The organism is Flexivirga sp. B27 (genome assembly GCF_052905685.1).
In genome coordinates this window covers 290,070-401,374 of sequence record NZ_JBPYUM010000001.1, presented here as the reverse complement: position 1 = coordinate 401,374, position 111,305 = coordinate 290,070, and the positions used below count along the sequence as shown (strand labels likewise).

Genomic DNA, 111,305 nt, shown 5'->3' with positions numbered 1-111,305 from the left:
CGCGGTATGCCCGGGCGTGAACGCCTGCGCCTGGCGACCGAGGAGTTGCGCGGCCGGCTTGCGTCACACGTGGACGATGCGGTGCGTGAGACCGGTCTCACGCTGCCGGCAGCCCCGCCCGAATAACGCTTCACGTCGCTCGTCAGGGATGATGGGGCAATGTCTGAATCCATTCCCGGTGAGAGCCCTGACGCGAGCGCCGACGAGTCGGTCGAGCATGCACTTCGTGTCGGACTGAACGACTTCGAGCTCAGCGACGCCGACCGTGCGCTGCTCGAGTCCGACGGTGCACTCGCGGACGCCGCGCCGGAGGGCGGGGCGCGGCCGGTCGTCGCGATCATCGGCCGTCCCAACGTCGGCAAGTCGACACTCGTCAACCGGGTGCTCGGCCGCCGCGAGGCAGTGGTCGAGGACGTCCCGGGAGTGACCCGCGATCGTGTGGCGTATGACGCCGAGTGGTCCGGTCGCGACTTCACCCTCGTCGACACCGGCGGGTGGGAGGTCGACGCGAGCGGCATACACCTGCGGGTGGCCGAGCAGGCCGAGGTCGCGATCGAGCTGGCCGACGCTGTGCTCTTCGTCGTGGATGCGAAGGTCGGCGCCACGGACACCGACGAGGCGGTCGTGAAGTTGCTGCGTCGGTCCAAGAAGCCGGTGGTGCTCATCGCGAACAAGGTCGACGACCAGAAGACCGAGCTCGACGCCGCAACGCTGTGGTCGCTCGGTCTGGGGCAACCGTGGCCGATCTCCGCGCTGCACGGTCGCGGCACCGGTGACGCGCTGGACGCCCTGCTGGACGTGTTGCCCGAGAAGTCCGCCGTTGCGGCATACGAGCGCGGAGGTCCCCGCCGTGTCGCACTCATCGGCCGGCCCAACGTCGGCAAGTCCTCGCTGCTGAACAAGCTGGCCGGTGAGGACCGTGTCGTCGTCGACAACGTCGCCGGCACCACCCGTGATCCGGTCGACGAACTCATCGAACTCGGCGGCAAGACATGGCGATTCGTCGACACGGCCGGCATCCGGCGTCGCGTGCATCTCACACGTGGTGCTGACTTCTACGCGTCGTTGCGGACCCAGGCTGCCATCGAGAAGGCCGAGGTTGCGGTGGTGCTGATCGACGCCGAGGACAACATCGCCGAGCAGGACGTGCGTGTCGTGCAGCAGGTCGTCGACGCCGGTCGTGCGCTGGTCCTGGCTTTCAACAAGTGGGACCTGCTGGACGAGGAGCGGCGGCGTTACCTGGAGCGTGAGATCGAGCGGGACCTCGGTCAGGTGGCCTGGGCACCGCGGGCGAACATCTCGGCGCTGACCGGCCGGCACGTGGATCGGCTGGTCCCGGGACTGGAAGTCGCGCTCGACTCGTGGGACCAGCGGGTTCCCACCGGGCGGCTCAACTCGTTCCTCGGTGAGGTCGTCGCCGGACACCCGCACCCGGTGCGCGGTGGCAAGCAGCCGCGCATCCTCTTCGCCACCCAGGCGTCGACCCGGCCGCCGCGTTTCGTCGTTTTCGCCTCGGGCTTCATCGAGGCCGGCTATCGCCGTTTCCTGGAGCGCCGGATCCGCGAGGAGTTCGGCTTCGAGGGCAGCCCGATCGAGCTGTCGGTGCGTGTTCGCGAGAAGCGTCGCCGGTAGCGAGCACCGATTGGGTCGCCGGGCACCCCGTGCGATATCGTTTCGGTCGCCCCGCAAGGGGCATCGGGCTGTGGCGCAGTTTGGTAGCGCACTTGACTGGGGGTCAAGGGGTCGCAGGTTCAAATCCTGTCAGCCCGACAATACGAAACCGCCGACTTGTCGGCGGTTTTCGTATTTCGGGAGACACAGGTTTGGCACATCTCCCCGACGCCTACATCGTTGACCCGCTGGGTGGGTCAACGATGTAGGCGCCACGGGAGCCGTTCCGCTGTCGTGCTCGCCATTGCCGGTGCGGAGACGTCAGGTCGTGCCGGAGCACCGACTGCTGACGGCTATGCGCTGACCCTCGCGCTACCAGGCGAGGTCTTCGTGCGTCGGCTCGAAGGGCTCCCAGAGCAGCGTCATACCGGCTTCCTCCGGAGTCCTGTCGGCCTTGCGCTGGTTGCACGGCGCACACGCGGCGACCGCGTTGTCCCAGGTCGTGCTGCCGCCGCGGGACTTCGGCCGCACGTGATCCATCGTCGTGGCGGTCGGTTGCCCGCAGTAGGCGCACTGCCCGTGGTCGCGCTTCAGCACCCCTGCCTGGCTGTATGTCGGAACACCCCGGGAGAACTGCTCCCAGGTGATCTTCACGCTCGCCTCGGTCAGCTTCAGACCACCGCGCTTGGCATAGGCCCAGGTCATTTTCACGTAACGCACCAGCCGCAGCACGGTCGGCATCGGGAAGGGTCCGAAGGTCTCTTCCGGGTGTGATTCCTCGACCGTGGCGACGCCGCGCCACAGCATGTTCATGGCGTGCTTGACCGACACGGTGTGCAGCGGCTCATAGCCCGCGTTGAGCACCAGGACCGACACAGCTGACCTCCTTCCTACCCAGGAATGGTCACGGTCGCCACGCGCGATTGCACCTTATTATCGGTGAACTTCAGCAATATTTCGCGCAGGAGTGGGGAAGTGCGTGCCGTTGCGGCACACCCGGCGGCAGGATCGGGGCGGCTGCGGCGCATGATGGGAAGCAGCAGTGGTGCCGTGTTTTCGCGGCGGAACGGAGGTCATATGTGTCGCCTGCTCGGTTGGTCGTCCGCAGAGCCCGTGACGGTCGCAGAGCTGTTGGGGGAGCCCGCACTGGAGCGCTTGCGCGAGCTCGCTGCGGTGCACGCACACGGCTACGGGATGGCCTGGTATGCCGAGGGCGATGACCAACTGCACTCCCATCGTTCGACACTCGCGGCGGGCGACGACGGTGACTTCGACAGGTTCGTCCACGGTGCGCGCACCCGCCGGGGGCTGCTGCACCTGCGCCTGGCGACACCGGGCCTAGGCCTCGGACTCGTAGACACCCACCCCTTCGTGGCGGACGGTATGGCGTTCGCGCACAACGGCGCGATCTTCCCGCACGACCGGACTGACCTGTTGCTGCCGACAGGTGCCGACGCGCCGGCCGGCAGCACCGACAGCGAGCGCTACTTCGCGCGGCTGCGCAACAACATCGGTCACAAGCAGGGCGGTGCCGCCGTCGCTCGCGCGGCAGGGCGGGTGCTCTCCCGGGTCCGCTGGCACGGCATGTCGACCACCAGTCTCAACGCTCTGCTGCTCACCCCGCGTGAGCTACACCTGATCAGCCTGCACGACCCAGCCGCCGAGCCCACCGAGGTTCAGGTCTGGCCGGCCGACTACCAGACGCATCCGCCCTACCTCGACCTCAGCCTGTTGCAGCGCGACGGGCAGAGCCTTGTCGCCTCCAGCGGCATCCTGCGGGAGGAGCCGGGTGTCACCGAAGTCGATCCGGCATCGGTCGTCAGCCTGGACGACCACGGGGGAGTGGCCAGGGTCAGCCAGATCTCCGGACGCATCACCGCACCGCTGCGTCGCAGCGCCTGAGAAGGCGAACTCATGGGACGGATCACCAGCAGGCACAAGGTCGTTCGCATCGACCTGGATCATGGCGTCACCACCCGGGTGGAAACGAGCGCAGTGGAGGAGCCACTGGAGATCCGGGTCGACGACGAGGTGCTGACCGTGACGATGCGCACCCCGGGCAACGACTTCGAGCTTGCGCACGGTCTGCTGCGGGGTGAAGGCATCATCAGCCGGCGCGAGGACGTCCTCGCTGCGCGCTACTGCGTCGACACGGAGTTGATGAACGCCCTGCAGGTGCAGTTGCGCGACTCCGGAGGTCTGCCCGTCTCGGCGCAGCGCAGCCTCGTCTCGCACGGCGGCTGCGGGCTGTGCGGCAAGACCAGCATCGACGCGATCACGCAGTCCCCGGCGTATGACGCAACAATCGCGGAGGCCACGCTGCGCGTCCCGGCCGAGCGCATCGCCGAACTGCCGGATCTGCTGCGCACCGGCCAGGTCGTCTTCGACAAGACCGGTGGTGTGCACGCCGCGGGCCTGTTCGGTGTGAGCGGTGAGGCGCTCGTCATACGCGAGGACATCGGTCGGCACAACGCGGTCGACAAGATCACCGGGTGGGCGTTGATGCAGGAGCAGCCCACCGGCGAAACCATCGCGATGGTGTCCTCGCGGGCGTCCTTCGAGATCGTGCAGAAGGTCGCGATGGCCGGCATACCCGTGCTCGCCTGCGTGTCCGCCCCGTCGAGTCTCGCGATCGAGGCCGCGGAGCGACTCGGCATCACCCTGGTGGCCTTCACCAGAGGGCGTCGGATGACGGTGTGCAGCCACTCCGAACGCATCCTCGTGCCCTGAGAGCAGGACCCGTCCCGAATCACCCCGGGTGGTGCTCCGCCACGGCAGGCCGGAACGCTTAGCCTTGGTCCCGTGACAGACCCCACCACACCACCGGTGCCGCTGCACCGACAGATCTGGACGGTGCCCAACCTGTTGTCTATCGGACGACTCGTCGGCGTGCCGGTCTTCCTGTGGTTGATGTTCACCGATCACCGGCTGTGGGCGTTCTGGCTGCTGGTCGTCTCGGGAGTGACCGACTACCTGGACGGCAAGATCGCCCGCAAATACAACCTGGTGACTCGGCTCGGTCAGCTGCTCGACCCTGCCGCGGACCGGCTCTACATCCTGTCCACGATCTTCGCGCTGGCTTGGGAGGACATCATCCCCTGGTGGCTGGTGGTGGCCCTGGTGCTGCGCGAGGTGATGGTCTTCGCGCTCGGCCCGACGCTGCGCAAGCACCGGCTGCCGATTCCGCCGGTCCACTTCATCGGCAAGTCCGCCACGTTCTGCCTCATCTACGGCTTCCCGCTGGTCCTGCTCGGCAGCCTCGACAACACCTGGGGCGAGGTCGCCCGTCCGATCGGATGGTCGTTCGTCTGGTGGGGCACGGTCCTCTACTGGATGGCCGGCGTCATGTATGTCGCTCAGGTGCGCGAAATGGTCCGGCGCACCCGGGTCGCGGTCGGCACATGACCAGCGACCCGACACCGGATCGGACCGAGGACCGCGCAGCCGAACCTGCACAGCCGGACCCTGCAAAGTCGGACTCTGAAAAGTCAGGCTCTGCACAACCGGACCCCGCGCAGTCGATGTCCCTGATCAACAACCTGATGCGCGCACCGCTCGACCCGGGCTACGAAGCTGCGGCGCGCAAGCGCCGGGCGCAGGGGCAGCCGGCGTCGGTCGGTCGGCGGTCCCCGTTGCTGATCGTGACGCTGGTCGTGATCGGACTCAGCCTGGCGGTCGCCGCCCACGCGCTGCGCCTGCCACAGGCGGCGTCGGAGAAGCGTCGGACCGAACTGATCAACAGCATCAACGACCGGCAGGCCACGATCGACGAGGACAGTCGCACGATCAACACCACGCAGGAGCGGATCAACTCCTTGCAGGCCGCGGCGTTGAAGCATCAGGACGACAAGAGTCTGGCGAGTCGACTCGAGGCGCTGGAGCTGACGACCGGCACGTCGGCAGCGCACGGGCCCGGTCTGGTGCTGACGCTCGACGACGCGCCCGACGCGGGCACCAACGCACAGGGTGACCCGCGCGCGGACACCTCGGACACCGAGCGGCTCACCTCGACGGATCTGCAGATCATCGTCAACGGGTTGTGGGCTGCGGGCGCCGAGGCAATCGCGATCAACGGCCAGCGGCTCACCACCCAGAGCGCGATCCGCTTCGCCGGACAGGCGATCCTGGTCAACTTCCGGCCGCTGCGACCGCCGTATGCCGTGACGGTGATCGGCGGTCCCGACCTCGCGGAGAATTTCCGGAGCAACTCCGGTGGCGCTTACCTGCGTGAACTGGTGAGCACCTACGGGATCCGTGAGGACCTGTCCACCAAGAAGTCGGTGACCGTCCCGGCGGCCGCGACGGCGGCCCTCAGTCACGCACGCACCTCATCAGCTGCGACGTCCTCGTCGCCCAGCCCAGAAGGAGGGTCATGATCCCGGCCATCGGACTGATCGTCGGCCTCGTCGTCGGCATCGTCCTGCACCCGGACGTGCCGCTGTCCCTGCAGCCCTACCTGCCGATCGCGGTCATCGCCGCGCTCGATGCGGTCTTCGGTGCGGTGCGCGCAGTGCTGGACGGCATCTTCGACGACAAGGTGTTCGTGGTGTCGTTCCTGTCCAACGTCGTGGTCGCCGCGCTGATCGTCTACCTCGGCGATCAACTGGGCGTCGGCTCGCAGCTGTCCACCGGCGTGGTGGTCGTGCTCGGGGTCCGCATCTTCAGCAACGTCGCAGCCATCCGTCGTCACCTGTTCCATGCCTGAGAGCGGGCGAAGCAGCTGTGAGTGCACATGAGTAGAGACGCAGAGAACGAAACCGTCCGCACCGGCTGGCGACGGCTGTGGCGGGCAGCCCGTCCCAGGCCGACGCGCGCCAATGCCTACATCACGGTCCTCGCCGCGCTGCTCGGCTTCGCCATGGTCGCCCAGGTGCACGAGACACGGACGTCCGGACTGGAGAACCTGCGGCAGGCCGACCTCGTCGCGTTGCTCGACGGCGTCAACCAGCAGTCGCTCAAGCTCAGCAAGGAGGCCGACCGCCTGACCCAGACGAAGAACCAACTGGAGAGCTCCGGCGGTGACGCGGCCGCACTGAAGGCTGCGACCGACCGACTGCGCACACTGGGCATCCTCGCCGGGACCCTCGCGGCGACCGGCCCCGGCATACGCATCACGATCAAGGATCCGAAGCACGTCGTGGAGCCCAGTGACGTGCTGAATGCGGTGGAGGAGCTACGGGATGCGGGCGCCGAGGCGATCCAGCTGAACTCCGTGCGCATCGTGGCCGACAGCTATTTCGGGACGGCGAGCGACGGCCGGCTGGTGGCCGACGGGCAGCCGGTCGGACAGCCCTACGTCATCACCGCGATCGGCGACCCGCACACCATGTCCACCGCGATGTCCATTCCCGGCGGCGTCGTCGAGTCGCTGAAACAGTCCGGCGCGAAACCGTCGGTCACATCCGCGCAACGGGTTGACGTGACTGCGTTGCGGGCCGCGAGCACGCCTCGTTACGCTCGACCCAGCAGTTCGTGACCTGGACGACATTCCCGAGCGATCGATCCACCTCGGTTCGTGTCCGCCTCAATTGTCCGTGTCCAGTTCAGTTGTCCAGTTCAATTTCGTGTCCACTACGTCTTCAAGGAGACCCATGAGCGACCTCGAGTACCCCGCCGACCTCCGTTACACCGCCGACCACGAGTGGGTGAAGGAGCAGGGCGATGGTGTGGTGCGCATCGGCATCTCGGCGTTCGCGCAGGACGCATTGGGTGACGTCGTCTACGTCAGCCTCCCGACGGTGGGCGACACGGTCGCGGCGGGCGACGCCTGCGGTGAGGTCGAGTCGACCAAGTCGGTCAGCGACCTCTACTCGCCGCTGGCCGGCGAAGTGACTGCCATCAACGAGCAGCTCGACGCCACACCGGAGCTGGTCAACAACGACCCCTACGGTGACGGCTGGATGTACGAACTCAAACTGTCCGACGCAGCGGCGTTGGACGGGCTGCAGGATGTGGAAGCGTACAAAGCGTCGCTCGGCTGAGCGTACGATCAGAGCCTCCGACAATCCGTTGCCCCCGAACCTGAGGTTGATTCAATGACCAACGACGACAGCGACTTCGCGCAGGGCGACAGCCAGCGTCGCGAAGCCGCGTCCGAGCCACCTCGCGAGAGCGGGGGCGACGCGACTGCTCGCTTCACCGCGGTGCCGGCCGAGGGTGCCGTGACCGACCGGGCGAGCAGCACCGAGGTGCGGCTGTCCAGCTCGGACCAGGCGACGATCGACGCGCTTCGGCCGGGCACCGCCCTCCTGTTGTCCCTGCGCGGGCCCAACTCCGGAGCGCGATTCCTGCTCGACGACGCGGAGGTCGGCGTGGGCCGGCACCCGAGCAGCGACATCTTCCTGGACGACGTGACAGTGTCGCGTCGGCACGCTGTGTTCCGCCGCACCGACGCCGGCTACGCCGTGACCGACGTCGGCTCGCTCAACGGCACCTACGTCAACGGTCAACTCGTGGACTCGCACGACCTGACCACCGGCGATGAGGTCATGGTCGGCAAGTTCCGTCTCGTCTTCTACGGCGCCGCGACGTCGTGAGCGACAGGTCGCCCGGCCTGTCCATCGGCGCGGTGCTGACCCTGTTGCAGGAGGAGTTCCCCGACCTGTCGATGTCGAAGGTGCGCTTCCTCGACGCCCAGGGCCTGGTCTCACCCGAGCGTTCCGCATCGGGTTACCGGCGGTATGCCGAGCGCGACGTCGACAGGTTGCGTTTCGTCCTGCGGTGCCAGCGCGACAAGTACTGGCCGCTGAAGGTCATCGCCGAGGCGCTCGACGCTTACGACCGCGGCCTGCGTCCGGCCGAGCACAGTGACGGCCCCCAACCGCCGGTGGTGGAGCGCGACCCGGCGCTGAGTGCTGTGCAGGACACCGGCGTGCAGCAGGGCGAGTCCGTGCGGCTCACCCGTGCGGAGTTGCAGCGCGCCACCGGGTTGGCGGCTCGTGCGCTGGCAGATCTGGAGTCGTTCGGACTGGTCCACAGTGACTCCGACGGTCTCTACACCGCCTTGGACCTGCAGGTCGCCCATGCCGCCGCGTCCTTGTTGTCCTACGGCATCGAAGCCCGCCATCTGCGACCGTTCCGACTGGCAGCCGAGCGGGAAGTCGCTCTGGTGCAAGGGCTGACCGGCACGTCCCACGAGGTGGATGTCGAGGAACTCGTGCGGCAGTGCCTCGAGCTGCACCTCGCACTGGTGCGTGCCGACCTGTCACGGGGGTAGCGTGGTGCCTGTGAAACAGGTCGAGGTGATGGGTGTGCGGGTCGAGATGCCGACCAACAAGCCGATCCTGCTGTTGCGGGAGGTCGACGGGGAGCGATACGTCCCGATCTGGATCGGAGCTCCGGAGGCAACGGCGATCGCCTACGCCCAGCAGGGTGTCACCCCGCCGCGGCCCCTGACCCACGACCTACTGCTCGATGTGCTGACCGGGCTGGGCCACGAGTTGTCCAGCGTGATGATCACCCGCATGGAGGAAGGCGTCTTCTACGCCGAGCTGGTCATCGACGGCGACAAGCGGATCAGCTCCCGGTCCTCGGACGCCGTGGCGGTCGCGCTGCGTGCCCAGGTCCCAGTTTTCGTCGACGAGGACGTGCTCGCCGAGGTCGGTGTTGATGTGCCGGTCGAGGAAGAGGACGAGGTCGAGCGTTTCCGCGAGTTTCTGGACAACGTGTCGGCGGAGGACTTCGAAGTTGGAGACGAGGGTTCGGAAGAGCCATGAGGCAAAGTTGCAACCTCAACTTGAGGGTTAGCGACAGAATGACGACCGCGACACGCGCGGCGGTCGTTGATTCCGCAGGTGTGTGGCCATACGTTTGCGGAGCATCACGCGCGAGTTCGGGCTTGGTGCTCCAGAGCAGCAAGCCGCGGGGTGCTTGTTGAAAATCGTTGGAGGATGTCGTGGTCAGCAAGGGTGAAGCACGCAACGTGCAGTCGAAGGCGCCCGCGCCCATGCAGGAAGCGCTGTTCACGCACGACCTGCCGGAGGAGATGACCGAGCACGTCGGCTACCGCGGTCCCGCGGTCTGCCGGGCGGCTGGAGTGACCTACCGACAGCTCGACTACTGGGCACGCACGGGTCTGCTCGAGCCCTCGGTGCGCAACCCCACCGGGTCCGGGCACCAGCGCCTCTACAGCTTCCGCGACATCCTGGTCGTCAAGGTCATCAAGCGACTGCTCGACACCGGCGTCTCCCTGCAGCAGATCCGCGTCGCGGTGACGGTGCTGCGCGAGCACGGCGTCGAAGAACTCGCCGGCATTACCCTGATGTCCGACGGCGCGAGCGTCTACGAATGCACCTCCGACGACCAGGTCATCGACCTGCTGCGCGGCGGGCAGGGCGTCTTCGGCATCGCACTCGGCTCCGTCTGGCGTGAGGTCGAGGGTTCGCTCTCGGAGCTGCCGGGCGAGCGCGCCGAGGACGAGGTCCCGGCTGACCACCCGGGCGACGAGCTGCGTGAGCGCCGCGCCCGTCGCAACGCCGCCGGCTGACCGCTGCCGCCCACTGCGCCCCCGGTCGTTCAGTACGACCTCGCCCACCCAGCACCCGCGAGCCGACGGCTTCGCGGGTGATAGTTTGGGGGTGCTTACGACGCCGGGCGGGAGAGTTCCGCCATACCGGGTCGGACGCCGAAGGGGCAACCACCTCAGAACCTCTCAGGCGCCAGGACCGCCCGGTCGAGGCAGCTCTGGAGACACCGAGCGGTGACGACAGTTGGGGACTACACCGTCATAGTCCTGCACGACCCGAGCGAAGGTGCCGCCCCATGAGTGCTGTCGAGCTGCCCGACTTCCCCTCCCGCCACATCGGCCCGACCGACGACGACATGTCATCGATGCTCGGGGCGCTCGGCTACTCGACGATGGCGGACCTGCTCGCCAAGGCGGTGCCCGGCGGGATCCGCGCCGAGGAAGCACTGGACGTCGAGGCCGCACCCTCGGAGCCGGCCGTGCTGGAGGAGTTGCGCGGCAAGGCCGACCGCAACCAGGTGCTCACCTCGATGATCGGCCTCGGCTACTACGGCACGCACACACCCGCCGTCGTCCGCCGCAACATCCTGGAGAATCCGGCCTGGTACACCGCCTACACGCCATACCAGCCGGAGATCTCCCAGGGCCGGCTCGAGGCCCTGCTGAACTTCCAGACCGTCATCTCCGATCTGACCGGTCTGCCCACCGCCGGGTCGTCGCTGCTGGACGAAGCGACCGCGGTCGCCGAGGCGATGACCTTGATGCGCCGAGGGTCGAAGGCCGCCAAGGACGCCGTGCTGGTGCTGGACGCCCAGCTGATGCCGCAGTCGATCGCCGTCGTCCAGACCCGCGCGACCCCGCTCGACATCGAGGTCGTCGTGGCCGACCTCCGGTCGGTGACCGACGCGGCCGGGCTGCGCGCCGCGGCGGGGGACCGGGACGTCTTCGGCGTCGTGGTCCAGTACCCCGGCGCCGACGGAGTCATCCACGACTGGCGTGCGCTCATCGAGGCGGCGCACGAAGGCAAGGCACTGGTCGCGGTCGCCGCCGACCTGCTCGCCCTCACGCTGCTGACCGCGCCGGCCGAGCTGGGAGCCGATGTCGCCGTCGGCACCAGCCAGCGCTTCGGGGTGCCGATGGGCTTCGGCGGACCGCACGCCGGCTACATGAGCGTCCGCAAGGGCCTGGAGCGCACGATGCCCGGCCGGTTGGTCGGGGTGAGTCTGGATGCGGCAGGCGCACCGGCATACCGCTTGGCGCTGCAGACCCGCGAGCAGCACATCCGCCGCGAGAAGGCCACCTCCAACATCTGCACCGCGCAGGTGCTGCTGGCCGTGATGGCGTCGATGTATGCCGTCTACCACGGTCCGGAGGGACTGCGCCGGATCGCGCTGGAGGTCCACGGCAAGGCAGTCGGGCTTGCCGAGGCGTTGCGCGGCGGCGGTGTCGAGCTGGTCAGCGACACCTACTTCGACACCCTCACGGCCGTGCTGCCCGGCCGGGCGGACGCCGTAGTCGAGGCTGCCCGAGCGCGTGACATCAACGTATGGCGCGTCGACAGCGACCACGTCTCGGTCAGCGTCGACGAAACGACCACGGACGAGCAATTGGCCGCAGTCGCAGCGGCATTCGGCGTCAACGCGCCGGTGCCGTCAGCCGATGCACCGACATGGGACGACTCGCTGGTCCGGACCGACGAGGTGCTGACGCACCCGGTCTTCCACGAGCACCACAGCGAGACCGAGATGCTGCGCTACCTGCGCACGCTGGCCGACCGCGACTACGCGCTCGACCGCGGCATGATCCCGCTGGGCTCGTGCACCATGAAGCTCAACGCGACCACCGAGATGGAGTCCATCACCTGGCCGGAGTTCGCAAACCTGCACCCGTTCGCACCCGCCGCGCAGACCGAGGGCATCCGGGAGCTGATCACCGACCTCGAGCAGTGGCTGTGCGAGATCACCGGTTACGACTCGGTGTCGTTGCAGCCCAACGCGGGCTCACAGGGCGAGCTGGCCGGGTTGCTGGCGATCCGCGGCTACCACGAGTCGCGTGGTGAGGGTGCACGCAACGTCTGCCTCATCCCGGCGTCCGCGCACGGCACGAACGCCGCCTCTGCGGTGATGGCCGGCATGAAGGTCGTCGTGGTCAAGACCGCCCCGACCGGCGAGATCGACATGGACGACCTGAAGGACAAGCTCAAGGAGCACGGCGAGAGCTTGGCCGCGATCATGGTCACCTACCCCTCGACCCACGGCGTCTTCGAGGACACCATCTCCGAGCTGTGCTCGCTGGTGCACGAGTCCGGTGGTCAGGTCTATGTCGACGGCGCCAACCTCAACGCGCTCATCGGACTCGCCCGGCCGGGGAAGTTCGGCGGCGACGTGTCGCACCTCAACCTGCACAAGACCTTCTGCATCCCGCACGGCGGTGGCGGCCCGGGCGTCGGGCCGATCGGCGTGCGCGAGCACCTGGCGCCATACCTGCCGTCGCACCCGTTCGCGCAGGAGCTGACGGGGGAGACCGGGCCGGTGTCGGCGGCGCCATACGGCTCGGCATCGATCCTGCCGATCTCCTGGGCCTACGTGCGGCTGATGGGCGGCGCCGGTCTGGCCAAGGCCACTCAGGCGGCGATCCTGTCGGCCAATTACGTTGCCAAGCGGCTGAATTCGCACTTCCCGGTGCTGTATGCCGGTGAGGGCGGCCTGGTCGCGCACGAGTGCATCCTGGACCTGCGTGGGCTGACCAAGGAGTCGGGCGTGACCGTCGACGACGTAGCCAAGCGGCTCATCGACTACGGCTTCCACGCGCCGACGATGTCGTTCCCGGTCGCCGGCACGCTGATGGTCGAGCCGACCGAGAGCGAGTCGCTGGGGGAGCTGGACCGCTTCTGTGACGCGATGATCGCCATTCGCGAGGAGATCCAGCACGTGATCGACGGCAAGGTCGACGCCGCCGACTCCGTGCTGCGGCACGCGCCGCACACCGCGGAGTCGCTGACGGCCGACAAGTGGGAGCACCCCTACTCACGGCGGGAGGCCGTCTACCCGGCCGGGCTCGACCCGTTGCACAAGTACTGGGCGCCGGTCCGTCGTGTCGACGGCGCCTACGGCGACCGCAACCTGGTCTGCTCGTGCCCGCCGCCGGAGGCCTTCGAAGCCTGATCGGCGCCGCGGCACCCACTGCACCGAGAGGCCCAGCAAGTGACCGAGAGGGGCACGAAATCCACCCGATTTCGTGCTCCTCTCGGTCGTTGTGTGGTCCCCTCGGTCGGGCGGTCGTGAGGGTGCCAGAATCGTCGGGTGCTGAGCGCGTTGCGACGAGAACTCGAGGCGAGTGACGACGACGTGTTCTCCGGCTTCTGGCTGGACCTCTTCGACGAACGTCTCCAGCCGGTCCTCGCGACCTTGCTGCTGGTGCCCAGCTTCCTGACACTGCGTCCCATCGGCGATCACGTCGTGCTGACCTATGCACTGATCGCGGTGTGCGGGGCACTGGCCTTCCTGCGGTTGCTTCCCGAGCGGTTGCTGACGGTGTGGCCACGGTTCGCGGTCAGCGTCGCCTTCGGGGTGACGGCCGGGTTGGCGTTCGGCGCTGCCGGGTGGTGCGTGTCGCTGGCGTTCATCGCGTGCAGCCATTTCGGCTCGCGCTGGCCGACCCGGGTGGCGCTCTCACTGACCGCCATGACCGTCGCAATCGCCTTGGTGGTCAACGAAACTGCCCGTGTCGGGTGGGCTTGGTATGGCGTGCTCGCAATCGGGCTCACCGTGCTGCCCGGACTGGCATCACGCAGCCGGAAGCGGACCCTCCGGTTGAACGAGCAGCTGGTCGAGCAGACGATGCTGACCGCGGCGTCGGATGCGCGGGCGAGTGCCCTGGCCGAACGCACGCGCATCGCGCGCGACATACATGATGTGCTCGCGCATTCGCTGTCCGGCGTGAGCCTGCAACTAGATCTGGCCGACGCTCAGTTGGAGGCCGGTCGCGAGCAGGAGGGCCGGGCCACGGTCCGCACGGCGCGTGGTCTGGTGGTCGACGGGCTGGACGAGGCGCGGCGTGCGGTCCGAGCGCTGCGGGACGGGGCGCTGGACCTGCCGGCGACGCTGCAGCGGATGGTCCAGCCGGGGGAGCAGCTCGAGTTGTCCGGTGATCTGGACGAGATCGGCGCGGCGACCTCTCAGGAAGTGGTGCGGATCGTCCAGGAGGCCCTGACGAACGCACGGCGGCACGCGGCGGGCGCAGCGGTGCGGATCGACCTACGCCGTGACGGTGACGTGGTCGCGCTCGAAGTGGTCAACGGTCCGGGTGCGGAGGTCGCGGCGGGTGCGGGCAGCGGGATGGGCCTGGTCGGCATCCGCGAGCGGGTCGATCTGCTCGGCGGCACCTGCGCGATCGGGCCGGTGCACGAGGGTGAGTTCTCCGGCGGCTGGCAGGTTGCCGCACGACTGCCGGTCCAACACGAGAGCGCGGGAGTGTGAATGTCTGCTGAGCAGAAGCGGATTCGGGTGGTCGTCGCGGACGACCAGACGGTGGTGCGGGAGTCCGTCGCGGCGATGCTGGATCTGTCCGAGGACATCTCTGTCGTCGGCACGGCCGCCAACGGCGAGGAAGCCGTCGCGACGGCGGTGGCCGAACGTGCAGAGGTCGTGCTGATGGATCTGAACATGCCGGTCATGGACGGTGCCGACGCCACGAGTGTGCTCAGCGAACGGGCGCCCGACATCAGTGTGCTGATCCTGACGACGTATGGCGACGACGCCTCGATCATGCGTGCGCTGGACGCGGGAGCGCGTGGCTATCTCACCAAAGACGCTGGGCGGGCCGACATCGCTGCCGCCATACGAACCGTAGCGGGTGGTCAGGCGGTGCTCGATCCGAAGGTGCAGCAGCAACTGGTGCGGGCAGCCATGCAGCAGTCGCAAGCGCCCGCAACGGGATCGGTCCCGGCAGCACCGCCGGCCGGACTCACACCGCGCGAGCAGGAGGTGCTGACGCTCATTGCGTCCGGGCTGAGCAATCGCGACATCGCCGGCCACCTCTTCGTGAGCGAAGGGACCGTCAAGACCCACATCAACAACCTCTTCGCCAAGGCCGGTGTGCGCGACCGGGCCGCGGCGGTGACCTTCGCGTTCCAGCACGGTCTCGGCCCGGACGATCCCTCCTGAGATCATCCGGGCCGAGGCGGCGACTTTGTCGTGACTGTCGCGAGTTATTCGTGGTGTGAGGGGCTTTCGGGCGAGTATGTCGCGACCGTCACGAGTTACTCGCGGTGTGCCACTGCCTGGCTCAGACTGCGACGGGCTGCGGCACCTCGGTCAGCCGCAACGGCGTCTGGGGGAGCCGGTGGGCGCGCACCGCGTTGGCGAGGATCCGGGACACCACCATGGCCAGCGCCCACAGGACGAAGAACGGCGCGATCGAGGTCTCGTGCAGTTGGTGGTTCATCATGAACTCGCCGAGGTGGTCACGGAAACCCAGGTTGTGCTCGGCCTCCCACACGAAGAGAAGTCGTGCGCCGGCGACAGCCAGCCACGTCGCGGCGAAACCGACGCCGCAGACGGTCATCACCGTGCCCGTCGTGGTGTCTCGCTCGACTCGGGTGAAGACGGTTGCGATCGCTCCGCAGACCACGCCGAGCCCGAGGCCGACGGCATACAGCCAGAGTTCGGAGCTGTCGGTCGGCAGACCACGCAGGTAGAAGAAGCCGACACCGACGACGGTCAGCAGCGGTCGCACCATCGAGTGCGTCGTGAGTGCCCGACGCCCGTACTGGGTGATGAGCATCAGCGCGGTGATCCCGCCGCTGATGAGAAGTGCCTGCTGGAAGTCCGACATCGGGTGTGCCTTTCGGGTGTTTGAAGTCCTGCTCGGTGATGACTTCAAGCATCCAGATTTCCGGGCACCAGCGGATCGACCCAGGGGTGGATCCAGGGGTGGAGACCGGGTGGAGATGCGTCTCCACCCAGAGCGCCGTTATGCCGGGTCGGACCAGCCGGTGAGCCGCCAACCGTCGGAGCGCAGCTCGGTCTCGGCAAAGGCACAATTGGCGAATTGCCTTGGGGTGACGCCGGGTTCGAAGGTCAGCAGATTGCGTATGGCGAGCGTGAGTATGCCGCCGTGTGCGACGACCAGCACCGTCTCGCCGGGATGCATGTCGGCGATGTCATCCAGCACCGACTGCGCACGAGCCACCACGTCGGCACCCGTCTCGCCACCGGGAACGCGCGCCGACAGGTCGCCGTCGAGCCAGCTGGTGAAGGTCTCGACGAAGGGGTCGGTGTCACGCACGACATCGGTGAAATCGCCGACACTGAACTCCTGCAGGTCAAGGCGAGTGGTCACGTCGGCGTCCAGGCGAGCGGCGACGATCTCCGCCGTCTGCACCGCACGGGCCATCGTGCTGGTGTAGATCTGGGTGATCTGGCGACCGTGCAGTCGACCGGCGAGAGCCGCGGCCTGTGCCCGGCCCTCCCGGGTGAGCGAGCCGCCTTCACCGGACCAGGTGTCCGCTTCGTATGCCGCCGCACCGTGCCTGGCAAGCAGCACGGTCGCCGGGCAGTGCAGCATCGTCACAGCGGGGTCCCGGCAGCGACGCCGGCGCGAACTGCACTGAGGTAGTTGGCGATCCGACCGATGGCTTCGGTGAGCAGATCGACGTCCGGCAGGGTGACGAGCCGGAAGTGATCGGACTCGAACCAGTTGAACCCGGTGCCGTGGGTGACGAGGATCTTCTCCGCGCGCAACAGGTCGATGACGAACTGTTGGTCGTCCTCGATCGGGTAGACCTCGGGATCCAGCCGCGGGAAGCAATAGAGCGCGCCGCGTGGCTTGACGCAGCTGACGCCGGGGATCTCGTTGAGCAACCGCCACGCCGTCATCGACTGCTCGTAGAACCGCCCGCCGGGGCCGATGAGTTCGTTGATCGACTGGTAGCCACCGAGTGCGGTCTGGATGGCGTGCTGTCCCGGGACGTTGGCGCACATGCGCATGTTTGCCAGCAGCGTCAGACCTTCGAGGAAATCGGCTGCGATGTGCTTCGGGCCGGAGACCATCAGCCAGCCGGCGCGGTAGCCGCACGAACGGTAGGCCTTGGACAGACCGCTGAAGGTCAGGCACAGCACGTCGTCCCCGGCGAAGGTTGCCGCGTGATGGTGCACGGCGTCGTCGAAGAGGATCTTCTCGTAGATCTCGTCGACCATCAGGACCAGATCGTGCCGTCGTGCGAGATCGACCAGGCCGCGCACGGTCTCCTCGGAGTAGACCGCGCCTGTCGGGTTGTTGGGGTTGATCACGACCAAGGCGTGCGTGTTGTCGGTGATCTTGGCCTCGATGTCGGCCAGATCGGGGTTCCAGTCGTTCGCCTCGTCGCACCGGTAGTGCACCGGCGTGCCACCTGCGAGCGAGACCGCCCCGGTCCACAGCGGGTAGTCCGGGGCCGGGATGAGGATCTCGTTGCCGTCGTCGACGAACGCCTGCAGCACCATGCTGATCAGCTCGGACACACCGTTGCCGATGAAGACGTCCTCGACGGTGGTGTCGGTCAGGCCGTGCGACTGGTAGTAGTGCGCGACCGCGGTGCGGGCCGAGTAGATGCCGCGGCTGTCGCTGTAGCCCTGTGACTGCGGCAGGTTGTGGATCATGTCCCGCAGCACGGCGTCGGGCGCCTCGAAGCCGAACGGTGCGGTGTTGCCGATGTTCAGCTTCAGGATGCGGTGGCCCTGCGCCTCCAGCTTCTCCGCCTCGGTGAGGATCGGCCCGCGGACGTCATACCGGACGTGCTGGAGCTTCTTGGACTGTTTGATGGGCCGCACGCCGTCCAGTTTCCCACGGCGATGCCGGGACCGCCGGGGCGGTGAGTCCCGACACGCCACGTGCGGCATACATCGTCCGCACGGTGAGATGGATCGGTCAGTGCGCGCCGGGTGCCTTGCGATTGCCGTCGCTGTCGAAGGCGTATGCCGGGAGCTGCTGCAGCACCAACTGGTTGCCGTCCGGGTCGGTCACGTAGAGGAAGCGTCCCCAGGGCTGTTCGTCGACCGGTTCGACCTCGACGCCATGTGCGGTGAGCTCCTCGAGCGCGGCATCCGCGTCGTCGATCACGAACATCACGCCTTGTTGGGTGCCCGGCTGCATGTGCACCACGCCCTCACCCATCACGATCGAGCACGCCGACCCAGGGGGAGTCAGTTGGACGAAGCGGATCTCCGGGGTCGGTCGCTGGTCGAAGTCGGCGTGGAAACCGAGCTGGTCGGTGTAGAAGGCCTTGGCGCGATCCACGTCGGTGACGGGCATCGGCACGACTTCGAGCTTGAAATCCATGATGGTCCTCCAGATCGGGTGAGCGCTCCGGTCGAAGCTGGTCACACGCTAGAAGTCGCAGCGGACAGAACCTGTCCGCTGCGGTCATGCGACCTGGCCAGGGGACTGGATCTCGAGCGTCGAGCCACGGGCGGTCTTGCACACCCGGATCTGTGCCGGGATGCGGGTGCGCAACTCGGGAACGTGGCTGACGATGCCGACGTTGCGGCCACCTGCGCGCAGTCCGTCGAGCACGTCGAGCACCTGCTCCAGGCTGTCCTCGTCCAGCGATCCGAATCCCTCGTCGACGAGCAGCGTCTCCAGTCGCCGGCCGCCTGCTGCCTCCAGCACGGCGTCACCGAGTCCGAGGGCCAGTGCGAGGGAAGCGATGAACGACTCGCCACCGGACAGGGTCGATGTGTCGCGGGTGGTGCCGGTCCAGGCGTCGCGGACCCGCAGCCCGAGGCCGCTCTTGCTGCCACGCGCGGCGCGCTCGTCGGTGTGCTCGAGCTGATAGCGCCCGTCGGTCATCGACTGCAACCGTTCGTTGGCCAGTGTCGTGACCGACTCCAGCCGCGCCGCGAGCACGTATGCCGTCAGGCGCATCCGCATCGTGTTGTCGCCGGCTCCGGCCACTGCCGCGGCCAGGGAGGTGGCGGTGGCCAGCTGCTGTTGCAGCGGCGCAGTGCGGTCGTCATGCGCAGCCAGCTCCGTGGCGATCTGTTGCAGCCTCTCGTGTGCCCGGCGCAGATCGCCGACGGCGTCGCGTGCGGTGCGTGCGGTGCGCTCGGCGACAGCGACCTGGCCGGTGAGCTCGTCGACCGTGGCCGGGGCTGCTGCCTCCGCGGCTGCGACGTCGGACTGCTCCAGCACGCCGGTGGCCTTGGCCTCCTCGGTGCGGACGCTCGCACTGAAGCTGCGCAGCTTTTGCTGCTCGGCCTCCGACAGAGTTGCCTGCGAGACCGCTGCGGCATCGTCGAAGCCGCACTCGGCAAGTAGCTCGGCCAGCTCGTGGCCGGCTGAATCGACCTCTGCAGCGGCCGTGTGCTCGGCTGTTGCGGCCGCCCGCAGACGGTCCAAGTGCTCGACGCACGCGGCGTGGATGCTCGCGGTCTCGGCCAGGGCGCCCAGGGCGGTGGCGTCGGGGGCGGCCGCGTCAGGATCCGCCACGTCTGGATCAGCCAGGTCAAGCGCGGGCGAGCAGCCGCACGAGGTCTGATGGGCGCGGGCGATCTCCGCCAGTCGGGACATGGCCGCCTCGATCTGCGCCTCCAGCGACGCCAACCGGGCCTCGCCGAGCCGCACCGCCTCCGCTGCGTCCGCTCCGGCCTGTTGAGCACGATCACGCTCGGCGCGGAACGCAAGGCACTGATCGTCGAGGAGTTGCAGCTGCTGGACCGCCTCCGCCCCGCGCGCGACGTGATCACCCACCACCTCGCGGGCGGCTGCGACCCGCTCGGCCAGCGAGACGAGCGCACCGGCAAGCGCCTGGTCGAACCCCGCGGAGGGCACGCCGCCCTCATCGGACGGACCTGACGTCTCGGGAACGTCACCGAGTGCGGCCGTCATCAGGTGGCGATCGGGCTCGACGTCGTTCGCCAACTCCGCTCGGACGGCTGCCACCGCGTCCGTGTCCTGATCGTCCGTGCCCCGTTCTTCGGTGCTGTCGGGGCTGACGCGTGCCAGAGCGTCGACAGCGGCGCGGCAGGTCACCTGCGCCCGGCCGACGTGCGCGGACCAGGCTGCGCCGACGGCAGCAGCCTGCTCCGCAGCAGTCCGCGCGTTGTCCTCAGCAGCGTCGACCTGGTCGGCGTCGACCTGATTGTCGGCTGAGGCAGCAGGAGCCGGGTGATCGGTGGATCCACAGACGGGACAAGGAATTTCGTCCTCGAGGTCACTCGCGAGCTCGGCCGCAATGCCGGTCAGTCGAGCGTTGCGCAGACGCAGGACCTCAGCCTCCGCGGCTGCCCACGCTCGTTGCTTGCGGCGGTGCTCCCGCTCGGAGCGTTGCGCCGCGTCGACGTTGCGTGCGGCGTCGTGCAGCGACTCCGCAGCCTGATCGATGTCGACGAGCAGCCGCTGCCACTCGGCGTGCGATGTGGCGTCCGGTTGCAGTGCCGAGCGACGCTCCTCGAGCTGGGTGAGCTGGGTGTCCGCGGCGTCGAGCGCGCTGCGCCGGTGATCGGCGTCCGTGCGCGCCGCCGCGAGATCTGCGGTCGCGGACTGCACCTCGGCGTCCAGGACACGAACCTGGCGCAAGAGCTCGGGTTGGCCGGCGAGTGCCTCGGTGCCGGCAGCCGCCCGCTCCACCAGGGGAGCGAGCGCGGTCTCGGACAGTCCGTGCGCGGCGTGCGGCTCGGGCACCGACCAGTTGCTGACACGGGCTAGGCCGGCACGGTGATCGGCGACGACTCGCCGCGCCTGCTCGTGGGTATGGCGCCGCCGCTCATCAGCCGCAACAGCCGGAGCGCAACGCTGTGCGCGAGCCGCTGCGGCCAGGGACTCCTCGGCATCGGCCAACTCCGGAGCCTGTGCCGCGACCTGCTCCAGGGTGCGTCGTGCGCCGCGCGCCAGACCTTGCAGCTTGGCCAGCGACCGCTGCGCCGCAAGTTGGGAGCGCAACCGCTCGAGAGCGCCGGCGGTGTCGTCGGCGACGGTGAGTGCTTCGGTCAACTGGTCGGACAGCCGCTCGGTGAGTCCGTGCAGCACCGGCAGCGACTCCGCGTCGTCGTCCAGCTCCCAGCTCGCCTCCGCGGCCGGGTCTTGCGTGACCACCTCACCGAGCGTCTCCCGGGCACGGGAGATCAGCATCGCACGGTCGGCTCGCGCCTGAATGTCCTTTGCTTCCAATGATTTCCGGTGATCGAGCAGCCATTGCTCGACGGCGGCGAAATCGCTGATGTCGAAGAGGCGCTCCAGCAGCTTCCCGCGGTCGTCCGGCTTGGCGCGCAGGAAGGCGGTGAACTCGCCCTGCGGGAGCAGCATCACCTGCGCGAACTGGGTGAGCCCCATCCCGAGCAGGTCGCCGATCGCCTGCGCGACCTCGTCATTGCGGGTGCTCACGGTCTCCCAGCCGGCGCTGCCCCGCTCCTCGAGCACGACGCTGCCGCGTTGGGTGCGGGTGCCGCTGCCGCGCTTCTTGGCGACCTGGTGCTCCGGTGAGCGACGCAAACGCAGCCGACGTCCGCCCACGCCGAACTCGAGCTCAACCTCGGGACGGTCGGTCGCGGCGGCATGGTCGCTGTGCAACGTGTCGCGACCTTGCATGCGGCCGCCGGGCACGCCAGCGAAGAGCGCGAAGCAGATGGCGTCGAGGATGCTGGTCTTGCCCGCGCCGGTCGGCCCGTGGATCAGGTGGAGGCCGCCCGCCGTCAGGGAGTCGAAGTCGATCGACTCGGTGCCGGCGAACGGACCGAAAGCCTGCAGTCGCAGCCGGTGCAGCCTCATGCGTCACCCCGGCTGCTCATGCCACACCCGTCCGGTCGACGGTGTGGACCCGCTCCGGCCCGTCGTGTCCGGCTCGTGCCACGCGGGTCTGCTCCACGGCCTGCTGCAGCAACTGGCGCTCCGCCTCGGTCGCTGCGGCACCGCCGCGTGTGTGCTCCAGGAAGTCACAACACAGGTCGAAGGTGTCCTTGCCGGCCACCCGCCGGGTGTAGCCGCCGGGACGCAATGTCGTGGCCGGCTGGTCGAAGAGCAGTTGCAGGGTGTGCGGGAAGCGGCGTCGCAGGCGGTCCATCGCGCCGAGCGGCCGCGTGGCATCGGTCAGGGTGACCTGGCACCAGGCGTCCTCGGCGTGGCCGAGGTCGGGGTCTGCGAGGAGGTCCTCGAGCGTGCCACGCAAGGTCACCAGCTCGCGGCCGACGGGTGCGTCGATCAGTGTGCTGCGCACCGCGGGTTGGTCGTGCCCGCTCGTCGTATGTCCATCCACTTCGAGCAGCACCGAACTCTTGCGGTGACCGGCCTCGGAGAAGGACATCGCGACCGGCGAGCCGCTGTAGCGCCCGACCTCGCCGACCTGCTGCGCACGGTGCAGGTGACCGAGTGCGGCATACGTGATGCCGTTGAAGGTGGAGGCGGGGACCGCGCTGACGCCGCCGACGGTGATGTCTCGCTCGGACTCACAGGTCGCCGAGCCGACGACGAAGGCGTGCGCCATCACGATGCCCGGCAGGCCGCGATCGGCCAGGTCGGTGTGCACCCGCCGCATGGCGGCCCGCAGCACACCGGCGTGGGTGGCTTCCGACGCGTCGAGCGTCCCTGCCACGAGGGTGGGTTCGAGGTAGGGCAGGGGGTAGATGGCCACGTCGTCCAGCAGCACCGGGGTGCCGACCGACTCGGCCTGCGTGCGGATGTGGACGCCGCCCTGCTCCAGCACCCGCGAGCCGAAACCGAGGCGCACAGCTGAGTCGTGGTTGCCGGCCGAGAGCACCACCTGGGCTCCCGCGTCGCGCAGCCGGACGAGCGCCTCGTCGAGCAACTCCACACTGGCCGGGCCGGGGAGCGCGCGGTCGTAGATGTCACCGGAGACCAGGACGGCGTCGACGCGCTCGGACCGCACGACCTCCACGAGGTGGTCGAGGTATGTCGCCTGCGCATCCAACAGCGAGACACCGTGGAAGGAGCGTCCCAGGTGCCAGTCGGAGGTGTGGATCAAGCGCATGCTTGCACAGTAAGAGCCACCACCGACACCACCGCGCACCACACCCGGCGTGTGGCACATCGCGCGCTCGAGGGACGCACGAGGATGCGGTTGGAGGAACCCACCGGAAGCCGTGCCTGCGATTTACCGCCGGATGACCCGAGAATGTGCGACTGTGTCGTCACGCTGGTTCCCCGAGGAGGCTTGGTCTCATGGGCAAGGATGTCGCCGCCACGTCATACACGCGCGAGCAACGGCAGCGTTATCGCGAGAAGGTGCGCCAGGACCTGGATGTCTTCGAGCGGATGCTGCACACGCACAGCTTCGATTTCGAGCGCCAGCTGACCGGCATGGAGGTCGAGCTCAATCTGGTCGGTGACGACCTGCAGCCGGCCATGACCAACACCGCCGTGCTGGCGAGCATCGCTGACGAGGACTATCAGACCGAGCTCGGGCAATACAACATCGAGCTCAACGTCAGTCCGCGGCCGCTGCCCGGTGACTCCGCGCTGCAACTGGAGAAGGACCTGCGCGAGAGCCTGAATCGTGCTGAGGCACAGGCAAACGCGGCAGGTGCCCAGATCGCGATGATCGGGATCCTGCCGACGCTGATGCCCGAGCACTTCAGCACCGAGTGGATGAGCGCGAACGCCCGCTACGCGGCTCTCAACGAGGCGATCTTCTCGGCCCGCGGCGAGGACATCTTCATCGACATCGAAGGCGGCACGGGTGAGCGGCTGGCGATGTATGCCGACTCCATCGCTCCCGAATCCGCTTGCACCTCAGTGCAATTGCACCTGCAGGTGCAGCCGCACCGGTTCGCCGACCACTGGAATGCCGCGCAGGCGTTGTCGGCCATCCAGCTGGCGATCGGTGCGAACTCGCCATACTTCTTCGGCAAGGAGCTGTGGCACGAGAGCCGCATCCCGTTGTTCGAGCAGGCGACCGACACGCGTGCCATCGAGTTGAAGAATCAGGGCGTGCGTCCGCGGGTGTGGTTCGGGGAGCGCTGGATCACCTCGATCTTCGACCTGTTCGAGGAGAACGTCCGCTACTTCCCGTCGCTGCTGCCGGAGTCCACCGACGAGGACCCCGTCGCCGTCTTCGAGGCCGGCGACGCGCCACAGCTGGCCGAGCTGCGGCTGCACAACGGCACGGTCTACCGATGGAACCGACCGATCTACGACATTGTCGACGGCAAGCCGCATCTGCGCGTCGAGAACCGTGTGTTGCCAGCGGGACCCACGATCATCGACGGTATGGCGAACAGCGCCTTCTACTACGGCGTCGCGCGAACGCTCGCCGACTCGGATCGTCCGGTCTGGACCCGGATGAGCTTCTCGGCCGCGGAGGAGAACTTCGCCAACTGCGCCCGGCGCGGCATCGAGGCGAAGGTCTACTGGCCGGGTTTCGGCGAGGTGCAGGCCGACGAGTTGGCGCACCGGCACCTGCTGCCGATGGCCGACGAAGGGCTGCGGTCATGGGGTGTGGCCACCGAGGTGCGTGACCGCTACCTCGGCGTCATCGCCGAGCGCTGCCGCACCGGCCAGAACGGCGCGTCATGGCAGATCGACTGCGTGCGAAGGCTGGAGGAGAAGGGCAAGGATCGCGCACATGCGTTGCAGGAGATGCTGCGCCGATACCTCGAGCTGATGCACGCGGGTGAGCCGGTGCACACCTGGGAGTTGCCGTAACGCAAGCTTATCGAGTAGCCGGCGAGGAACGAGCCGGCGTATCGAGATCACCCCGCGAGGTCGCCTCCGGTGTTCCAGCGCTGGATGCACGGGGTGCCGTGATAGAAGCCGAGTGACGACAGGGAGCCGGCGTTGAGGATGAGCTGCGCGCCCATGCGCGGCTCCTGACGCAGGAAGATGGCGGCGAAGATCCGCAGGGAGTGACCGTGCGCGACAAGCGCCACATTGCCCACTTCCATGATGGGCACGACGCGGCGCACCACGTGACTGACGCGCGCGGCGACATCCTCGACGGTCTCGCCGGGGGTGTCGCCCGGTTCGACCCCGTCGGCGAAGATCTCCCAGGACGGGTCGCCGAGCTGCTCGCGGATCTGCGGCGTCGAAAGTCCTTCGTAGGCACCGTAATCCCACTCGCGCAGGTCCTCGTCGATGCGCGGATCGGACAGCCCGGCCAGCTCGGCGGTGCGCCGAGCACGCTGCATCGGACTGCAGAACGACGCGACGACATCCAGCTCGCGGACCTGGTCGCGCAGACTGCGCGCGTCCGCCTCGCCCTCGGGCAGCAGCGGGATGTCCGTCGTGCCGGTGTGCCGGCCGTTGCGCGACCACTCGGTCGCACCGTGCCGGATCAGGAAGATGCTGTGGTCGGAGTGCGCGCTCACGTCTCTCACGGTACTGGCAAGGTGGGTGTATGACGACTCAGCCATCCGACGCTCATCGCGCCGTCACAGTCACTCGCACCTCGTCGGGGAAGTTCCGTGCCACGAACCAACGCGGCGGCACCATGGATTTCGGCAGCGGTGGCGACGACCAGTTCACCCCGGTCGAGCTGCTGCTGGCCGCGATCGCCGGCTGCACCGGCATTGATGTCGACATCCTGACTTCGCGCAGGGGTGAGCCGACACGGTTCGAGGTCACGGCCGAGGGCGACAAGGTGCGCGATGACCAGGGCAACCACATGGGCCCGATCGACATCACGTTCCACGTCGACTTCGCCGAAGGCACCGAAGGGGACGCCGCACGCGGTGTGCTGCCGGACGCGATCCGCAAGTCGCACGAGCGGTTGTGCACCGTCAGCCGGACGGTGATGCTGCCGACCGAAGTCACCTCGCACGAGGGCTAGCAGCATGCCGCGGCACATCGTGTTCCTTCGGGCGGTCAACGTCGGAGGTCGTTGGATCAAGATGCAACGGCTCCGAGAAGTCTTGGCGGACAACGGTTTCGACGAAGTCGAAACACACATTCAGAGCGGCAACGTGCGCGTCACCTCGACAATGCGCAGCGCCGCGAAGGTCGCGGCATCGCTGGAGAAGTTGCTCGAGGGGGAGTTCGGTTTCGCCATACCGTGCATCGTGCGCAGCCCGCAGCAACTGCGCGCGGTGGCCGACCACGCCGATGCCCTGGCCGATCCGCTGGACGGCGCGACGCTGCGGCGCTATGTCACCTTCTTCCGTGATCCCCCGCCGGCGGAGCGCGCAGCAGAGCTGGCGGAGTGGGATGTCGCGGGGGAGCGTCTGCACCCCAACGGCAGCGAATTGCACTGGTGGCTGGGCAAATCGAGCCACGAGGCGAAGGTCTCCAATGCGGTGCTGGAACGGGGCGGCCTGGTCGCGACGACGCGTGACCTGAAGGTTGTCCGGACTCTCGTGGACAAGTGGTCGTAATCCAGCGGCGGACGTGGTCGCGGGAGCCTCGACGTCGTACGGTGGCGGCATGGCTCGCTACTTCGACGTGCACCCCGAGGACCCTCAGCCGCGCAGCATCGCGCAGGCCGTGCAGATCCTGCGTGACGGCGGTCTGATTGCTTACCCGACCGACTCGTGCTTCGCGCTCGGCTGCACACTCGGCAACCGGGACGGCCGCGACCGGATTGTGCGCATCCGGCAACTGAACGACAAGCACAACTTCACCTTGATGTGCCGCGATTTCGCGCAGTTGGGACAGCTGGTGCACATCGACAACCGGGTGTTCCGTGCCATCAAGGCGGCGACACCGGGCGCCTACACGTTCATCCTCCCGGCCACCTCCGAGGTGCCGCACCGCCTGCAGCAGCGCAAGAAGAAGACCGTCGGGGTCCGCATCAGCACGCACCCCGTGGCTCGTGCGCTGGTCGCCGAGCTCGGCGAGCCGATCATGACCAGCACCCTGCTGCTCCCGGATGAGGAGGAGCCGATGACCGACGGCTGGCAGGTGAAGGAGACGCTGGACCACCAGGTCGACGCCGTCGTCGACTCAGGGGAGTGCGGCATTGAGCCCACCACCGTCGTCGATTTCTCCGCCGGGTATGCCGAGGTGACCCGCATCGGCGCGGGTGATCCCGAGCCGTTCGAGGCGTGAGCGATCCACACCCGGTCGGACAGCTGCTGCGGGAGGCGGCGTTCGGGTCGCCACCGCGTGCCGACGGCTCCTGGTCGCGCCAACTCCCTTGGACTCCAGGGTTGTTCGGCATCATCACGTTCACCGGACACGCCGTCCTGTGTGTGTCCGAGCAATGGTCGGACGCGGACTTGGCCCGCCTCGACCCGGACGGATTCGGGGGCGCGGCGGATCCGCGCGTAGTCGTCGCACTGGCCGGCCGGGACGGCTGGATCGACAGTCTGGACCTCGTCCTGGCAGCTCCGGGCCTCGGTGGGACGCCGCGCCTGCTGCAACCTCGACCGGACCTGGCCGACGAGCCACGGGCCCGACGAGCGGCGTCATTGCGCACCGACGTGCGCGTGCACGGGGCCGCAGCGGGTGATGATGCATTGGTCGTGATCGGACGCGGCATCGGCGGGCTGCCGGAGCTGAGCGTCGAGATCGCCCCGCAGGCTCGGGGCGAAGGGCTCGCCCGGAAGCTGATAGCGGATGCACGGCACCTGGTTGCGCCGGACGACGTCCTGCTGGTGTCGGTCGCACCCGGCAACGTTGCCAGTCTGCGCGCGACGATCGCGGCCGGATTCCGTCCTGTCGCCGGTGTCCAGCTGTTTCGTCCGGAGGTTGACGGTGGCTGAGGCGCAGAGCGATCCGGTCGGCGCGGCCGTCGCTCACGTGGCGCAGCGCTCGAGCGGGAATGCGCTCGATCCGACACTTCGGGTGACCTGCAGTTTCCATCCGGACCGCTGGGCCGCGCCTGGCGCGACAGAGACGGTGATCGAACGACTCGCCCGCGAGGGCGTCTACCGGTCCCAATTCGTCACCGGCACCAGCAACGGTGGCCTGACCGCGTTTCCGGGAGGTAACCGATTCCGTTGGGAGAGCGCGCTGTTCGGCGGGGTGTATGACGATGCCGACCCGGATCTGCGGCCGAAGTACGGCGCGCTGAATCACCGCCGTCGGAGCACGGGTGCGTCACCGCGGTTCGGGTCGTCATACATCCGGCTGGCTGCACACACGCTGGAGCGCACCACGTTCTGCTACCCGGACAGCTTCGACAACCCGACGGATTTCGGTGTCGCACAATCATGTTCACTTGCTGTTCTGGCGGACTCCGACGGTCGAGACCTGCTGGACGACTATGTCGAGGCGCACGTCCACGGACACATCGAGCTGGCCACAGACGTCGAGGCGCTCGTGCTGGACCCGAGCTATAAGGGGACCGCCGTCGAGGAGGCCGCCGACGGTTTGGGTTGCCCGGTCGAGTGGCACGAAGGTTTCGTCGCCGAGTTGTCCGACGTGCAACGGCACCCGGACTTCCGAGGTGCCGAGATCGTCGAGCTGGCAACGAAATGCGCCGTCGACGGACGCCTCACCCCACGTCTGGTCGGGGATGTCGCACGCACCGGCAAGCACGACCGGCAGGCGGTCAAGCAGGTCTGGCACTACACGGCACGGTTCGGCACCGCGGAGGGCCGGGCAACCGCGCCCCGATGATGAGGGTCGCCGGACCTAGAGTTGGACCATGACTCGTGCACTCGTGGTGACTCAGCCCGGCGACCGCAGCGTCCTGCAGGTGCAGGACACCGACGTGGCGCCGCCCGCGCCCGGTGAGGTGCAGATCCGAGTGGCAGCGGCCGGTGTCAACTTCATCGACGTCTACAAACGGCAGGGCGTCTATCCGATCCCGACGCCGTTCGTCCTCGGCGAGGAGGGCGCGGGCACCGTCGAGGCGGTCGGCTCCGACGTGACCGACCTGGCGGTCGGCAACAAGGTCGCTTGGGCAGGGCAGCCGGCAAGTGCCGCCGAGGTGGCGAATATTGCTGCGGCACAGGTGGTTCCAGTGCCCGACGGTCTGGATCTCGACATCGCAGCTGCAGCGATGCTGCAGGGCATGACGGCGCACTACCTGGTCAACTCGACCTGGCCGGTGCAGGAAGGACAGATTGCCCTCGTGCACGCCGCAGCCGGGGGAGTGGGGCAGCTGCTCGTTCAGCTGATCACCGGCAAGGGCGCGTCCGTCATCGCGACCGCAGGCAGCGCCGAAAAGCTCCAGATCGCAGCGGACCTCGGCGCTGCGCACACCATCAACTACCGGGACTTCTCCGGTGACGCACTCGCCGAGGAAGTCCGCAGGATCGCCGGTCGCGGCGTCGATGTCGCGTATGACGGAGTCGGTCGCGCGACCTTCGACGCATCGCTGAAGTCGTTGCGCCCGCGTGGGATGGGCGTGCTCTTCGGCGGTGCCAGCGGTCAGGTCGAGCCCCTCGACCTGCAGGTGCTCAACCGGCTCGGCTCGCTCTTCGTGACCCGGCCGACCCTTGCGTCATACCTGCTGGACCGGGAGGAGCTCCTCTGGCGAGCCGGCGACATCCTCGGGCAGCTCGCCAACGGCAGCCTGAGGCTGCAAGTGGGCGCGAAGTTCGCGCTCGATGACGCGGCCTCGGCATACGAAGCGCTCGAAGGGCGTCAGACGACCGGCAAGCTGCTGCTGATCCCCTGACGCTCACCGTCTCGCCACGGTCAGGTGAACACTTCGCCGTCACGATTTGGTGCATATATAGAAGACGCATATAGTTTTCGGTGGTTCTGCTGCCCATCCATGTGCACAAGGAGTGAAGAGTGAGTCAGCCTGCGGCCGCCGAGACGCACCGGCCATCCATGTTCAACCAACCGAAGGCGGTGTATGCCGTCGCCTTCGCCTGTGTGGTGTCCTTCATGGGCATCGGACTGGTTGATCCGATCCTGCCGGCGATCTCCGAGCAGCTGGATGCGACGCCGAGCCAGGTGACGCTGCTGTTCACCAGCTACCTCGTGGTCACGGCGGTAGCGATGCTGGTCACGAACGCCGTCTCCAGTCGGATCGGTGCGAAGAAGACCCTGATCGCCGGCCTGGCGCTCATCGTGATCTTCGCGGCACTCGCCGGTGCGGCCGGCTCGATCAACGGCATCGTCGGCTTCCGCGCCGGATGGGGCCTCGGCAACGCGCTGTTCATCGCAACGTCCCTGGCGGTCATCGTGTCGTCCGCGACGGGTGGCTTCGCCGGCGCGATCATCCTCTACGAGACGGCCCTCGGTGTCGGCATCGCGTGTGGTCCGCTGCTGGGTGGCCTGCTGGGTGAAATGTCGTGGCGCGGTCCGTTCTTCGGCGTTTCCGTGCTGATGCTGGTCGCGCTGATCGCGACGGTGTTCTTCCTGCCGGACACTCCGAAACCCAAGACGCACACGTCGGTGCTTGCTCCGCTGAAGGCACTGACCCACCGCGGGCTGCTGACGATGGGCATCGCCGCACTCTTCTACAACTGGGCGTTCTTCACGATGCTCGGTTACGCGCCGTTCCCGATGAAGCTCTCGGCGATCCAGCTCGGCTTCGTCTTCTTCGGCTGGGGGATCCTGGTCGCCGTGTTCGCGGTCTTCGGTGCGCCCCGCCTGCAGCGACGTTTCGGCACCGCGCAGACGTTGTATGTCGCCCTGACGCTCTTCGCCGTCGACCTGGCGATCATTGCCATCTGGCCGACGCAGCGCACCGTGCTGATCGTCGCGGTGATCGCAGCGGGCATCTTCATCGGCATCAACAACACGCTGACGACGCAGGCCGTGATGGTCATCTCCCCGGTGGAGCGTCCGGTCGCGTCAGCGGCATACGGCTTCGTCCGGTTCATCGGTGGCGGTCTTGCGCCATTCGTCGCGGGCAAGCTGGTGGAGCACTTCAACCTCCATGTCCCGTTCGCTCTCGCGGCGGTGACGGCTCTGTTGGCCGTCGCGATGCTCAGCACTGCACACCGCACCCTGGTCGCGGCGGACAAGGGCATGGACGAGGAGGGGCACCACGTCGAAGGCGCCGACGCGACTGAGGAGATCTCGGGTGAGGTCGGCGACGAATTCGGTGGCGCCGCAGGCGCTTTGGACGACTACGAGCGCGAGGAGGAGCGGCACGCCGACCCGGTGCGTTGATCCCCGACGGTCGGGCTGCTGACCGGGGCATGTCATGAGAAGCTGAAGGCATGGCAACTTCTTCGACTCCATTGACCGAGCAGGACATCGAACTTCTCCGCAAGGAGTTCGATGCCCGCTCGGTCAATCGTTTGTTCCAGAACGCGGTGACCGGCAACCCGATCACCGAAGTCGCTCTCGACCGCTCGGTGATGACCCGCATCGACCGGTCGATGTCCCATCGACTCGACAAGTGGCCGGTCACCAACCAGAAGAAGAGCGGCCGGTGCTGGATGTTCGCCGGCCTCAACCTGCTGCGCGCCGGCGTCATGGACAAGCTCGGCGTCAAGGACTTCGAGCTGTCGCAGAACTACCCGCTCTTCTGGGACAAGCTCGAGCGCTGCAACTACTTCCTGCAGTCGATGGTCGAGTTGGCCGATCGTCCGTCGGACGACCGCACCCTGTCGTTCGTGCTCGAGGACGTCATGGGCGACGGCGGGCAGTGGAACATGTTCGCTGCGTTGGTCACCAAGCACGGAGTCGTCCCGCAGTCGGTGATGCCGGAGACCGAGTCCTCGTCCAACACCTCGGCGATGAACAAGAACCTCCGCAGCCTGCTGCGGGAGGCCGCTCGCGACATACGCGCCGCCGACGGTGCGGCCGCGATCGAGGAGATCCGCTCGCAGGTGATGTCCGCCGCCTACCGGATCCTCGCGATCCACCTGGGCACACCGCCGACCGAGTTCGAGTGGCAGTGGACCGACGACGAGGGCGAGTTCCACCGCGACGGCACGATGACGCCTGCGGAGTTCCGCGACCGCTACCTGTCGATCGACGTCAACGACTACGTCTGCCTCGTCGACGACCCGCGTCCCAGCAGCCCGCGCGGTCGCACCTTCACCGTCGATCACCTGGGCAGCATCGTCGGGGGAGCGCCGGTGCGTTACCTCAACGTCCCGTCCGAGACGCTGAAATCCCTTGCCGCCGAAGCGATCAAGTCCGGTGAGCCGGTCTGGTTCGGGTGCGATGTCGGTCAGATGATGGAGCGGGAGACCGGTGTCTGGGATGCCGGGCTCTATGACTTCGAGGGTGTCTATGACACGCGGTTCGAGCTCGACAAGGCGGCTCGCCTGGAGTTCCACGAGACGCTGATGACGCACGCGATGCTGCTCACCGGTGTGGACCTGGACGGCGACACCCCTCGCAAGTGGCGGGTCGAGAACTCCTGGGGCGACGAGAAGGCCGACAAGGGCTTCTACACGATGAACGATTCCTGGTTCGGCGAATACGTCTTCGAGATCGCTGCGCGGCGCGACCAGTTGCCCGCCGAGTTGCAGGCCGCAGTCGACGCAGACCCGATCGTGCTCCCGGCGTGGGACCCGATGGGTTCGCTTGCATGAGCACGCCGGCTGGCGCGGCTGAGCCGACGCTGCACCGGTTCGCCTCGTTCGACGGTGCCCAGCTCGTATGGCGCGAGCTGGGCGCCGGCCGGCCGGTGGTGCTGATCCACGGTTTCGTGTCCAACGCGCTCACCAACTGGATCCGCTACGGACACGCGAAGACCGTTGCCGACAAAGGCTTTCGGGTGATCATGCCGGACCTGCGCGGGCATGGTGACAGTGCGCAACCGCACGACGCGGCGGCATACCCGCCGGACGTGTTGGCGATGGACGGAGCGGCCCTGATCGAGCACCTGGGGCTGACCGACTACGACCTGGGCGGCTACTCGCTGGGCGCACACACCGCCGTGCGGATGGTGCTGCGCGGCGCAACTCCGGCGCGGCTGATCACCGCGGGCATGGGTCTGGACGGCATCGAGAACCTCAAGACACGCGACGAGGTCTACGAGACCGCGTTCGACCTCGACCGGTCAGTCGACAAGCGGTCGGCAGCGGGCAAGGCGCGCATCTTCATGCGACAGACCGGCTCGGACCCGGTCGCCCTGCGCGGCGTATGGCGCTCCAGCGTGCGCACGGATCCCGCTGAGCTGTCTGCGATTTCGCAACCCCTACTGGCGATCTGCGGTGCGCAGGACACCGACCATCGGGAGGGTGCCGAGCGGCTCGCCGCTGCCGTCCCGCACGGCAGCTTCGCGGAGATCCCGGGCAATCACATGAGCGCAGTTGCCGACCGCGCACTCGGCCGGACGATCGCGGACTGGCTGGCGTCGTAGCTCCGGGCGAGGGGCCACGAACACCACGCGCCCAGCTGCCAAGGACCCTGTGAAGGACGCTGTGCGTGTGCTCGCTTCGCGTGGCGCATCAGGCGAGCGCGAGGAACACTTTCTCCAGCTTCTTGGTGTCCACGCTGTCGCGGCCACCCTCGGCCAGGCAGCGTTCGAGCCCGGTTGCGACGAGGGCGTACCCGCCCCTGCTGACCGCCTTGCTGACCGCCGCCAGCTGGGTGAGGGCGTCCTCGCACTCGGCTCCGTCCTCGAGCATGCGGATCACGGACGCAAGGTGTCCGTTGGCCCGCTTGAGGCGGGTGATGATCGCGGTGATCTCGTCAGGCTCTAGTTGCATCACTGTCTCTCCGGTCGCTGGTCAACGCATTCATCATCCCTGACAGTCGCGTCCGTGCCTCACCGGCGACGCCGGCGAGCCGAGGGCTGAAATCGGTCATCACGGCGGGGTCGAAGACCTCGACGACGCTGTCGGCTCCGTCGGCGGCGACCACCACGTTGCACGGCAGCAGGGTCGCGACTCGCGGATCCGCATCGAGGGCCTGGTGGGCGAGCGACGGATTGCAAGCACCCAGGATGATGCGCGGCTCGACCTCGACGCCGAGCTTGGCGCGAAGTGTGGCGGCCATGTCGATCTCGGTCAACACGCCGAACCCGGCGTCCGCGAGCACTTCGCGGACGCGAGTGACGGTCTCGTCGTACGGCTGCGCGACCGAGACACGCATCGTGAAGTCATTCATCTCAATCCTCTCCTCGTGTGATTTGCATATCCCCCTGGGGGGATATCTATAGTATCTCACATCCCCCCAGGGGGTTAGGAGAGAAACGATGAGGCTCAGTCGATCGACACCGGACGCACCGGACGCAATACACCGCACCGACGGCGCCGCCGGCGCCGAGTCGCCGCCCGGACCGTTGGGCCGGCTTGGCCTCGCAGTGCTCGGCCACGCACGAATCACGCTCGTGTTGTGGATGCTCATCGTGCTCGGACTCGGCGTCTTCGCGCCTCGGGTCGAGGCGTCCTTGTCCGGAGCGGGCTGGCAGGCCAGTGGTTCGGAGTCGGTGGCCGCCCGACAACTCGCGCAGGAGCACTTCGGCGGGAACGCCAGCTCCGCGTTGCAAGTGGTGATTCACAGCGAGGACGCACCGCTCACCTCGCCGCAGGGGCAGCGGATCACCGGTCAGGTGGAGCAAGCTCTGCGTGGCGATCACCGGATCGCCACAGTGATCGCTCCGGAGCCCGGCGCGACGCTCAGCGAGGACGGGCACACGGCCATCGTGATCGGCGGCGCCGGCGCCGATACGAACGACATGGTTCGTGCGGCCGTGGACCTGAAGCCCGAACTCACCGCGCTGTCCGGCGACGGTGTTCAGGTCACGCCGACCGGGGCGTCCCAGCTGTGGGCCGACTTCAACGCGGCGAACCTCGACGCGATGCTGCAGTCGGAGATGCTCTCGTGGCCGGTCACGCTGGCGATCCTGGTCCTCGCCTTCGGTGCACTGGTCGCCGCGGGCCTGCCACTGCTGCTGACCCTGGCCGGTCTCGTGGCGTCGGCCGGTTCGCTGGTGCTGATCAATGCCTTGGTGCCCGTGTCCATCTGGGCCATGAACTTCGCGATGATGTTCGCCCTCGCCCTAGGCATCGACTACGCACTCTTCCTCGTCGTCCGTTACCGGGCCGCTCGCGCAGTCCCCGGCAGCACCCGGGAACGTGCCGTCGCCGAAACCATGGACACCGCGGGTAAGGCCGTGCTGCTGTCCGGTCTGACGGTGCTGGTCGCCTTGTCGGCGGTGGAGATCGTGCCGTCACCGGCCTTCCGGTCGATGGCCGGCGGGATCATGCTGGCCGTCGTCTTCGTGCTGGCCGCGACCCTGACCCTGCTACCTCTCGTGCTCGGCAAACTCGACACCCGGATCAACAAACTGGCGCTGCCGTGGTCGCGAGTCACCGAGCATCGGTCACCTGCCTTCGAGAAGTGGGGCGAGCGACTGTGGCGTCGGCCCGTGGCGTATGGCGCAGCCGCGCTGATCGTGCTCGTGGCCCTCGCCGCACCGATCGCCGGTCTGCGGACGGCGATGCCCTCGATCAAGGTGCTTCCCGCGGACGCACCCGCCCGGGTCGGCTACGACCGTGTCCAATCGGCGTTCGGGCCGGGCGCACCCGGCATGCTCCAAGTCGTCGCTCCCGCGGCGGAAGCCGATACCGCCGCGGCGGCCGTCGCCGCCGACCACGGGATCGCGGCAACCCTTCCTGCCCAGCCGTCCACCGACGGCACGCCATACCGGGTGATCCAGGCGATGCCGAAGACCGACCCGTCCGATCCCGGTCTGAAACAGACCGTCGACCGGCTGCGCCAAAACCTCCCTCAGGGAGCAGTCGTCGGAGGGGCCGCCGTGGAGAACCTCGATCTGAAGAACCAGCTCGACCGATCCACTCCGTGGGTCATCGGCATCGTGCTGGCGCTCGGCTTCGTGCTGCTGCTGATCGCCCTCCAGGCCCCGCTGATCGCGCTGCTCGGCACGCTGGTGAGTTTGCTGTCGACAGCCGCCGCCTTCGGTGTCGCACGCCTGATTTTCCAGGACGGTCACCTCAGCGGACTGTTCGGTTTCGAGCCGCAGGGTTTCCTCGACGCGTGGGCTCCGGTGTTCTTCTTCGCGATGATCTTCGCCGTCGCGATGGACTACACGGTCTTCCTGCTCGCCTCGGCGAAGGAGCACTGGGAGAAATCGAAGAGCCCGCATGACGCCATGGTCGGAGCAGTCGCGCAGTCCGGACGCGTCATCTTCGCCGCGGGAGCCGTCATGGTCGCGGTCTTCTTCACCTTCTCGCTGTCCGGCCCACTGCCGCCGAAGGAGATGGGCGTCATCCTCGGGGTCGCGGTCCTGCTCGACGCATTCCTGGTGCGCCTGGTCCTGCTTCCTGTCCTGCTGCGCCTGACCGGCCGGGCCGCCTGGGCGTGTCCGACCTGGCTGCGCCGGATCCTGCCCACCATCCGCTTCTCGCACTGAACAACCAACCGCACGAAGGAGATTCATGCCATGACCGATCACAGTCCGCACGGCAAAGCCACCCTGCACGAGCTCGCTCCGCTCCATCGCGAGCTGCGTCACGCGATACCCGATGTCTATCGAGGATTCGGGCAACTGTCGGCGGCGGCGTTCGCCGACGGTGCGCTGGACCGGAGAACCAAGGAGCTGATCGCGCTGGCGATCGGGGTGGTCGAAGGATGCGATGGCTGCATCGCTTCTCACGGACAGTCGGCGGCACGCGCAGGCGCAACACGACAGGAAGCCGCCGAAGCCATCGGTGTCACCTTCCTGATGCACGGCGGACCCGCCACCGTCCACGGCGCGCGAGCGTACGACGCGTTCTGCGAGTTCGCCGACGCACTCGAATCCGGCGAGCAGCCGGCCTGACACCGAGGAGGATCCATCATGTGCCGACCGACCCGTTGCAAACGCTGCGGCAAGACCACCTGGACCGGATGCGGTGCTCACGTCGAGAACGTGCGCGCGAGAGTCCCGGAGGCGGACTGGTGCCCCGGCCACCCGGAGAAGACCCAGCCCGAGCGGAGAGGCTTCCGACGGCTGCTGGGTAGGTGAGCGGTAGCGTCACTGTCGTGTTCGGTCACGCGGCTGTCGTCCGCTATTTGAGGCGGACTGTCTATCCCGTTCCTTCAGCAGAGCCGGTCGACGTCGGGGATGGTGCAGAGATCATTCGAACGCCGGGTCCCGAGCCTGCTTTCGCCCTGCACACGCCGCCCGTCACGGGGCGCACCGTTGTCTACTTCCACGGCAACGCTCAACAACTCAGCGACGCCGGGCCGCTGATGGATGCTGTCGTGGCGACCGGACTCGGATTCGTGGCAGTGGAGTATCCCGGCTATGGACTCGCAGCCGATCAGCAGCCGAGCGAGTCCAGCTTGTATGCCGCAGCTGTCGCCATACTCGAGCACCTGCGCCGGGAGACCGGGCTCGAACCAGAACAGACCGTCCTGCTCGGGCACTCGCTGGGGACCGCGGTCGCCGTTGAGATGGCCACGCGAGGTTACGGCGGTCGTCTGGTCCTGTCGGCGCCCTTCACCTCCACTGCTGGCATGGTGCGGCATCATGCGCGCTTTGTGCCTGCCCGGTTGTTCACCGCGGGAGACCGGTTCGACAGTCTCGCCAAGGCGGGGCAGGTGGAGGTGCCCACACTGCTGATCCATGGAGCGGATGACGTGGTGGTGCCGACTCGGATGAGTGCTGCTCTGGCGGAGAACCTCCGGATCGCTCATCGGGTCGTCCTGCCCGGCCGTGGGCACAACGACCTGGGCGGGGCCATTTCGCAGGCGGCGATCCTCGCTGCGACAGAGGCGCCGGACCGCTGGGGCACCCTGACGAGCTTCAGCGACACGTAGTCGAGTAGTCGAACTGCTCCTGGCTCGGCCGAGTCCTTCCGACCGCCTGGCCACCCGCCCACACGCCGAGTGACGGCGAGATCGCCGACTGACGGCGCCATACAACCGTCGCTCGGCGAGGAAGCCGTCACTGGCCGATGTGGGGGACCTGAAGGGGGCCGGGCTTGGGCTGCGACTCGGGATCGCGCACGGGCGTGGTCGATGCGTGGTCGATTCGGTGATGCGCAGGCGTGCTGCTACTGTCTCCTTAACGAGAATGACTATCAATACGGATTCGGGGAAGCGAATGAAGTTGCGTTGGGCGGTCGCCGCTGTTGTGCCGCTGGTGGCACTCACCGGGTGTGGCTCGGATGCCAAGGGCACGGGGAACTCCGACGGTCGGATCGGAGTCGTGGCGAGCACCAACGTCTATGGCGACATCGTGAAGCAGGTCGGCGGCTCACACGTCCAGGTGACGTCGGTGCTCAGCGACCCCAACGTGGACCCGCACGGGTATGAGTCCAGCGCCAAGAACGCCGCGACCGTCTACGACGCAGAGCTGATCGTCGAGAACGGTCTGGGCTACGACAGCTTCATGGACGAGCTGACCTCGTCCGCGGACTCCCGGAAGCAGACGGTCATCACCGCTGCGAAGGTGCTCGGCGTGAGTGGCGACGACGCCAACCCGCACCTTTGGTACGACGTCCCGAAGATGGCGAAGGTGGCGGACACCATCGCGAAGAAGCTCGGCACGATCGACGCGAGCCACGCCGCCGACTACCGCAAGAACGCCGCGAAGTTCACCAAGTCATTGCAGCCGGTGGAGAAGGTGATGCAGTCGATCAGGACGAAGGACGACGGCGCGAAGATCGCCTACACCGAGCGGGTCGCGGGCTACCTCCTCGCCGACGCCGGTCTGCAGCTCGGCATACCGGCCGGCTTCCCTCGAGCGGTGGAGGAGGGCGACGACCCGAGTCCGGGCGATACTGTTGCCTTCGACAAAGCCCTGCAGAAGCACGCGGTCCGAGCGCTGATCTACAACAGCCAGGTCACCGACAAGCAGACCGAGCAACTGAAGCACCAGGCGACGTCGGCCGGTGTGCCACTGGTCGCGGTCACCGAGACCATGCCGAAGAAGAGCAGTAGCTACCAGGCATGGCAGCTGAAGCAGGTCAAGCAACTACGAGCCGCTCTGGAGAAGTCTGCATGAAGGACGAAGCCACCGACGCGACGGTGATCGCCTTCCGGGGTGCCACCCTGACCCTCGGTGGACGGACCCTGTGGTCCGGCCTCGATCTGGACATCCAGGCGGGTGAGTTCGTCGCGATCCTCGGCCCGAACGGAGCCGGCAAGACAACCCTGTTACGCGCATTGCTCGGGCTGCAGGAGCTGTCCGGTGGCTCGGTGACGGTCGCGGGCAGGAAGCCACTGCGCGGCAGTTCGGACGTCGGCTACATCCCGCAGCAGAAGATCTTCGACGGCGACCTCGGACTGCGCGGCCGTGACCTGGTCGCGCTCGGCGCGGACGGGCACCGCTTCGGCCGCCCCTGGGCGAGTGCATCGGTCCGCGCCGCCACTGACGCGATGGTCCAGGCAGTGGGTGCGTCGTCATACGCCGACGCACCGGTGGGCAAACTCTCCGGCGGCGAGCAGCAGCGGCTGCGCATCGCCCAGGCGTTGATGAGCGACCCCAAGGTGTTGCTGTGCGACGAGCCGCTCACCTCACTGGATCTGCGGCATCAGGAAGGCGTCCTCGAGCTGCTCGATGCCCGACGGCGGTCCTCACGCACAGCCGTCGTGATGGTCACGCACGAGATCAACCCGATCCTGCCCTACGTCGATCGCATCATCTATCTCGTGGGCGGCAACTGGGCGGTCGGCACACCCGACGAAGTGCTCACCACCGAGCAGTTGTCCGGCCTGTATGGCGCACCCGTCGACGTTCTCCGCGTCCGCGGGCGGGTCATCGTGGTCGGCGGTGGCGAGACACCGGAGCAGTCGCATCACTGCGGGCCTGCCGAGGTGGCCGTCTCGTGAGCAACCTGACGGAGATGCTGCACTACCCGTTCGCCCAACACGCCCTCATTGCAGCCACCCTGATCGCCCTGACGTGCGGTCTGGTCGCCCCGTTCGTCGTCATGCGTGACATGGCGTTCGCGGTGCACGGCACGGCGGAGCTTTCCTTCCCGACCGCAGTCGCGGGGTTGCTGATCGCCGGCGACGCGGTCGGTGGCGCGCTTGTCGGATCCCTTGTGGTGGCAACGGCATTCGCGCTGCTGGGCCGACGGCGCAGCGAGAGCAATACGGCGATCGGAGTCGTGCTCGCCTTCGGTCTCGGGCTCGGTGTCTTCCTGCTGAGTTTCTACGACGGCTTCTCGTCGGCAGCCACCAATATCCTCTTCGGATCACTCGTGTCGGCCTCGACGCGGGACATCGTGATCCTCGGTGTGCTCTCGGTCCTGGTGGTGATCACCATGGTGGTGATCTTCCGCCCACTGCTGTTCGCGTCGGTCGACCCGGCCGTGGCGATCGCGCGTGGAGTGCCGGTGCACCGGCTGGGGCTGGTCTTCCTGGTCCTGCTGGCGCTGACCGTCACCGAGGCGGCGCAGGTCGTTGGCACCCTGCTGGTGCTCAGCCTCGCGATCACTCCGGCCGCCGCAGCCCGCCGGTGGACCGCGAATCCCATTGCGTTCACTGCGCTTTCGGTCGTGTTCGCGCTGGTGGCCGCTGACGGCGGGTTCCTGCTGAGCCTCGCCCTGAGTGACACCGACATCAAGGCGAGCGTGCTCATCTGCTTCGTGAGCTTCGCGATCTATGCGGTGTCGTTCGCGGCGGGCCTGGTCCGTCGGGATGCCCGACCTGCGGGTGTGGCAGCGGCTACTTGATGCCGGTGCCGGCGATGCCCTGCACGATCTGTCGCTGGAAGAGCAGGAACACCACCAAGAGCGGCAGCGCTCCGAGCACCGCGGTGGCCATCAGCTGTGCGTAGAGCAGGCCGAAACCGCCGGACACGGTCGCCATACCGACCGGGATCGTCATCTGGTCGACGTTGCTGAGTGCGAGCAGCGGCCACAGGAAGTTGTTCCAGCTGGTGACGAAGGTGAAGATCGCGACGGCGGCGACAGCCGGGCGGCACAGCGGCAGGCAGACCCGCCAGTAGATGCCGAACCACGACGCACCGTCGATGCGTGCGGCATCGACGAGCTCACGCGGCAGCCCGCTGAAGAAAGACTCGAAGATGAAGACCGCCACCGGTGCGGCGGCCGCCGGAAGCACCATCGCCCAGTAGGTGTTGAGCAGGTGAATCCCCTGCACGATCTGGTAGAGCGGCAGCACGAGGATCTGGCCGGGGATCAGCAGCCCGGCCAGCACCAGCGCGATGAGCCCGCCTCGGCCGGAGAAGCGGGTCTGGGCGAGCGCGAAGCCGATCATCGAGGTCACCAGCAGCGTCAGCACGACGGTCAGGACCGCGATGATGAGGCTGTTGAGATACCAGGTCAGGATCGGCGTGTTGTCGATGACCTTGCTGTAGGCGTCCAGCGAAAAGTTGGAGCTCCACCAGCTCGTCGGGTGCGCCGCGATCTCACCCTCCGGCTTCAGCGAGGTGTCCACCGCAAACAGCAGCGGGATCGCCCAGATGACGGCGAAGACGCCCAGCACGAGCACGGAGAAGATCTTGAAGCCGCGCGACCGGCCGTTGTAGTCCAGTGCGTTCGTCGTCATGCGCCGACTCCTTTGTTGGACTGACGACGCAGGAAGAACCACACGACCGAGACCACGGCCACGATCACGAAGTAGACGATCGTCGCGGCGGAGGCGTAACCGGCTCGGTAGTCGGAGAACCCGATGTCGTAGATGTATTCCATGACCGGCCTGGTCGACGTGCCCGGGCCACCGCCGGTCATCAGATACATCTGGTTGAAGACCTGCAGGCTGGCGATGATCTGCAGCATGGTGACCAGCACGATCGTGGGCCGCAACAGCGGCAGCGTGACCGACCGCAGCGTGCGCGTCGGGCTGCTCCCGTCGACCGCTGCCGCCTCGTAGACGTCGGTCGGGATGTCCTGCAGTCCGGCGAGGAACAACACGAAGTTGAAGCCGAGCGTCCACCACACGGTCAGCGCGGCCACCGAGATGAATGCCCACTTGGTCTCGCCGAGCAGGTTCGGCGGCGTCATCCCGAGCTTGTCGATCCAGTGGGGGATCAGCCCGATGTCACCGGCATACAGCCAGGTGAAGATCATCGTCACCGACGTGACCGGGAGCACGAAGGGAGCGAAGAAGATGAAGCGCACCAACGCTTTTCCGTGCCGAACACGCTCGGCGAGGATCGCGAAGAGGAATGCGAGGATCACCAGCGGCGGGGTGGTCAGGACCGTGAACCAGACCGTGTGGCCCATCGAGGACCAGAAGTCGGAGCTGGTGAAGATGTCGCGGTAGTTGTCCAGCCCGACGGACTCGCCGAGCCCGGGTTTGACCGACGTGGCATTGAAGAAGCTCATGACCAGGCCGTAGACCGCCGGTCCGATGAGGAAGAGGACGTAGAGCACCAGGAAGGGCACACTGAGCGCCCACCCCGCGCGGTTCTCGTCCGAGCCGCCGCCGCGCCGCCTGCCCGTTGTGGGACGAGCTTCGGTGAACGCGCCGTCGTCGATGATCGTGGTCGCCATGTATTCCGCTCCTCATCCCACCGGCGGCTTCGCGGACGCGTAGGGCTGCAGCCCCGCGCGCATCTTGCGCACTGCGGTGGCGGGCGACGTTGCGCCGGACTGGGATCCGGCGATCGCGGCACCCACGATGTTCTCGAATTCGCTGCCCGCCCCGGAGTACCAGCCGGGTGGGTCGTACTGCGCGGCGTCCGCGGCCGCGACGTAATTCGCCTGCGGCTTCATCTGCTCGAACGCTGCCGAGTCCCGGACCGGCAACCACGCCGGTATGTGTCCGCCCTTGGCCCAGGTGCGGCTGCTGTTGAGCAGCGACTTGATGAATGTCAATGCGTGCGAACGGCGTTCGGCGTCATCGGCACTTCCCGCCGGTATGACGAAGGAGTGACTGTCGGCGTATGTCGCGAGCTTCGGACCGTAGAGGTGGGGGACCGGCACGACGTTGAACTTGATCTTGGTCGCCTCGTAGGTCGGGATCTGCCACTCGCCGTCGAAGAGGAAACCTGCCTTCCCGGTCGAGAAGAGCGAGGTGACTCCGGTCGGATCAACGGACTGCGGCAGCAGGCCGCTCCTGGTGAGGCTCCGCAGATAGGTCAGTGCCTTGACCGCGAGTTCGTCGTCGATGGTGATCCGGGTGCCGTGATCGGCCAAGAAGGTCCCGCCGAGTTGGTAGTAGAGCGTGGCGAAGAAGCGCAGGTTCGTCGACGGGTCGTTGGTGACCGCTGCGACCCCGCCGTAGTGCCCGGTGACCTTCTTCGCAGCGCGCAGTGCTGCCGTCAGCTCCGCCGGTCCGTGGATCGGCTTCAGCATGCCGTCAGAGTCCAGCAGGCCGGCCTTGCGGCACACGTCCTCGTTGTAGAACATCACGAACGGGTGTGTGTCGAGCGGCACTGCGTGCACCTTGCCGCCGACGGTGGCCTTCCGGATGGCTGCCGGGGTGAACTTGGCGGTGGGCATCCCCGCCGCCGCCATCTCCTCGGCCGTGAGCGCGGTGACCAGCCCGGCATCGACGAAGGTCTGCAAGCGGGACAGATGCAGGATCGCGACGTCGGGTGGAGCTCCGCCGGCGGTCGCCAGGGCGAGCTTCGTGTAATAGGGCGTGCCCCACGCCAGGACCGTGGCGCTCAGGTCGGAGTGCGGGTGTTGCTTGGAGTATTTCTCCTCCATCGTGATCATGTTCGCCCCGTCACCTCCGGTGAAGAGGTTCCAGAAGGTCAGCTTGCTCGGCGGTGGAGCAACACCGAAAAGCCCTGTGGCGACCGGAGATCCGCATCCTGACAGGAGTCCTGCCGCGGCAGTCCCGAGGCCTGCGCCAAGCAGTGTGCGACGGGTGGGTCGTGCCGATCGGCTCGGCGGCCGGGGAACCGGGGTGTTCGCCATGCAGGTGCACCTCCTCGTGCGAAGTGGATCCTTGCATCGTTGCATGCAACGATGCAAGGAATCCTGATAACTTTCTTCCGTGGCAGTCACCTTGAGAGACGTAGCGGCTCATGCCGGTGTGTCCGTGCGCACGGTTTCCAATGTGGTCAACGACTTTCCGCAGGTTGCCGACGTGACGCGAGCGACCGTGCAGGCGTCGATCGACGCGCTGGGCTACCGACCCAACAAGGTCGCCCGGCGGCTGCGGTCCGGTCGGACCGGAGTGGTGGGGCTGCTCATCCCACGGCTGGCCGAGCACTATTTCGCCGAACTCGCTGACGCTGTGGTCACCGAGGCACGGCAGCGCGATCTGTCGGTGGTCGTGGACCAGACGGACGGCCGGCGCGACGACGAGGTGTCACCGCTGCGGCAGGGTCTGGGCGACGGTCTGTGGGACGGCGCCATCGTCAGTCCGCTGAGCATGACGCAGGACGACCTCGCCCAACACGCGGGAGCGCCCATCGTGGCGCTGGGGGAGCACGGCGCGAGCTTCGACCTGGCCTGGATCGGCACCGACAACGTCGCGGCGGCGCGTGATGCGACGAGCTACCTGATTTCGTTGGGGCGCAAGAAGATTGCCGTCGTGGGCGACCAGCGGGGCTTCGGTGGTGAGACGGGCGCACTGCGCACCAAGGGCTACCGCCTCGCGATGCGACAGGCCGGCCTGCGGGTCCGCCGGGGCTGGGTCGTCGCACCGGACGGCTACGGACGGACCGACGGCGCCCGTGCAGTGCGGGGACTTCTCAAGTCAACCGATCGGCCGGACGCCATCTTCTGCTTCAACGACGAGCTCGCACTCGGCGCGCTGCATGCCCTGCACACGGCCGGGGTAGCGATCCCCGAAGACATCGCGGTGATCGGCTGGGACGACCTGAGCGATGCCCAGTTCGCAGTGCCGAGCCTGTCCTCGGTGAGTGTCGATCGACGGGCGGTCGCGGGCGCCGCGCTCGACCAGCTGATCCCGCAGATCGCCGGACACGCCTCGTCCCACGACCACATCGTGATCCCGCACGGGATCGCCGTACGAGCCAGCACAGCGGGCACCGATGTGCCCGATCATCCATTGGCGAAGGGGCCGACCAAATGACCGATGACGTTGTGCGGGAAGCAATTCCGCGCGCCGAATATCCGCGTCCGTCGTTCCGCCGGGACGCCTGGTTGAACCTCAACGGGACCTGGGACTTCGAGATCGACCAGGGGGACAGCGGCCTGCAAAGGGGACTGCTGACCGACGACCTCGCCGGCCGGATCACGGTGCCGTTCGCTCCGGAGAGCGCACTCTCCGGAGTCGAGAACACCGACTACTTGGAGGCAGTTTGGTATCGACGGCCGATCCAGGTGCCGGCAGAGTGGCGTGGCCAGCGGCTGCTGTTGCATGTCGGAGCGGCCGACTACGACACGACCGTGTGGGTCGACGACGTCGAGCAGGGCCGCCACCGCGGTGGATTCACCTCGTTCACCGTCGATCTCGGAGCCGCCGACGACTTCGTCGACGAGCCTCGGCCGTTGACGATCCGCTGTCGCGACAACCACCGCGACCCACAGCCGCGGGGCAAGCAGAGCCGGGACTACGCGGGGTGGGCAGCCCACTACGGCCGCACCACCGGCATCTGGCAGACGGTCTGGTTGGAGCCGGTCGCCGAGACGTCGTTCCGGCGGCCGCGGATCACGCCGGACGTCGGCGCGTCAGCGTTCCACCTCGAGCTCGGCACCCGCGGACCGACCGCCGGACTCCGCGTCGTCGCCGAGTTGCTGGACGACGGCGCGCTGCTGGACCGGGTCGAGCGATCCGCTGCCGGAGACTTCACGACGATGCTCGACCTGCGTGTGCCCGAGGACCGTCGACGGCTCTGGTCACCCGAAGACCCACATCTGTATGACGTTCGCCTGCAATTGATCTCGGCCGACGACACCGTCGTCGACACGGTCGAGTCGTATGCCGGACTGCGATCGGTGACGATCGACGGTCCGGCGGTGCTGCTCAACGGCGAGCCGGTCTTCCAGCGGCTCGTGCTCGACCAGGGGTACTACCCCGACGGGCTGATGACGGCGCCCTCGGACACCGACCTGGTGCGCGACATCGAGCTGTCCATGGCCGCCGGGTTCAACGGCGCCCGGCTGCACGAGAAGGTCTTCGAGGAGCGCTACTTCTTCCACGCGGACCGGCTGGGTTATCTCGTCTGGGCGGAGTTCGGCGACTGGGGTTGTCGGGAGCGCGGCCCGGCGGCGAAGGACAACCAGCGACCGGACGCGGCATACATCACCCAGTGGATCGAAGCCGTGGAGCGCGACTACAGCCACCCCAGCATCGTGGGCTGGTGCCCGCTCAACGAGACCTACCAGCTGCGACACGACCGGATCACCGCGCTCGACGACGTCACGCGGGGGATGTTCCTCGCGACGAAACTGGCCGACCGGACCCGCCCGGTGCTGGATGCGTCGGGCTACGCGCACCGCGTCGCTGAGGCGGACATCTACGACTCGCACCTCTACGAGCAGGACCCGGCGAAATTCGCTGCCCTGATGGCGCCGCTCGCCGACGGTCGGCCGTATGCGAACGAGGGGGAGGAGTGGTCGCTGCCGTATGGCGGGCAGCCCTACTTCTGCAGCGAATTCGGTGGCATCTGGTGGAATCCGCGGGCCGCTCAGGGGGACGACTCGTGGGGGTACGGGGAAGCGGTGCGCAGTGAGGAGGAACTGCACGAGCGCTTCACCGGGCTGGTCGACGTCCTGCTGGACGATCCGCTGATGTTCGGTTACTGCTACACGCAGTTGACCGATGTATTCCAGGAGCAGAACGGCATCTATTCCTTCGACCGGTCGACGAAGCTCGACGTCTCGCGCATCCGTGCGGCGCAGCAGCGACCCGCGGCGATCGAGCGTCGGACCAGCTGACCACTCAGGCCGGTGCCGGCTCGAGCTCCTGGTCGGCATACCGCGCAGCCAGCCATGAGCACATCATCAGCTGGACCTGGTGGAAGACCATCAGCGGCAGCACGATGATGCTGACGTGGTGCCCGGCGAAAAGCACTGCGGCCATGGGCAGTCCGCTCGCGAGGCTCTTCTTCGTGCCGCAGAACTGCACGGCGATGCTGTCGGCGCGGTTGAACCCCAGCCGCTCCGACGTCCGCTTGGTCAGCCACAGCATGAGGGCGACCAGCGCGATCGACAAGACGATGAGGAAGACGATCTGCGCCGGCTCGACGGCGTGCCAAATGCCTTGTCGCACACCGGTGCTGAATGCCGCGTAGACCACCAGGACGATCGAGCCGCGGTCGACGTACTTCAGTCGGGCGCGGTGTGTCTCGACGAACCTGCCGACGAGTGGACGGGCGAGCTGGCCGACCACGAAGGGGACCAGGATCTCCAGGCAGATGTCGACCAACTGGTGACCGCTGACCGCGATGCTGCCGCCGCCTCCGATCACCCCGAGGCTTGCCATCACGATGACCAACAGGGGTGTGAGGAGCACGCCGAGCAGGTTGGAGGCCGAGGCGCTGACGATCGCCCCGGCAACATTGCCCCGAGCGATCGACGTGAAGGCGATCGACGACTGGACCGTGGAAGGGACCAGCGTCAGATAGAGCACCCCGGTGTAAAGGCTGGGGCTGAGCAGGTGTGGCTGCAGGACGCGCAGCACGATCCCGATGAGCGGGAAAGCCACGAACGTGAACGCCAGGATCAGCGTGTGCAGGCGCCAGTGCCGCAGCCCTCGGATCGCCTCCTGCGGATGCATCCGAGCGCCATACAGGAAGAAGAGCAGCGCGATCGCAGCCGTGACGATGTGGTCGAGTGTCGGAGCGAAGCCCTCGCCCGCGGGCAGGACACTCGCGAGCACGACCGTGGCGAGGATCGCCACGATGAAGCCGTCGATCCGGAGCTTGGCGAGGGGGTGCATGACCCCGTCACACTAGGCGGGACCGCGCGCCGGAACGCACGGAGGTCACATGCCGGCGGGTTACCGCTGTCGGTGCCGGCCGCCCGCCTCGATCATCGTGATCGCGAGAATCGTGAAGAGCCCCAGGCCCAGTAGCACCAATCCATAGTCCAACATGTCCACACCTGCACGTTAGGCGCGCAGGCTGGGGAACTGCTGGGTAGCCGTGATGCCCAGCGGACATACTGCTGTGTATGACGACCGCCGGAGTCCTGCTCGCTGCCGGCGCCGGCCGACGGATGGGGCGGCCCAAGGCACTGGTGGACAACTGGCTGCATCACGCGGTCGACACGTTGGCCACCTGTGACCGGGTGGTCGTCGTGCTCGGTGCGGCGGCCGAGGACGCTCGGGATCTGCTGCAGGGGCGGGACGTCGACATCGTCGTGGCGCAGGACTGGGCCAGCGGGATGGGCGCCTCGCTGCGAGCCGGGCTGGGCGCTCTCACCGACGAAACCCGTTGTCTGGTCACGCTGGTCGACCTGCCCGACGTGGGCGCCGACGTGGCGGATCGGATCCTGACGCAGCCCGACACGACCGGTGTGCTGGCGCGGGCGGCATACGAGGGCGTGCCGGGGCACCCCGTGCTGTTCGGGCGGGACCACTGGGCGGGCGCGATGGAGCAGGCGACCGGTGATCGCGGCGCGCGCACCTACCTGCGCGCCAACCCGCCCGTGCTCGTCGAGTGCGGCGACCTGGCCACCGGGCGCGACATCGACTCCAGACCCGAGCCCTGAACCAGACCCTGATCCAACCGCTGATCCAACCCGGGGCCAACCCACCGGGCTTAGCCTGGCGACATGAACTCACCCAGCGCGGTGGCGCAGGCTCTCGAAGGCACCGGATACCTCAGCGACTCGGCGCTGGCGACCGTGACCTTCCTCGCCGGTGAGATGGCCCGGCCGTTGCTGCTCGAGGGCGAGCCCGGCACCGGCAAGACCGCGCTGGCGGAGTCGCTCGCGCAGATCCACGACGTCCCGCTGATCCGGTTGCAGTGCTACGAGGGCATCGACGCCACCCAGGCGCTCTACGACTGGGACTTCCCGCGGCAGATCCTGCACCTGCGCACCCTGGAGGCAGCCACCAAGGACGGGTCGCTCGACCCTGCCGAGGCGGAGAAGTCGCTCTTCGACGAGCGGTTCCTCCTCGCGCGGCCGGTCCTGCGGGCGCTGCGGGAGTCTCCCGCGGTGCTGTTGATCGACGAGGTCGACCGTGCCGACGACGAATTCGAGGCCTTCCTGCTGGAGGTGCTGTCGACCTGGGCGGTGACGATCCCGGAGCTCGGCACCGTCGCCGCGGCCGTGCCGCCTACGGTCGTGCTCACCTCGAACCGCACCCGCGAGCTGCACGACGCGCTCAAACGTCGTTGCCTCTACCACTGGATCGACCACCCCGGCCTGGACCGGGAGATCGCAATCGTGCGCACCCGCGAGCCGGACGTGCCCGAGCGCCTCGCGCGCCAGGTCGTCGAGGTGGTGCAGGAGCTGCGCAACGAGCATCTGCTGAAGCCACCCGGTGTGGCCGAAACCCTCGACTGGGCAAGGGCTTTGCAGCGATTGGGGTCGAGCGAGCTCGACCTCGAGCAGGCGGCGGCAACACTCGGAGCCGTGGTCAAGTATCGCGAGGACACCGACCGGGTGAAGCACGTGCTGGACCGGATGCTGGCGCGGCAGTGACTGTCAACGAACCGGACGAAGTCCTGCTCGGCTTCACCCGTGCACTGCGAGCCGCTGGGGTCCGGGTGACCCAGGACCGCGCAGCCACCTTCCTGGCCGCCGCAGCGATCGTCGGACTCACCGACCCCGAGGCCGTGTATGTCGCCGGCCGCGCGACGCTGTGCTCCGGCCCTGATGACCTGCAGCGCTACGACCTCGTCTTCGAAGCATGGTTCGGCGACCGGTCCGAGCTGCCGCGCACGATCCCGCGCGAGCGCAAGGAGGACGTCGCGGCCCCGCTGCCCGTGACCGACGAGGCGGACGACGCCGGCGGCGAGGGTGAACGCGACCTGGTCAACGCCGCCGCCTCCGAGGTGGAGATCCTGCGACACCGGGACGTCGCCGCACTGGACGCGGCGCAGAAGGCGATCCTCGACGCGATGATCCGCGCCCTGCATCCACGCGCGCCGCAACGGCGGGCCGCCCGCCATGCACCGTGGCGGCGGGGGCAGGTGGATCTGCAACGGACACTGCGGAGTTCGCTGCGACTGATGGGCGAGCCCGGCCAGGTCCGGCGTCGTCGCCGCGGCACCGAGCCGCGCCGCATCATCCTGCTGATCGACGTCTCCGCGAGCATGCGGCCGTATGCCGACGCGCTGCTGCGTCTTGCACACACGCTGGTGCACAGTGCCTCTCCGGTCGAAGCATTCACTCTGGGCACCCGGCTGACCCGGATCACCACGGCGTTGCACGCAGCCGACCCGGACCGGGCGTTGGTGCGTGCGGGTGACGAAGTGCCCGACTGGGCCGGCGGCACCAGACTGGGGGAGACCCTCGAGGCGTTCCTGGACCGCTGGGGTGCTCGGGGAATGGCTCGGGGCGCCGTCGTCGTTGTCTTCAGTGACGGTTGGGAGCGAGGTGACGCGCAACTGCTCGGCGAGCAGATGGCCCGACTCGGCCGTCTGGCGCACCGGGTGGTGTGGGTCAATCCGCACCGCGGGAAGGACGGCTACGAGCCGGTGCAGCAGGGCATCGTCGCCGTGTTGCCGCACTGCGACGACTTCGTCGCCGGGCACTCACTGCGTTCGTTCGAGCAGGTGTTGGAGGTGGTCGCCAGTGCGTGAAGTGCTGACCGAGCTCATGCAGTGGTACGACAAGGGCGAGACCGTGGGCGTCGGCACGGTGGTCGCGACCTTCCGGTCCGCACCGCGACCACCGGGCGCGTCGATGCTCGTCGGGCCGGGCGGTGAAGCGGTCGGGTCGGTGTCCGGCGGCTGCGTCGAGGGCGCCGTCTACGAGCTCGCCGGCGAGGTCGTGGAGTCGGGCACCCCTGTGCTGCAACGGTATGGCGTCTCCGACGACGATGCCTTCGCCGTCGGACTCACCTGCGGCGGCATACTCGATGTGTATGTCGAGAAGATCGACAAACAGACCTTCCCGGAGCTCGCGTCCGTCGCGGACGACATCGCGCACGAGCGGCCGGTCGCCGTCGCGACGGTGGTCGATCATCCGGACTCCGCGTGGGTCGGGCGGCGCCTCGTATTGCGACCCGGCCAGGACGCGGTCGGCGATCTCGGCAGCGACCGGGCGAACTCCGCGGTCGCCGACGACGGCGCCGGTCTGCTGGCCAGCGGCCGCAGCGCGACCCTGACCTACGGCCCGGACGGGCAACGCCTCGACGACGGGATGCGGGTCTTCGTGTCGGCGTTCGCCCCGCCGCCGCGGATGCTGGTCTTCGGGGCGATCGACTTCGCTGCTGCGGTGGCGAAGGTCGGCTCGTTCCTCGGCTATCGCGTCACGGTCTGCGATGCGCGTCCGGTCTTTGCGACCAAGACGCGTTTCCCCGACGCCGACGAGGTCGTCGTCGACTGGCCGCACCGCTACCTGGGTACCGAGATCGAGCAGGGCCACATCGACGCCCGCACCGTCATCACCGTGCTCACTCACGACCACAAATTCGACGTGCCGCTGCTGGAGGTCGCACTGCAGGCCCCCGAGGTCGCCTACATCGGCGCGATGGGTTCGCGACGGACGCACGAGGACCGCCTGACCAGACTGCGTGAGATCGGGGTGCCGGAGGAGAAGCTCGCCCGGCTGCACAGTCCGCTCGGCCTCGACCTGGGCGCACGCACTCCCGAGGAGACCGCGATCAGCATCGCCGCGGAGATCATCGCCCGCCAGTGGGGTGGCAGCGGCAGCCGGCTCGGCGAGCTGGAAGGCCGGATTCACGCCTGATTCCGCCGACGTCCGGGTTACTGTGAGGAGGAGTACTCCGGAGGCGCCATGGACCACCCTGCAGCTTCGTTGCGCGATCGCCGGCTCGACGCCGTGCGTGCCTGGACGACGTTCGTCCAAGAAGGCGACGACGCGGTGCTGGTGCGTCCGGAGATCCTGTCCAGCTGGCGACGATCCGCGTGCGGCTCCGCACTGGACGTGACCGGCGCGCCACTCGCCGACGAGGACGACACCGCAGCCTTCTGGCAGGGCTCGCCGCTGCAGGCCGCGGTCGCCGCAGTGCAGGACGAACTGCGGTTGAGCGCCGAGGACGGCGACCTGGTCCTCGCGGTCACCGACACCCAGACCCGGATCCTGTGGACCTATGGCGGCCGCGTCATGCGGCGCAAGGCCGAGACGGTCAACTTCGTCGCCGGCGGCCGGTGGGACGACGCCAGTGTCGGCACCAACGCACTGGACCTGGCCGGGCGACTGGACGCACCGGCGACGGTCTTCTCGGCCGAGCACTTCTCACCGATCGTGCACAACTGGGTGTGCTGGGCGGCGCCGGTGCACGACCCGGTGACCGGTGAGCGACTCGGGGTCATCGACCTGTCGACCACCTGGGACCGCGCGCACCCGATCGGCCTGGCCACGGCACGGTTGATGGCGCAGATGATCGAGAGCGCGATGCCCGACACCCGGCAGCATCCGCGGCACGGTCCGGCGAGGTGCGACCAAGGGCTCGTGCTGACCTTGCTGGGTGCCGCGGAAGCCCGGTTGGACGGTCAGCGACTGCTGCTCACGCGGCGCCAGACCGAGATCCTCGCACTGCTGGCGATGCACCCGGAGGGCTTGTCGCTCGAGCGGCTGCACGCGATGGTCTACGGCGACTCCCACGTGAGCGCCTCGACGCTGAAAGCCGAGGTCTCCCACCTGCGTTCGACCCTCGGCGGTGCGGTGCTGTCCCGTCCATACCGGTTGACACTGCCGGTCACCGTCGACGTGGATGAGGTTCTCGACCGCATCCGACAGGGGCAGGTGCTGGCGGCGGTCACGGCATACGGCGGCGACCTGATGCCGGGCACGAACTCTCCCGAGTTGATGGAGCTCGGTGAGGTCGTCGCGGTCGCCATCCGGGAGGCGTTGCTCGCCGATCCCGACCCCGACGCCGTGCTCGGCTACAGCGAGATCGCGCCGTATGACGCCGAGGTTCTCGAGACGTGTCTGCAGCGGCTGGGCAACGACACCCACCGCGCCGTGCCGTTGCTGCGCGGCCGTCTGGCCGCCGCGCGCCGCTGATCGCCGAAGCTGGTTGAGCTTGTCGAAACCACGACCTCGACAGGCTCGGCCATCTTGGCTCGACAGGCTCGGCCACCTTGGTAGGGCTCGGCACCTCCGTGGGCCAACCTTCGGCCAACCACCCCGGACGTAGGTTGTGACGGACGCCACATCTCTGCACGTCGAAGGGTGCCGAACATGACGAAGATCGAACTCACCGTCGACGGAGGCAAGGTCTCCGACGACGTCGAGCCACGGATGTTGCTCGTGCAGTTCCTGCGCGAAAAGCTAGGAAAGACAGGCACACTCATCGGTTGCGACACGAGCAACTGCGGCGCGTGCACGGTGCATGTCAACGGGCACGCCGTGAAGTCGTGCAACATGCTCGCGGTGCAGGCGGACGGTGCCGAAGTCACCACCATCGAAGGGCTGGCGGCGACATACGACGGCGGTGAACTGCACCCGGTGCAGGCCGCCTTCCACGAGTGCCACGCGTTGCAGTGCGGCTACTGCACGCCGGGCATGATCATGCGCTCGGTCGACCTGCTCAACGAGAACCCCGACCCCAGCGAGGACGAGATCCGCGAGGGGCTGGAGGGCAACCTGTGCCGGTGCACCGGCTACCACAACATCGTCCGCGCGGTGCAGACCGCGGCGGCAGCGGGGAAGGGAGCGCAGCAATGACTGTCACCGACGACCGTCCCGCTGCCGAGATCGGCAAGGACAGGCGCCGAAAGGAGGACCGCCGGCTGATCACCGGCAGCAGCCGCTACACCGACAACATCGTGCTACCCGGCATGCTGTATCTGGCGATGGTGCGCAGTCCGTTCGCACACGCGACGATCACGTCCATCGACACCGACGAGGCGAAGGCAGCGACGAATGTCGTGGCGGTCTACACCGCCGCCGACCTCGACGAGTCCGCCGGAGCGCTCATCAACGCGTGGCCGATCACCCCGGACCAGAAGACCCCGGTGCACGCGGTGCTGCCGGCCGACCGGGTCAGCTTCGCGGGCGAGATCGTGGCCGTCGTGGTGGCTCGCAGCGCGGCCGCCGCACGGGACGCCGCCGAGCTCGTCGATGTCGACTACGTCGAACTCCCTGCGGTGATCGACCTGAAGGAAGCAGCCGAGGACAAGGTGCTCTCGCACCCCGACCTCGGCACCAACAAATCCGCCCTGTGGGTCTACGACTCGAAGGAGGCCGGCACGGGCGGCGACGTCGAGGAGGCGATCAACGCGGCGCGCGCCGACGGTGTCGTCATCGAGCGTGAGTTCCGCGAGAACCGGCTGATCCCAGCATTCATGGAGCCGCGCTCGGTGGTCGTCGACCCGACCGGTGAGCAGCTGACGATGTGGTCGGCGACGCAGGTGCCGCACATCGTGCGGTTCGCACTGGCTGCCACGACCGGTGTCCCGGAGTCCAAGATCCGGGTCATCGCCCCCGACGTAGGAGGCGGGTTCGGCGGCAAGCTGCAGGTCACCCCGGAGGAGTGGCTGGCCTGGTGGATCGCGCGTCAGCTGCACAAGCCGGTCAAATACACCGAGACCCGTTCGGAGTCGATGGTGGCCGGACACCACGGGCGAGACCAGTGGCAGAAGCTCACGTTGGCTGCGACCAAGGACGGCCGGGTCACCGGCCTGAAGGTCGAACTCACCGCCGGCCTCGGTTCCTACGTCGCCCTGGTGGGCGGCGGGATCCCCGTCCTTGGTGCGTTCATGTACAACGCGATCTACAAGTTCCCGGCATACCACTTCGCCTGCCAGACGGTGTTCACCAACACCACGTGGACCGACGCCTACCGCGGCGCGGGCCGACCGGAGGCGACCTTCGCGATCGAGCGGCTGATGAGCGAGCTCGCGAACGAGCTGGGCATGGACCCGCTGGAGGTGCGCGAGAAGAACTGGATCAAGCACGAGGAGTTCCCGTTCACCACTGTCGCCGGGCTCGAATACGACTCCGGCAACTACGAAGCCGCGACCGAGACCGCCAAGAAGTTCTTCGGGTATGACGAACTGCGCGCCGAGCAGGCTCGGCGCCGGGAGTCGGGTGATCCGGTGCAGCTCGGCATCGGGGTTTCGACATTCACCGAGATGTGCGGCCTCGCGCCGTCACGCGTGCTCGGCTCGCTCGACTACGGCGCCGGCGGTTGGGAGCACGCATCCGTGCGGATGTTGGCGACCGGCAAGGTCGAGGTAGCCACGGGCACCAGCGCACACGGGCAGGGCCACGAGACGGCATTCAGCCAGATCGTCTCGGACCGGCTGGGCATCCCGTTCGAGGACGTCGAGATCCTGCACGGCGACACGCAGGTGTCCGTCAAGGGACTGGACACCTACGGGTCCCGGTCACTCGTAGTCGGCGGCGAAGCGATCGTGAAGGCCGCCGACAAGGTGGTGGAGAAGGCCAAGCCGGTGGCGGCTCACCTGCTCGAGGCGTCGGTCGACGACATCGACTTCGCAGCAGGGAAATTCACCGTCCGCGGCACCGACGCGGGAGTGTCCATCCAGGACGTGGCGGGCGCGGTGTTCACCGCTCACAACCTGCCGGACGGGATGGAGCCCTCGATCGACGCGGAGGCCACCTTCGACCCGGTGAACTTCAACTACCCGCACGGCACGCATCTGTGCGCGGCCGAGGTCGACACCGAGACGGGCCAGGTGACCTTGCGCAAATACACCTGCGTCGACGACGTCGGCAACATCGTCAATCCGCTGATCGTCGAGGGGCAGGTGCACGGCGGCCTCGCACAGGGCATCGCACAGGCCCTCTACGAGGACGCGGTCTATGACGAGCAGGGGACGTTGGTCTCTGGTTCGTTCGTCGACTACCTGATGCCGAGCGCGGCCGACCTGATCAGCTTCGACGCGCATCATGCGTCGACCCCGGCGACGACGAACACGTTGGGCACCAAGGGAGTCGGTGAGGCGGGCACGATCGCCTCGACCCCGGCGGTGGTCAATGCGGTGCTGGACGCCGTGCGCCAGTTCGGCGTCAAGGACATCATCATGCCGTGCTCCCCGGCACGGGTCTATGCAGCCATCGCGGCCGGTCGGGCCGGCGATACCGGCTCTCAGACGGAAGGAGCGGGCCGATGATTCCCGCAGCATTCGACTACGCGGCACCGGCCAGTGTCGACGAGGCACTCGCGCTGCTGGCCGAGCACGGTGACGACGCGAAGATCATCGCCGGTGGCCAGTCGTTGCTTCCGGTGCTCCGATTGCGGCTGAACGCACCGGAATTCGTGATCGACCTCGGCAGGATCGACGGGTTGCGCGGTGTCCGCGAGGACGGAGACTCGTTGGTCATCGGAGCGATGACGACGCACACCGCCGTGGCGAACGATCCGCTCGTCGCCCAGCACGCCGCGCTGGTCGGCAAGGCGGTCGCGACCGTGGCCGATGCCCAGGTGCGCAACCTCGGCACCTTCGGTGGTGCCCTGGCGCACGCCGATCCAGCCGGGGACGTCGGTGCGCCGGCGCTGGCACTCGGCGCTCAGTTCGTCATCGCGGGTCAGGGCGGCAGCACCCGCACCGTCGAGGCGTCCGACTTCTTCGTCGACCTCTTCGAGACGGCGATCGGTGAGGACGAGTTGTTGACCGAAGTGCGGATCCCGAAGCACACCGGCTGGGGAGGGCACTACGAGAAGTTCGTGCGCATCGCCCAGCAGTGGTCGATCGTGGCTGTCGCGGCAGCCGTCCGCACCGACGGCGACAGCATCGCCGAGGCGCGGGTCGCGTTGACCAACATGGGGTCGACGCCCCTCCGCGCCACCGCGGTCGAGCAGGCGTTGCAGGGACAGCCGGCGACCGAGGACGCCGTACGGGCAGCAGTGGTTGCTGTCGCCGATGGCACCAACCCACCGTCCGACCTCAATGGCGACGGCGACTACCGCAAGCACCTCGCCGAGGTGCTGACCCGTCGCGCCATCCTCACGGCTGCGGCAGGATGACCACATGGATCTGAAACATTCGTTCACAGTGCCGGCCGGCGTCGACGAGACGTGGGCGGCGTTCCAGGACATCGAGTCGGTCGCGGAGTGCTTCCCGGGCGCCCAGATCACCGAGGCCGACGGTGACACCTTCAAGGGCACCGTCAAGGTCAAGCTGGGGCCGATCGCGTTGGTCTACAAGGGGACCGGCACGTTCACCGAGCGCGACGAGGCGGCGCACAAGATGGTGATCGACGCCAAGGGCAAGGACAAGCGCGGCAACGGCACCGCGGGCGCCCTGGTCACGGCGACGATGACCGAGCAGGACGGCGGGACCAAGGTCGACGTCGTCACTGACTTGGCGATCACCGGCAAACCGGCGCAGTTCGGACGCGGCGTCATCCAGGACGTGTCCGACAAGCTGCTGGGGCAGTTCGTCGACTGTCTGCAGGGCAAGGTCGGCTCCGGCGGCGGGACCGAGACGGCGCCGGCCGCGGACACCAAGGACGCTGCTTCCGCGACTCCGGCTGCGACACCGCAGACCCCCGGGGTGGAGCAGGGCAGCTCCGATGCTGCCGCTGTCCCGGCGGCAGCCGCTGCCGCGCAGTCGACTGGCTCGACCAGATCGACTGCTTCGACCGGTGCAGCGGAGCGCAAGGTCGGCGAGATTCCCGACCCGACCAGCAGCTCAGCGACTCGCTCGGCGGGCAGCTCGTCGGCGTCCACGGGACAGTCCGACGATGCCCTGGACCTCGGCGCGGCTGTCGTCCCGGTGCTGGCCAAGGCCTACTGGAAGCAACTGCTTGCCGGTCTCGCCGGTGTGGCCGTGCTCGGTGCGCTCTTCCGGCGACTGCGCCGGCACTGACCGCACCGACGCCGGTCCGGTCAGTCGGCGGGTTGTGGTGCGCGGATGCCACTGGTGTCGCGCACCACGATCCAGGCCGCCGCGGCACACGCGGCGAGGATCGCGGTCGCGGTGAACGCCGTCGGGAATCCCCATTCCTGGGCGAGGAATCCGGCGATGATCGGTCCGACCACCGTGCCGCAGTCCTGGCTCATCTGATAGGTGACCAGGACCGGCCCGCCGCGCCCGTGGCCGAACATCACGTCGGCCAACGCCGCCTGCTGTGCGGGGCTGACCATGCCCGTGCCGATGCCTGCGACGAACGTCGAGATGAACGCTGCAGCGACGGTGTCCGTCAGGGCCAGGGCGAGTGTCGCAACGGTGAGGATGAGCATCCCCGTGATGATCAGCGGCCGGCGTCCGATGTTGTCCGACAGCCGCCCGGACGGGATCATCGCGAGGACGTCGCCGCAGGCGTATGCCGCAAGTGCCAGGCCCGCCACACCGTCCGGTTGCTCCAGCACGATGGCGAAGTAGAGCGGGACCAGCGATACCCGCATTGCATAGACCCAGCCGAAGATGGCGGCCGTCGTGACGGCGGACCGGTAGGCACCGATCCGCAGCGCCGATGACAGCGGCATGGTGTCCGCAGGGTCGGAGGTGTCGATGATGGCCAGCTCGCTGTTGCGCAACTGCACGTGCACCACGGCGATCGCGACGAAGAGCGCCACGGCATACACAACGAACGGCACCCGCAGCCCGTACCCGACAAGCGCTCCGCCGAGCAGCGGACCGGAGATGCTGCCCAACACGAAACTCGAGGAGTAGAGGCCGGACACGCGCCCACGTATGGCGGGCGGTGAGATCCGGATCATCAGGCCCATGGCGGACACCGAGAACATCACCGAGCCGATGCCGCCCAGCCCTCTGAAAAGCATGAGTTGCCAGTAGGTTTGGGCGAAGGCTGAAGCGAGTGTCGAGATCGCCACGATCAACAGTCCGAGCAGATACATCGGCCGCTCACCGAATTTGGTGACCAGCCGTCCGGTGCTCGGCGCGAAGAGCAGTCGCATGACGGCGAAGGCCGACACGATCGCCGATGCCGCAGTCACGCCGACGTTGAAGCTGCGCGCGAACTCCGGCAGGGCCGGCGCGACGACGCCATATCCGAGGGCGATGACGAATCCGGCCGACACCAGCACCCAGACCTCGCGGGGCATCTTGGGCACGGGTGTCTTATCAGGCATGTCGCGACTCATTATGTCGATGAGTCAGCGCTCGAGCAGCAGCAGGACCTCGTGGTGCTGCGTCTGCGGGAACATGTCGAACAGGCGCGCCCGGCTGACCGCGAACGACGGCATTGCCGCGAGGTCCTTGGCGAGACTGGTCACGTTGCAACTGGAGTAGAGGACGTGGCGCGTGCCGGACTGCTCCAGCTGCTCGGCCAGTGCACCGATGCCCCGCCGCGGAGGGTTGACGATGACCAGATCCGCCGGAGGTGCTTGAGGAGTGGCGGAGCGATTTTCCAAGGTGGTTGAGGAGCGGGGGAGCGAAGCGGAGGAGCGGCCTTCCAAGGTGGTTGAGGAGCGGGGGAGCGAAGCGGAGGAGCGTCTCGAAACCACGCCCGCGGCACCGAGGACGGTTGTCGCATCGCCAGTCTCGAACCGTATGTCGGACCCGGCCCGCGCGATCGCGGCCGCACTCCGGGTGGCGCTGGCGACGGCATCGGCGGAGATCTCGACCCCGCGAACGAATGCAGGTTGAGTATGCCGGGGGAGCGAAGCGGCGGGGGACGTATCGAAACCACTCGTCGCCGCATGCAGCGCGAACCCGCCGACCCCGCAGAAGAGGTCGAGCACCGATGCCGGCGCGACCTGCGAGATCCATTGCTGCGCTTGCCGATAGAGCTGGGACGCCACGGCCGTGTTGGTCTGGAAGAAGCTGCGCGGCCGCAGGTGCAGCGTGACCTCGTTGACCCGCATCGGCAGCGAGTCGTCCTCGGTGAGGATGATCTCCTCGTCGCCTTCGAGTGCCGCCTTGTGCTCGGGCAGCAGGTTGGCCGAGACGACGCGCACACCGGGCACCGCTTCCTGCAACCCGGGCAGCGCGCGCTCGAGGCGGCCGAGTTGCCCGGGGGAGCGCAGCACGAAGCGCACCATCGACTCGCCGGCGGGCGAGTGCGTCACGATCAGGTGCTTGAGCTCACCGGAGCGTCGCGGGACGTCGTACGGCGTTAACCCCAAGTCGGTGATGAAGTCGGCCAGTCCGGTGATGGTGCGGTGCAGGCCGGGTTCGTGCAGTCCGCAGTCGCGCAGGTCGACGCCTCGCCCACCGGCGTCGAGGATGCCGAAGGTCGGCGCAGTGCGCGTGCCACCAACGACGAGCTTGGCTTTGTTGCGGAAGTGCGACTCAGCACCGAATCCCGGGTCGTCCCAGGAGGTTTCGGGAAATCGATCGTGGAGGGCCGTTGCGACATACGCCTGGAGCGACTGCAGTTGTGCGGCATACGGCTGACCCATGAGGGTGCACGACCGGCACTCCTGGGCGTCGAAGTAGTCGCACTGCATGGGCACGATTCTCCCTCACCCCGGCGAGCGTCCGGGGTGAGGGACGAATCGGAGCGGACCTCGGCTCAGCGCGTGTGTTGCGACTGAACGAGCGGCTTCGGGGCAGTCGTCCGTGCCTTGGCGGCCGGCTTGTGGAACGGGCCGAACCAGATGTACTTGTCCGCCGGCCGCGTCGTGCCATAGACCCACGCCTGGAAGAAGCCGTGCACGTTGCGGGTCGCGTGCCGCTGGACGTACTTCTCGAAGTCCTGCATCGAGGTGTTCCCGCCGCGGTGCAACTGCGAATAGGTGCGCAGCACCTGGAAGAACGGCTTGTCGCCGATGTAGGCCCGCAGCGCCTGCAGGAAGAGCGGCCCGCGGGTGTAGGAGTTGCTGAACTCGTTGCCGGCGCCCATGTCCCACAACGGGTTTGACCAGAACCGCTCGTTGTCGCCGTAGTAGGCCATCTGCGCGCTGTACTTGTCGTCCAGGTTCACGTCCTCCTTGTCCTGCTCCCAGAGCCACTCGCCGTATGACGCGAAGCATTCGTTCATGCAGACGTCGCGCCAGGTGTCGACCGACATCGAGTCACCCCACCACTGGTGGCCGTTCTCGTGGACGACGGTGGGCAGGTCGGCCCAGGCGGCATACGTCGGCCGGTCCTGCGTCTCCAGGGAGAAGCCGATCTGATCGGCGACGTAGATCCCGCCGCCGGAGGACTGCGGGTAGGGCCCGAAGTAGTGCTCCAGCAACTCGATGATCGCGGGCAGCTGCTTCTCGATCTGCTCCTTGTCCTCGGCGCCGGGCGCGAACGCGGAGACCAGTGGGATCCCGTCCTTGGTGGTCTGCTTCAGATAGGTGAACTTGTCGATGGCGACCGTCGTGAGGTAACCGATGATCGGGTCCTTCTCGGTCCACGTGTAAGTGGTCTTGTCACCCACGGTCTTCTTACCGGTCTGCTCGCCATTGCTGATCACGCTGTAGGCCTTGGGCACCGTCGCGTTGAGCGTGAAGGTGGCCTTGTCGCGCGTGGTGTCGTTGACGGGATACCAGCTCGCGGCGGAGTGCGGCTCGTTGGCGGCGAACGCGCCGCCGGTGGAGGAGTAGTTCCAGCCGGAGTAGTCGTCCAGGCCCGACGTCGGCTTGGGCTCGCCGTGATATTTGACCCGCACCTTCATGGTCGTCTTCTTGGCGACACGGGATGCCGGGGTGATGACGAGCTCGTGCTGGTCGGATCGCTTCCAGGTGGCCGACTCACCGTTCACCGTGATCGAATCGATCTGGAAACCATAGAAATCCAGGTCGAACTGGTCGAGCTTCTGTGTCGTGGTGGCGGTGACGGTCGTGTCACCGATGAGCATCTTCGTCGATGGCGTGTAGTCGATGCCGACGTCGTAGTGGCTGACGTCGTAACCGCCGTTGCCGTCCATCGGGTAGTAGGGGTCGCCCGCTCCCGGTGCACCGACTGCGTTGCCGGTCGCCGAAGCGCTCCCGCCCGCGACGAGCAGTGCGGTGGCAGCGGCGACGCAGCCGACGATGGGTCGTGCTCGCATGATTCCTCCAGACGTGTGACCGGCCCTGATCCGGTCGATGTGGATGTCCTTGCACGCTAGCGAGCCGATCTGCCGTGATGGGGTTTCGCGACCGGCTGCTCGGAGGAGGTGGTCGAGTAGGCGCGAGCCGCTCGGCGAGCGACGTATCGAGACCACCAAGCACCCACCGTCCTGTCACACCTCGCCACTAACGTCGAGACAACCGATCAAGGAGCCGCCATGACCGCACTGACCGACCGCCCGCAGACCGCGTTGCTCGTGATCGACGTGCAGCAAGGAGTCCTCGCCAGCGCGCACCGACGGGACGACGTCGTCAACAACGTGAAGTCGCTGGTCGACCGGGCCAGAGCCGAGCAAGTGCCGGTGATCTGGGTGCAACACCACGATGATCAGCTCGAACAGGGTTCTGCTGACTGGCAATTGGTGGCTGAGCTGTCACGTGATGACTCGGAGCAGCTGGTCGAGAAGTCCTTTGGTGACTCGTTCGAAGGCACCGATCTGGAGGACGTGTTGGCTGCGTCGCGCATCGGGCACCTGGTGGTCGCCGGCGCGGCGACAGACATGTGCGTCCGGTCGACGATCCACGGTGCTTTCGCGCGTGGCTACGACGTGACACTCGTCGGGGACGCGCACACCACCGAGGACCTGTCGGCATACGGTGCACCGAGCCCCGAGCTGGTCATCTCGCACACCAACCTCTACTGGAGGTTCCAGAGTGGTCCGGGCAAGTTCGCCGCCACCGTGAACACCGCGGATGTCAGCTTCACCGCCCCGCGAGGCTGACCTCCTGACGTAGATTTCACGACATGCCTGCGACCACATCGCCCGCTGCCGATGCCCACGACGTCCTACATGTCGTCGGTGCCCGAGAGAACAACCTGCGCGACGTCTCCGTCCACCTGCCGAAGCGCCGGGTCACGGCGTTCACCGGAGTGTCTGGCTCCGGCAAGAGCTCGCTGGTCTTCGACACGATCGCGGCCGAGTCGCAGCGACAGATCAACGAGACCTACAGCACTTTCGTCCAGGGATTCATGCCGACGCTCGCCCGTCCCGATGTCGACGTTCTCGGTGGGCTGACCACGGCGATCATCGTCGATCAGGAGCGGCTCGGCGCCGACCCACGGTCCACCGTCGGCACCGCCACCGATGCGCTGGCCATGTTGCGAATCCTGTTCAGCCGCCTCGGAAAGCCGCACATCGGCCCGGCACGCGCGTTCTCCTTCAACGTCGCCTCGATGAGCGGCGGCGGCGCGGTGACCGTCGAGAAGGCCGGTCGGACGACCAAGGAAGTGCGCACGTTCAGTGTGGTCGGCGGCATGTGTCCGCGCTGCGAGGGCCGTGGTTCGGTGACCGACTTCGACCTCACCGCCCTGTATGACGACACCAAGTCGCTGCGCGAGGGCGCGCTGACCATCCCGGGTTACAGCATGGACGGCTGGTACGGCCGGATCTTCCTGGGCTGCGGCTTCTTCGACCCCGACAAGCCGATCGCGAAGTTCACCAAGCGTGAGCTGGACGCACTGCTCCACAAGGAGTCGACCAAGATCAAGATCGACGGGATCAACGTCAACTACGAAGGGCTCATCCCGCGCATTCGCAAGTCGTTCCTGTCCAAGGACCGTGAGGCGATGCAGCCGCACATCCGCAGGTTCGTCGATCGCGCGATCACCTTCGCTGTCTGCCCCGAGTGTCACGGCACCCGGCTCAACGAAGCTGCCCGGTCCTCAAAGATCGGTGGCATCAGCATCGCCGACGCGGCCGCCATGCAGATCAGCGACCTGGCCGAGTGGATGCACGGCGTCCGCGACTCGTCCGTCCAGCCCTTGCTGGACGGGCTTCGATCCACTCTCGACTCGTTCGTGCAGATCGGCCTGGGCTATCTCAGTCTCGACAGACCGTCCGGTTCGCTCTCCGGCGGAGAAGCACAGCGGACCAAGATGATTCGGCACCTGGGGTCCTCACTGACCGACGTGACCTACGTCTTCGACGAGCCGTCGATCGGCCTGCACCCGCACGACATCGAGCGGATGAACGAGCTGCTCCTGCAACTGCGTGACAAGGGCAACACCGTGCTCCTCGTCGAGCACAAGCCCGAGATGATCGGGATCGCCGACCACGTCGTCGATCTCGGGCCGGGTGCCGGCGTCGACGGTGGCGAGATCGTCTTCGAGGGGACGGTCGAGCAGCTGCGGTCTGCGGACACCCGCACCGGACGACACCTGCACGACAAGGTCTCGCTCAAGGATGCGGTCCGGCCGGCTGACGGCGCGCTCGAGGTTCGCGGTGCGTCGTTGCACAACCTGCAGGACGTCGACGTGGACATCCCGCTCGGTGTGCTGTGCGTCGTCACCGGCGTGGCCGGGTCCGGGAAGAGTTCGCTGATCCATGGTTCGGTCGCGCGCCGCGACGGCGTGGTCACCGTGGACCAGACGGCGATCCGCGGCTCTCGCAGGAGCAACCCGGCGACATACACCGGGATGCTGGAGCCGATCCGCAAGGCCTTCGCCAAGGCGAATGGCGTCAAACCCGTTCTGTTCAGTGCAAATTCGGACGGAGCATGTCCCAATTGCAACGGCGCCGGCGTCATCTACACCGATCTGGCGATGATGGCGGGAGTCGTGACGACGTGCGACGTGTGCGAGGGGAAGCGCTTCCAGCCGGAGGTGCTCGAGCACACCTTCGGCGGCAAGGGCATCAGCGAAGTGCTGGGCATGCAGGTGTCCGAGGCCGAGGCGTTCTTCGCGAACGGTGACGGCCGGGTGCCCGCGGCGCACAAGATCCTGCGGCGGCTCGTTGACGTCGGACTCGGCTACATCACGGTCGGTCAGCCGTTGACGACGTTGTCCGGGGGAGAGCGACAACGGCTGAAGCTGGCCGCGCAGATGGGGGAGAAGGCGGAGATCTACGTGCTCGACGAGCCCACGGTCGGCCTCCACCTCGCGGATGTCGAGCAGTTGCTCGGGTTGCTCGACCGGCTTGTCGACGCGGGGAAGTCGGTCATCGTCATCGAGCACCATCAGGCCGTCATGGCCCATGCCGACTGGATCATCGACCTCGGCCCGGGAGCCGGACACGACGGCGGCAGAGTCGTTTTCGAAGGCACACCGTCGGATCTGGTGGCTGCGAAGTCGACCTTGACCGGCACGCACCTTGCGGCATACATCGGGTAGCCGTGCGTCGGCCGGTGCCCGCCGTGGCGGTCCCGGCCGACGCGTGCTGTGTCACGTCACGCTGCCCCGCAACGTGCGGCGCGTCGTGATCATCGTGGCGCCGTATGCCGTCGCCGCGACCACGATGCAGACGAGCACCACCGGCAGCAGCGGGCCCTGAGGCCAGGGCTTGCCCACAAGTCCGATGCTGATCAATGTCATGGGGATCAGTGAGATGCCGAGCCCTGCCACCACCGCGCCGACCGCGACGAGAGCGGTCTCGGCGCGCACCATCCGGATGACCTGCGCGGGCGCCATACCGATGGCCCGCAACGTCGCCCATTCCCTCCGCCGACGAGCGGTCGTGGCGACGAGCCTGTTCGCGACCCCCAGCAACACGTAGCCGAGCAGCACCAGCGTGATCAGCAAGCTGACACCGGCTGTCGGGTCCGCGGTGCTGACAACGGACGCGGGGAGGGACCTCGCCTGCACCTCGGCGCCGGGCACACCACGGACAGCGGTGCGCAACTGCTGCACCACGTCGGACGCGCCAGGTGCGGGGACGACCAGCACACTGTCGAACAGTGACCGGCCGTGCGCCGCCAGCAGGTCCGTCGAGAGGACCACCTTGCCGAAGCCGAAACTCCGTCCGTATGTCGCCACCAGCGTCGGATGCACGACCGAGCCGTCCGCGAGGGTCGCGGTGAAACGGTCGCCGATGCCGATCCCCTTGGTCGCTGCGGTGAAGGAGTCGAGCGCGGCAGTGTTGCCGGACAGTCGATCGATATCCCCGTGCGTGACCTGCAGGTCCAAGGTTGCGGACGCCCCGTGACCCAGCGCCGTGGCCGGGAACGCCTCCGCCTGCCGCTCGCCGTCGCTGGTCGAGGTCAGCACGACCGTGGTTTCGGACATCGGCACCGCAGCGCGCACACCGGGTGTGTGCCGGACCGTTGCCAGCGTCCGCGGAGTCACCCCGCCGGCTCCGTCGGCCGTGACCACGGCGGTGGCTCGCGCCGCCGCTGCATGGTCGTGCTGCACTGCGGCCGCGATGGTGCTTCCGGTGAACAGCTGGGCCATGGTCAGCGCGACGGCCAGTGCGAGCACCGAGAGCGCTCCACCGGTGCGCAGTGCGTAGGCGCTGGTGTTGTTGGCGGCCAACCAGGTCGGGGTGGACCCACCACGCGCGCCGAACCGTCGCGACGCGCGCCGTCCCAACCACCGGACCGCCGCGGGTGCGGCCATCGACAGACCGATCATCGCCAGCAGGATCCCCGACGACGCACTGATCAGGGCGATGTCGTTGCGCACGAACAGCGGGACCAGCGAGGCGGCCAACGGGAGAACGAGCAGGGCGGCGCCGATGCGGGTCCGCAGCACCCCACCGGACGCCGGCTCGGTGTCGGTGTCAGCCACCGCCTGTGTCGCGGGTGCACGGGAGATGTGCCAGGACGAGATCCGCGAGGCACCTCCGACCACTCCGAGCAGCAGGAGCGCGGTGATGACGCCCGGCACCGGACTCCACGTGACCGGCAACTCGCCGGACACGACATTGTGGTCCGCGAGCAGGTTCAGCAACGGCTTCGCCAGCAGGTAGCCGACGAGCACCCCGACCGGGATCGCCTTCAGCGCAGTGCGGTTCGACTGCCGGGCGACCAGGGCACGCACCTGCCGAGGTGTCGCTCCGACGGCGCGGAGAAGTGCGAGCTCGCGGGCCCGGTTGGTGACCGAGATCGTGACGGCTCCGGCGACGAGGAATCCGACCAGCACCACAATCACGCCACCAGCAGAGCCTGTGAAGGTGATCAGATCACCGCTGCCGGCTGCGGCCGCGGGATCCTCGACATCACCGCGTGCATCGCCGGTCGTCACGACGAGACCGGTCCCGTGCAGCGTGGCGCGGACCCGGTCAGCGACCGCCGACGCGGACACGCCCTGGTCCACACGGACAGCAATGAGGTCGACCGTGCCCGGCCGATGGGTCAGCGCCTGAGCGGTCGCGCGGTCGACATACAGGCCGGGCACGGAGCTGTCGACGATGGAGGTGAGCGTCATGCTCCGCGTGCGCCCGTCGAGCACCACGCGGACGGGATCGCCCAGGTGCGCGTCGACGGCCGATGCCTGGTCTGCGGACAGCGCAACCTGCCGCGGCCCGTGGGGCTGGCTACCGCGAAAGCTCTTAGCGGGCAACAGCACGGGGTCCCAGGAGTGCCCGTTGTGCCGAATGTCATTCATCGGCAACGGTTTCCCACTCGACGTCAGCGGCGTCGCAGTGAACGTGGTGTCCGCCGATGCAGACGCCACACCGTGAACCGCAGCGACACGACGGAGCACGTCGGCACGCACCGGTGCCCTGTCCGGCAGCGGGACGTCGAGGTCCTCATCGACCGGCACTGTCTGGCGTCCCGTGACCACCAGATCGGCGGACGCGAGACGCTGCGCCGGCAGATGCGACCGGAGTCCGGTCTCGGCCACCACCAGACAGGCGGTCACCAGGACCGCGCCGACCAGCACGGCGCAAGCGATCGCGACGACTTCGCCGATGCGTGGGCGCAGCGAGAGTCTCATCGGTGGTAACCGCCCAACACGGCGGCCAACTGTGCGGCGTCGGGGCTGCGCAACACCTGGTCGATGCGCCCGTCGAGCATGACAACGGTGTCGTCGGCGTAGGACGCGGCCAATGGGTCGTGGGTGACCATGACGACCGTCTGACCGAACTCGCTGACGAGGTCACGCAGGAGTTCGAGCACGTCTGTGGCGGTCGACAGATCGAGCGCCCCGGTCGGTTCGTCGCCGAAGATCACTTCAGGCCGGCCGGAGAGTGCGCGGGCGATCGCAGCACGTTGCTGCTGACCGCCGGACAACTCGGACGGCATACGACGCAGGTGACCGCTGATCCCGACCCTCTCGACGATTGTCGCGAGCCAGCTGTGGTCCGGCTTCGTCCCGGCGAGGCGCAGCGGCAGGGTGATGTTGTCCTCGATCGTCAGGGACGGGATGAGGTTGTAGGACTGGAAGATGAACCCGACGTGCTGCCGACGGACCACGGTGCGACGGGTCTCGTTGAGCCCGGAAACGGTCGTGTCGCCGATCATCACGGTCCCGGTGGTCGGCACGTCGAGGCCTGCCGCGCAATGCAGCAGCGTGCTCTTGCCGGAGCCGGACCGGCCCATGACGGCCAGGAAACTGCCACGCGGGACGCGCAGTGAGACCGACTGCAGTGCGGCGACGGTGCTGTCACCGGAGGAATAGGTCTTGGTCACGTCGATCAGGCGTATGGCGTCCGAGGACGGCAGCTGTTTCGGGTCGGCCGTGGTCCGGCCGATCAGTCGTGTCACCGCGGCGGTCATCGGTCCCTCCGGCGCAGGTAGCGGACGAGCAGGACGACCAGGCAGGCGGCGGCGAGACCGCCGAACACGCTGCCGACGATCTCCTGCCCGGCGACCGAGAGCGCCGTGTTCAGTCCGGCGAAGACGGCGGTCAGGATCCACAGCATCGTGCTGGTGACACCGCCTGCTCCGTCACCGGGGCGTCCGGTGCCGTCGGCGGGTGGGTGGAACGACGCGTAGGTGTCGTCACCCGGACTTGGAGCGATGCGGTAAGGGTCAGTCATGGGTGGCTCCAATTCGGTTGGTGGCGCGGTGAATCCGGATGCCAACAACGCTAGGAACGACGACGGCTCGAGGCGATCCGGTGAGCTACCGGAAAGGAGGTACAGCAGGCTGTACCTTCCGGTCCAGAAGGTGCGCCGGGATGGCTCCTCGACATACGGTCGAGCTTGTCGCGGACACGCCGCGACGTGGAGGAGGTCACCGGTGTCAGGTCCGCCCGAAGCCGCGGATCGCCCCAGCCTGCTCGCAGACGGTGCACGGGCGGTGCGCCGCGCGCTGCCCGCGGTCAAGTGGCTGATGGTCGGCTTCGGGATCGCACTGCTCGCGCTCGGCACACTCGTCGTGGTCGTGCTGACGGTGGTGCTCTGCATCGTTGGCGTCGGAATCCTTCTGCTACCAGTGGTTTTCGGCCTGATGCGCAAGGTGGCCGAGCTCGAGCGCCGGCGTCTGCGGGCGATCGGTCACGCCGTGCAGCTGCCGTATGACGAGCGTCCTGCAGGGCCCAGAGCCGTCTGGCGATCACTCCGGGACGACCCGACGAGTCGTCGTGATCTGTTGTGGCTGGCGGCATACGCGCTGGTCGGCTTCGTCACCGGGCTGATCGCACTGCAACTGGTCGTCAACGGTGTGCAGTCGGTGACGTTGCCCGCCTGGTGGTGGTTGCTGCCGTCCGGGGAGGCCACCGTGGTCAACGGTTTCGTGCCCGTGCGCACCTGGCCTGCCGCATGGATGACGTCGGTGATGGGGATCGTCTGGCTGGCCTTGGCTGTCGCGCTGAGCCCGTTCCTGTTGCGCGCGCAAACTGCTCCCGGACGTCGCTGGCTGCCGCCGGATCCGTCGCTCGACCTGTCCTCAAGAGTGGCCGAGCTGACGGCTACTCGCGCTGCTGCACTGAATGCTCATGCACTGGAGCTCCGGCGGATCGAGCGGGCCTTGCACGACGGCACCCAGAACAAGCTGGTCAGTGTGGCGGTGCTCGCCGGCGCCGCGCAGCGGGCACTGGAGCACGACCCGCAGCGGGCCGCGGAGATCCTCGAAAGGGTCCAGACGAGTGCGGAATCCGCGCTTGCCGAACTCCGCGCCGTCGTGCGCAGCATCTTGCCCGCGGTGTTGGAGAACGACGGCCTGGACGGTGCGTTGTCCGCACTCGTCGCGCAGTCCCCGGTGCCCGCCACACTGAGCGTGACAGCCGGTCCGGCACCGGTGTCCGTCGAGACGGCCGTCTACTTCACTGTCGCCGAGGCGTTGACCAACGTCGCTCGGCACAGCGGCGCAACGCATGCAGCTGTCGTGGTCAGTCGGGCCGGCGACCGGCTGCATGTCGGGGTGGAAGACGACGGACACGGTGGCGCGGTGATGCACGACGGCTCCGGTCTGGCCGGCATCGCGCGGCGCGCGGAGGCGCACGATGGGACCCTGACCGTGTCGAGTCCGGTGGGCGGGCCGACCGTGGTGGAGGTGGAGTTGCCGTGCGGGTCGTGATCGCCGAGGACGACGCACTGTTGCGTGAGGGCCTGGTGCTGCTGTTGCAAGGGGAGGGACTCGACGTGGCGACCGCCGTGGGTGGACCGGACGAGTTGTTGTCCGCGGTCGACGAGCACCGTCCGGACGTGGCTGTCGTCGACGTGCGTATGCCGCCGACCCACACCGACGAAGGCATCCGTGCTGCCGTTGCTGCCCGCCGAGCGCATCCGGGACTCGCCGTGCTGGTGCTTTCGGCGTATGTCGAGCAGAGCTTCGCCACCGAGTTGCTCGCGGACGGGACAGGAGGGGTCGGCTACCTGCTGAAGGAACGCGTGGGTCGGGTGGCGACCTTCCTGGACGCGCTGCACCGCGTGGCCGACGGTGGGACCGCGATCGACCCGGAGGTGGTCGCACAACTCTTCTCCCGTCAGCGAGCGAACGACCGGATTGCCATGCTGAGTCCTCGCGAGCGGGAAGTGCTCTCGGTGATGGCGGAGGGCCTCGGCAACGCAGCGATCGCCAAACGACTCTTCATCACGGACAACGCAGTGCACAAGCACATCCGCAATGTCTTCGCCAAGCTCGCCCTGGAGCCCGGCGACGACACCGACCGACGCGTCGCAGCTGTGCTGCGCTTCCTCGATGCGGGTCGAGTGCCGGGGGAGCGCAGCGGCGGAGGCGTATCGAGACCTTCTTGAATTAACCTGACGCCGATGACAACGACCCGGATGTTCGTCGCGATCCGTCCTTCTGAGCAGGTGCGTGAGCAGCTGTCGGACTTCCTCGCGCCTCGTGACGGCATGACCTGGATCGACCCAGTGCAGTGGCACCTCACGCTCGCTTTCCTGTCCGCGGTCCCGGACTATCGGGAGGACGAGCTCATCGACGCGCTGTCACGTACTGCGCTGCGACACAACGCATTCCGTATGTCGCTGAGCGGCGCTGGCGCGTTTCCCGACCCGATCGGAGCGCGCGTGCTCTGGCTGCGTCCGAGCGTCGACCTGACGCCGCTGGCCACCGGTGTCCGGCACGCGGCGAACTCGGTCGGTGCCACCCCGGACGGTCAGCGGTTCGTGGGGCACCTGAGCGTCGCGCGTCCGCGCCGGCCGATGGATGCACGGCGTTGGCTGCAGGTGCTCGACACCTTCCACAGCGACAGTTGGCCGGTCGGCCAGATCGAGCTCGTCGCGTCATACCTGGGGGAGGGGCCGCACCGTCGCCCGCGGCACGAGACGGTCGCGACGATTCCGCTCAATGGCGCGCAATCAGAAGGAGCCTCATGAAGGTGCAGATCGCCGTTTTCGACGGCTTCGACGAGATCGATGTCTTCGGCACGTTCGAGCCGCTCGCGGTGGCGGGTGTCGACGTGGAACTGGCGCGCCCGGGTTCATCGGGCCAGGTCCGATCGGCGCGCGGTGTGCGCGTCGAGGTCGACACAGTGCTCGGCGACGAGTCGGACGTCGACGGCATCGTGGTGCCCGGTGGCGGCTGGCTCAATCGCGCCGCCGAGGGCGCCTGGGCAGAGGTGCAGCGTGGCGAGCTGCCTGCCCGGCTCGTCGAGTTGCGTGCGCGGGTGCCCTGGCTCGCGTCGGTGTGTGCTGGCGGGATGGTGCTGGCCCATGCCGGTCTGCTGGCCGGTCGATCTGCCACGACGAACCGCAACTGTTACGACGAATTCCGGCCATTGGTAGGCGAACTCGTCGACGCGCGAGTAGTTGATGACGGTGATCTGATCACGGCCGGTGCGCTGACGTCGGGGCTCGATCTCGGGTTGCACCTCGTGCAGCGCTTCCTCGGTCAGCAGGCCGCCGAGCAAGCATCGCGGGCGCTGGAGTACCCCGCCGGCGCCCTCTGGTCCGACCCGACCCACGTGGTCGGCGAGGGCCACCACTGACGGGTGCACGACGCGAAATTCGGTTGCCGCCCGTCTCGATGGCGGTGTTCGCTCGCCATATGCCAATCGAACTACATACGCCCGAAGTCGCCGAACTTTCCGCGGTGAACGACGCCCTGCGAGAGTGGCAGCGCGACGATCTGCCTCTGCAGTTCCATCCGGGCGACCTGGGTTGGTTCCAGCGTCTCGGCGCCGATCGCACAGCGCATGCGACGCGGACGTGGCTCCGGGACGGGCGCATCATCGCGGTCGGTATGGCGGACGAACCGGACCTGATCCGGCTGACGATGGCACCCGAGCTTGCGCAGGACGGTGAACTGGCCGAGCAACTCGCCGCCGACCTCGGAGACCCTGCACGCGGCGTGCTGGGCGAGGGTGAGGTCTTCGTCGAAGTCCCGAACGACGTACGTGTGCGGGACGTCCTGCGCGACGAGGGTTGGCAGCTTGACGAGGAGTGGACGCCGCTGCGGCACGACCTGGTCGATCTTCCCGAGCCCTCGCTGCGCGTCGAGGCGATCGATCTGGACCACGCGGCCGACAGCGCGACGGTGCAACGTGGTGCGTTCGAGAACTCCAAGTTCACCGAGGAGGGATGGAAGTGCATGGCCGAGAGCGCGGCCTTCGCCGACGCGCGCAGCCTCGTCGGGTATGACGATGACGGCGCTGCGGTCGCAGCGATCACCGTGTGGGGTGCCGGTGCCGGTAGACCCGGACTTATCGAGCCGATGGGTGTGCATCGCGACCACCGGGGCAAGGGTTACGGCCGGGCCATCTGTCACGCGGGCGGACTCGCACTGCGTGACCTGGGAGCGTCGTCGATGCTGGTCTGCACGCCGAGCTCCTACGTCGGCGCCGTTGCGACATACCTCTCAGCGGGATTCCAGAAGCTGCCGTTGCGGCGCGACCTGAGCCGGAAGAACTGAGCACGAGCTACATCGGATCTGACACAGTGACAGACGTTTTGGGGCAGCACGACTTCGACATACGGTTCGACTGGGGGCCGGTGGGTGCTCGATTGTTGTCCGCCGATGTCGCGGTGATCGTCGACGTGCTCAGCTTCTCCACAGCGGTGACCATCGCGGTGGACCGCGGGATGACCGTCTTCCCCTATCCGTGGAAGGACGACCGAGCAGCGGAGTTCGCAGCCGAGCACGATGCGGTCCTCGCCGTCGGCAGGCTGGAAGCCACGAAGTCTGACGGGCCACCGGCGCTGTCGCTGTCTCCTGCCGGATTGCTTGTGGGACAGGCCGTTCCACGTCTCGTGTTGCCTTCACCGAATGGCTCGACCATTGCGGCGGCGTTGCGCGACACAGACTCGGTCGTGGCGATCGGCTGTGTTCGCAACGCGACCGCTGTCTCGCAGTGGCTCGCCGACACGATCGACCAGGGCCGTTCGGTTGCAGTGATCGCGGCGGGGGAGAGGTGGGAGTCGGACGATTCGCTCCGCCCTGCCCTGGAGGACCAACTGGGTGCCGGTGCGATCCTCGCCGGACTGCGCGATCGTGGGCTCGCGGGTCGGATGAGTCCCGAGTCCATCGCTGCCACAGCAGTTTTCGACAGCGTGACGGACAACCTCCCGACGGTGTTGCACGAGACCGTGAGCGGTCGTGAGCTTTCGGCCAAGGGCTTCGCGTCCGATGTCGCCGTCGCGGCCGCACGCGACGCCACATCGGTTGTGCCGATGCTCGGGGACGGCGCGTTCGGCCCTGCCGACTGAGTGTCAGGCGCCGCTCTGCGCGCGCTCGGTACTCGTGCGCTGGTCGCTCGACACTCACCTGATTAGTGTCATGCTTGACGAGTCTGTTCGAGAGGTGCTCATGAAACTGCTGCTGACATCCGGCGGAGTGACAAACGCAAGCATCCGGGACGAGCTGATTCGGTTGGCGGGCAAACCGATCCGCGAGTGCAACGCGTTGTGCATCCCCACCGCGCAATACGCACACCCGATGGTCGGCCCGGGTGCCATGCCGTGGAAGTTCATCACCGGCACCGGGCCCAACCCCATGGTCGATCTCGGCTGGCGCTCGGTCGGGATCCTGGAGTTGACCGCGCTGCCCAGCTTGGACGAGGAGCGCTGGGTGCCGGTGGTGCGTGAGGCGGACGTGCTGCTGGCAGCAGGTGGCGACGTGCTCTACCTGTGCCACTGGATGCGGCAGTCGGGGCTGGCCGATCTGCTGTCGGAGCTCGTCGACACGGTGTGGGTCGGGCTCAGCGCGGGCAGCATGGTGATGACACCCGAGGTCGGCGAGGACTTCATCCAGTGGCGCCCGCCGGACGGCGACGTCAGCACGCTCGGCCTGGTCGACTTCTCGATCTGTCCCCATCTCGCACCCGACGGGTCTCCGGGAAACTCGCTGGCCGAGGCCGAGGACTGGCTCACGCGAGTCGCAGCACCGGCATACGCGATCGATGACCAGACGGCGATCTCTGTCGCCGGCGGTGAGACGCGCGTCGTCTCCGAAGGTTGGTGGAAAGTCCTGCGGCAGTAGCGGTTTCGTGACCGAACGAACATCGGCCGAGCCCCGGCAGTGCGGGGCCCGGCCGGTCAGTGTTCGTTGTCAGGCGCCGGACTTCGCACGCTGAATGACGGTGGGCAGTGCGGGTGCCCCGTCTTCCGGAGTGCCGTCCGTGCCGGGGTCGACACCCGCGGCGGCAATCTTGTCGAGCACCTTCATCCCGGCCGGAGTCACGTGGCCGAAGACGGTGTAGTCGGGGGTGAGGCGCGAGTCGTCATACACGAGGAAGAACTGGCTGCCGTTCGTGTTCGGCCCGCCGTTGGCCATGGCGAGGGTGCCGCGGGTGTAGTTCTTCCGGCTGCCATCGGGGAAGCCGGGCCAGTTCGGCAATGCGTTGGCAGAACCCAACTCGTCCTTGAACCAGTAGCCCGGATCACCCCAGCCGGTGCCCAGCGGGTCACCGCACTGCAACACCGAAAGCGCATACGGGGGAGTGTGATACGCGGTCAGCCGGTGGCACTTGGTGTTGTCGTAGTACTTCTGGTGTGCCAGGTAGACGATGCTGCGGACCGCGCACGGTGCGGCAGACCGATCGAGCTCCAAGGGGATGTCGCCCTGATTGGTCTTCAGCGTGATGCTCGCCTTGCCGTGGGTGGTTGCCTTCGCCGGATCCGGTGGGAGACCGACGAAGGTCGAGTACGTCTGGTCGGTCATCGGGGTGAACGCGCACGCGCCCTTGGTCGGTGCGGTCGGTGGCTCCGGGTTGCTCGCGGTAGCTGTGGGCATGACGGCCGCGGTGAGGCCGACCGCTCCGAGCGCTGCGAGTGTCTTCCACAGGTGCATGTTTGGCTCCTTGACGGTATGACGGGTCCGCTCAGTCTGCTCCGCTCGTGAGCTGTATGGCGGGTTGCGACGCCGCCAACTTCGGACAGCTCCGCGGTCACATGTCCCATGGAGCAGGGTCGGGTCTGACCAGGAGCTCTCGTCGAATGGTGTTGTCCTCGCACACAATCAGGAACAGCTCGCGGGTGTCATCGCGCTCGGCAGCGATGATGCCACTGACGACATGATTGAACGTGAAGTGCTCGAACTCGGGACGTCCGTCGAGGCGAGCATGTGCGCCGGGTCGAAGAAAGTGGTCGATGAGGTACTGCAGCGACTCCTCGGCCATCCGGGACTTCTCAGTGCCGTCCCACGCGAGGCAACACCCGGTCGGGCATGGCGCCCAATCGAGATGGGGGTATGGCGTGCCGTCCCGCGGGACCAGAGATTTGAAGGCATCACCTTCGTCGTCTGATTGCTGTTGTGAACGAGCGAACTCCAACGCACGAGGATTCATCGCCACCTCGTAAGGCCCGGTGTAGTGGCGTCGGTCGATCGCGACGAACGCACGGAGCCAATCGGCCTCCGCGTCGTTGAGCGGAGGCTCGATGTCGAGGCGTCCCAGGTACTTCGTGCTGAATCCCATGGCACGACAGCGAAGCAGCTTTGCCACGAACGCGCCGGGCGCTGTCCACAGGCAGCTCTCCTGTGGATAGCGTTCGGGGCGTCGAACGGCTTCGTGCCACCGTGGGCCGATGTCAGAAAACATCTCACACCTGGATGATCCAGCCGCGGCTCTTCGGCAGGTCGACGCGCTGTGTCCGCTGACGTCGGGTCGTACGATCGTTGCCGCGGTCCGCCTGACCGACCAAGTGGTCGCTGGGGCCAAGATCGCGACGGAATGCGGCGAAGAATCGCCCGGCCGGGCCTGGCTCTACAGCAACCACTTCCGCGGAACCTTCGACGGGGATGTGTACATCGTGACTCCGCACGGCTGGGCTGGATCGATGGACCACCGCGCTGGATACGAGCCTCACCTGCAGAACGTTGCTGCCAACGCGCCAGGTGCTTGATCTACTCACATGCCCTGCAATGCCCACATGGTGCTGCATCGGTGACATCAGGTACAGTTTTCTGTACGGAGGTGCTCATCCATGAAGACCATGAGTTATACGGAGTCACGTTCGAAGTACGCCGAAGTCCTCGACTCGGTCGTTGACGACCGCGAAGAGGTCGTCATAACGCGGGCTGGCCACGAGCCGGCGGTCATCGTGTCACTGGACGACTATGAGTCACTGAAGGAGACGGCATACCTGTTGCGCAGCCCGGCCAATGCGCGGCGCCTGCTCGCGTCGATCGATGAGCTGGAAGCTGGGGGAGGCGCGGAGCGCGAGTTGCTGGAGTGAAGGTCGTCTTCAGCGCGCGAGCATGGGACGACTATCTCTGGTGGCAGCGGCAGGATCGGAATCTCCTCAAGCGGATCAATCAACTGATCCAAGACGTCATGCGCAACGGCAATGAGGGCATCGGTAAGCCGGAGCCGCTGAAGCATGGCTTCCAGGGCTACTGGTCCCGGCGGATCAATGATGAACACCGCTTGATCTACAAGGTGGCCGAGGACGAGGTCCGCATTGCGGCCTGTCGCTACCACTACGAATGATGAACCGCAGACACGTCGACCATGGCCGGCGGGCACACAGTAGAGAGGCAGTCATGAGGCGCAGGTCCGTCGAGGTTGATGTCTACGAGTCGGTGTCGCCGGGGGAGTCGCACGAGTTGTGGCCGGTGTATGACGCCATTTTCCACGACAAGGCTGACGAGACAGACTGGCTGGACACGTGGCGTAAACACAGTGAGCGCAACGGCTTTCGTCTGGCACGCGCCAGGATCGGCTCGGACCTCGTGGGCTTCGCGTACGGATACACGGGGGAGTCGGGTCAGTGGTGGACCGACATGGCGAGGTCGGTGCTCGAGCCGGAAGTGGCCGACGAATGGCTGGGAGGGCACTTCGAGCTCGTCAGCATCGGCATCGTGCCTGATGCCCGAGGATCCGGGATCGGTCGCCGGTTACTGGACGTCATCACTACCGGGCTGTCACAGGACCGCTGGTTGCTGATGACAACAGCAGATTCTTCCGACCCGGCACGCCGTCTGTATGCCGCGGCCGGCTGGTCGGTCATCGGCCCCGGACTCACCGCCGAGCAGGTCATCATGGGAAGGCATGCCGACGAGTCAGCTGGGTAACGTACCGCTCGTGGGCAGCCATGACAGCAGGACGCACAGCACGCCACGCCGAGCCGATGCGACCGAGACGGAACTGGTCGGTGGTGTCGAGCGCCGCGAACTCGTCCTCGAGGAATACGACACTGACTGGCCCAACGAGTACGCCGCCCACGCGGCACGGGTTCGCGCGGCTGTCCCGGAAGCGGTGAGTGTCGAGCACATCGGGTCGACATCGGTGCCCGGCCTGGCGGCAAAGCCCATCATCGACATCCTTGTCACCGTGCGTGACATCACCGCCGAGGAGGATTACCTCGAACAACTGATCGATGCGGGCTACGTCCTGCGCGTCCGCGAACCAGGACATCGGCTGGTGCGGACCACGCAGCGCGACGTGCACATCCACATCCTTGAGGTCGATGACCCAGCGGCCGGCGACTACCTGTTGCTGCGTGATCACCTGCGAGTCGACGAGCCGGACCGGCAACTCTACGAGTCGACCAAGCGCGAACTGATGAAGACCGACTGGTCGGACATGAACGCCTACGCCGATGCAGAGACGATCATCGACGAGATCAAGCAGCGAGCACGCGCCGTCCAGGCAAACGCTGGAGACTGAGCGACATACCAGGGGCCAACGGCAGCCCCGTGTAATGATCCGATAATCTACATTATGTCAAGTAACGTCTTCTCGGACACCGGGCCCACTGCCCCATGCGGTAGCCGAAGCCGCTGAGCCTCATCAGCTCCATTGCCCCGTCACTGCGACGACCTGCCACGTGTCATGTCGTGCCGAGGCGCCGGGCCGTAGCTGGTTTCCAGGCGTTCCAGCAGTATGCCGAGCAGGCTGCCCAGGTCACGGATCTGCTCGTCCGTGAGGCAATCCCGAAGTAATGCGCTTTCGGTGCTGGTGCGCGCGAGTGTCGCCTCGCCCCAGGCAGCGCGTCCACGACCCGTGAGGCGCACCGGACGCTGTCGCCCATCGGCGCCCTGCGTAGGTTCGATCAACCCCGACCGGGTCAGGCGGTCGATGCGCACGCTGACCGTGCCAGAGGTGAGCCCGAGCGCCCGCGCCATCTCCCCTGGTGTCAGCCCGGCGCCGTCCGCTGCGCGTGCGAGCACCGACAGTGCTTCCCAGTCCCCCGTGCTCATCTCGTGCTCGTCGGCAACCTCGGCCAGCACTCTGTCGAACTGACGACCGATCCGCCCGATGCGTTGCCGCACGATCTCCGCGGGCGTGTCGACCTCCCCGGGAATGGCGTCGATCCATTCGTCGATCTCGCGACCCAGCGAGTCGCGCGCGGTGAACTGCTTATCTGCCACGTGGTGCCTCTCTTGCATCTAGCTTGAGTCTCAAGATATACCTGATGCATGAATGAAGACAAGGTCTGGTTCATCACCGGAAGCAACACTGGGTTCGGCGAAGCCATTGCGCGAGAAGCACTTTCACGAGGTCACCGAGTGGTCGCTACCGCGCGCTGTGTCGACGCGATCACGCTCGAAGCCTCGCCGGACGCGCTCCTCCCCTGCCACCTGGACGTCACCGCCAGAGACAGCATCGACACTGCGGTCGCTGCATCGATCGAGCATTTCGGCCGCATCGACGTGGTGGTCAACAACGCCGGCCACGGACTTGTCGGCGCACTGGAGGAATTGTCGGAGGCCCAGATCGACAAGGTGCTGGCAGTCAACGTGCGGGGCGCAGCCAGCGTCATACGAGCCACTCTCCCGACGCTGCGTGCCCAGCGGTCCGGCACCATTGTGCAGATGTCATCCGTGGGCGGCGTGGTTGGCAATCCCGGGCACGCGATCTACGGCACCTCCAAGTTCGCACTGGAGGGTATGTCGGAAGCTCTCGCCGGCGAAGTGGCGTCGCTCGGGATAAGGGTGCTGATCGTGGAGCCGGGTCCGTTCAGGACCGAATTTGCCGGTAGGTCAATGGATTTCGCCGAGCCGATTGCAGACTATGAGCAGACACCGGCCGGGGCATTGCGCGGTCGTTTCCGTGGCCAGGACGGCGTTCAGCCGAATGACCCGGCCCGTGCCGCAGCGATCATCGTCGATGCAGTGTCCGATGGGGACACGCCGCTGCGGATCCCGTTGGGACCAGAGGCGATCGACCGGATCCGGACCAAACTCACCGCGCAGCTTGACGATCTGGATCGCTGGGAGCCTGTGGGACGGCGCACTCGGTTCTGAGCAGGGGTCTCACGAGCTGTCAGGAATCCCAGCAGTATTCGTTCTCGACATACGTCGTGAGGGCTTCCGGGGACGAGACGAAGGTGGTCATTGGCCATGGCAACCTCTCCGGGCCTCGCGACCAAGTCAGGTGGACGATGCCGACGTCCGATCCGCTGCGAACGATCACATCGTCGTTCGGCAACGCGTCAGCCACCACCGACCATGTTCGTCCGTGCAGAGGGTGCCCGGGACCGACTTCGCGCCGTAACTCGGCCTCAAGCCGTTCGGCACGCGGGCGATGATCGCGCATGTCGACCAAGGGCTCTGTGAAGCCGTACTCGTCGATCCATGTCATGTTGTCCAGCTTGCCCCATCAAGTTGTTCGCCACGGCGTTTCTGCCTGCAAGCGAGGCAGCGGTCGCGATCCCGCGATCCAACTGACAGGATGCTGACGTGTCAGTAGACCGTGAGGGCCTTGTCGAGATCGCTGAACAGTGCGTGGGATTGGTCGCCGAGCAGTTCGACGAGAGGCTCGACTGGACCGTTGACAGCCTCGCCCGGCTCGATGAAGTCTGCGCGCGACTGCTCGATGACGGCTCCCTGTCCGCGGAGCGCTTCGACCTGTGGTGGAAGCTGATCGGCCCGTATGTCGGGGAGGTGACGATCCGCGCGTACGGCGGCGAGTGGGTTGAACACGAGCGAGCGCGCGGCGCCTACGCCATTCGCGTCCTCAGCATGACCGGGTTCCCATTTGCGACGACTGCACGGGTGTTGCAAGGCGAGGATTTCAAGAGCCTGGCCTCGTTCGCACGGTCCTCACCGGCTATCGCCGCACGCTCTACCACGGCAGAGCAGGACCATTCGACGCGAGGACGTCGGTGGCGCTGGTCACACAAGCGCCGTTAGGTCACGCACACGGCCCGCAAGCACCTCACGTCCGCGAGGCATGTTCATGCTGTTGACGATTGACGACCTGACGTAGCCAGCTCGGAACGGGTCCACCTTTGTTTGCCGCGTCCAGGTCGCCCAGCATTTCGACGATCCTCCGCCATGTTGGCCATCTTCTCGGAGTGTTGACGATGTGGCCATCGTGGCCCCGAGCGCAGCGCGAATCCAGACGGCGCGGACTGGCGCCATCGCCGCGGGGTCAGCGACCGAGCGCAGTGACCAGGTCGTCCAGCTCGCGTGGGTGCGTGACACGAAGCACCCGCGGGCCAGCAGGTTCGGCCGACCACTCCGCGATGCGCTGCCGCTTGGCGGCGAACGACCGGAAGTGCCACACCAGGATCGAGTCCGGCGACAGGACCTTGCCGATCGTCTCGATGTTCCCGTTGCACGCAGGTCTGCGGGTCACGACCCTGCGCGTGGTGCGCCGCACCAGCCGTCCGAGAGACAGCCACCGGGGGTAATCGAGCGCCACGACGACATCGACTCTCGGCAGCACCACGTCCCGCCAGTGCCCGTATGCCGAGTCCAACACCCAGCACTCCCCTGCGACGATTCGCGACGCAATCTCGCGCTGCGCGGCACGGTCACGCTCGACCCACCCGGGCAACCAGCCAATCTCCTCGTCGACCAGGTGACACGGCAGTCCGAGCGCCACCGAAACCCGTTCAGCCGCAGTCGATTTACCGCTTCCGGTCACGCCATACAGCAGGAGACGGTGGGCGCTCTTCAGGTCACTGACATCGGCACGGGACACCCGGTCAGCATAAGTATGTCGAGCCGCTCCCCCGTGCGACCGCTACGACGAGGCGCGTCCGGCGGATCGCGCGCAGTCGACACATGTCGTCGTGACGGGCAGCGCATCGAGCCTGGCATCGGCGATCCGCTGACCGCACCGACTGCACACACCGTAGGAGCCGTCCGCCACGCGCTCCAGCGCGGCGTCGATGGCGTCGAGTTGTTGCCGGGTCTCGCTGGCGAGCGACGACACCTGCGCCCGCGAGACGGCGACCGTGGTGCCCTCCGGGTCGTGCTCGTCATCCAGGTTGCTGTCGCGCGCTGCTTCCACGATGTCGGCGAAGCTCGCGTCCAACCCGCGCAACCGCCGCATCGCGTCGGCGCGCTTCTCCAGCAGGTTGGTCCGTGCGACTTCGGGGTCCATCGGGACAGGATAGGCAAGCCGCCGCTCCCCCGCGATCGTCTGCGTTGGGCGGCGCTCTACCGTCGAGGAGTGCACAAGAAGACACCGGTCAACGTCCGCGGAGTGGTGCTGGTGTCCGGTGCCCATGTCGTCGACGACTTCTACCAGGGCGTCATACCTGCGCTTCTTCCGTTCCTGGTCTCCGAGCGGCACTACAGCTATGCGGCCGTCTCCGGCATCACGCTGGCTGCGACGGTGCTGAGCTCTGTGGCTCAGCCCGCGTTCGGGGTGCTGGCCGATCGGCGATCGCGGCGTTGGATGGTGCCGGCCGGGATGCTGCTCGCCGGCGTCGGCGCGGCCCTCGCAGGGCTGATGCCGACATACGCGCTGACCTGGCTGGTTGTCGCGTTGTCCGGCCTCGGCATCGCGGCCTTCCACCCCGAAGCTGCTCGCTGCGCACGACAGGCGGCCGGCAACAGCAACACCGCGATGAGTGTCTTCGCACTCGGCGGCAACGCCGGTTATGCGCTTGGATCCCTTGTCGCCACAACGGTGTTGCTGTGGTTGGGCGTCCACGGCACCGGCCTGTTGATCCTGCCGGCGGTCGTGATGGCGCTGGTCCTTTCACGCACGCTCACCAACACCCTGGACGGCCACGCGGAACACCGTGCGACATCCCGCCTGCCGAGCGGTGAGGACGACTGGCGCGCGTTCCTGACCCTGACCAGCATCGTGATCATTCGGTCCATCCTCTTCTTCGGCGTGACCTCCTTCATCGCCCTCTACTTCATCCATCACTTCGGCGCGTCCGAGACGGTCGGCGGCGCAGCATTGACGGTCTTCCTGGTGACCGGTGCGGCGGGCACCCTGCTCGGTGGCTGGCTGGGTGACCGCTTCAGCCCGATCGTGAGCATCCGCACAGGTTTCGCGCTGGTGATCCCTGCCCTGGTGGGCACGTTACTGGCGAACACGACGGCCCTTGCGATGGTGTGTGTGGCCATCACCGGCATCGCGACATACATCCCGTTCAGCGTTTTCGTGCTGCTCGGCCAGAACTACCTGCCCAACCGGATCGGCACCGCGAGCGGGGTGACCGTCGGCCTCGCGGTCAGCATCGGCGGACTCGCGAACCCGCTGCTCGGTCGGCTCGCAGACACCACGAGCCTGCGCACGTCACTGAGTGTCCTGCTGATCCTGCCCATCCTGGCGCTGGTCATCTCCGCGTTCCTGCGTGTGCCGAAACCCCAGGCTTGACAGTCGGACTCACGCCTGCAGCAGGATCCAGGTCTTCCCCGGCGCAAGGTGCAACTGCTTCCCGCCCGCCGCGCGCAGGCGGAAGGGCTTGTTCGGAGCCGAGCGCTGCCAGGTGGCGTTGAGTTTCTTGCCGTTGCGGTAGAGCGCGAGCTTGCCGGAGCCGGTCGACAGCGACTTGTAGACCGGGTTGCCGGCCGGGTCCTTGTAGGAGTCCGGGACGGACTTCGTCTTCACGACCAGGACGTTGGCGGCGGTGACCGGCTTCCCGCTGTCGGTATACGGGCGGCCGTTCCAGCTCGGTCGGTAACGGCCGGCGGCATACGAGAAGGTGAAGTCGTCACCGCCGACGCGCACCGCGACCTTCGGCTGCGCGGGCGCCTTGCTCACCAGTGGGTCCTTCGCTGCGAACCGCAGGCCGATGTCCTTGCTGGTCGAGAGCCCGCTTGCCTTGGCTGCCTTGGCCAGGTTGAAGTAGACATTGTGCGGTGCAACACGACTCGAGTCGCGAGCCCCGTTGCTGTTCAACCGGATCGAAGCCTTGGTCAACTTCGGCCGCACCTGTGAGGCGACCCCGGAGTAGACGAGCAGCGGCTTGCCGAACATCGGCAGGATGTCGATGTCGGTGGTCCGGGCGCTGCGCACCGGCTCCACCCGGTGCGGGTAGCTCGACTGATAGATCGGCATCAGCCGGGTCACGTTGCCCTCGACCTCCTCGACGAAGACCAGGTCGGCGGCCGACAAGCCCTGCTGAGGCATCGCAGCGGCGGTGTTCTCCAGCTTCACCGCGATGACCGGCTTGCCGTTCTTCTTCCCACCGGTCAGCGGGTCGGTCTTCGGCTTCTTCGGCGGCGTGGACGACGGTGCGCTCGTCGTCGGGCTGGATGAGCGATGTGTCTGGGAGGTCGACGACGAATGACTTGTCGAACTCCGACTTGTCGAAATCGAGGATCCGGTTGTGTCGGCAGAGCTTCCGCTGGAGCACCCGCCGGCGGTCAGCGCGAGCAGCGCGACCCCGGCTGTGACCGCGTGGCGTCGTTGGTTCGTGCGTGTCATTGCCGGCAACGCTACCGTCGCACCGCTCCAAGGAGCTTCAGGGCGCCACGGGCTCCAGCGGTAGCTCGTAGGAGTAGCCGCGCCCGTATGACGTGAAGCCGCATCTGGCCACGATCGGCCCGGAGGTGCCGATCCGCGCATGCACGAGGGCAAGAGTGGCTCCGAGCGCACGCGCCTCCTGCAGGCGGCGCAGCAGCACAGCGCGATAGGCGCCGCGACCGCGCTCCGACTCCAACGTCGCAGCGCCCCAGAGGCGGCATACGCCGTCGACCACCTGCATGCCGCCCATGGCGACCGGCGCGTCGCCGTCATACGCGACGACGCGGCATTCGTGGGTCTCCGCGATCGGCCGGGAGACCTCCGCGAGCAGACTCGCTCGTCGTTCGGCCGTTTGCGGCGGGTCCTGCCAGACGGCTTCGGCGACCATCCGGAAGTCATCAAGCGTCCGCTCATCGACCACGAGCTCCGTGCGGACGCCGCTCGTATCCCCCACTGCTGGAAGCGAATCCGTCATGTCGAATGCATAGATGTCGGCAGTTTCGGTGAGCCGCCCGCCGGCGGCTGCGAGGGCGTGGCCGAATCCGTCCGGTGACGTGGCCGGACTGATCCACCAGGTCGTGGTCGTCTTGCCCCGCGTCCGGGCATCGGCGCAGATGCTTTCGATGAGCGACGGCAGGTCGGCAACCGGGCGTCGGGTGTCCAGCGGCGTCACGTAGAACCCGGTGAACGCCCACTCCGGGTAGTCGATCACCTGCACGCCGTCGATGTCGTATGTCGCCGCCTCCGGCGGGACCCACCGCCACGCATCCGACGCCGCGAGAACTTGCTGCTTGGTCCACGTCACGATCCCGACGCTACAGTCAGCCCGATGTCCACGGATCTCAACGCGCTCTCCGCTGCCCAGCGTGACCTGCTCGAGCAGTGGCTGCCCGGTGCGCACGTCGTCCGAGACCACAGCTGGGGCCTGGTCGACAACGCCGTGCTCGAGCTCGAATCGGGCGGTTCCCGCTACATCGTCAAGGCTGACGGCGAGTCCAACCACCACATCGGACGCGAACTGGACGCGCATGAACACTGGCTCACGCCGTGGGTCGAGCGCGACCGCGCTCCCCGACTCGTCGCCGGTGACCGACACGCGAAAATCCTTGTCACCGAATACCTTCCGGGTGAGCTCGTGCTCGGGTCACCCGCACAGGCGCAGCCCGACACGTTCCGCCAGGCCGGCGAGCTGCTGGCCCTGTTGCACGCGCAGCCCGGCCGGGTCGATGCGTCATACGAGCAGCAGGAGAACGACAAGATCCTGCGGAACCTCGACAAGCCCCACCGCATCGCGCCCGCACTCGCGGCGGATCTGCGCCGCATCGTCAGGTCCTGGCCGACCGACCCAGTGCGGATCGTCCCCACCCACGGGGACTGGCAGCCGCGGAACTGGCTGATCCACGAGGGGCGGGTCACCGTCATCGACTTCGGCCGGGCCGCTCTGCGGCCGGTGCTCACTGACTGGCTTCGCATGGAAGCACGGGACTTCCGGGAGGACCCGGCACGGGAGCACGCCCTCGTGCGAGGGTATGGCGCCGACCCGCGCGAACCGGCCTCCTGGTTCCGCGAGCGACTGCGGGAGGCGATCAACACCGCGGTCTGGGCGCACGCCGTGGGAGACGAGGCGTTCGAGGCGCAGGGACACGCCATGATCGAACGAGCGCTGGCTGACGGTTGAGGTCGGCCGTTCCCGAAGCGTGCCGGATTCTTCAAGCGTCATAGCGCACGCGGGTGCGACGGTGGACCGATGGACACGCAACGTGATCACAACATCTGGCCCGCCATCACGTATGACGACCCGCACGCCGCACGCACCTGGCTGGCGGCACTGGGATTCGCCGAGGGCATCGTCGTCGAGGACGATGACGGTGTCATCCAGCACAGCGAGATGCTGTGGCCGGAGGGCGGACGCGTCATGATCAGCAGCCGCACGGATCCTCCGGGCCCGTTCGACGTCGCCAAGGGCGAGGCTTCGGTGTATGTCGTCGTGGACGACCCCGACGACGTCTGGCACCGCGCCGAGGGCTTGCAGGCTGAGGTCGTGCGGCCCATGGAGGACGCGGACTACGGCTCGCAAGGGTTCAGCATCAAGGACTCGGAGGGCAACCGTTGGAGCTTCGGCACCTACGCAGGTTAGGTCTACCGTGGGCGGGTGGATGAGCAGCCGATCTTCCCGGTCCATCCTGCACTGCGGCCCTATGTGACCTCGCTGCACGGCTACCGCATGACCGGATACCGTCCCGGCACGCACGTCGGAGTGCCGTCGGCAGCGTTGGCGTGTGTGCTCGACCTGGCCGAGGAGCTGCGGCTGACCGCCGTGGACGGGTCGCATGTCTCCCACGACGCATCGCTGTCCGGCATACACCTCTCCCCCGTCACGATCCACCACGACGGTCACCAGCACGGCATCATGCTGATGCTCACGCCGGCCGGTGCGCGGGCTCTCTTCGGAGTGCCGGCTGCAGCGTTGGCCGACGGCGTCGTGTCGTTGACCGAGATCCTGGGCGGTCAGGCGGACGGGCTCGTCGATCGGCTGCGGGCCGCGCCAGGGTGGACCAGCCTGACGATCCTGCACGACGAGTTGCTTCGTCGACTGCCGTCCTCGGAGCCGGGCAGCACCGGCCTGGAGTTGTGGGATCTGTTGTGCAGCAACCAACCCGCACGATCGCAGAGCTCGCCCAGCTGTCCGGATGGTCCGAACGCTACCTGCGGGCGGCGGTGCGCTCCGAGCTCGGACACAGCCCAGGGTCACTGCTACGGCTGCTCCGATTCCAACGCTCCTGGGCGACGGCGCGCCCGGGTGATCTGGCTGCGACGGCAGCCCGGTCGGGGTATGCCGACCAGGCACACCTCACCCGGGAGTGGCGCCGCTATCTCGGGATGCCGCCGGCGGCATACTTCGCGCTCGAGGAGTTCGTGCCCGCCTGAGACTCCCCGCACCCTCGGTGCCACTGCGAGTCCGACGCAGCACATTCGCAGCCGAATCGAAGCGCCCCGGAGAAGTCTCCTCCACACGACACGCGCTGGCCGCATCCCGAGACCAGCGATCGAGCGACCGTTGGAGGACGATCCAGATGAAGACCCGCAGCAGACTCATTCCGCTCGTCGCAGCACTCGTCACAGTGCCTGCCGCACTGGGTGCCGTGACGTCACCGGCGATGGCCGCCGGGTCGGACGGTGGTGCCGACACACCGCACACGAACGCGCTGGGCATGAGCCCGAACACCTCGGGCATCGCCCCGCTGTCGATAGCCGCGAACGAGAAGACGGCGTTCAACTACTTCGTCAAGAAGGGTCTGACCAAGCGGCAGTCGGCCGGCATCGTCGGCAATCTGATCGTCGAGTCCGGCGTCGACCCGACGATCAAGCAGTCCGGCGGCGGACCGGGCCGTGGCATCGCGCAGTGGGGTGTCGGCGGCCGTTGGGACCACGACAGCAGGAACAACATGGTCTGGTATGCCGCCCAGCACGGCGTCTCACGCTGGTCGCTCTCGGGACAGCTCGGCTTCACGTGGTACGAGCTGAAGACCTTCAGCAGCTACGGCTACGCCGATCTGAAGAAGGCCACCACGATCAAGGCTGCAACGGTTGCCTTCGAGAGGAAGTTCGAAGGATGCGGCAGCTGCAACGAAAGCCGGCGGGTCGCCGAGGCCAAGAACGTCTTCAACAAGTACGGCGGCGGAAACGGGGGCAACCCTTACACCCCGTCGCAGGTCTGCGGCAGCGGCTACAAGGTCATCGACAAGCACGCGCTCGGCAAGCTGGGCACCGTCTACCTGCTCTACAAGAGCAGCACGAAGTCCAACTGTGTCGTCACCCTGAAGCACACCAAGCTGGGCTCCAAATCCCCTGTGGCAGCGACGCTTCAGGTCAAGGGCGGCACCAAGGCGGCTGACTCGGGCAACTTCACCTACTACGCCGGACCGGTCCGGAAGGCGGCCGCCTCGAAGTGCGTCAAGTGGGGCGGGAAGGTCAACACGACCAGCTGGACCAGCGCCTACTCGCACTGCGGCTGAGCCGGCCGAGGGTGCCGTGCCGGTCGCGGCACGGCACCGACGCCGTCGACAAATGCATGGACCGGTCCGAGCTTCCAGCCCTATCCTCCACCCGTCTGAATCACTCGCGCGGAGGTCTGTATGTCCCACGGAACGGCACTGGTCACGGGCGTCGGGCGAGGACGCGGCATCGCAGCAGGGATCGCCCTTGCATTGGCGAGCGACGGCTGGGATCTGACGCTGAATCACTGGCAGCCGTATGACGATCGGCTCGGCATGGACCGGGGTGACGACGATCCGACGGCCATCGCCGACGAATGCCGCGCCCTCGGTGCCACGGTCGACTTGGTGCCTGCCGACCTCGCCGACACAGCAGCCCCGGAATCGGTTGTGCGGCAGGCGAATACCCGTGGCGATCTCACTGCGTTGGTGCTCGCACACACCGAGGGTGTCGACAGCGGCATCCTGGACACCACCGTCGAGAGCTGGGACCGGCACTACGACGTCAACGTCCGGGCGAATTGGCTGCTGATCAAGGCATTCGCCGAGCAGTTGCCGAGCTCCGTGCAGGCAGCGGAGACCGGTCGGATCGTGGCGCTGACGAGCGATCACGCAGCGCACAACCTTCCCTATGGCACCAGCAAGGGCGCTCTGGACCGTCTGGTCGTTGCCGCCGCAATCGAACTGGCGGACAAGGGGATCCGCTCGAATGCGATCAACCCCGGACCCATCGACACCGGCTGGATGGACGACGACATCCGCACATTCGGCATCGAGCAGACGCCGGCCGGTCGACTGGGCACTCCGCGCGACACTGCCAACCTCGTGGCGTTCCTGCTCTCCCCCGCCGGCGGGTGGATCACCGGACAGGTGCTCTACAGCAACGGCGGTTTCCGCACGGCTCAGTAGCGGTGTCGGTGTGGATTCCGGTGTCGGTGTCGGAACCTAGGGTCTCCGTCATGACCGACCGTGTTGCACCACTTGCCGCCATCTCCATCGACTGCCCCGACCCCGCCGTGCTCGCGCAGTTCTACGCACAGTTGCTCGGCCTGACCCAGGCATTCGCCACCCCGGATAACAGCGTCGTGGCTCTGTCCGGTGCCGGCCCGATGCTGACCTTCATGCGCGTCGCGGACTATGCCGCTCCGACGTGGCCCAACAACGAGCGTCCTCAACAGATGCACCTCGATCTCGCGGCCGAGGATCTGGACAACGAGGTCGCAGCAGCCGTCGCACTCGGCGCGCGCGAGGCCGACTCCCAACCTGCACCGGACGTATGGCGGGTCATGGTCGACCCGGTCGGACACCTCTTCTGCCTCAGCACGGTGCGCCCCGACTGACCCTGCGTAGAGTCAGCTCGGGGCGACGACGAGGAGGTGTTGCTGGTGCGCGCAGCGACGCGGAAGGTCGTGCTGCTCGAAGGAGTCAGCGACATAGCTGCGCTCACCGCGGCGGCCAAAGCCCATCACGTCGACCTGAGCGGGGTGGAGCTTGTCGACCTCGGCGGCGTGACCAACGTGCGTCGCGAAACAGCCAGATGGCACGGTGCATCGGGTGATCCGGAGATCCTCGGGCTGTGCGATGCCCCCGAGGTGCGCTTCGTCGAGCAGGCCCTGCACGAGATCGGTCGACCGGTCCGGGACGCGAGTGACCTGCCGACATACGGCTTCTTCGTGTGTCACGCCGACCTGGAGGAGGAGCTGATCCGAGCGCTCGGCACCGCCCAGGTGGTCGCCGTGATCGAGCAACTCGGACTCGGTGCCAAACTCGCGACGCTGCAGCAACAACCGGCGTGGGCGGACCGCCCGCTGGACGATCAGCTACATCGCTTCTGCGGCGTGGCGTCCGGTCGGAAGGAGCTGCTTGCCGACGCACTGACCACCGCGATGCAACCGTGGCAGTTGCCGGAGCCGCTGCGGGCGCTGATCGATCGGATCGCATCGTGACCGACGACCCTTTCGGCCTCGGCAGCGCATTGGCGTTCGCGGTCCACTCCCCTGTCGCCGCCCCGACCCCGCCGTGGCAGCCGTTGACGACTCGCATCGATGGGACCGCGTTGCGTGCGCGGGTCGAGCACGTCGCACGCGCGCTGGGCTCCACGGGCGACGTCCCTGTGGACGACCGCACGGCCGCGTCCACCGAGCACTTCGGGCTGGTCGCCCGATTCGTCGCGGCGCACATCTGTGCTCGATCCCTCGGCTTCTCGATCGACCTGAGCGAGGCCGAGATCTGGTGGTCACAGCCCGAAGGAGCGATGCTGACACTGTCCGCCGCACGCCGCGACACAGCGCGGGACCCGTTGCACGACAGTGTGATTGAGAGTTACACGCTCCGAGTCCAGCAGACCTATGACGTGAGCCCCCAGGTGCTGTGGGGCAACGTCGGATCAGCGGCCAACAGCACTCTCAACCTGCTGCGAACGGCCCGCCCTGAGCTGCTTCCGACCGCGCAGCAGGCTGCCGACGATCTGCTCACCGACGCACGGATCGCCGGCGGCACGCTCCGCACCGGTCCGGACTTCCGCCGCCGGAGTTGCTGCCTGATCTACCGGGCAGGGATCGGCCTGTGCGGAGACTGTGTCCTGAGCCGCTGACATGACCCTGACACGACAGCTGCCACCTCCGCGTCCTGCGTAGGCTGCTGCGGCATACTCGCGTGCGTGGATTGGACGATCAGACCACCAGCACCCGCCGACGCGGAGTCACTGGCCACGCTGCACGTCGCTGTATGGCGCCACGCCTACCGCGGCCTGATCGAGCAACCGCTGCTCGACCAGTTGGACGTTGCTCGCAGCACGCAGCGCTGGGAGACGACAATCGCCCGGCTCCGGTCCGGCGACCTGGGACACACCGTCCTGGCGGCATACGTCGACGATCAGCCGGTCGGCATCGTGGAGGTCGGGCCCGCGACCGACGAGAGACCGCCGCAGCCGGTCGAGATCCGCAGCCTCAACGTCGCGCCGCGCTGGCACGGGCGCGGTGTCGCACAGGACCTGATGGCGCAGGCAGTGGGCGACGCGGACGCGTACCTGTGGGTGCTGCGGGGCAACGAGCGGGCCATCGGTTTCTACCGCAAGCTCGGCTTCGCACTCGACGGCACCGAGCGGTATGACGACACGTGGCGCTGCTACGACCAGCGGATGCAGCGGCCAGGTCAGTCGGCAGGGTGAATCGGCTGAATCAGTCCGCTGAGTCGGTCGGCTCCGGCAGGCCGTGCACATCACGCACGAACGCCGCGAACCCCGGCACGGTGAACTCCAGATAACCGTGACTGCTGTCGGTGATGATGCCGGCACCGATCAGGCGCCCCCGCGGCACTCCGAGGGCGTCGGAGGGCTTGCCCATCTCGGCAGCGATCTGGCTGCGCCGGACCGGGCCGTCACCCAGGCGCGCCATGGTCAGCACGAAGTCCAGCTCGACGGAGCGGGTCACCTTCGACAGACGAGCAGTGAACAGCTCACGCAGATCCTCTTCGACGTCGGCGGCCGCTGCCTCGACATGGCTGCGCTTGATCGTCGCGCCGGGATCGGGGAATCCCGCATGGTGCCAAGCGTTTTCGCCGATCAACTGCACGGTGTGCGGATAACCCGCGGCATACCGCACAGCAGTGTCGAGGGCGTCCGCGCTCCAGCCGACGCCGAGCTGCCGTGCCGGGTTCGCCAGTGCGACAGCCGCAGCTTCCGGCGTCAGATCCTTCAGCTGGCGGTAGGCGAATCGCTCGGAGTTGCTGACCGCCGCGTTGATGACCGCGACGCTCTCGGGCAGGCCTGCGGCGAACAACGCCACCGGCAGCTCGCGACGCTCGGACTGGAAGTGTTGCCAGGCGTAGGAGATCGTGCGCAGACTCGCCGGATCGGCAGCCTGCACCTCGTCGATCAGGATGACCAGGCCGGCGTGCTTGCGTTCCAAGGACGCCTCCGCGGTCGCCACCACGAGGTCCTCGAACTCACGGGTCGCGCCGCGTGCCCGGCGCAGCCCGCCGGCGGCACTCCAGCCTGCCTCGATGCTCGCCACTCCCGGCACGCCGCCGGTGACCTTCAGCTCCAGATGTGACAGGGCCTCGGTGACCCGATGGCGCATCTTGGCCGGCCAGCGGCGCACCAGTCGCTCGGCCGCGTCCGCGATCGCCGGCACCAGGCCTGCCGACTCCCCTGCTGTGACCCAGATGGCGTCGGCGTCCTTGGCCTTCGCGCGCTGCTCGACCTGCCGCAGCAGCGAGGTCTTGCCCACGCCGCGCGGGCCGTGATCGACCCGGATCCGCGGCACCATCCGGCCGACCATCGTCATCATGTCGAGACGTTCCTCGATCGCAGCCAATTGCTTGTTGCGGCCGGGGATTTCGCGCGCGACAGCGCCCGGTGTGTAGGGACTGGGTTGCGCCATGTAGTGCCTCGAGTCGACAGCTGCGTTTATACGGATCAGTGCAAACGTCTACAAGCGTATCGGCCAGGGGTGACAGTTCGGGTGGATCTTGCCGCCTCGTCATACAACGACGTGACGGCGGGAGGACCAGGCGACCGAGGTCGTTCGATTTTCAACCTGTCCGCTCCCCGATTAGCATCAGGTCACGTGAAGATCGGAATCATTCTTGGATCTGTCCGTGACAGCCGGAAGGGCGAGCTGGTCGCCGAGTGGGTGCGTGAGCATGCCCAGACGACCGGCGGTGCCGACTTCGAGGTGCTGGACCTCAAGGAGTTCCAGCTGCCGCTGCTGACGTCGGCGACATCGCCGGGGATGGCCAACCGCACCTACGACTCCCCCGAGGTCACCCGCTGGAGCCAGGCCATCGACGCCTGCGACGGCTACGTGTTGATCACCCCGGAGTACAACCACGGCGTCCCCGGCGCGCTGAAGAACGCCTTCGACAGCCTCAGCCCGGAGTGGACCGGCAAGACCATCGGCTTCGTGTCGTATGGCGCCGAGGGCGGCGTGCGCGCGGTCGAGCAGTGGCGGCAGATCGTGGCCAACTTCCACATGATCGACGTGCGCCACCAGGTGTCGTTGCAGATGTTCACCGAGTTCGGTGAGGGCGGCCTGCAACCGCAGGACCGTCGTGAGGGCGAGCTCAAGGCGCTGCTCGACGGTCTGGTGTCGCTCACCGATCGCCTGCAGGTCGTCTGAGTCCCAAAAGTGTTGCCAGTGCGTTGATTTCGCGCCTCACCGCGGAGCGCATGGTCGCGCTGAAGTCGACGTCCTCATGGATGGCGTGGACCACCAGCCGACCAGTTTCGCGGTCGGCGGTGGCGTCGACCTTGCCGACGAGCCTGTCGCCATACAGGATCGGCAACGCCCAATAGCCCCACCGTCGTTTGGCTTTCGGCTTGTACATCTCCAGCTGGTAGTCGAAGTCGAAGATGTCTTCCATGCGCTTCCGGTCGAAGACCAGCCGGTCCAGCGGTGACAGCAACGCGGCGCGCCCACGGAACGACCGGTCCAGCTGGTCGGGGTCGACGCGCCACTGCCCGCGCACCCCGTCGATGACCGCGGGCTCACCCGGCAGCTCGATGTCCTTGCGCAGGATGCCGGCCAGGTCATAGACGCGAGAACGCATCAGCCCGAGTGCGCGCAGTGACCGCTGCGCGCGCTGGGCGATCGCATCGTCCAGCGGCACCGTGTCCGTCTCGGGGTAGACCCGGTCGGCCAGATCCCACAGCCGCTCACCACGCTCACCCCGTGCGGCGACGGCGACCTCTCCCCTGCTCTCCATGAAGTCGATCAGCCGGACGACGTTCTGGTTGTTGGTCCACCCGCTGGAGCGCCACGGCACCTGGCAGGTGTCGTCGAATGCCGCGGCGGGCAGCGGCGCCTCGGTTGCCAGGCGGTCGAGGATCTCGCGACGACACAGGTCGTTGGAGTCCACCCAGTCGGCGGACATCTCCTGCCACTCGACCCGCGGATGGCGGCCCCAGTCCTCGAGTTCGGCGCGGTAGAACCGGATGTCCTCGGCAGGCATGATCCGCCCGCGCAGTTCGACGACCTCCCGCGCGTCGAAGAGGTCGTCCAGGTCACCCAGTCGGTATGCCGCGCCCAGCCTGCTCCAGCACACCAGCTCCGGGCTGGGCGCGACCGCGGCGGTCAGGTCGACCTGCACCGAGGCGAGGTGTCGCACGACGTCGAGCAACTCCACCGGGCGAGGCGCGGCGAGCAGTTGCGCGCGCACCGCGATCCGTCGAGCCTCGGCGCGGGACAGTCGGAGGACGCTCATCCCGCGCACGCTAACGCACCGCACCGACTGACGGCGCGTTCGTCGAGTGACGGCGGTATGACGCCGTCACTCGCCGAGGAAGCCGTCATTGGGCGAAATTGAGGGGCCGGAATGTCGGGGGTCGCGGCGCCGTTGCGACATACATGAAGGTTGACATCTGGTCCGACATCGCCTGCCCCTGGTGCTACATCGGTAAGCGCCGCTTCGAAGCAGGGCTGCGCGACTTCGCGCACGCCGACGATGTCGAAATCACCTGGCACAGCTACCAATTGGACCCCACGCTGCCCGAGCACTACGACGGCTCCGAGGTCGACTACCTCGCAGCGCGCAAGGGTATGCCGCGCGACCAGGTGCAGCAGATGTTCGCCCACGTCGCCGAGCAGGCCGCCGGCGAAGGTCTGCACTACGACTTCGACAAGCTGGTCGTCGCCAACAGCATGCGGGCGCACCACCTGCTGCATCTCGCCGCGCGCCACGGTGTCGCGGACGAGGTGAAGGAAGCGCTGTTGTCTGCTCACTTCGAGCACGGCGTCGACATCGGCGACGCTGACCAACTGGCAGAGATCGGCGCCCGGCACGGCTTGGACGCGACCGAGGTCCGCGAGGCACTCGACGACCCGCAGGTGCGCACCGAGGTCGAGCGTGACTTCGCCCAGGCTCGCGCCTACGGCATCCAGGGTGTGCCGTTCTTCGTCATCGACGAGAAGTTCGGCGTCTCCGGCGCGCAGCCGGCCGCGACCTTCACAGGCGCACTCGAGCAGGCCTGGCAGGCCGCCCATCCCCTGACGATGCAGTACGCCGAAGGGGCCGCCTGCGGGCCCGACGGCTGCTGACGCCCGGCCGGGCATACGGCCCGCCGCCCGAACACCACACACCGGGCGGCCGAATGTGCCACAGTGTCGCGCGTGACCCTGCTGCGGACTCCCAACGTGCAAGTCTCCAGCCCGGAGCAGAAGCGACTGCAACGCAGTTGGTATTGGTACGACTGGGCCGTCGGCTCCTACACGGTCGTCATCGCGGCGGTGCTCTTCGCGCCATACATGACCTCGATCGCCAACAAGGTCGCCTGCCCCAACCAGCCCAGTGACCAGGCATGTGACAACAACCTGAACGTTCTCGGGATCGGCGTCGCGCCAGGGTCACTCGTCCCCTATGTGCTGACGGTCTCCACGGTGATCTCCGCAGTCGTGCTGGTCTTCATCGGCGCGATCGTCGACCGCTCGGCGCACCCGCTGCGCTACCTCGCGGGCTTCACGTATGTCGGCGCCACCGCGGCCGGCGCCATGGTGCTGGTCGGCGGCACCGACTGGCAGCTCGGGGTGGTCCTCGCGATCATCGCCAACCTCTGTCTGGGGGCCTCCCTGATCGTCTACTCGGCGATCATGATCCGCATCACCCCGCCGGACGACCGTGACTACGTGTCGGCGCGTGGCTGGGCCTACGGCTATCTCGGCGGTGGCACCCTGCTGGCCGCGACCCTGGTCCTGCTGGTCACCCACGACGCGGTCGGACTCGACAAGGCGGGTGCGGTGCGCGTGGCGTTCCTCGTCGCCGGCCTGTGGTGGGGCCTGTTCGCGATCGTCCCGTTGCGCGGGCTGCGCGCCCTGTCCCGGATGGGCCGGCCGCCACTGCGCGATCGGATCGGCGGCTTCCGACAGCTGCGCACGACCTTCGCCTCCCTGCGGGACTATCCGCAGACGAAGCGCTTCCTGCTGGCCTACCTGTTCTACAACGACGGCATGCAGACCGTGATCGCGGCGGCCAGCCTCTACGGCAGCAAGCAGCTGAAATTCAGCGAGAGCGAGCTGGTGGTCACGATCCTGCTCGTGCAGTTCGTCGCATTCTTCGGCGCGCTCGCCTTCGCTCGTATGGCGGCCCGGCACGGCGCCCACCGGATGATCTACTCCAGCCTGTTCCTGTGGACCGCCGTGGTCTGCGTCGCGTGCGCGCTGCCGGAGCGGAATCTGGTGCTCTGGCTGCTGGTCGCCTGCGCCATCGGCCTGGTGATGGGTGGCGGGCAGTCGCTGTCCCGCTCCCTCTACAGCGGGCTCATCCCGGCCGGCCGCGAGTCGGAGTTCTTCAGCCTCTATCAGGCGATGGAGCGCGGCACCAGCTGGCTGGGCACACTCGTCTTCGGCCTGGTCTTCCAGTGGTTCCGTGACTACCGCTACTCGATCGTCGCGCTGATCATCTTCTTCGGTGTCGGAGCCGTGCTACTGCGCGGCGTGCGGGTGCGCGAAGGCATCATCCAAGCGGGCAACACGCCGCCGCAGGTCGTCTGATCGGGCCCGCGACCGGTCGCTCGGAGAGTGTCGAAGGGTCGAACCTCAGGTCGTAAATGTGATCCTGGTCACGGCCAACGCGCCGCCGATGGGACTTTTCCGGCGCTTTACGGCATACTGACGCGTTCGAAGGCGTAACATACGCAACCTTTTGGGCCGCCCGGACGTCTTCCATTGCGTAGGCCGCATGCGACCGACACCCTCCCGAGCGTCGTCCGCTCGGGAACATCGCGGCCTGATTGACCGTTGCACGAGTTAGATCGCCGAGACCGGAAGACCCGAGGGGGGCAGGTTCTCGGCTGGGTTCGATACGAGAGAGAAGTGAGTGGACATGGCAGAGCGTTCGTTGCGAGGGACCAACCTGAGCACCCTGTCCCTGGAGACCGAGGACAACATCGCGTTCAGCGAGCGCCAGATCGTGCGCTATGTCTGCGAGCAGGGCCACATCAGCGAGCTGCCCTTCTCGGTCGAAGCGGACGTGCCCGGCCTCTGGGAGTGCGGCACCTGCGGCGCCGAGGCCAAGCTGCAGGACGGACCCGAGCCCGAGCGCAAGCCGGTCAAGCACCAGCGCACCCACTGGGACATGCTGCTTGAGCGCCGCTCGATCCCCGAGCTGGAGGAGCTGCTGCAGGAGCGACTGACCCTGCTGCGCGCCTCGCGTGGTGAGAAGCCGCGCCGCAAGCGCACCGCCTGAGCGACGGCGACACAGCCGACAGGACAAACGAAGGAGCCGACCGGATTCGTCCGGTCGGCTCCTTGTGTTTGTGATCGTTGAGCTTGTCGAAACGACACCGTGACCTCGACAAGCTCGGCCAGCTCAAGGGGCCAAACTCAGGGCTTCTTGCGGTCCTCGTCGGTCTCGATGATCTCCGCCTCGATGACCTCCGGGTCATTGCGGAAACTGTCGGTGCGGGTTGCGGTGTAGTCGACGACGTGCACTCCCCCGGCCGCCATGCGGCGACCGACAACGGCCTGCATCAACCGGCGGGAGACCGAGCGCATCCCGGGCAGGATCAGGATGATGCCGAGCAGCGAGGTGACGAAGCCGGGGATGAGCAGCAGCACGCCGCCGACCAGAGCCTGCGGAGCGTCGGCGACCTCACGGGCCGGCGGCCGGCGCTCGGCCATGGCGCTGCGCATCTCCCGGGCAGCACCGACCGACGCGCGCTTGATGACCACCAGACCCAGGCAGAAGCAGGCAGCCAGCGCGACCAGCGTCCACCAACCGATGACCTGCCAGACCAGCACGATGACGACGACCTCGATGATCGGCATGCACAAAGTCACGGCGAACAGCAGTCGCACCCAGAAGGGTGCGCGGCCGGCGGTGGGGGTGCTCATCTGTCGTCCTTCGATCGGTGCGCGAGGCGTTCACCGATAGAACGAATCTGATCGCGTCGATACTCCCAACCCCACCGACTGATGTTGCGCAGCGACTCCTGGGCGATGTCCGGGTTCATCTTCGACTGGCCGATCTCGCGCTCCACGAAGGTGATCGGGATCTCCACGACGCGCAGTCCGGCACGGATCGCCCGCCAGGTCAGATCGGCCTGGAAGCAGTAGCCGTAGGAGTCCACCCCGTCCAGTCCGATCGCGCGCAGGGCGTCGGCCCGATAGACGCGGTAGCCGGCGGTGGCGTCGTTGACCGGCATACCCAGCAGTGTCTTGACGTAGATGTTGCCGCCCACGCTGAGGAGCTTTCGGTGCAGTGGCCAGTTGACGACCTTGCCGCCGCGGATCCAGCGTGAGCCGATGACCACGTCGGCGCCTTCGGCCGCGGCAAGCATGGTCGGCAGTCGCTCCGGCGGGTGCGAGCCGTCCGCGTCGATCTCGACCAACGCGTCGTAGCCGTGCTCCAGGCCCCATGCGAAACCCGCGAGGTAGGCCTTGCCGAGACCTTCCTTGCCGGCGCGGTGCATCACCTGCACCCGGGCGTCGTCCGCGGCGAGTTGGTCGGCGACGTCTCCGGTGCCGTCGGGCGAATTGTCCTCCAGCACCAGCACATCGGCGTCGGGCACGTTGCTCCGGATGCGCTGCACGATGAGCGGGAGGTTCTCGCGCTCGTTGTATGTCGGCACCAGCACGAGGACCTTGGACAGGGCAGGACGACGGTGGACGAGATGATCAGACAAGCTGGCGAACTTCCTCGGCGGACTCGGAACGGCGGCGGGCCGAACGATTGCCCGCCAGGGCGATCCCGCACAGTAGCAAGGCCGCGGCCGAGCCGAGCCACTCCGGCAGAGCTCCCAGTCGAACGGCGAGTGTCTCGCCGGACCGCAGCGGCAGCGCTCCCGACAACGCCTTCGGCGTGAACAGCCCGGTCTTGTCGTGCACGACGCCGTCGGGCGTGATCAGCCCGCTGACTCCGACCGTCGAGATGTGCACGATCGAGCGACCCAGCTCGATGGCCCGCACCTGCGAGATCGCCAGTTGCTGCTCGGACTCCGCGGTGCGCCCGAACGTCGCGTTGTTGGTCTGCACGGCGAGGATCTGCGCGCCGTCCTTGACCGGGTTGCGGGTCAGCGAGTCGTAGGCGACCTCGAAGCAGATGATCGGCGCGACCTTGACGGTGCCGTCGTGTTTGGTGGGCACCCGGAACAGCCCGGTCTCGTGGCCGGCGGCGAAGTTGCCGGCGAGGTCGACCGCGCTGCTGAAGTGGCGGAAGAACGAGCGATAAGGCATGTATTCCGCGAACGGCACCGGGTGCTGCTTGACGTAGCGATCGGTGATGCCCTTGTCCGGCACGTAGAGCAGGGACGTGTTGCTGGTCTGCGGTGCCGGCTCGGTGAGCACGGCCCCCACGATGACCGGCACCCCGATGTTGTCGACGGTCCGCACGATCTCGGTGCCGGCGTCGACGTTGCGGGTCGGGTCGATGTCGGAGGAGTTCTCCGGCCAGATCACCATCGCCGGCTCCGGCAGCTCCCCTGCCTTGATCTTCTTCGCCGCGGCGTCGGTCACCTTGACGTGGTTGTCCAGCACGGCGCGTCGCTGTGCGTTGAAGTCCAACCCCGACGTCGGCACGTCACCCTGTATGGCGAGCACCTGCATCTTCTTGCCGCTGGTGGGTGTCGGATAGACCATCGCCACTGCGACGACAGCGAGCCCGGCAACGACCGGCCACAGTCGAGGAAGTATGGCGCGTGCCGGTGGCATACCTCTGCGGACGCGGTCGATGGCTAGCGCGAGCCAGCCGCCCAGCAGGGCAACCACGAAGGTCAGGCCGGGCGCGCCGAAGACGGACGCCAGGTGCGCGAGGGGTGACCCGGCGGTCGACCAGGCGAGGCGGGCCCACGGGAAGCCGCCGAACGGCATCGAGTCACGGACCGCCTCCTGCAGCACCCACAGCAGGGCGATCGCAACCGGCCGCACGTGCGGTCCGTCCGCGGGTGACAGTGCGTTGAGCCACTTCGGCAGGCGTTCCCACCGGCGGGCGGACTGCGCGAGGGAGCACGCCATACCCATCAACGCGATGTAGACCGACTCGGTGATTGCCAGCGCGAGCCACGGCACCGCGCCGACGTAGGTGCCCGCCCAGTGCAGGGTCGGACCGAAGCACGCGAACCCGCCGACCAGTCCCAGCAGGAAGCCGGTGCGTGCGCGGGTGCCCTTGGTCGCCAGGGCGAGGAGTGCGACACCGAGGATCGCCGCCGGCCAGATCGCGGGACCGGGAAAGGACAGCCAGAGGCAGAGCCCGCCCGCGACAGCCAGGGCGAGTCGGAGGATCACCGGGCAAGCCTAACCGGGCGTCCGGGACGTCGCCGCCCAGTCGGGTGATTGCGGTGGACTCCCCGACTGCAGAGGTGTCGGGTGAGTCGAATGGCTCGCGGATGGGCCGCCTCGTCGTTGGGGCCAAGCCCGCACGGGTCTCCCCTGGCGTGCAAGTTTTCTACTAAACGAGGGGCCCATCCACGCGCCCACAAATTCGTGAATCCGCAGTCGCGAACTCCGAACGATGGGAACGAACTTACCGATGCTTCGCGAACTGTCAACAGCCCGCTGACCTGCGCAAACGCGCGTTTGCGCAGGTCAGCGCGATCCGAACACACAGAACTTTTTCAGCATCACCCGGCGTGTCGGACACAACACGCCGTGGGACATCATGTAGGCATGCCAACCCATCACGGATCGAAGGCCACCGGGACGCCCGCGACCGCCGCTCTCCGTGCGGCCGGGGTCCCTTTCACCACTCACGAGTTCGAGCACGATCAGGCTGCGGAGTCCTACGGTTTGGAGGCCGCTGCTGCGCTCGACGTGTCCGCCGAGCGACTCTTCAAGACACTGGTCGCGCAGACTGATCTGTCGGCCGACAAGGGGCTGGTGGTTGCGATAGTCCCGGTCGACCGACGCCTGGACCTCAAGGCGCTGGCGCGCGAATGTGGCTGCAAACGCGCCACATTGGCGGACATGAGTCTCGCGGAGAAGACCACCGGATATCTCGTCGGCGGCATCAGTCCGATCGGCCAGAAGCGCCGGCTGCCGACATTCCTGGACCAGTCCGTGAGCGATCACGCGACGATCCTGGTCAGTGGTGGCCGCCGCGGGTTCGACATCGAGCTGTCTCCTGCGGACCTCATCGCGACCACCGGCGCGCGCACGGCACAGCTCTCACGCTGAGCCTGCCGCCGGCTCGCGCAGTCAGTCCGTCAGCGGCGACCGGTCCTCCCACGGCGTGCTGAGCACCACCGTCGTGCGGGTGGTCGCGCTCGCGGCCGCACGAATCTCACCGAGCAGCACCTCCAGCTCGGCGGGGCTGCCGACACGGACCTTGAGCACGTAGTTCTCGTCCCCCGCAACGGAGAAACAGGACTCGATCGACGTCAGGTGCCGTAGTCGATCGGGTATGTCGTCAGGAGCGGACGGGTCGAACGGAGTGACCGAGATGAGTGCGGTCATCGGGATCCCGGCCGCGTCGTGATCGATCAGGGCCCGGTAGCCGCGGATCACGCCGCGCTCCTCCAGGCGTCGAACCCGTTGGTGCACAGCGGATGTCGACAGCCCGGTCGCCTTCCCGAGGTCGGTGTAGCTGAGCCGACCGTCCTGTGACAGCAACTGGGCGATCCGCCGGTCGAGTTCTTCCATGCCCGAACTGTAGAGCTCTGACACGATGAACCCATGCAACCTCGCCTCATGCTGCTCGATTCAGCGAGTCTCTATTTCCGTGCCTTCTACGGTGTCCCGGACCGGCGCGCGACCCCGGACGCCATGCCCAACAACGCGATTCGCGGGTTCATCGACATGATCGCGACCCTGGTCAGCGACCACGCGCCGACCCAGCTGGTCGCCTGCTGGGACAACGACTGGCGGCCCGCCTTCCGGGTCGAGGCCATCCCGTCATACAAGACGCACCGGATGGTCGAGGGCACCGACGGTGTCGAGGAGTCCCCCGACGACCTCACCCCGCAGGTGCCGGTGATCGTGGATGTTCTTGCGGCAGTGGGGATCACGCGCCTCGGTCTGGACGGCTACGAGGCCGACGACGTCATCGGCACGCTCGCTGTGGGTGCCCACGGCAAGGCGCAGGTGGACGTCGTCACCGGTGACCGGGACCTCTTCCAGCTCGTCGACGACGCGCAGAGTGTGCGCGTGCTCTACACCGCGCGCGGAGGTGTGCGGGAGCCGGACATCGTCGATCAGGCCTTCCTGGAGCGCAAGTACGCCGTTGCGTCGGGTGCGGCATACGCCGACATGGCGGTGCTGCGCGGTGACTCCAGCGACGGACTGCCCGGTGTGACCGGCGTCGGCGAGAAGACCGCTGCCACGCTGATCAACCGGTATGGCGACCTGACCACCCTGCGTGCCGCGATCGCCGACGGCGATCCGACGTTGAAGGGAGCGCAACGCAAGCGGCTGGAGGCAGCCGAGGACTATCTGGATGCCGCTCCGCGGGTCGTGGAAGTCGTCAAGAACATCGAGCTGCCAACGGGATTCACGGCTGAACTGCCCCGCGAGGTGGCCGATCCCGGTCGGTTGCAGGAGCTGACCGAGCAGCACGACCTGACCACGCCGGTGACCCGGCTGCTCAAGGCACTGGGACTCGGCTGAGACCGGCCGCGCGACGAGCGTTGGCGCGGCCTACTGGCGACGCGGGTTGCGCGGATCGTTCGGCGGGAAGGTGCCGTCGTCGTCACCGCCGTCGTCCTGGTGGTAGAGCAGCTCGTTGAGTCGGACCTGCACGTCCTCGACGTGCGGCACGTCGTGCAACGGGACCCCGCGCTGCTCGCTGGCGTCGCTGATGATCAGCGTTCCGCAGCCGAAAATGCGGTCCAGCAGTGACTTTTCGTAGGACACGTCGTTGATCCGGTAGAGCGGGATGTCGCGCCCGGACTTGTTGATGATGCCGCGGCGGGTGATCAACCGGCGGTTGGTGATGACGTAGATCGTCGTCAGCCAGCGCAGCACCGGCACCAGCACGACGATGCACAGGATCAGCAGGGCCGCGATCCAGACCGCCAGCGTCGCCCACCCCGACCAGCCCTGGTCGCTGATCCAGATCGATGCAGCCAGTGCGACGACGATGGTCAGCACACCGATCAGCAAGGGGAAGAAGATCTCCTTGATGTGGGTGCGCAGCTCCAGGTCGATCTGTTCGCCGCGTGCCAGATGCTTTGCCGAGAACGCCATGTCGGCATCCTGCCATGACCGGCGCACGGAGTCGCACAAGCTCGGCCATCGGAACCACGGCGGTTGAGACTCCCCCGTGGTCGTTGAGCTTGTCGAAACGACGCCCTGACCTCGACACGCGCGGCCACCAATAACCGAGGCGGGTGAGACTCCCCCGTGGTCGTGGTGCGTTTCTGAACGACGCCCTGACCTCGACACGCGCGGCCACCAATAACCGAGGCGGTTGAGACTCCCCCGGGGTCGTGGAGCTTGTCGAAACGACGCCCTGACCTCGACAAGCTCGGCCACCAATAACCGAGGCGGTTGAGACTCCCCCGTGGTCGTTGAGCTTGTCGAAACGACGCCCTGACCTCGACAAGCTCGGCCACCAATAACCGAGGCGGTTGAGACACCCCCGTGGTCGTTGAGCTGGTCGAAACGACGCCCTGACCTCGACAAGCTCGGCCACCAAGAACCGCGGCGGTTGAGACTCCCCCGTGGTCGTTGAGCTTGTCGAAACGACGCCCTGACCTCGACAAGCTCGGCCACCAGTAACCGAGGCGGTTGAGCCCCCAAGGCGGTTGAGCTTCGCAAGAGTCGGTTGAGCTTGTCGAAACCCCCGACGCCGGCTCAGTCGAGCCGGTCAGCGGCCACCACGCCGCGCATCACCTTGTCGATTGCCGTGCGCGCGGTGCGGCGCATGGTGTCGCTCGGCGCGGCCTCGGCGATCTGGTCGAGCAGGTCGACGACCTGCTTGCATCGCCGGACGAAGTCACCGGCCGACATCTCGCTGTCTCGCAGCACCGTCTCCAACCGGCCGCCGCTGGCCCAGCGGTGCATCATCCAGGTCATCCCCGGATCGACGTCCGCCATCGGGGTCAGACCGAGCCGTCGCTGGGACTCCTGCAACCCGTAGGAGATACGGGTCATCTCGGCCAGTGCGTCACGAACCTGGTCGCCGGGGATGCGTGGTTCCTCACCGAGGCCGTCACCGCGGCGTGCTTCGTAGACCAGCGCGCAGACGACCGCAGCGAGCGAGGGGGCGTCGAGGCGGCGCCATACGTCGTGCTCTAGGCACTCGGCCGCCAGCAGGTCCTTCTCGGTGTAGATGCGTTGCAGCACCCGGCCCCGGTCGGTGACGGTCGCGCCGTCCTGGTCCAGATAGCCCAACTCGGCCAGCAGGTCACAGATCCGGTCGAAAGTTCGCGCGACGGAGTGCGTGCGCCGGTCGACCTGCCGCTGCAGGCCGTCGGTCTCACGGCGCAGCTTCCACCAGCGCTCCGCCCACCGGGCATGCTGCTCGCGATAAGGACAGTCGTGGCAGGCGTGGGCGGTCAGCCGGTGCCGCAGCTGCTCGACCTCCCCCGCCGTCGACTCCTCCGCAGCCTCCTGCGCCGCCCGGCGTTCGGCCGGACTCGGCGGCGGCTCGTCACGCAGCTTGTTGCGCATCGAGGACGCCAGGTCACGGCGCGAACGCGGCGACCGGCTCTGGAAGTTGCGCGGCATCGGGATGCGCCCGACGGGCTCGACCTCGTCCGGAACGTCGGTGTCGGTCAGCCGCCGCAACTGGCCGTCAGCGTTGACGATCGTGGGCACGCCCGGCTGACTGCGTTTGCCCCGCCCGGACGGTATGACGACGGCATACCCGGACCGTCGCCCCTCGGGCACCCGGATGATGTCCCCGGGCTCGAGCTGCTCCAGCGACACCGCTGCCGCTGCGCGCCGGCTGGCCGACCGCTTCTTCGCGGCCGACTTCTCCAGGTCGGTGAGTTCCCTTCGCAACGCGGCATATTCGGCGAAATCACCCAGGTGGCAGCGCATCGCCTCGGCATACCCCTCGAGGGCCTCCTCGTTGCGATGTATGGCGCGCGCTGTGCCGACCACCGAGCGGTCCGCCTGGAACTGCGCGAACGACTGCTCCAGCACCTGACCGGCCCGCCACCTGCCGAGCTTGTCAACCAGGTTGACCGCCATGTTCGAGGTCGGCACGAAGGACGAGCGCAACGGATAGGTGCGGGTGGAGGCGAGACCGGCGACCTCGTGCGGGTCGACCGGCGGCGCCCACAGGACGACCGCGTGTCCCTCGTAGTCGATGCCACGACGGCCGGCGCGTCCGGTGAGCTGGGTGTATTCGGCCGGCGTGATGTCGGCGTGGGTCTCGCCGTTGTATTTCACCAGGCGTTCGAGCACGACCGTGCGCGCCGGCATGTTGATGCCGAGCGCCAGCGTCTCGGTCGCAAACACTGCCTTGATGGTGCCGTCGGTGAAGAGCTCCTCGACGACCTCGCGGAAGGTCGGCAGCATCCCGGCGTGGTGCGCGGCGAAGCCGCGGGAGACGCCCTCGACGAAGTCGTAGTAGCCCAGGACCGCGAGGTCCTCCTCGGGCAGGCCCGACACCCGCTCCTCGACCAGTCGGCGCACTCGCATGCTCTCCTTGTCGGAGATGAGTTTGGTGCCCCACGCGAGCAATTGGGACACGGCGCCCTCGCAACCTGCGCGGCTGAAGATGAAGGTGATCGCCGGCAACAAGCCTTCGCGGTCGAGCGCGTCGATGACCTGCGGGCGGCTCGGGCCGCGGCTGGGTCGCCCGCCACGCACCGGCCCGCGCGCAGTGCCGCCACGCGGACGTCCCCGCCTGCCGCGTGGTGCACCCGCGTCCTCCCGACGGCCGTGTCGCTGACCCCGTCGCTCGCCGTCGAGTTGCTCGATGCGACGCAACAGGTGCGGGTTGACCCGCAGCTTCTCCTTGCCGTCGTCGACGAAGAGATCCATCAGCGACGGGCCGACCATCATCTGCTGCCACAGCGGCACCGGTCGGTGCTCCTCGACGATCACCTCGGTGTCACCGCGGACCTCCCGCAGCCAGTCGCCGAACTCCTCGGCGTTGCTGACCGTGGCGGACAACGAGATCAGCTGCACCGACGGTGCGAGCATGACGATGACTTCCTCCCACACCGCACCGCGGAAGCGGTCGGCGAGGTAGTGCACCTCGTCCATCACCACGAAGCCGAGCTTGTTCAGCGTCGCGGAGCCTGCATAGATCATGTTGCGCAGCACCTCGGTGGTCATCACCACGATCGGTGCCTCGCCGTTGATCGACGAATCCCCTGTCAGCAGACCGACATTCGCAGCACCGTGACGAGCTGCCAGGTCGGCATACTTCTGGTTGGACAGTGCCTTGATCGGTGTCGTGTAGAAGGTCTTGCGGCCCGTGTGCAGAGCCAGGTATGCCGCGAACTCGCCCACGATCGTCTTGCCCGACCCGGTCGGTGCCGCGACCAGCACGCTGCGCCCCGCCTGCACGGCCTCGATCCCCAGGCGCTGGAAGTCGTCGAAGCGGAAGTCATAACCCTCGGCGAAGCGGCTGAAATGCGATGAGTCGAACCCCCGCTGCGGGGTGGAATTCTCCTGGCGTTCCACGGATTCCGGCATGTCGGCAGGCTACTTCGTACAGCTTGTTACAGCTGGGACTTTTCGTCGTCCGGCACGTCGAGCCACTCCGAGCGGGCCTTCTCCGCGCGCTTCTCCCGGCGATGATCCAGGTAGAAGCCGACACCGACAGCGACGAAGTAGAGCACGATCATCGGCACCATGAGCGCGAGCATCGACCAGGCGTCCGGCGACGGGCTCATCATGGCCGAGAAGACAGCCATCGTCATCACGGCCACTCGCCAGCCCTTGAGCATGACCCGTCCGGGCAGGATACGGATCATGTTCAGACCGGTCAGGAAGACCGGCAGCAAGAACGCCAGGCCGAAGACCAGGATGAACTTGATGATGAACGTGTAGTACTTCTGCGCGTCGGTGAAGTTCGCGCTGCGGTCGGTCTCGGGGGTGGTGCCGAGCAGGAACTCGATGGCGTTGGGCAGTGCCAGCGTCGAGGCCCAGCAGCCGAGCAGGAAGAGCGGCACCGAGACCGCGAGGAAGCCGCGCGAGACGCGCTTCTCCTTCTTGGTCAGACCCGGCGCCAGGAAGCCCCAGACCTGCCAGAGCCACACCGGGCTGGTGATGATGACACCGAACCAGATGGAAACCTTCAACTTGAGGCTGAAGGCTTCCGAGACGCCGTTGGCGCTGTAGTTGAGGTCGCCGGCGTTCGGGTGCCGCTTGTGCACCTCTGCCAGTGGCTGCTGGATGAAGTTGACGAGCGTGTTGAAGCGGTAGCCGAACAACGTCAGATGCGTGTCGTAGACGATCCAGCCGAGGATCGCGCCGATCACGATCGCGATGGCCGCTATCAGGGCACGCCGACGGAACTCGCGGAAGTGTTCGCCGAGGGACATCCGGCCTTCCGGATTGTCCTTACGCCGCAAGAGGGCCATGTGTTGTGTGTCGTCCTGAGCGGAGGGTCCCCTGCGGGACGGTGATCAGTTGCTGTGGGGCGCGTTGTTGCCCTGCTGTTGCTGCGGAGCGGCCTGCTGCTGTTGCTGCTGGCCTGCCTGCTGACCCTGCTGCGGGTAACCGGACGCGCCGGGCATCGGAGCCTCACCGGGAGCGCTGCCCGCGGGCGGCTGGGTCTGGCCGGGGACGGTCTGGCCGGAGGCAGAGCTCTTGTTGTCGTCGTCGCCCAGCTCACTCTTGAGGATGCGGGCCGAACGGCCGAGGCTGCGAGCTGCGTCGGGCAGCTTCTTCCAGCCGAAGAGGATGACCACGATGAGCACGAGGATGAGCAGGTGCCACGGCTCTAGGGCTCCACGAAACATAACTAGCTCCTGATTGATTGAGTGCGTGAACGCGGACTCATCGTTCCGCACCGACGTCTCTACTCTACGTGATCGGCCCAGTCCGGGCGTCGGGACTTGCGGCGTGCCGCGCGCTGCCTGCGTTGTTCGGCCTTGAGGCGTGCTCGGTGCCGTCGCAATTCTGCCGGATCTCGCAGCACTGCGAGGTCATCGACACTGGTCAGTTCTTCTTCGAGCTCGGCGATCTTCGCTTCGACGGCGGCCAGTTGCTCCTGTGCCTGGGACGCCTCGACGCCCAGTGCCTTCAGCGGAGCCCACAGCCGCCAGAGACGCCACCCGACATACGCCGTGCCGAGCAGCGCGAGCACGAGCCACAGCAGCACCCACTGCCACCAGGTCACTGCTCGTATGCCGCCAACGCCTCGCGCGCGCCCGCGACGACCTCCGCGCGCAACTGCTCCGGCTCCAGCAACCGTGCCGACTCCCCCAGCCGCCACATCAGCTGCCGCAGCCACCGCAGGTCGGCGGTGCGGAACGTCGCGGTGAGCACGCCGTCGGCGCCACGCTGCACGGTGTCGACCGGGTAGTAGTCGACCACCCACGCCGCATCGGGCGAGAGCTCCACGACCGCGGTCAGGTCGTCCGGGCCCGGGGTGAACAGGCTCGAGCCGAGGTCGCGCGGGCGCGCATCGGTCGGCGGCGTGCCGTCGACGTCGAGGATCTCGGCCGAGACCACCCGGTCCAGCCGGAAGAGGCGCACGTCGGTGGCGCGATGACACCAGCCCTCGAGATACCAGTTGCCGTCCAGCGAGACGACCCGCATCGGGTCGACATCACGCTCGGTGGTCTCGTCGCGGGACGGCACGACATAGCGCAGGTGCAGCCGCCGGTGCCCGGCAACCGCGGCACGCATCGTCGTCAGCGTGTCGGACGGCACCTCCGATTCCAGCGCCACCCGGACCCGGTCACTGGCAGCGCCGGAGTCCCCGGCCGCCTCGACGAGTTTGGCCAGCGCCCGGTCGACCGCGTCACGCTCGCCGAGCCCCGGCACGGCGGCCAGCGCACGCAGGCCGACGATCAGCGCGGTGGCCTCGTCGAGCCCGAGCCGCAGCGGACGCGCGATCGTGTCGGCATTGCGCAGGAAGACCCGGCCCTGCTCCCACTCGGCCTCGATGAGGTCGTCGGGCATGTGCCCGGGCGTGCCGCAGACGAAGAGCAGCGCCAGGTCGGCCTCCACCTGCTCGGTCGTCACGCCCAGCTCCTGGGCGGCTTCGGCGATGTCGATGCCCTGGCGGTTGACCAGCCACGGGACCATCGTCAGCAGCCGGCCGAGTCGCGCGGTCGCGCTCTCCGGACTCGCCATCAGCGGTCTCCCTTCTGCGGCTGCTTGTTGCGTGTCAGTTGGTTGCGCTCGAGTTGGTTGCGCTCGAGTTGGTTGCGCTCGACGGCGCCGCGCAGGCGGCATACGACCTGATCGACCAGCTCCGGAGGCGACAGCACCCGCACGGCCGGCCCGAAACCGGCCAGCTCGTCGGCGAACGCGCCCGCGTCGGTGTAGTCGACGGTCAACCGGGTCTGCGGGCCGGTGTCCTGCGCATCCTTGGCGCGGCGGCGCAGCGTGTTGCCGGCGCCCTCCTGCACCAGCACGACCGCCTCGGTCGGCGGCGTGCTCTCACTGCCGTCGATCATCGAGACCGGGTCGTGGTCGGCCGGCACGTCATAACCGCCCGGCTTGCCGACCCGCTTGACGGCACCGTCGATGCGGCCGAGCCGGAAGACCCGCGGCGCCTCCCGGTCGAGGTCGAATCCCGTGACGTACCAACGACCATGCCAGTTGGCGACACCCCACGGCTGGAGCCTGCGCGGGGCTGAATCGCCGCCCGCCTTGCGGTAGCCGAAGGTGATGGTCTGGCGGCGCAGCACCGCGTCCTTGACGGTGTTGAAGGACGGCTCGGTGGTGTTGACGCGCGGCTCGAGCCCGACCAGGGAGTTGAGGTCACGCTCGACGTCGGCCGCCTCCAGCTTGCGCAGCGCGGTGGCCGCGGCACCGGCGAGGCTCGCCTGCTGCCAGGTGCGGCTGGCCAGACCGAGCACGGCGAATTCGTCGGGCTCGAAACTCAACTCGGGAAGGGCGTATTCGCGACGGTCGATGCGATAGCCGGTCTCGTCGTCGAAGAAGGAGTCGAGCGGCTCCATCCGCAGCGGTATGCCGAGCTCGCGCAGCTCATCCTTGTCACGCTCGAACATCCGGTCGAAGGCCTCGTCGGAGGAGGCTTCGCCATACTGCGGGACCGCGTCGCGGATGCGCGACTTGGCGAGCGGCTGGCGGGTGTAGAGCAGGCAGATGACCAGGTTGAGCAGCCGCTCGGTCTTGGCAGCTGGTGACGGAGAGGCCATGGGCGAAACGCTATCTCATGTCCGGACGAATGTACGAGGCAGTTTGGGCGCGTTTCACCGGAGCGGACGCGCGCCGAGTGACGGCGCAATCGTCGAGTGACGGCGAGAAGAAGCCGTCACTCGGTGAGGGAGCCGTCATTGGCCGAGGGTGGGTTGGCGGGAGGTGTGGTGCCCGGTGTCGGGGCATCGAGATCATGGAGGGTCAGGGAGGGCTCGTCCTCGGCGGACAGACTGAGCACGGTGCCCGCGACGGCGGGGTTGGCGGTGACCTTCGCCTCCAGCGCGCGCAACCTGTCGGCGACCAGGTGCTCGACGCGGTCACCGGCGAGGTCCACGTCGCCGACGACGTAGACCTTGCGGGGCCCGACGAACTCCAGCCGCAGATAGGTGACTCGCACGACTTCCGGCAGCGCAAGGAGTGCGCGCAGCGCGGCACGGCGTACCTCCGGCGAGACCTCCTCGCCGACCAGGAAGCCGACATTGCGCCGGATCAGGATGACGGCGACGACGCCGAGCACACAGCCGACCAGGATCGAGCCGATCGAGTCGGGCGTCGGCGAGCCGGTGATCTGGTGCAGCCCGAGCCCACCACCGGCGAGCACCAGGCCGATGAGTGCGGCGGCGTCCTCGGCGAAGACCGCCCGCAGCGTCGGGTCCGACGTCGCCAGCACGTGCTCCAGCAGCTCGCGGTCGTAATGCGTGGCCTCCTTGCGCGCTTGGCGCACCGACTGCAGGAACGAGATGCCCTCCAGCACGAAGGCGATCGCCAGCACGATGTAGCCGATGAGGAACTCACCGGCGTCCTCCGGATGGATCAACTCCTGTATGCCGTGCCAGATCGACACCGCTGCACCGGCGACGAACAGACCCAGTGCCGCGAACAGCGACCAGACGTAGGCCTCGCGGCCATAGCCGAGCGGATGCTGGTGGTCGGCCGCGCGGCGGGACCTCTTGTCCGCCAGCAGCAGGAAGATCTCATTGCCGGCGTCCGCCCACGAGTGCGCGGCCTCGGCGACCAGCGACGCGGACGCGGTGATGATCGCGGCGATGGTCTTGGCGATCGCGACCAGCGTGTTGGCGACCAACGCGATGACGACGGTGAGGGTGCTCTCTCCCCCACCGTCGTCACCGGACCGGATGCCGACGTCGACCTCGTCCGATGTGTGTGGCTGGCTCATAACTGGTCACGCTACCGACCAGAACCACCCGCCACGCGCACCGGCTACAGCGCTGCGGCAGCCGCCTCGGCGACAGCCTGGTCCTGCTTGCCTTCGCCACCGCTGACGCCGACGGCACCGATGATCTCTCCGTTGCGAA

Annotated in this window: 119 protein-coding genes, 1 tRNA gene and 1 riboswitch (2 of these 121 cut by a window edge); of the genes, 77 read left to right on the top strand and 43 right to left on the bottom strand. The window is 67.5% G+C overall.

Going from position 1 to position 111,305, the window contains the following annotated elements; genetic code table 11:
* The 3 genes from ACSZL9_RS01940 to ACSZL9_RS01930 form a co-directional block, all read left to right on the top strand.
* Positions 1-126: the 3' portion of a lysophospholipid acyltransferase family protein gene (locus ACSZL9_RS01940; RefSeq protein ID WP_446663775.1), read on the top strand. The gene continues 543 nt to the left of window position 1, outside the view; only the last 126 of its 669 coding nucleotides appear in the window; its start codon lies off the left edge, out of view; it ends in the stop codon at positions 124-126.
* A gap of 33 nt (positions 127-159) precedes the next feature.
* On the top strand, positions 160-1,632 hold the full coding sequence (der, locus tag ACSZL9_RS01935) for a ribosome biogenesis GTPase Der (protein WP_446663774.1): 1,473 nt from the start codon (positions 160-162) through the stop codon (positions 1,630-1,632).
* A gap of 64 nt (positions 1,633-1,696) precedes the next feature.
* Positions 1,697-1,770: transfer RNA gene (locus ACSZL9_RS01930), tRNA-Pro, on the top strand.
* A 213-nt stretch (positions 1,771-1,983) separates the two neighbouring features.
* Here ACSZL9_RS01930 and ACSZL9_RS01925 read toward each other — a convergent pair.
* A complete protein-coding gene (locus ACSZL9_RS01925; protein ID WP_446663773.1) occupies positions 1,984-2,487 on the bottom strand; it encodes an HNH endonuclease in 504 nt (167 codons plus the stop codon).
* A gap of 24 nt (positions 2,488-2,511) precedes the next feature.
* On the opposite strand from ACSZL9_RS01925, the gene ACSZL9_RS01920 reads away from it, so the two are divergent.
* The 14 genes from ACSZL9_RS01920 to ACSZL9_RS01855 all read left to right on the top strand — a co-directional run bounded on the left by ACSZL9_RS01920 (position 2,512) and on the right by ACSZL9_RS01855 (position 15,240).
* Entirely contained in the window at positions 2,512-3,513 is a 1,002-nt protein-coding gene (locus ACSZL9_RS01920) for a class II glutamine amidotransferase (protein WP_446663772.1), read from the top strand.
* A 12-nt stretch (positions 3,514-3,525) separates the two neighbouring features.
* Positions 3,526-4,341, top strand: a complete 816-nt coding sequence (gene fdhD / locus ACSZL9_RS01915) for a formate dehydrogenase accessory sulfurtransferase FdhD (RefSeq protein WP_446663771.1) — start codon at positions 3,526-3,528, stop codon at positions 4,339-4,341.
* Between the two features lie 72 nt (positions 4,342-4,413).
* Positions 4,414-5,016: a CDP-alcohol phosphatidyltransferase family protein gene (locus ACSZL9_RS01910; RefSeq protein ID WP_446663770.1), complete on the top strand. Its 603-nt coding sequence runs from the start codon at positions 4,414-4,416 to the stop codon at positions 5,014-5,016.
* Complete coding sequence (locus tag ACSZL9_RS01905) at positions 5,013-5,987, top strand: DUF881 domain-containing protein (protein WP_446663769.1); 975 nt, start codon at positions 5,013-5,015, stop codon at positions 5,985-5,987. Before ACSZL9_RS01910 ends, ACSZL9_RS01905 begins: the two co-directional genes overlap by 4 nt.
* Positions 5,984-6,316 carry a small basic family protein gene (locus ACSZL9_RS01900; protein ID WP_446663768.1) on the top strand — a complete coding sequence of 111 codons (333 nt, stop codon included), beginning with the start codon at positions 5,984-5,986 and terminating at the stop codon, positions 6,314-6,316. The genes ACSZL9_RS01905 and ACSZL9_RS01900 overlap by 4 nt, the downstream gene beginning before the upstream one ends.
* 27 nt (positions 6,317-6,343) lie before the next feature.
* A complete protein-coding gene (locus tag ACSZL9_RS01895; RefSeq protein WP_446663767.1) occupies positions 6,344-7,087 on the top strand; it encodes a DUF881 domain-containing protein in 744 nt (247 codons plus the stop codon).
* Between the two features lie 115 nt (positions 7,088-7,202).
* Positions 7,203-7,592 (top strand): glycine cleavage system protein GcvH, encoded by a 390-nt coding sequence (gene gcvH / locus ACSZL9_RS01890; protein WP_446663766.1) that lies wholly within the window; start codon positions 7,203-7,205, stop codon positions 7,590-7,592.
* 54 nt (positions 7,593-7,646) lie between these two features.
* A complete protein-coding gene (locus ACSZL9_RS01885; protein ID WP_446663765.1) occupies positions 7,647-8,147 on the top strand; it encodes an FHA domain-containing protein in 501 nt (166 codons plus the stop codon).
* Positions 8,144-8,827, top strand: a complete 684-nt coding sequence (ftsR, locus tag ACSZL9_RS01880) for a transcriptional regulator FtsR (protein ID WP_446663764.1) — start codon at positions 8,144-8,146, stop codon at positions 8,825-8,827. The genes ACSZL9_RS01885 and ftsR overlap by 4 nt, the downstream gene beginning before the upstream one ends.
* A 10-nt stretch (positions 8,828-8,837) precedes the next feature.
* Positions 8,838-9,326 (top strand): bifunctional nuclease family protein, encoded by a 489-nt coding sequence (locus ACSZL9_RS01875; RefSeq protein ID WP_446663763.1) that lies wholly within the window; start codon positions 8,838-8,840, stop codon positions 9,324-9,326.
* Positions 9,327-9,556: 230 nt separating this feature from the next.
* Entirely contained in the window at positions 9,557-10,096 is a 540-nt protein-coding gene (locus ACSZL9_RS01870; RefSeq protein WP_446665095.1) for a MerR family transcriptional regulator, read from the top strand.
* 98 nt (positions 10,097-10,194) lie between these two features.
* Positions 10,195-10,287: riboswitch (glycine riboswitch) on the top strand.
* Positions 10,288-10,371: 84 nt separating this feature from the next.
* Positions 10,372-13,239 (top strand): aminomethyl-transferring glycine dehydrogenase, encoded by a 2,868-nt coding sequence (gcvP, locus tag ACSZL9_RS01865; RefSeq protein ID WP_446663762.1) that lies wholly within the window; start codon positions 10,372-10,374, stop codon positions 13,237-13,239.
* Positions 13,240-13,377: 138 nt separating this feature from the next.
* The gene (locus ACSZL9_RS01860; protein ID WP_446663761.1) at positions 13,378-14,553 is read left to right on the top strand and encodes a sensor histidine kinase; all 1,176 of its coding nucleotides are present in this window, start codon (positions 13,378-13,380) and stop codon (positions 14,551-14,553) included.
* Positions 14,554-15,240, top strand: coding sequence for a response regulator (locus ACSZL9_RS01855; RefSeq protein WP_446663760.1), 687 nt, complete (start codon positions 14,554-14,556; stop codon positions 15,238-15,240). It begins immediately after the preceding gene.
* Positions 15,241-15,361: 121 nt separating this feature from the next.
* On the opposite strand, the gene ACSZL9_RS01850 is transcribed toward ACSZL9_RS01855, so the two are convergent.
* The 6 genes from ACSZL9_RS01850 to ACSZL9_RS01825 form a co-directional block, all read right to left on the bottom strand.
* Entirely contained in the window at positions 15,362-15,910 is a 549-nt protein-coding gene (locus ACSZL9_RS01850; protein ID WP_446663759.1) for a hypothetical protein, read from the bottom strand.
* 138 nt (positions 15,911-16,048) lie between these two features.
* The gene (locus ACSZL9_RS01845; protein WP_446665094.1) at positions 16,049-16,642 is read right to left on the bottom strand and encodes a histidine phosphatase family protein; all 594 of its coding nucleotides are present in this window, start codon (positions 16,640-16,642) and stop codon (positions 16,049-16,051) included.
* A 2-nt stretch (positions 16,643-16,644) separates the two neighbouring features.
* Entirely contained in the window at positions 16,645-17,886 is a 1,242-nt protein-coding gene (locus tag ACSZL9_RS01840; protein ID WP_446663758.1) for a pyridoxal phosphate-dependent aminotransferase, read from the bottom strand.
* 97 nt (positions 17,887-17,983) lie between these two features.
* The gene (locus tag ACSZL9_RS01835; RefSeq protein ID WP_446663757.1) at positions 17,984-18,394 is read right to left on the bottom strand and encodes a glyoxalase superfamily protein; all 411 of its coding nucleotides are present in this window, start codon (positions 18,392-18,394) and stop codon (positions 17,984-17,986) included.
* 84 nt (positions 18,395-18,478) lie between these two features.
* On the bottom strand, positions 18,479-21,820 hold the full coding sequence (locus ACSZL9_RS01830) for an AAA family ATPase (RefSeq protein WP_446663756.1): 3,342 nt from the start codon (positions 21,818-21,820) through the stop codon (positions 18,479-18,481).
* 16 nt (positions 21,821-21,836) lie between these two features.
* Positions 21,837-23,036, bottom strand: coding sequence for an exonuclease SbcCD subunit D (locus ACSZL9_RS01825; RefSeq protein WP_446663755.1), 1,200 nt, complete (start codon positions 23,034-23,036; stop codon positions 21,837-21,839).
* A gap of 191 nt (positions 23,037-23,227) precedes the next feature.
* On the opposite strand from ACSZL9_RS01825, the gene ACSZL9_RS01820 reads away from it, so the two are divergent.
* Entirely contained in the window at positions 23,228-24,709 is a 1,482-nt protein-coding gene (locus tag ACSZL9_RS01820) for a glutamate--cysteine ligase (protein ID WP_446663754.1), read from the top strand.
* Positions 24,710-24,756: 47 nt separating this feature from the next.
* Here the strand turns inward: ACSZL9_RS01820 and ACSZL9_RS01815 are convergent, their stop codons facing one another.
* Positions 24,757-25,371, bottom strand: coding sequence for a histidine phosphatase family protein (locus ACSZL9_RS01815; RefSeq protein WP_446663753.1), 615 nt, complete (start codon positions 25,369-25,371; stop codon positions 24,757-24,759).
* A 29-nt stretch (positions 25,372-25,400) separates the two neighbouring features.
* Between ACSZL9_RS01815 and ACSZL9_RS01810 the strand changes: the two genes are divergently transcribed.
* From ACSZL9_RS01810 to ACSZL9_RS01770, 9 genes are all read left to right on the top strand, one after another.
* Positions 25,401-25,832 (top strand): OsmC family protein, encoded by a 432-nt coding sequence (locus tag ACSZL9_RS01810; RefSeq protein ID WP_446663752.1) that lies wholly within the window; start codon positions 25,401-25,403, stop codon positions 25,830-25,832.
* A gap of 4 nt (positions 25,833-25,836) precedes the next feature.
* Positions 25,837-26,373 carry a DUF1697 domain-containing protein gene (locus ACSZL9_RS01805; RefSeq protein WP_446663751.1) on the top strand — a complete coding sequence of 179 codons (537 nt, stop codon included), beginning with the start codon at positions 25,837-25,839 and terminating at the stop codon, positions 26,371-26,373.
* A gap of 49 nt (positions 26,374-26,422) precedes the next feature.
* Positions 26,423-27,046, top strand: coding sequence for an L-threonylcarbamoyladenylate synthase (locus ACSZL9_RS01800; RefSeq protein ID WP_446663750.1), 624 nt, complete (start codon positions 26,423-26,425; stop codon positions 27,044-27,046).
* Positions 27,043-27,702: an N-acetyltransferase gene (locus ACSZL9_RS01795; protein WP_446663749.1), complete on the top strand. Its 660-nt coding sequence runs from the start codon at positions 27,043-27,045 to the stop codon at positions 27,700-27,702. Before ACSZL9_RS01800 ends, ACSZL9_RS01795 begins: the two co-directional genes overlap by 4 nt.
* Entirely contained in the window at positions 27,695-28,561 is an 867-nt protein-coding gene (locus ACSZL9_RS01790) for a DUF3626 domain-containing protein (protein ID WP_446663748.1), read from the top strand. Before ACSZL9_RS01795 ends, ACSZL9_RS01790 begins: the two co-directional genes overlap by 8 nt.
* Before the next feature lie 28 nt (positions 28,562-28,589).
* Positions 28,590-29,567, top strand: a complete 978-nt coding sequence (locus ACSZL9_RS01785; RefSeq protein ID WP_446663747.1) for a quinone oxidoreductase family protein — start codon at positions 28,590-28,592, stop codon at positions 29,565-29,567.
* A 119-nt stretch (positions 29,568-29,686) separates the two neighbouring features.
* Entirely contained in the window at positions 29,687-31,018 is a 1,332-nt protein-coding gene (locus ACSZL9_RS01780) for an MFS transporter (protein ID WP_446663746.1), read from the top strand.
* A 50-nt stretch (positions 31,019-31,068) separates the two neighbouring features.
* The gene (locus tag ACSZL9_RS01775; protein WP_446663745.1) at positions 31,069-32,397 is read left to right on the top strand and encodes an aminopeptidase C; all 1,329 of its coding nucleotides are present in this window, start codon (positions 31,069-31,071) and stop codon (positions 32,395-32,397) included.
* Positions 32,394-33,170, top strand: a complete 777-nt coding sequence (locus ACSZL9_RS01770) for an alpha/beta fold hydrolase (RefSeq protein ID WP_446663744.1) — start codon at positions 32,394-32,396, stop codon at positions 33,168-33,170. Before ACSZL9_RS01775 ends, ACSZL9_RS01770 begins: the two co-directional genes overlap by 4 nt.
* Before the next feature lie 88 nt (positions 33,171-33,258).
* Here ACSZL9_RS01770 and ACSZL9_RS01765 read toward each other — a convergent pair whose 3' ends face one another.
* Positions 33,259-33,519: a metal-sensitive transcriptional regulator gene (locus ACSZL9_RS01765; RefSeq protein ID WP_446663743.1), complete on the bottom strand. Its 261-nt coding sequence runs from the start codon at positions 33,517-33,519 to the stop codon at positions 33,259-33,261.
* Positions 33,503-33,919 (bottom strand): DUF302 domain-containing protein, encoded by a 417-nt coding sequence (locus ACSZL9_RS01760; protein ID WP_446663742.1) that lies wholly within the window; start codon positions 33,917-33,919, stop codon positions 33,503-33,505. The genes ACSZL9_RS01765 and ACSZL9_RS01760 overlap by 17 nt, the downstream gene beginning before the upstream one ends.
* A gap of 88 nt (positions 33,920-34,007) precedes the next feature.
* Between ACSZL9_RS01760 and ACSZL9_RS01755 the strand changes: the two genes are divergently transcribed.
* The 6 genes from ACSZL9_RS01755 (at position 34,008) to ACSZL9_RS01730 (ending at position 40,443) form a co-directional block, all read left to right on the top strand.
* Entirely contained in the window at positions 34,008-36,188 is a 2,181-nt protein-coding gene (locus ACSZL9_RS01755) for an MMPL family transporter (RefSeq protein WP_446663741.1), read from the top strand.
* A gap of 30 nt (positions 36,189-36,218) precedes the next feature.
* On the top strand, positions 36,219-36,596 hold the full coding sequence (locus ACSZL9_RS01750; RefSeq protein ID WP_446663740.1) for a carboxymuconolactone decarboxylase family protein: 378 nt from the start codon (positions 36,219-36,221) through the stop codon (positions 36,594-36,596).
* Between the two features lie 203 nt (positions 36,597-36,799).
* Positions 36,800-37,579, top strand: a complete 780-nt coding sequence (locus tag ACSZL9_RS01745; protein ID WP_446663739.1) for an alpha/beta hydrolase — start codon at positions 36,800-36,802, stop codon at positions 37,577-37,579.
* Between the two features lie 286 nt (positions 37,580-37,865).
* Positions 37,866-38,768, top strand: coding sequence for a metal ABC transporter solute-binding protein, Zn/Mn family (locus ACSZL9_RS01740; protein WP_446663738.1), 903 nt, complete (start codon positions 37,866-37,868; stop codon positions 38,766-38,768).
* Positions 38,765-39,595 carry a metal ABC transporter ATP-binding protein gene (locus ACSZL9_RS01735; protein ID WP_446663737.1) on the top strand — a complete coding sequence of 277 codons (831 nt, stop codon included), beginning with the start codon at positions 38,765-38,767 and terminating at the stop codon, positions 39,593-39,595. Before ACSZL9_RS01740 ends, ACSZL9_RS01735 begins: the two co-directional genes overlap by 4 nt.
* Positions 39,592-40,443: a metal ABC transporter permease gene (locus ACSZL9_RS01730; RefSeq protein ID WP_446663736.1), complete on the top strand. Its 852-nt coding sequence runs from the start codon at positions 39,592-39,594 to the stop codon at positions 40,441-40,443. The genes ACSZL9_RS01735 and ACSZL9_RS01730 overlap by 4 nt, the downstream gene beginning before the upstream one ends.
* On the opposite strand, the gene ACSZL9_RS01725 is transcribed toward ACSZL9_RS01730, so the two are convergent.
* The 3 genes from ACSZL9_RS01725 to ACSZL9_RS01715 are packed head-to-tail and all read right to left on the bottom strand — an operon-like array spanning position 40,436 to position 43,398.
* Positions 40,436-41,281 carry a carbohydrate ABC transporter permease gene (locus tag ACSZL9_RS01725; RefSeq protein ID WP_446663735.1) on the bottom strand — a complete coding sequence of 282 codons (846 nt, stop codon included), beginning with the start codon at positions 41,279-41,281 and terminating at the stop codon, positions 40,436-40,438. The two genes, ACSZL9_RS01730 and ACSZL9_RS01725, sit on opposite strands and share 8 nt — an antisense overlap.
* On the bottom strand, positions 41,278-42,228 hold the full coding sequence (locus ACSZL9_RS01720; RefSeq protein ID WP_446663734.1) for a carbohydrate ABC transporter permease: 951 nt from the start codon (positions 42,226-42,228) through the stop codon (positions 41,278-41,280). The genes ACSZL9_RS01725 and ACSZL9_RS01720 overlap by 4 nt, the downstream gene beginning before the upstream one ends.
* Before the next feature lie 12 nt (positions 42,229-42,240).
* The gene (locus ACSZL9_RS01715; RefSeq protein ID WP_446663733.1) at positions 42,241-43,398 is read right to left on the bottom strand and encodes an extracellular solute-binding protein; all 1,158 of its coding nucleotides are present in this window, start codon (positions 43,396-43,398) and stop codon (positions 42,241-42,243) included.
* Positions 43,399-43,681: 283 nt separating this feature from the next.
* On the opposite strand from ACSZL9_RS01715, the gene ACSZL9_RS01710 reads away from it, so the two are divergent.
* Positions 43,682-44,728, top strand: a complete 1,047-nt coding sequence (locus ACSZL9_RS01710) for a LacI family DNA-binding transcriptional regulator (protein ID WP_446663732.1) — start codon at positions 43,682-43,684, stop codon at positions 44,726-44,728.
* Positions 44,725-46,536 carry a glycoside hydrolase family 2 protein gene (locus ACSZL9_RS01705; RefSeq protein WP_446663731.1) on the top strand — a complete coding sequence of 604 codons (1,812 nt, stop codon included), beginning with the start codon at positions 44,725-44,727 and terminating at the stop codon, positions 46,534-46,536. The genes ACSZL9_RS01710 and ACSZL9_RS01705 overlap by 4 nt, the downstream gene beginning before the upstream one ends.
* A 4-nt stretch (positions 46,537-46,540) precedes the next feature.
* Here the strand turns inward: ACSZL9_RS01705 and ACSZL9_RS01700 are convergent, their stop codons facing one another.
* The gene (locus ACSZL9_RS01700; RefSeq protein WP_446663730.1) at positions 46,541-47,539 is read right to left on the bottom strand and encodes a bile acid:sodium symporter family protein; all 999 of its coding nucleotides are present in this window, start codon (positions 47,537-47,539) and stop codon (positions 46,541-46,543) included.
* A 233-nt stretch (positions 47,540-47,772) separates the two neighbouring features.
* Between ACSZL9_RS01700 and ACSZL9_RS01695 the strand changes: the two genes are divergently transcribed.
* The 9 genes from ACSZL9_RS01695 to ACSZL9_RS01655 all read left to right on the top strand — a co-directional run bounded on the left by ACSZL9_RS01695 (position 47,773) and on the right by ACSZL9_RS01655 (position 57,521).
* Entirely contained in the window at positions 47,773-48,312 is a 540-nt protein-coding gene (locus tag ACSZL9_RS01695) for a nucleotidyltransferase family protein (protein WP_446663729.1), read from the top strand.
* Positions 48,313-48,375: 63 nt separating this feature from the next.
* A complete protein-coding gene (locus ACSZL9_RS01690) occupies positions 48,376-49,251 on the top strand; it encodes an AAA family ATPase (RefSeq protein ID WP_446663728.1) in 876 nt (291 codons plus the stop codon).
* Entirely contained in the window at positions 49,248-50,354 is a 1,107-nt protein-coding gene (locus ACSZL9_RS01685) for a vWA domain-containing protein (protein WP_446663727.1), read from the top strand. The genes ACSZL9_RS01690 and ACSZL9_RS01685 overlap by 4 nt, the downstream gene beginning before the upstream one ends.
* A complete protein-coding gene (locus tag ACSZL9_RS01680; RefSeq protein WP_446663726.1) occupies positions 50,347-51,465 on the top strand; it encodes an XdhC family protein in 1,119 nt (372 codons plus the stop codon). Before ACSZL9_RS01685 ends, ACSZL9_RS01680 begins: the two co-directional genes overlap by 8 nt.
* Positions 51,466-51,513: 48 nt before the next feature.
* A complete protein-coding gene (locus ACSZL9_RS01675) occupies positions 51,514-52,746 on the top strand; it encodes a transcriptional regulator (protein WP_446663725.1) in 1,233 nt (410 codons plus the stop codon).
* 177 nt (positions 52,747-52,923) lie between these two features.
* Positions 52,924-53,409 (top strand): (2Fe-2S)-binding protein, encoded by a 486-nt coding sequence (locus tag ACSZL9_RS01670; protein ID WP_446663724.1) that lies wholly within the window; start codon positions 52,924-52,926, stop codon positions 53,407-53,409.
* On the top strand, positions 53,406-55,823 hold the full coding sequence (locus ACSZL9_RS01665) for a xanthine dehydrogenase family protein molybdopterin-binding subunit (RefSeq protein ID WP_446663723.1): 2,418 nt from the start codon (positions 53,406-53,408) through the stop codon (positions 55,821-55,823). The genes ACSZL9_RS01670 and ACSZL9_RS01665 overlap by 4 nt, the downstream gene beginning before the upstream one ends.
* Complete coding sequence (locus ACSZL9_RS01660; protein WP_446663722.1) at positions 55,820-56,677, top strand: FAD binding domain-containing protein; 858 nt, start codon at positions 55,820-55,822, stop codon at positions 56,675-56,677. Before ACSZL9_RS01665 ends, ACSZL9_RS01660 begins: the two co-directional genes overlap by 4 nt.
* A gap of 4 nt (positions 56,678-56,681) precedes the next feature.
* On the top strand, positions 56,682-57,521 hold the full coding sequence (locus ACSZL9_RS01655) for an SRPBCC family protein (protein WP_446663721.1): 840 nt from the start codon (positions 56,682-56,684) through the stop codon (positions 57,519-57,521).
* Between the two features lie 20 nt (positions 57,522-57,541).
* Here ACSZL9_RS01655 and ACSZL9_RS01650 read toward each other — a convergent pair whose 3' ends face one another.
* The 3 genes from ACSZL9_RS01650 to ACSZL9_RS01640 form a co-directional block, all read right to left on the bottom strand.
* Positions 57,542-58,747 carry an MFS transporter gene (locus tag ACSZL9_RS01650; protein WP_446663720.1) on the bottom strand — a complete coding sequence of 402 codons (1,206 nt, stop codon included), beginning with the start codon at positions 58,745-58,747 and terminating at the stop codon, positions 57,542-57,544.
* Between the two features lie 24 nt (positions 58,748-58,771).
* A complete protein-coding gene (locus tag ACSZL9_RS01645; RefSeq protein WP_446663719.1) occupies positions 58,772-60,067 on the bottom strand; it encodes a methyltransferase domain-containing protein in 1,296 nt (431 codons plus the stop codon).
* Between the two features lie 65 nt (positions 60,068-60,132).
* Positions 60,133-61,599, bottom strand: a complete 1,467-nt coding sequence (locus ACSZL9_RS01640) for a M1 family metallopeptidase (RefSeq protein ID WP_446663718.1) — start codon at positions 61,597-61,599, stop codon at positions 60,133-60,135.
* A 219-nt stretch (positions 61,600-61,818) separates the two neighbouring features.
* Between ACSZL9_RS01640 and ACSZL9_RS01635 the strand changes: the two genes are divergently transcribed.
* Both ACSZL9_RS01635 and ACSZL9_RS01630 read left to right on the top strand, forming a co-directional pair.
* Positions 61,819-62,382, top strand: a complete 564-nt coding sequence (locus ACSZL9_RS01635) for an isochorismatase family protein (RefSeq protein WP_446663717.1) — start codon at positions 61,819-61,821, stop codon at positions 62,380-62,382.
* A gap of 23 nt (positions 62,383-62,405) precedes the next feature.
* On the top strand, positions 62,406-64,769 hold the full coding sequence (locus tag ACSZL9_RS01630) for an ATP-binding cassette domain-containing protein (RefSeq protein WP_446663716.1): 2,364 nt from the start codon (positions 62,406-62,408) through the stop codon (positions 64,767-64,769).
* Between the two features lie 51 nt (positions 64,770-64,820).
* Here the strand turns inward: ACSZL9_RS01630 and ACSZL9_RS01625 are convergent, their stop codons facing one another.
* From ACSZL9_RS01625 to ACSZL9_RS01615, 3 genes are read right to left on the bottom strand one after another with little or no spacing between them, the layout of a single operon-like run.
* Positions 64,821-67,313 (bottom strand): FtsX-like permease family protein, encoded by a 2,493-nt coding sequence (locus ACSZL9_RS01625; protein ID WP_446663715.1) that lies wholly within the window; start codon positions 67,311-67,313, stop codon positions 64,821-64,823.
* Positions 67,310-68,095 carry an ABC transporter ATP-binding protein gene (locus ACSZL9_RS01620; protein ID WP_446663714.1) on the bottom strand — a complete coding sequence of 262 codons (786 nt, stop codon included), beginning with the start codon at positions 68,093-68,095 and terminating at the stop codon, positions 67,310-67,312. The genes ACSZL9_RS01625 and ACSZL9_RS01620 overlap by 4 nt, the downstream gene beginning before the upstream one ends.
* Positions 68,092-68,358, bottom strand: coding sequence for a hypothetical protein (locus ACSZL9_RS01615; RefSeq protein WP_446663713.1), 267 nt, complete (start codon positions 68,356-68,358; stop codon positions 68,092-68,094). The genes ACSZL9_RS01620 and ACSZL9_RS01615 overlap by 4 nt, the downstream gene beginning before the upstream one ends.
* A gap of 202 nt (positions 68,359-68,560) precedes the next feature.
* On the opposite strand from ACSZL9_RS01615, the gene ACSZL9_RS01610 reads away from it, so the two are divergent.
* From ACSZL9_RS01610 to ACSZL9_RS01580, 7 genes are all read left to right on the top strand, one after another.
* Positions 68,561-69,838 (top strand): sensor histidine kinase, encoded by a 1,278-nt coding sequence (locus ACSZL9_RS01610; RefSeq protein ID WP_446663712.1) that lies wholly within the window; start codon positions 68,561-68,563, stop codon positions 69,836-69,838.
* Positions 69,826-70,518, top strand: coding sequence for a response regulator (locus ACSZL9_RS01605; RefSeq protein WP_446663711.1), 693 nt, complete (start codon positions 69,826-69,828; stop codon positions 70,516-70,518). Before ACSZL9_RS01610 ends, ACSZL9_RS01605 begins: the two co-directional genes overlap by 13 nt.
* A 15-nt stretch (positions 70,519-70,533) precedes the next feature.
* Positions 70,534-71,103, top strand: coding sequence for an RNA 2',3'-cyclic phosphodiesterase (gene thpR / locus ACSZL9_RS01600; RefSeq protein WP_446663710.1), 570 nt, complete (start codon positions 70,534-70,536; stop codon positions 71,101-71,103).
* Positions 71,100-71,714 carry a DJ-1/PfpI family protein gene (locus ACSZL9_RS01595; protein WP_446663709.1) on the top strand — a complete coding sequence of 205 codons (615 nt, stop codon included), beginning with the start codon at positions 71,100-71,102 and terminating at the stop codon, positions 71,712-71,714. Before thpR ends, ACSZL9_RS01595 begins: the two co-directional genes overlap by 4 nt.
* A gap of 59 nt (positions 71,715-71,773) precedes the next feature.
* Positions 71,774-72,637, top strand: coding sequence for a GNAT family N-acetyltransferase (locus ACSZL9_RS01590; protein WP_446663708.1), 864 nt, complete (start codon positions 71,774-71,776; stop codon positions 72,635-72,637).
* Between the two features lie 26 nt (positions 72,638-72,663).
* Positions 72,664-73,431 (top strand): 2-phosphosulfolactate phosphatase, encoded by a 768-nt coding sequence (locus ACSZL9_RS01585; RefSeq protein ID WP_446663707.1) that lies wholly within the window; start codon positions 72,664-72,666, stop codon positions 73,429-73,431.
* A 100-nt stretch (positions 73,432-73,531) separates the two neighbouring features.
* The gene (locus ACSZL9_RS01580; RefSeq protein WP_446663706.1) at positions 73,532-74,203 is read left to right on the top strand and encodes a Type 1 glutamine amidotransferase-like domain-containing protein; all 672 of its coding nucleotides are present in this window, start codon (positions 73,532-73,534) and stop codon (positions 74,201-74,203) included.
* A gap of 69 nt (positions 74,204-74,272) precedes the next feature.
* On the opposite strand, the gene ACSZL9_RS01575 is transcribed toward ACSZL9_RS01580, so the two are convergent.
* Both ACSZL9_RS01575 and ACSZL9_RS01570 read right to left on the bottom strand, forming a co-directional pair.
* Positions 74,273-75,013, bottom strand: a complete 741-nt coding sequence (locus ACSZL9_RS01575; RefSeq protein WP_446663705.1) for a peptidylprolyl isomerase — start codon at positions 75,011-75,013, stop codon at positions 74,273-74,275.
* A 97-nt stretch (positions 75,014-75,110) separates the two neighbouring features.
* Positions 75,111-75,638: a hypothetical protein gene (locus ACSZL9_RS01570; RefSeq protein WP_446663704.1), complete on the bottom strand. Its 528-nt coding sequence runs from the start codon at positions 75,636-75,638 to the stop codon at positions 75,111-75,113.
* Positions 75,639-75,747: 109 nt separating this feature from the next.
* On the opposite strand from ACSZL9_RS01570, the gene ACSZL9_RS01565 reads away from it, so the two are divergent.
* From ACSZL9_RS01565 to ACSZL9_RS01545, 5 genes are all read left to right on the top strand, one after another.
* Positions 75,748-76,065 (top strand): hypothetical protein, encoded by a 318-nt coding sequence (locus tag ACSZL9_RS01565; protein WP_446663703.1) that lies wholly within the window; start codon positions 75,748-75,750, stop codon positions 76,063-76,065.
* Between the two features lie 81 nt (positions 76,066-76,146).
* Positions 76,147-76,398, top strand: a complete 252-nt coding sequence (locus ACSZL9_RS01560) for a type II toxin-antitoxin system Phd/YefM family antitoxin (protein ID WP_446663702.1) — start codon at positions 76,147-76,149, stop codon at positions 76,396-76,398.
* Positions 76,395-76,652, top strand: coding sequence for a Txe/YoeB family addiction module toxin (locus tag ACSZL9_RS01555; RefSeq protein ID WP_446663701.1), 258 nt, complete (start codon positions 76,395-76,397; stop codon positions 76,650-76,652). Before ACSZL9_RS01560 ends, ACSZL9_RS01555 begins: the two co-directional genes overlap by 4 nt.
* A gap of 53 nt (positions 76,653-76,705) precedes the next feature.
* Positions 76,706-77,236, top strand: a complete 531-nt coding sequence (locus tag ACSZL9_RS01550; RefSeq protein ID WP_446663700.1) for a GNAT family N-acetyltransferase — start codon at positions 76,706-76,708, stop codon at positions 77,234-77,236.
* A gap of 10 nt (positions 77,237-77,246) precedes the next feature.
* Positions 77,247-77,831, top strand: coding sequence for a GrpB family protein (locus tag ACSZL9_RS01545; RefSeq protein WP_446663699.1), 585 nt, complete (start codon positions 77,247-77,249; stop codon positions 77,829-77,831).
* A gap of 140 nt (positions 77,832-77,971) precedes the next feature.
* Here the strand turns inward: ACSZL9_RS01545 and ACSZL9_RS01540 are convergent, their stop codons facing one another.
* Positions 77,972-78,535 carry a MarR family winged helix-turn-helix transcriptional regulator gene (locus tag ACSZL9_RS01540; RefSeq protein ID WP_446663698.1) on the bottom strand — a complete coding sequence of 188 codons (564 nt, stop codon included), beginning with the start codon at positions 78,533-78,535 and terminating at the stop codon, positions 77,972-77,974.
* Positions 78,536-78,583: 48 nt separating this feature from the next.
* On the opposite strand from ACSZL9_RS01540, the gene ACSZL9_RS01535 reads away from it, so the two are divergent.
* Positions 78,584-79,411, top strand: coding sequence for an SDR family NAD(P)-dependent oxidoreductase (locus ACSZL9_RS01535; protein WP_446663697.1), 828 nt, complete (start codon positions 78,584-78,586; stop codon positions 79,409-79,411).
* Between the two features lie 19 nt (positions 79,412-79,430).
* Here ACSZL9_RS01535 and ACSZL9_RS01530 read toward each other — a convergent pair whose 3' ends face one another.
* Positions 79,431-79,748, bottom strand: a complete 318-nt coding sequence (locus ACSZL9_RS01530) for a hypothetical protein (RefSeq protein ID WP_446663696.1) — start codon at positions 79,746-79,748, stop codon at positions 79,431-79,433.
* 149 nt (positions 79,749-79,897) lie between these two features.
* On the opposite strand from ACSZL9_RS01530, the gene ACSZL9_RS01525 reads away from it, so the two are divergent.
* Positions 79,898-80,299, top strand: coding sequence for a hypothetical protein (locus tag ACSZL9_RS01525; RefSeq protein ID WP_446663695.1), 402 nt, complete (start codon positions 79,898-79,900; stop codon positions 80,297-80,299).
* A gap of 241 nt (positions 80,300-80,540) precedes the next feature.
* Here the strand turns inward: ACSZL9_RS01525 and ACSZL9_RS01520 are convergent, their stop codons facing one another.
* Positions 80,541-81,095 carry an adenylate kinase gene (locus ACSZL9_RS01520; protein WP_446663694.1) on the bottom strand — a complete coding sequence of 185 codons (555 nt, stop codon included), beginning with the start codon at positions 81,093-81,095 and terminating at the stop codon, positions 80,541-80,543.
* 42 nt (positions 81,096-81,137) lie between these two features.
* Positions 81,138-81,500 (bottom strand): TraR/DksA family transcriptional regulator, encoded by a 363-nt coding sequence (locus tag ACSZL9_RS01515; protein WP_446663693.1) that lies wholly within the window; start codon positions 81,498-81,500, stop codon positions 81,138-81,140.
* Positions 81,501-81,569: 69 nt separating this feature from the next.
* On the opposite strand from ACSZL9_RS01515, the gene ACSZL9_RS01510 reads away from it, so the two are divergent.
* The gene (locus tag ACSZL9_RS01510; protein ID WP_446663692.1) at positions 81,570-82,733 is read left to right on the top strand and encodes an MFS transporter; all 1,164 of its coding nucleotides are present in this window, start codon (positions 81,570-81,572) and stop codon (positions 82,731-82,733) included.
* A 9-nt stretch (positions 82,734-82,742) separates the two neighbouring features.
* Here ACSZL9_RS01510 and ACSZL9_RS01505 read toward each other — a convergent pair whose 3' ends face one another.
* Positions 82,743-83,516, bottom strand: a complete 774-nt coding sequence (locus tag ACSZL9_RS01505; RefSeq protein ID WP_446663691.1) for a DUF3048 domain-containing protein — start codon at positions 83,514-83,516, stop codon at positions 82,743-82,745.
* 4 nt (positions 83,517-83,520) lie between these two features.
* Between ACSZL9_RS01505 and ACSZL9_RS01500 the strand changes: the two genes are divergently transcribed.
* Entirely contained in the window at positions 83,521-83,649 is a 129-nt protein-coding gene (locus tag ACSZL9_RS01500; protein ID WP_446663690.1) for a hypothetical protein, read from the top strand.
* 174 nt (positions 83,650-83,823) lie between these two features.
* Here the strand turns inward: ACSZL9_RS01500 and ACSZL9_RS01495 are convergent, their stop codons facing one another.
* Positions 83,824-84,630, bottom strand: coding sequence for a GNAT family N-acetyltransferase (locus ACSZL9_RS01495; RefSeq protein ID WP_446663689.1), 807 nt, complete (start codon positions 84,628-84,630; stop codon positions 83,824-83,826).
* Positions 84,631-84,654: 24 nt separating this feature from the next.
* On the opposite strand from ACSZL9_RS01495, the gene ACSZL9_RS01490 reads away from it, so the two are divergent.
* The 9 genes from ACSZL9_RS01490 to ACSZL9_RS01450 all read left to right on the top strand — a co-directional run bounded on the left by ACSZL9_RS01490 (position 84,655) and on the right by ACSZL9_RS01450 (position 90,989).
* Positions 84,655-85,503, top strand: coding sequence for a phosphotransferase (locus tag ACSZL9_RS01490; protein WP_446663688.1), 849 nt, complete (start codon positions 84,655-84,657; stop codon positions 85,501-85,503).
* 69 nt (positions 85,504-85,572) lie between these two features.
* Positions 85,573-85,962 carry a VOC family protein gene (locus ACSZL9_RS01485; protein ID WP_446663687.1) on the top strand — a complete coding sequence of 130 codons (390 nt, stop codon included), beginning with the start codon at positions 85,573-85,575 and terminating at the stop codon, positions 85,960-85,962.
* 506 nt (positions 85,963-86,468) lie between these two features.
* The gene (locus ACSZL9_RS01480; protein WP_446663686.1) at positions 86,469-86,753 is read left to right on the top strand and encodes a helix-turn-helix domain-containing protein; all 285 of its coding nucleotides are present in this window, start codon (positions 86,469-86,471) and stop codon (positions 86,751-86,753) included.
* Positions 86,754-86,899: 146 nt separating this feature from the next.
* Positions 86,900-87,841, top strand: a complete 942-nt coding sequence (locus tag ACSZL9_RS01475) for a phage tail tip lysozyme (RefSeq protein WP_446663685.1) — start codon at positions 86,900-86,902, stop codon at positions 87,839-87,841.
* Between the two features lie 120 nt (positions 87,842-87,961).
* Positions 87,962-88,729: an SDR family oxidoreductase gene (locus tag ACSZL9_RS01470; protein WP_446663684.1), complete on the top strand. Its 768-nt coding sequence runs from the start codon at positions 87,962-87,964 to the stop codon at positions 88,727-88,729.
* Between the two features lie 50 nt (positions 88,730-88,779).
* Positions 88,780-89,160 carry a VOC family protein gene (locus ACSZL9_RS01465; protein WP_446663683.1) on the top strand — a complete coding sequence of 127 codons (381 nt, stop codon included), beginning with the start codon at positions 88,780-88,782 and terminating at the stop codon, positions 89,158-89,160.
* A gap of 45 nt (positions 89,161-89,205) precedes the next feature.
* A complete protein-coding gene (locus tag ACSZL9_RS01460) occupies positions 89,206-89,766 on the top strand; it encodes a hypothetical protein (RefSeq protein ID WP_446663682.1) in 561 nt (186 codons plus the stop codon).
* Entirely contained in the window at positions 89,763-90,413 is a 651-nt protein-coding gene (locus ACSZL9_RS01455) for a (2Fe-2S)-binding protein (RefSeq protein ID WP_446663681.1), read from the top strand. Before ACSZL9_RS01460 ends, ACSZL9_RS01455 begins: the two co-directional genes overlap by 4 nt.
* Before the next feature lie 66 nt (positions 90,414-90,479).
* The gene (locus tag ACSZL9_RS01450) at positions 90,480-90,989 is read left to right on the top strand and encodes an N-acetyltransferase family protein (RefSeq protein WP_446663680.1); all 510 of its coding nucleotides are present in this window, start codon (positions 90,480-90,482) and stop codon (positions 90,987-90,989) included.
* Between the two features lie 10 nt (positions 90,990-90,999).
* Here ACSZL9_RS01450 and ACSZL9_RS01445 read toward each other — a convergent pair whose 3' ends face one another.
* Positions 91,000-92,202: an ATP-binding protein gene (locus tag ACSZL9_RS01445; protein ID WP_446663679.1), complete on the bottom strand. Its 1,203-nt coding sequence runs from the start codon at positions 92,200-92,202 to the stop codon at positions 91,000-91,002.
* 186 nt (positions 92,203-92,388) lie between these two features.
* Between ACSZL9_RS01445 and ACSZL9_RS01440 the strand changes: the two genes are divergently transcribed.
* Positions 92,389-92,940: an NADPH-dependent FMN reductase gene (locus ACSZL9_RS01440; protein ID WP_446663678.1), complete on the top strand. Its 552-nt coding sequence runs from the start codon at positions 92,389-92,391 to the stop codon at positions 92,938-92,940.
* Here the strand turns inward: ACSZL9_RS01440 and ACSZL9_RS01435 are convergent.
* Complete coding sequence (locus ACSZL9_RS01435) at positions 92,915-94,024, bottom strand: DNA glycosylase AlkZ-like family protein (protein ID WP_446663677.1); 1,110 nt, start codon at positions 94,022-94,024, stop codon at positions 92,915-92,917. The two genes, ACSZL9_RS01440 and ACSZL9_RS01435, sit on opposite strands and share 26 nt — an antisense overlap.
* A 143-nt stretch (positions 94,025-94,167) precedes the next feature.
* Here ACSZL9_RS01435 and ACSZL9_RS01430 point away from each other — a divergent pair, with 143 nt between their 5' ends.
* The 3 genes from ACSZL9_RS01430 to ACSZL9_RS01420 all read left to right on the top strand — a co-directional run bounded on the left by ACSZL9_RS01430 (position 94,168) and on the right by ACSZL9_RS01420 (position 97,000).
* The gene (locus tag ACSZL9_RS01430) at positions 94,168-94,857 is read left to right on the top strand and encodes a DsbA family oxidoreductase (RefSeq protein ID WP_446663676.1); all 690 of its coding nucleotides are present in this window, start codon (positions 94,168-94,170) and stop codon (positions 94,855-94,857) included.
* Positions 94,858-94,929: 72 nt separating this feature from the next.
* Positions 94,930-96,306, top strand: coding sequence for an MFS transporter (locus ACSZL9_RS01425; protein WP_446663675.1), 1,377 nt, complete (start codon positions 94,930-94,932; stop codon positions 96,304-96,306).
* A 331-nt stretch (positions 96,307-96,637) separates the two neighbouring features.
* Complete coding sequence (locus ACSZL9_RS01420; RefSeq protein WP_446663674.1) at positions 96,638-97,000, top strand: RNA polymerase-binding protein RbpA; 363 nt, start codon at positions 96,638-96,640, stop codon at positions 96,998-97,000.
* A 137-nt stretch (positions 97,001-97,137) separates the two neighbouring features.
* Here the strand turns inward: ACSZL9_RS01420 and ACSZL9_RS01415 are convergent, their stop codons facing one another.
* The 3 genes from ACSZL9_RS01415 to lnt are packed head-to-tail and all read right to left on the bottom strand — an operon-like array spanning position 97,138 to position 100,035.
* A complete protein-coding gene (locus ACSZL9_RS01415) occupies positions 97,138-97,647 on the bottom strand; it encodes an FxsA family protein (RefSeq protein ID WP_446663673.1) in 510 nt (169 codons plus the stop codon).
* Positions 97,644-98,438, bottom strand: a complete 795-nt coding sequence (locus ACSZL9_RS01410; RefSeq protein ID WP_446663672.1) for a polyprenol monophosphomannose synthase — start codon at positions 98,436-98,438, stop codon at positions 97,644-97,646. The genes ACSZL9_RS01415 and ACSZL9_RS01410 overlap by 4 nt, the downstream gene beginning before the upstream one ends.
* Entirely contained in the window at positions 98,431-100,035 is a 1,605-nt protein-coding gene (lnt, locus tag ACSZL9_RS01405) for an apolipoprotein N-acyltransferase (RefSeq protein ID WP_446663671.1), read from the bottom strand. The genes ACSZL9_RS01410 and lnt overlap by 8 nt, the downstream gene beginning before the upstream one ends.
* A gap of 381 nt (positions 100,036-100,416) precedes the next feature.
* Here lnt and ybaK point away from each other — a divergent pair, with 381 nt between their 5' ends.
* A complete protein-coding gene (ybaK, locus tag ACSZL9_RS01400) occupies positions 100,417-100,923 on the top strand; it encodes a Cys-tRNA(Pro) deacylase (RefSeq protein ID WP_446663670.1) in 507 nt (168 codons plus the stop codon).
* Between the two features lie 21 nt (positions 100,924-100,944).
* Here the strand turns inward: ybaK and ACSZL9_RS01395 are convergent, their stop codons facing one another.
* Positions 100,945-101,388, bottom strand: coding sequence for an Lrp/AsnC family transcriptional regulator (locus tag ACSZL9_RS01395; protein WP_446663669.1), 444 nt, complete (start codon positions 101,386-101,388; stop codon positions 100,945-100,947).
* Between the two features lie 48 nt (positions 101,389-101,436).
* Here ACSZL9_RS01395 and ACSZL9_RS01390 point away from each other — a divergent pair, with 48 nt between their 5' ends.
* The gene (locus ACSZL9_RS01390) at positions 101,437-102,351 is read left to right on the top strand and encodes a 5'-3' exonuclease (RefSeq protein ID WP_446663668.1); all 915 of its coding nucleotides are present in this window, start codon (positions 101,437-101,439) and stop codon (positions 102,349-102,351) included.
* Between the two features lie 30 nt (positions 102,352-102,381).
* On the opposite strand, the gene ACSZL9_RS01385 is transcribed toward ACSZL9_RS01390, so the two are convergent.
* The 9 genes from ACSZL9_RS01385 to ACSZL9_RS01345 form a co-directional block, all read right to left on the bottom strand.
* Positions 102,382-102,930 (bottom strand): PH domain-containing protein, encoded by a 549-nt coding sequence (locus tag ACSZL9_RS01385; protein WP_446663667.1) that lies wholly within the window; start codon positions 102,928-102,930, stop codon positions 102,382-102,384.
* Positions 102,931-103,539: 609 nt separating this feature from the next.
* Positions 103,540-106,341: a DEAD/DEAH box helicase gene (locus ACSZL9_RS01380; protein WP_446663666.1), complete on the bottom strand. Its 2,802-nt coding sequence runs from the start codon at positions 106,339-106,341 to the stop codon at positions 103,540-103,542.
* Between the two features lie 26 nt (positions 106,342-106,367).
* Positions 106,368-107,231 carry a twin-arginine translocase subunit TatC gene (tatC, locus tag ACSZL9_RS01375; RefSeq protein ID WP_446663665.1) on the bottom strand — a complete coding sequence of 288 codons (864 nt, stop codon included), beginning with the start codon at positions 107,229-107,231 and terminating at the stop codon, positions 106,368-106,370.
* 45 nt (positions 107,232-107,276) lie between these two features.
* Positions 107,277-107,612 carry a Sec-independent protein translocase subunit TatA gene (tatA, locus tag ACSZL9_RS01370; protein WP_446663664.1) on the bottom strand — a complete coding sequence of 112 codons (336 nt, stop codon included), beginning with the start codon at positions 107,610-107,612 and terminating at the stop codon, positions 107,277-107,279.
* A 59-nt stretch (positions 107,613-107,671) separates the two neighbouring features.
* A complete protein-coding gene (locus tag ACSZL9_RS01365) occupies positions 107,672-107,992 on the bottom strand; it encodes a hypothetical protein (RefSeq protein WP_446663663.1) in 321 nt (106 codons plus the stop codon).
* Positions 107,989-108,954, bottom strand: a complete 966-nt coding sequence (locus ACSZL9_RS01360; protein WP_446663662.1) for a helix-turn-helix transcriptional regulator — start codon at positions 108,952-108,954, stop codon at positions 107,989-107,991. The genes ACSZL9_RS01365 and ACSZL9_RS01360 overlap by 4 nt, the downstream gene beginning before the upstream one ends.
* Complete coding sequence (locus ACSZL9_RS01355) at positions 108,954-109,988, bottom strand: helix-turn-helix transcriptional regulator (protein ID WP_446663661.1); 1,035 nt, start codon at positions 109,986-109,988, stop codon at positions 108,954-108,956. The genes ACSZL9_RS01360 and ACSZL9_RS01355 overlap by 1 nt, the downstream gene beginning before the upstream one ends.
* Positions 109,989-110,104: 116 nt before the next feature.
* Complete coding sequence (locus tag ACSZL9_RS01350) at positions 110,105-111,166, bottom strand: cation diffusion facilitator family transporter (RefSeq protein ID WP_446663660.1); 1,062 nt, start codon at positions 111,164-111,166, stop codon at positions 110,105-110,107.
* Positions 111,167-111,210: 44 nt separating this feature from the next.
* On the bottom strand, positions 111,211-111,305 hold the final stretch of the coding sequence (locus ACSZL9_RS01345; protein ID WP_446663659.1) for a GlcG/HbpS family heme-binding protein. The gene runs 316 nt beyond the window's last position; only the last 95 of its 411 coding nucleotides appear in the window; the start codon falls outside the window, past its right edge — the gene reads right to left on this strand; the stop codon is at positions 111,211-111,213.

Coding starts and splice junctions, on each gene's coding strand:
- der (WP_446663774.1), top strand. CDS start 160: ATGTCTGAATCCATTCCCGGTGAGAGCCCTGACGCGAGCGCCGACGAG.
- ACSZL9_RS01920 (WP_446663772.1), top strand. CDS start 2,512: ATGGTCACGGTCGCCACGCGCGATTGCACCTTATTATCGGTGAACTTC.
- fdhD (WP_446663771.1), top strand. CDS start 3,526: ATGGGACGGATCACCAGCAGGCACAAGGTCGTTCGCATCGACCTGGAT.
- ACSZL9_RS01905 (WP_446663769.1), top strand. CDS start 5,013: ATGACCAGCGACCCGACACCGGATCGGACCGAGGACCGCGCAGCCGAA.
- ACSZL9_RS01900 (WP_446663768.1), top strand. CDS start 5,984: ATGATCCCGGCCATCGGACTGATCGTCGGCCTCGTCGTCGGCATCGTC.
- ACSZL9_RS01895 (WP_446663767.1), top strand. CDS start 6,344: ATGAGTAGAGACGCAGAGAACGAAACCGTCCGCACCGGCTGGCGACGG.
- gcvH (WP_446663766.1), top strand. CDS start 7,203: ATGAGCGACCTCGAGTACCCCGCCGACCTCCGTTACACCGCCGACCAC.
- ACSZL9_RS01885 (WP_446663765.1), top strand. CDS start 7,647: ATGACCAACGACGACAGCGACTTCGCGCAGGGCGACAGCCAGCGTCGC.
- ACSZL9_RS01870 (WP_446665095.1), top strand. CDS start 9,557: ATGCAGGAAGCGCTGTTCACGCACGACCTGCCGGAGGAGATGACCGAG.
- gcvP (WP_446663762.1), top strand. CDS start 10,372: ATGAGTGCTGTCGAGCTGCCCGACTTCCCCTCCCGCCACATCGGCCCG.
- ACSZL9_RS01855 (WP_446663760.1), top strand. CDS start 14,554: ATGTCTGCTGAGCAGAAGCGGATTCGGGTGGTCGTCGCGGACGACCAG.
- ACSZL9_RS01850 (WP_446663759.1), bottom strand. CDS start 15,910: ATGTCGGACTTCCAGCAGGCACTTCTCATCAGCGGCGGGATCACCGCG.
- ACSZL9_RS01845 (WP_446665094.1), bottom strand. CDS start 16,642: ATGCTGCACTGCCCGGCGACCGTGCTGCTTGCCAGGCACGGTGCGGCG.
- ACSZL9_RS01835 (WP_446663757.1), bottom strand. CDS start 18,394: ATGGATTTCAAGCTCGAAGTCGTGCCGATGCCCGTCACCGACGTGGAT.
- ACSZL9_RS01830 (WP_446663756.1), bottom strand. CDS start 21,820: ATGAGGCTGCACCGGCTGCGACTGCAGGCTTTCGGTCCGTTCGCCGGC.
- ACSZL9_RS01825 (WP_446663755.1), bottom strand. CDS start 23,036: ATGCGCTTGATCCACACCTCCGACTGGCACCTGGGACGCTCCTTCCAC.
- ACSZL9_RS01820 (WP_446663754.1), top strand. CDS start 23,228: ATGGGCAAGGATGTCGCCGCCACGTCATACACGCGCGAGCAACGGCAG.
- ACSZL9_RS01810 (WP_446663752.1), top strand. CDS start 25,401: ATGACGACTCAGCCATCCGACGCTCATCGCGCCGTCACAGTCACTCGC.
- ACSZL9_RS01805 (WP_446663751.1), top strand. CDS start 25,837: ATGCCGCGGCACATCGTGTTCCTTCGGGCGGTCAACGTCGGAGGTCGT.
- ACSZL9_RS01800 (WP_446663750.1), top strand. CDS start 26,423: ATGGCTCGCTACTTCGACGTGCACCCCGAGGACCCTCAGCCGCGCAGC.
- ACSZL9_RS01785 (WP_446663747.1), top strand. CDS start 28,590: ATGACTCGTGCACTCGTGGTGACTCAGCCCGGCGACCGCAGCGTCCTG.
- ACSZL9_RS01775 (WP_446663745.1), top strand. CDS start 31,069: ATGGCAACTTCTTCGACTCCATTGACCGAGCAGGACATCGAACTTCTC.
- ACSZL9_RS01770 (WP_446663744.1), top strand. CDS start 32,394: ATGAGCACGCCGGCTGGCGCGGCTGAGCCGACGCTGCACCGGTTCGCC.
- ACSZL9_RS01765 (WP_446663743.1), bottom strand. CDS start 33,519: ATGCAACTAGAGCCTGACGAGATCACCGCGATCATCACCCGCCTCAAG.
- ACSZL9_RS01760 (WP_446663742.1), bottom strand. CDS start 33,919: ATGAATGACTTCACGATGCGTGTCTCGGTCGCGCAGCCGTACGACGAG.
- ACSZL9_RS01755 (WP_446663741.1), top strand. CDS start 34,008: ATGAGGCTCAGTCGATCGACACCGGACGCACCGGACGCAATACACCGC.
- ACSZL9_RS01750 (WP_446663740.1), top strand. CDS start 36,219: ATGACCGATCACAGTCCGCACGGCAAAGCCACCCTGCACGAGCTCGCT.
- ACSZL9_RS01740 (WP_446663738.1), top strand. CDS start 37,866: ATGAAGTTGCGTTGGGCGGTCGCCGCTGTTGTGCCGCTGGTGGCACTC.
- ACSZL9_RS01735 (WP_446663737.1), top strand. CDS start 38,765: ATGAAGGACGAAGCCACCGACGCGACGGTGATCGCCTTCCGGGGTGCC.
- ACSZL9_RS01725 (WP_446663735.1), bottom strand. CDS start 41,281: ATGACGACGAACGCACTGGACTACAACGGCCGGTCGCGCGGCTTCAAG.
- ACSZL9_RS01720 (WP_446663734.1), bottom strand. CDS start 42,228: ATGGCGACCACGATCATCGACGACGGCGCGTTCACCGAAGCTCGTCCC.
- ACSZL9_RS01715 (WP_446663733.1), bottom strand. CDS start 43,398: ATGATCACGATGGAGGAGAAATACTCCAAGCAACACCCGCACTCCGAC.
- ACSZL9_RS01705 (WP_446663731.1), top strand. CDS start 44,725: ATGACCGATGACGTTGTGCGGGAAGCAATTCCGCGCGCCGAATATCCG.
- ACSZL9_RS01700 (WP_446663730.1), bottom strand. CDS start 47,539: ATGCACCCCCTCGCCAAGCTCCGGATCGACGGCTTCATCGTGGCGATC.
- ACSZL9_RS01695 (WP_446663729.1), top strand. CDS start 47,773: ATGACGACCGCCGGAGTCCTGCTCGCTGCCGGCGCCGGCCGACGGATG.
- ACSZL9_RS01690 (WP_446663728.1), top strand. CDS start 48,376: ATGAACTCACCCAGCGCGGTGGCGCAGGCTCTCGAAGGCACCGGATAC.
- ACSZL9_RS01675 (WP_446663725.1), top strand. CDS start 51,514: ATGGACCACCCTGCAGCTTCGTTGCGCGATCGCCGGCTCGACGCCGTG.
- ACSZL9_RS01670 (WP_446663724.1), top strand. CDS start 52,924: ATGACGAAGATCGAACTCACCGTCGACGGAGGCAAGGTCTCCGACGAC.
- ACSZL9_RS01665 (WP_446663723.1), top strand. CDS start 53,406: ATGACTGTCACCGACGACCGTCCCGCTGCCGAGATCGGCAAGGACAGG.
- ACSZL9_RS01660 (WP_446663722.1), top strand. CDS start 55,820: ATGATTCCCGCAGCATTCGACTACGCGGCACCGGCCAGTGTCGACGAG.
- ACSZL9_RS01655 (WP_446663721.1), top strand. CDS start 56,682: ATGGATCTGAAACATTCGTTCACAGTGCCGGCCGGCGTCGACGAGACG.
- ACSZL9_RS01650 (WP_446663720.1), bottom strand. CDS start 58,747: ATGCCTGATAAGACACCCGTGCCCAAGATGCCCCGCGAGGTCTGGGTG.
- ACSZL9_RS01645 (WP_446663719.1), bottom strand. CDS start 60,067: ATGCAGTGCGACTACTTCGACGCCCAGGAGTGCCGGTCGTGCACCCTC.
- ACSZL9_RS01640 (WP_446663718.1), bottom strand. CDS start 61,599: ATGCGAGCACGACCCATCGTCGGCTGCGTCGCCGCTGCCACCGCACTG.
- ACSZL9_RS01635 (WP_446663717.1), top strand. CDS start 61,819: ATGACCGCACTGACCGACCGCCCGCAGACCGCGTTGCTCGTGATCGAC.
- ACSZL9_RS01630 (WP_446663716.1), top strand. CDS start 62,406: ATGCCTGCGACCACATCGCCCGCTGCCGATGCCCACGACGTCCTACAT.
- ACSZL9_RS01625 (WP_446663715.1), bottom strand. CDS start 67,313: ATGAGACTCTCGCTGCGCCCACGCATCGGCGAAGTCGTCGCGATCGCT.
- ACSZL9_RS01620 (WP_446663714.1), bottom strand. CDS start 68,095: ATGACCGCCGCGGTGACACGACTGATCGGCCGGACCACGGCCGACCCG.
- ACSZL9_RS01615 (WP_446663713.1), bottom strand. CDS start 68,358: ATGACTGACCCTTACCGCATCGCTCCAAGTCCGGGTGACGACACCTAC.
- thpR (WP_446663710.1), top strand. CDS start 70,534: ATGACAACGACCCGGATGTTCGTCGCGATCCGTCCTTCTGAGCAGGTG.
- ACSZL9_RS01595 (WP_446663709.1), top strand. CDS start 71,100: ATGAAGGTGCAGATCGCCGTTTTCGACGGCTTCGACGAGATCGATGTC.
- ACSZL9_RS01590 (WP_446663708.1), top strand. CDS start 71,774: ATGCCAATCGAACTACATACGCCCGAAGTCGCCGAACTTTCCGCGGTG.
- ACSZL9_RS01580 (WP_446663706.1), top strand. CDS start 73,532: ATGAAACTGCTGCTGACATCCGGCGGAGTGACAAACGCAAGCATCCGG.
- ACSZL9_RS01575 (WP_446663705.1), bottom strand. CDS start 75,013: ATGCACCTGTGGAAGACACTCGCAGCGCTCGGAGCGGTCGGCCTCACC.
- ACSZL9_RS01570 (WP_446663704.1), bottom strand. CDS start 75,638: ATGGGATTCAGCACGAAGTACCTGGGACGCCTCGACATCGAGCCTCCG.
- ACSZL9_RS01565 (WP_446663703.1), top strand. CDS start 75,748: ATGTCAGAAAACATCTCACACCTGGATGATCCAGCCGCGGCTCTTCGG.
- ACSZL9_RS01560 (WP_446663702.1), top strand. CDS start 76,147: ATGAAGACCATGAGTTATACGGAGTCACGTTCGAAGTACGCCGAAGTC.
- ACSZL9_RS01550 (WP_446663700.1), top strand. CDS start 76,706: ATGAGGCGCAGGTCCGTCGAGGTTGATGTCTACGAGTCGGTGTCGCCG.
- ACSZL9_RS01535 (WP_446663697.1), top strand. CDS start 78,584: ATGAATGAAGACAAGGTCTGGTTCATCACCGGAAGCAACACTGGGTTC.
- ACSZL9_RS01530 (WP_446663696.1), bottom strand. CDS start 79,748: ATGACATGGATCGACGAGTACGGCTTCACAGAGCCCTTGGTCGACATG.
- ACSZL9_RS01515 (WP_446663693.1), bottom strand. CDS start 81,500: ATGGACCCCGAAGTCGCACGGACCAACCTGCTGGAGAAGCGCGCCGAC.
- ACSZL9_RS01500 (WP_446663690.1), top strand. CDS start 83,521: ATGACCGGCTTGCCGTTCTTCTTCCCACCGGTCAGCGGGTCGGTCTTC.
- ACSZL9_RS01490 (WP_446663688.1), top strand. CDS start 84,655: ATGTCCACGGATCTCAACGCGCTCTCCGCTGCCCAGCGTGACCTGCTC.
- ACSZL9_RS01485 (WP_446663687.1), top strand. CDS start 85,573: ATGGACACGCAACGTGATCACAACATCTGGCCCGCCATCACGTATGAC.
- ACSZL9_RS01475 (WP_446663685.1), top strand. CDS start 86,900: ATGAAGACCCGCAGCAGACTCATTCCGCTCGTCGCAGCACTCGTCACA.
- ACSZL9_RS01470 (WP_446663684.1), top strand. CDS start 87,962: ATGTCCCACGGAACGGCACTGGTCACGGGCGTCGGGCGAGGACGCGGC.
- ACSZL9_RS01465 (WP_446663683.1), top strand. CDS start 88,780: ATGACCGACCGTGTTGCACCACTTGCCGCCATCTCCATCGACTGCCCC.
- ACSZL9_RS01445 (WP_446663679.1), bottom strand. CDS start 92,202: ATGGCGCAACCCAGTCCCTACACACCGGGCGCTGTCGCGCGCGAAATC.
- ACSZL9_RS01435 (WP_446663677.1), bottom strand. CDS start 94,024: ATGAGCGTCCTCCGACTGTCCCGCGCCGAGGCTCGACGGATCGCGGTG.
- ACSZL9_RS01430 (WP_446663676.1), top strand. CDS start 94,168: ATGAAGGTTGACATCTGGTCCGACATCGCCTGCCCCTGGTGCTACATC.
- ACSZL9_RS01420 (WP_446663674.1), top strand. CDS start 96,638: ATGGCAGAGCGTTCGTTGCGAGGGACCAACCTGAGCACCCTGTCCCTG.
- ACSZL9_RS01415 (WP_446663673.1), bottom strand. CDS start 97,647: ATGAGCACCCCCACCGCCGGCCGCGCACCCTTCTGGGTGCGACTGCTG.
- ybaK (WP_446663670.1), top strand. CDS start 100,417: ATGCCAACCCATCACGGATCGAAGGCCACCGGGACGCCCGCGACCGCC.
- ACSZL9_RS01395 (WP_446663669.1), bottom strand. CDS start 101,388: ATGGAAGAACTCGACCGGCGGATCGCCCAGTTGCTGTCACAGGACGGT.
- ACSZL9_RS01390 (WP_446663668.1), top strand. CDS start 101,437: ATGCTGCTCGATTCAGCGAGTCTCTATTTCCGTGCCTTCTACGGTGTC.
- ACSZL9_RS01385 (WP_446663667.1), bottom strand. CDS start 102,930: ATGGCGTTCTCGGCAAAGCATCTGGCACGCGGCGAACAGATCGACCTG.
- ACSZL9_RS01380 (WP_446663666.1), bottom strand. CDS start 106,341: ATGCCGGAATCCGTGGAACGCCAGGAGAATTCCACCCCGCAGCGGGGG.
- tatC (WP_446663665.1), bottom strand. CDS start 107,231: ATGGCCCTCTTGCGGCGTAAGGACAATCCGGAAGGCCGGATGTCCCTC.
- tatA (WP_446663664.1), bottom strand. CDS start 107,612: ATGTTTCGTGGAGCCCTAGAGCCGTGGCACCTGCTCATCCTCGTGCTC.
- ACSZL9_RS01360 (WP_446663662.1), bottom strand. CDS start 108,954: ATGGCGAGTCCGGAGAGCGCGACCGCGCGACTCGGCCGGCTGCTGACG.
- ACSZL9_RS01355 (WP_446663661.1), bottom strand. CDS start 109,988: ATGGCCTCTCCGTCACCAGCTGCCAAGACCGAGCGGCTGCTCAACCTG.
- ACSZL9_RS01350 (WP_446663660.1), bottom strand. CDS start 111,166: ATGAGCCAGCCACACACATCGGACGAGGTCGACGTCGGCATCCGGTCC.